This window comes from Actinacidiphila rubida (genome assembly GCF_900110255.1).
Taxonomy (GTDB): domain Bacteria; phylum Actinomycetota; class Actinomycetes; order Streptomycetales; family Streptomycetaceae; genus Actinacidiphila; species Actinacidiphila rubida.
Genome location: NZ_FODD01000026.1, coordinates 57672 through 146380, shown reverse-complemented (window position 1 = coordinate 146380; position 88709 = coordinate 57672). Strand labels below are relative to the sequence as shown.

Annotated in this window: 70 protein-coding genes, 1 tRNA gene and 1 pseudogene (1 of these 72 only partly in view); 45 read left to right on the top strand and 27 right to left on the bottom strand. The window is 73.5% G+C overall.

What is annotated here, in order from left to right:
* Positions 1-381: 381 nt before the first annotated feature.
* Complete coding sequence (locus BMW99_RS25255) at positions 382-855, bottom strand: MarR family winged helix-turn-helix transcriptional regulator (protein WP_069467619.1); 474 nt, start codon at positions 853-855, stop codon at positions 382-384.
* 111 nt (positions 856-966) lie between these two features.
* Here BMW99_RS25255 and BMW99_RS25250 point away from each other — a divergent pair, with 111 nt between their 5' ends.
* Positions 967-1836: a haloalkane dehalogenase gene (locus tag BMW99_RS25250; protein ID WP_069467618.1), complete on the top strand. Its 870-nt coding sequence runs from the start codon at positions 967-969 to the stop codon at positions 1834-1836.
* Positions 1837-1845: 9 nt separating this feature from the next.
* Here BMW99_RS25250 and BMW99_RS25245 read toward each other — a convergent pair whose 3' ends face one another.
* Complete coding sequence (locus BMW99_RS25245; protein ID WP_075017602.1) at positions 1846-2307, bottom strand: hypothetical protein; 462 nt, start codon at positions 2305-2307, stop codon at positions 1846-1848.
* A gap of 322 nt (positions 2308-2629) precedes the next feature.
* Between BMW99_RS25245 and BMW99_RS25240 the strand changes: the two genes are divergently transcribed.
* Positions 2630-5302 (top strand): excinuclease ABC subunit UvrA, encoded by a 2673-nt coding sequence (locus tag BMW99_RS25240; protein ID WP_177226102.1) that lies wholly within the window; start codon positions 2630-2632, stop codon positions 5300-5302.
* 9 nt (positions 5303-5311) lie between these two features.
* On the opposite strand, the gene BMW99_RS25235 is transcribed toward BMW99_RS25240, so the two are convergent.
* On the bottom strand, positions 5312-5950 hold the full coding sequence (locus BMW99_RS25235; RefSeq protein WP_075017601.1) for a polysaccharide deacetylase family protein: 639 nt from the start codon (positions 5948-5950) through the stop codon (positions 5312-5314).
* Between the two features lie 365 nt (positions 5951-6315).
* On the opposite strand from BMW99_RS25235, the gene BMW99_RS25230 reads away from it, so the two are divergent.
* Positions 6316-7578 carry a L,D-transpeptidase gene (locus tag BMW99_RS25230; RefSeq protein WP_107451716.1) on the top strand — a complete coding sequence of 421 codons (1263 nt, stop codon included), beginning with the start codon at positions 6316-6318 and terminating at the stop codon, positions 7576-7578.
* Positions 7579-7668: 90 nt separating this feature from the next.
* Here the strand turns inward: BMW99_RS25230 and BMW99_RS25225 are convergent, their stop codons facing one another.
* Positions 7669-7941: a GlsB/YeaQ/YmgE family stress response membrane protein gene (locus tag BMW99_RS25225; protein ID WP_069466520.1), complete on the bottom strand. Its 273-nt coding sequence runs from the start codon at positions 7939-7941 to the stop codon at positions 7669-7671.
* Positions 7942-8068: 127 nt separating this feature from the next.
* The gene (locus BMW99_RS25220; protein ID WP_075017600.1) at positions 8069-11548 is read right to left on the bottom strand and encodes a phosphodiester glycosidase family protein; all 3480 of its coding nucleotides are present in this window, start codon (positions 11546-11548) and stop codon (positions 8069-8071) included.
* A gap of 337 nt (positions 11549-11885) precedes the next feature.
* Here BMW99_RS25220 and BMW99_RS25215 point away from each other — a divergent pair, with 337 nt between their 5' ends.
* Together BMW99_RS25215 and BMW99_RS25210 are read left to right on the top strand one after the other, a co-directional pair.
* Positions 11886-12896 (top strand): hypothetical protein, encoded by a 1011-nt coding sequence (locus BMW99_RS25215; RefSeq protein WP_075017599.1) that lies wholly within the window; start codon positions 11886-11888, stop codon positions 12894-12896.
* A 79-nt stretch (positions 12897-12975) separates the two neighbouring features.
* Positions 12976-13740 carry an MBL fold metallo-hydrolase gene (locus BMW99_RS25210; RefSeq protein WP_218108544.1) on the top strand — a complete coding sequence of 255 codons (765 nt, stop codon included), beginning with the start codon at positions 12976-12978 and terminating at the stop codon, positions 13738-13740.
* A 234-nt stretch (positions 13741-13974) separates the two neighbouring features.
* Here BMW99_RS25210 and BMW99_RS25205 read toward each other — a convergent pair whose 3' ends face one another.
* The 3 genes from BMW99_RS25205 to BMW99_RS25195 all read right to left on the bottom strand — a co-directional run bounded on the left by BMW99_RS25205 (position 13975) and on the right by BMW99_RS25195 (position 19406).
* Complete coding sequence (locus tag BMW99_RS25205) at positions 13975-15093, bottom strand: PP2C family protein-serine/threonine phosphatase (RefSeq protein ID WP_075017598.1); 1119 nt, start codon at positions 15091-15093, stop codon at positions 13975-13977.
* A 226-nt stretch (positions 15094-15319) separates the two neighbouring features.
* Positions 15320-18580: a choice-of-anchor D domain-containing protein gene (locus BMW99_RS25200; protein ID WP_075017597.1), complete on the bottom strand. Its 3261-nt coding sequence runs from the start codon at positions 18578-18580 to the stop codon at positions 15320-15322.
* A gap of 505 nt (positions 18581-19085) precedes the next feature.
* Positions 19086-19406 (bottom strand): GYD domain-containing protein, encoded by a 321-nt coding sequence (locus BMW99_RS25195; protein ID WP_069464071.1) that lies wholly within the window; start codon positions 19404-19406, stop codon positions 19086-19088.
* A 298-nt stretch (positions 19407-19704) separates the two neighbouring features.
* On the opposite strand from BMW99_RS25195, the gene bla reads away from it, so the two are divergent.
* The gene (gene bla, locus BMW99_RS25190) at positions 19705-20646 is read left to right on the top strand and encodes a class A beta-lactamase (RefSeq protein ID WP_218159311.1); all 942 of its coding nucleotides are present in this window, start codon (positions 19705-19707) and stop codon (positions 20644-20646) included.
* 169 nt (positions 20647-20815) lie between these two features.
* Here bla and BMW99_RS25185 read toward each other — a convergent pair whose 3' ends face one another.
* Positions 20816-22828, bottom strand: a complete 2013-nt coding sequence (locus tag BMW99_RS25185; RefSeq protein ID WP_069465556.1) for a LamG domain-containing protein — start codon at positions 22826-22828, stop codon at positions 20816-20818.
* Between the two features lie 566 nt (positions 22829-23394).
* On the opposite strand from BMW99_RS25185, the pseudogene BMW99_RS25180 reads away from it, so the two are divergent.
* From BMW99_RS25180 to BMW99_RS25145, 8 genes and pseudogenes are all read left to right on the top strand, one after another.
* Positions 23395-24956, top strand: a pseudogene (locus BMW99_RS25180) (hypothetical protein).
* Between the two features lie 215 nt (positions 24957-25171).
* A complete protein-coding gene (locus tag BMW99_RS25175; protein WP_079176173.1) occupies positions 25172-26536 on the top strand; it encodes an AAA family ATPase in 1365 nt (454 codons plus the stop codon).
* Positions 26537-26802: 266 nt separating this feature from the next.
* Complete coding sequence (locus BMW99_RS25170; protein ID WP_075017595.1) at positions 26803-28008, top strand: vWA domain-containing protein; 1206 nt, start codon at positions 26803-26805, stop codon at positions 28006-28008.
* 150 nt (positions 28009-28158) lie between these two features.
* Positions 28159-28755: a hypothetical protein gene (locus tag BMW99_RS25165; RefSeq protein ID WP_075017594.1), complete on the top strand. Its 597-nt coding sequence runs from the start codon at positions 28159-28161 to the stop codon at positions 28753-28755.
* A gap of 73 nt (positions 28756-28828) precedes the next feature.
* Positions 28829-29332, top strand: coding sequence for a SigE family RNA polymerase sigma factor (locus tag BMW99_RS25160; protein WP_069466332.1), 504 nt, complete (start codon positions 28829-28831; stop codon positions 29330-29332).
* Positions 29333-29394: 62 nt separating this feature from the next.
* On the top strand, positions 29395-30159 hold the full coding sequence (locus tag BMW99_RS25155) for a hypothetical protein (protein WP_143080563.1): 765 nt from the start codon (positions 29395-29397) through the stop codon (positions 30157-30159).
* 119 nt (positions 30160-30278) lie between these two features.
* Complete coding sequence (locus tag BMW99_RS25150; RefSeq protein WP_107451794.1) at positions 30279-31856, top strand: cryptochrome/photolyase family protein; 1578 nt, start codon at positions 30279-30281, stop codon at positions 31854-31856.
* A gap of 137 nt (positions 31857-31993) precedes the next feature.
* Complete coding sequence (locus BMW99_RS25145) at positions 31994-32461, top strand: DIP1984 family protein (RefSeq protein WP_069467449.1); 468 nt, start codon at positions 31994-31996, stop codon at positions 32459-32461.
* 277 nt (positions 32462-32738) lie between these two features.
* Here the strand turns inward: BMW99_RS25145 and BMW99_RS25140 are convergent, their stop codons facing one another.
* On the bottom strand, positions 32739-33227 hold the full coding sequence (locus tag BMW99_RS25140; protein ID WP_069467450.1) for an ArsI/CadI family heavy metal resistance metalloenzyme: 489 nt from the start codon (positions 33225-33227) through the stop codon (positions 32739-32741).
* A gap of 97 nt (positions 33228-33324) precedes the next feature.
* Between BMW99_RS25140 and BMW99_RS25135 the strand changes: the two genes are divergently transcribed.
* The 3 genes from BMW99_RS25135 to BMW99_RS25125 are packed head-to-tail and all read left to right on the top strand — an operon-like array spanning position 33325 to position 35055.
* Positions 33325-33768 (top strand): ArsR/SmtB family transcription factor, encoded by a 444-nt coding sequence (locus BMW99_RS25135; RefSeq protein WP_079139094.1) that lies wholly within the window; start codon positions 33325-33327, stop codon positions 33766-33768.
* Complete coding sequence (locus BMW99_RS25130) at positions 33765-34610, top strand: aquaporin (protein WP_079176172.1); 846 nt, start codon at positions 33765-33767, stop codon at positions 34608-34610. Before BMW99_RS25135 ends, BMW99_RS25130 begins: the two co-directional genes overlap by 4 nt.
* Before the next feature lie 19 nt (positions 34611-34629).
* Positions 34630-35055 (top strand): arsenate reductase ArsC, encoded by a 426-nt coding sequence (locus BMW99_RS25125; RefSeq protein WP_075017592.1) that lies wholly within the window; start codon positions 34630-34632, stop codon positions 35053-35055.
* Between the two features lie 16 nt (positions 35056-35071).
* Here BMW99_RS25125 and BMW99_RS25120 read toward each other — a convergent pair whose 3' ends face one another.
* Positions 35072-35746: a DUF998 domain-containing protein gene (locus tag BMW99_RS25120; protein WP_075017591.1), complete on the bottom strand. Its 675-nt coding sequence runs from the start codon at positions 35744-35746 to the stop codon at positions 35072-35074.
* Between the two features lie 249 nt (positions 35747-35995).
* Between BMW99_RS25120 and BMW99_RS25110 the strand changes: the two genes are divergently transcribed.
* Positions 35996-37666 (top strand): FG-GAP repeat domain-containing protein, encoded by a 1671-nt coding sequence (locus BMW99_RS25110; protein WP_141726057.1) that lies wholly within the window; start codon positions 35996-35998, stop codon positions 37664-37666.
* A 183-nt stretch (positions 37667-37849) separates the two neighbouring features.
* Here BMW99_RS25110 and BMW99_RS25105 read toward each other — a convergent pair whose 3' ends face one another.
* Positions 37850-38410 (bottom strand): hypothetical protein, encoded by a 561-nt coding sequence (locus BMW99_RS25105; RefSeq protein ID WP_141726058.1) that lies wholly within the window; start codon positions 38408-38410, stop codon positions 37850-37852.
* Positions 38411-38645: 235 nt separating this feature from the next.
* Here BMW99_RS25105 and BMW99_RS25100 point away from each other — a divergent pair, with 235 nt between their 5' ends.
* Entirely contained in the window at positions 38646-39881 is a 1236-nt protein-coding gene (locus BMW99_RS25100; protein WP_245791619.1) for a transcriptional regulator, read from the top strand.
* A gap of 273 nt (positions 39882-40154) precedes the next feature.
* On the opposite strand, the gene BMW99_RS25090 is transcribed toward BMW99_RS25100, so the two are convergent.
* The 3 genes from BMW99_RS25090 to BMW99_RS25080 all read right to left on the bottom strand — a co-directional run bounded on the left by BMW99_RS25090 (position 40155) and on the right by BMW99_RS25080 (position 42160).
* Positions 40155-40376 (bottom strand): hypothetical protein, encoded by a 222-nt coding sequence (locus BMW99_RS25090; RefSeq protein ID WP_069462737.1) that lies wholly within the window; start codon positions 40374-40376, stop codon positions 40155-40157.
* A gap of 230 nt (positions 40377-40606) precedes the next feature.
* Positions 40607-41185 (bottom strand): potassium channel family protein, encoded by a 579-nt coding sequence (locus tag BMW99_RS25085; protein ID WP_245791618.1) that lies wholly within the window; start codon positions 41183-41185, stop codon positions 40607-40609.
* Between the two features lie 705 nt (positions 41186-41890).
* Positions 41891-42160, bottom strand: coding sequence for a type II toxin-antitoxin system Phd/YefM family antitoxin (locus tag BMW99_RS25080; protein WP_069462738.1), 270 nt, complete (start codon positions 42158-42160; stop codon positions 41891-41893).
* 362 nt (positions 42161-42522) lie between these two features.
* On the opposite strand from BMW99_RS25080, the gene BMW99_RS25075 reads away from it, so the two are divergent.
* Positions 42523-42918 (top strand): hypothetical protein, encoded by a 396-nt coding sequence (locus tag BMW99_RS25075; RefSeq protein ID WP_141726059.1) that lies wholly within the window; start codon positions 42523-42525, stop codon positions 42916-42918.
* Positions 42919-43333: 415 nt separating this feature from the next.
* Here the strand turns inward: BMW99_RS25075 and BMW99_RS25070 are convergent.
* Positions 43334-43407 (bottom strand) — tRNA-Gly (locus BMW99_RS25070).
* A gap of 414 nt (positions 43408-43821) precedes the next feature.
* Here BMW99_RS25070 and dcd point away from each other — a divergent pair.
* Positions 43822-44397, top strand: coding sequence for a dCTP deaminase (gene dcd, locus BMW99_RS25065; protein ID WP_069467576.1), 576 nt, complete (start codon positions 43822-43824; stop codon positions 44395-44397).
* Positions 44398-44420: 23 nt separating this feature from the next.
* Here the strand turns inward: dcd and BMW99_RS25060 are convergent, their stop codons facing one another.
* The 3 genes from BMW99_RS25060 to BMW99_RS25050 form a co-directional block, all read right to left on the bottom strand.
* Positions 44421-44933, bottom strand: a complete 513-nt coding sequence (locus BMW99_RS25060) for a DUF2000 domain-containing protein (protein ID WP_079139123.1) — start codon at positions 44931-44933, stop codon at positions 44421-44423.
* A 146-nt stretch (positions 44934-45079) separates the two neighbouring features.
* Positions 45080-46021 (bottom strand): Yip1 family protein, encoded by a 942-nt coding sequence (locus BMW99_RS25055; protein WP_075017589.1) that lies wholly within the window; start codon positions 46019-46021, stop codon positions 45080-45082.
* Positions 46022-46248: 227 nt separating this feature from the next.
* Complete coding sequence (locus tag BMW99_RS25050) at positions 46249-48507, bottom strand: (Fe-S)-binding protein (RefSeq protein ID WP_075017588.1); 2259 nt, start codon at positions 48505-48507, stop codon at positions 46249-46251.
* Between the two features lie 313 nt (positions 48508-48820).
* On the opposite strand from BMW99_RS25050, the gene BMW99_RS25045 reads away from it, so the two are divergent.
* From BMW99_RS25045 to BMW99_RS25025, 5 genes are all read left to right on the top strand, one after another.
* Complete coding sequence (locus BMW99_RS25045) at positions 48821-49849, top strand: LCP family glycopolymer transferase (RefSeq protein ID WP_075017587.1); 1029 nt, start codon at positions 48821-48823, stop codon at positions 49847-49849.
* Between the two features lie 91 nt (positions 49850-49940).
* Complete coding sequence (dnaK, locus tag BMW99_RS25040) at positions 49941-51815, top strand: molecular chaperone DnaK (RefSeq protein ID WP_075017586.1); 1875 nt, start codon at positions 49941-49943, stop codon at positions 51813-51815.
* Positions 51812-52480, top strand: a complete 669-nt coding sequence (gene grpE, locus BMW99_RS25035; protein WP_069467056.1) for a nucleotide exchange factor GrpE — start codon at positions 51812-51814, stop codon at positions 52478-52480. The genes dnaK and grpE overlap by 4 nt, the downstream gene beginning before the upstream one ends.
* A gap of 69 nt (positions 52481-52549) precedes the next feature.
* Positions 52550-53740, top strand: a complete 1191-nt coding sequence (dnaJ, locus tag BMW99_RS25030; RefSeq protein ID WP_069467055.1) for a molecular chaperone DnaJ — start codon at positions 52550-52552, stop codon at positions 53738-53740.
* A 4-nt stretch (positions 53741-53744) separates the two neighbouring features.
* Positions 53745-54227 carry a heat shock protein transcriptional repressor HspR gene (locus BMW99_RS25025; RefSeq protein ID WP_069467054.1) on the top strand — a complete coding sequence of 161 codons (483 nt, stop codon included), beginning with the start codon at positions 53745-53747 and terminating at the stop codon, positions 54225-54227.
* Between the two features lie 141 nt (positions 54228-54368).
* Here BMW99_RS25025 and BMW99_RS25020 read toward each other — a convergent pair whose 3' ends face one another.
* On the bottom strand, positions 54369-55976 hold the full coding sequence (locus BMW99_RS25020) for a phosphodiester glycosidase family protein (RefSeq protein ID WP_069467199.1): 1608 nt from the start codon (positions 55974-55976) through the stop codon (positions 54369-54371).
* Between the two features lie 301 nt (positions 55977-56277).
* On the opposite strand from BMW99_RS25020, the gene BMW99_RS25015 reads away from it, so the two are divergent.
* Entirely contained in the window at positions 56278-56805 is a 528-nt protein-coding gene (locus BMW99_RS25015; RefSeq protein ID WP_069467200.1) for an FBP domain-containing protein, read from the top strand.
* A gap of 37 nt (positions 56806-56842) precedes the next feature.
* On the opposite strand, the gene BMW99_RS25010 is transcribed toward BMW99_RS25015, so the two are convergent.
* Positions 56843-57274: a pyridoxamine 5'-phosphate oxidase family protein gene (locus tag BMW99_RS25010; RefSeq protein ID WP_075017585.1), complete on the bottom strand. Its 432-nt coding sequence runs from the start codon at positions 57272-57274 to the stop codon at positions 56843-56845.
* A gap of 53 nt (positions 57275-57327) precedes the next feature.
* A complete protein-coding gene (locus tag BMW99_RS25005; protein ID WP_075017604.1) occupies positions 57328-58605 on the bottom strand; it encodes a cytochrome P450 family protein in 1278 nt (425 codons plus the stop codon).
* Between the two features lie 402 nt (positions 58606-59007).
* Here BMW99_RS25005 and clpB point away from each other — a divergent pair, with 402 nt between their 5' ends.
* Both clpB and BMW99_RS24995 read left to right on the top strand, forming a co-directional pair.
* On the top strand, positions 59008-61623 hold the full coding sequence (gene clpB, locus BMW99_RS25000) for an ATP-dependent chaperone ClpB (RefSeq protein WP_075017584.1): 2616 nt from the start codon (positions 59008-59010) through the stop codon (positions 61621-61623).
* A 138-nt stretch (positions 61624-61761) separates the two neighbouring features.
* Positions 61762-62301 carry a type III secretion system chaperone family protein gene (locus BMW99_RS24995; protein ID WP_069466859.1) on the top strand — a complete coding sequence of 180 codons (540 nt, stop codon included), beginning with the start codon at positions 61762-61764 and terminating at the stop codon, positions 62299-62301.
* Between the two features lie 37 nt (positions 62302-62338).
* Here the strand turns inward: BMW99_RS24995 and BMW99_RS24990 are convergent, their stop codons facing one another.
* A complete protein-coding gene (locus tag BMW99_RS24990) occupies positions 62339-63613 on the bottom strand; it encodes a glycosyltransferase family 39 protein (protein WP_075017582.1) in 1275 nt (424 codons plus the stop codon).
* A gap of 154 nt (positions 63614-63767) precedes the next feature.
* Here BMW99_RS24990 and BMW99_RS24985 point away from each other — a divergent pair, with 154 nt between their 5' ends.
* Positions 63768-64349 (top strand): GNAT family N-acetyltransferase, encoded by a 582-nt coding sequence (locus BMW99_RS24985; protein ID WP_245791617.1) that lies wholly within the window; start codon positions 63768-63770, stop codon positions 64347-64349.
* Positions 64350-65749: 1400 nt separating this feature from the next.
* The gene (locus tag BMW99_RS24980) at positions 65750-70942 is read left to right on the top strand and encodes a GH92 family glycosyl hydrolase (RefSeq protein WP_407640317.1); all 5193 of its coding nucleotides are present in this window, start codon (positions 65750-65752) and stop codon (positions 70940-70942) included.
* Between the two features lie 81 nt (positions 70943-71023).
* On the opposite strand, the gene BMW99_RS24975 is transcribed toward BMW99_RS24980, so the two are convergent.
* The 3 genes from BMW99_RS24975 to BMW99_RS24965 form a co-directional block, all read right to left on the bottom strand.
* Positions 71024-71467: a PIN domain-containing protein gene (locus BMW99_RS24975; RefSeq protein ID WP_069462388.1), complete on the bottom strand. Its 444-nt coding sequence runs from the start codon at positions 71465-71467 to the stop codon at positions 71024-71026.
* The gene (locus BMW99_RS24970) at positions 71464-71724 is read right to left on the bottom strand and encodes a ribbon-helix-helix domain-containing protein (protein ID WP_069462387.1); all 261 of its coding nucleotides are present in this window, start codon (positions 71722-71724) and stop codon (positions 71464-71466) included. Before BMW99_RS24970 ends, BMW99_RS24975 begins: the two co-directional genes overlap by 4 nt.
* Before the next feature lie 93 nt (positions 71725-71817).
* Positions 71818-72999, bottom strand: coding sequence for a pyridoxal phosphate-dependent aminotransferase (locus tag BMW99_RS24965; RefSeq protein WP_069462386.1), 1182 nt, complete (start codon positions 72997-72999; stop codon positions 71818-71820).
* Positions 73000-73398: 399 nt separating this feature from the next.
* Here BMW99_RS24965 and BMW99_RS24960 point away from each other — a divergent pair, with 399 nt between their 5' ends.
* From BMW99_RS24960 to BMW99_RS24910, 11 genes are all read left to right on the top strand, one after another.
* On the top strand, positions 73399-73920 hold the full coding sequence (locus BMW99_RS24960; protein ID WP_069462385.1) for a DUF2617 family protein: 522 nt from the start codon (positions 73399-73401) through the stop codon (positions 73918-73920).
* 82 nt (positions 73921-74002) lie between these two features.
* The gene (locus BMW99_RS24955) at positions 74003-75472 is read left to right on the top strand and encodes a polyamine aminopropyltransferase (RefSeq protein WP_075017581.1); all 1470 of its coding nucleotides are present in this window, start codon (positions 74003-74005) and stop codon (positions 75470-75472) included.
* Between the two features lie 908 nt (positions 75473-76380).
* Positions 76381-77256, top strand: a complete 876-nt coding sequence (locus BMW99_RS24950; RefSeq protein ID WP_069466570.1) for a CoxG family protein — start codon at positions 76381-76383, stop codon at positions 77254-77256.
* 86 nt (positions 77257-77342) lie between these two features.
* Entirely contained in the window at positions 77343-78140 is a 798-nt protein-coding gene (locus BMW99_RS24945; protein WP_069466569.1) for an aldose epimerase family protein, read from the top strand.
* A gap of 36 nt (positions 78141-78176) precedes the next feature.
* Positions 78177-78719: an orotate phosphoribosyltransferase gene (gene pyrE, locus BMW99_RS24940; RefSeq protein WP_069466568.1), complete on the top strand. Its 543-nt coding sequence runs from the start codon at positions 78177-78179 to the stop codon at positions 78717-78719.
* Between the two features lie 240 nt (positions 78720-78959).
* A complete protein-coding gene (gene fbaA, locus BMW99_RS24935; RefSeq protein ID WP_069466567.1) occupies positions 78960-79982 on the top strand; it encodes a class II fructose-bisphosphate aldolase in 1023 nt (340 codons plus the stop codon).
* Positions 79983-80090: 108 nt separating this feature from the next.
* Positions 80091-80504, top strand: coding sequence for a DUF3151 domain-containing protein (locus BMW99_RS24930; RefSeq protein WP_069466566.1), 414 nt, complete (start codon positions 80091-80093; stop codon positions 80502-80504).
* A gap of 158 nt (positions 80505-80662) precedes the next feature.
* Positions 80663-81559, top strand: a complete 897-nt coding sequence (locus BMW99_RS24925; RefSeq protein ID WP_075017580.1) for a DUF3152 domain-containing protein — start codon at positions 80663-80665, stop codon at positions 81557-81559.
* A gap of 85 nt (positions 81560-81644) precedes the next feature.
* Entirely contained in the window at positions 81645-82481 is an 837-nt protein-coding gene (locus BMW99_RS24920; protein WP_075017579.1) for a tryptophan 2,3-dioxygenase family protein, read from the top strand.
* Positions 82474-83742 carry a kynureninase gene (gene kynU, locus BMW99_RS24915; protein WP_069465477.1) on the top strand — a complete coding sequence of 423 codons (1269 nt, stop codon included), beginning with the start codon at positions 82474-82476 and terminating at the stop codon, positions 83740-83742. Before BMW99_RS24920 ends, kynU begins: the two co-directional genes overlap by 8 nt.
* A gap of 3 nt (positions 83743-83745) precedes the next feature.
* Positions 83746-84741, top strand: a complete 996-nt coding sequence (locus BMW99_RS24910; RefSeq protein ID WP_079176171.1) for an alpha/beta hydrolase family protein — start codon at positions 83746-83748, stop codon at positions 84739-84741.
* Positions 84742-84923: 182 nt separating this feature from the next.
* Here BMW99_RS24910 and BMW99_RS24905 read toward each other — a convergent pair whose 3' ends face one another.
* On the bottom strand, positions 84924-85598 hold the full coding sequence (locus BMW99_RS24905; protein WP_037911812.1) for a Crp/Fnr family transcriptional regulator: 675 nt from the start codon (positions 85596-85598) through the stop codon (positions 84924-84926).
* Between the two features lie 359 nt (positions 85599-85957).
* On the opposite strand from BMW99_RS24905, the gene nth reads away from it, so the two are divergent.
* The 3 genes from nth to BMW99_RS24890 form a co-directional block, all read left to right on the top strand.
* Positions 85958-86923 carry an endonuclease III gene (nth, locus tag BMW99_RS24900; RefSeq protein ID WP_069467578.1) on the top strand — a complete coding sequence of 322 codons (966 nt, stop codon included), beginning with the start codon at positions 85958-85960 and terminating at the stop codon, positions 86921-86923.
* Positions 86920-87609, top strand: a complete 690-nt coding sequence (locus BMW99_RS24895; RefSeq protein ID WP_069467579.1) for an NUDIX hydrolase — start codon at positions 86920-86922, stop codon at positions 87607-87609. Before nth ends, BMW99_RS24895 begins: the two co-directional genes overlap by 4 nt.
* A 118-nt stretch (positions 87610-87727) precedes the next feature.
* Positions 87728-88709, top strand: the 5' portion of a protein-coding gene (locus BMW99_RS24890; RefSeq protein ID WP_069463284.1) for a MarP family serine protease. Its footprint extends 218 nt past the window's final position; only the first 982 of its 1200 coding nucleotides appear in the window; it begins with the start codon at positions 87728-87730; its stop codon lies off the right edge, out of view.

Here is an 88709-nt window from a genome sequence, read left to right as displayed (position 1 = left end):
ACGAACCCGTATGCACATTTCCGAGGAGACGCTTCCGGAGCGCCCCCGACCCCACGGACAAAGGGCACGCACACCAGGGGCGCGAGGAACTGCGCGACAAGCCACGACGGCGCGGCACACGGCCGACAAGCCCCGGGGGCACCCCGGATGCCGAAGGGGCGCGGGGAACTGCGCGAGCAACCACCCACCGGCCAGTGGACGGCGACGCACCGCAAGGGGCTGGGCGGGCCCCGAAAGGGGCGCGGGGTCCCCCAGCCTTCGGCCGGGAGGTGCCCCCAACGCGAGCAATCACCCACCGGCCGGTGGACGGCGACGCACCGCAAGGGGCGGGACAAGTCCCGCAGGGGCCGCGGGGAACTGCGCGACGGAGGACGGGAAACCTCAGGCGGAGCCGGCACCGCCCTCGACGACAAGCCGAAGCATCGCCGTGAACTGTTCCCGCTGCCCGGTCGACAACGGCGCGAGCAACTCCTCCTGCGCCGCGTCGACGAGGGTGTCCAGGCGGCGCAGGTGCCGCCGGCCCTGCGGCGTCATGGAGATGACGTTGCGCCGCCGGTCCGCGGGGTCGGGCTCGCGCTCGACATGGCCCTGCTCGGCGAGCTCGTTGATGACCGCGACCATGTCGCTGCGGTAGACCCCGGTCCGCCCGCTCAACGCGGACTGACTCGCCGGTCCGCCGTCGCGCAGCGCGACCAGCACGCCGTAGTGCCACTTGCGCGCGCCGGCGCGCGCGAGGACCTCGCCCACCAGGCGGTCCGCGTGCGCCGAGGCGCGCCCCAGCAGCCGGCTGGGCAGTGCGCGCAGGCGCTCGGGGGCCGCCCGGTCGTCCCAGATTCCGTCCATCGCCTCGGTCATGGCGGCCATCGTACCCGGTTGCGTTAGTCGGACTAACGACGTATCTTCGTAAGTGGCACGAACGTTAGTGACGTAAACGTTTATCCGTCCCACGAAAGGACGAGATCCGCCATGCCGACCGCCGACATCCTCGACTCGACCCTCCACTACCAGGACACCGGCAGCGGCACGCCCGTGGTCCTGCTGCACGGCAACCCGGCCTCCTCGCACATCTGGCGGCACGTGATGCCGGGCCTCGGCGGCGGGCGGCTGCTGGCGCCCGACCTGATCGGCATGGGCCGCTCGGGCAAACCGGAACTCGCCTACTCCTTCGCCGACCACGCGCGTCACCTCGACGCCTGGTTCGACGCGCTCGGCCTGGACGACGTGGTCCTCGTCGGCCACGACTGGGGCGGCGCGCTCGCCTTCGACTGGGCCGCGCGCCACCCTTCACGCGTCCGCGGCATCGCGTTCCTGGAGACCATCGTCAAGCCCATGGCCTGGGAGGAGCTGTCGCCGCAGGCCCGGCAGCGGTCGCGCACGGTGCTCGGGCCGGACGCCGAGGAGGCGCTGCTCGGCGCGGACACCCTGGTGCGGATGGCGTTCACCGGCGGCGGCGTGCGCACCCCGGTGAGCGACGAGGACCTGGCCGCCTACCTGGCGCCCTACCCGGACCGGGCGAGCCGCCGCCCCCTGCTGGCCTGGGCCCGCCAACTGCCGCTGGGCGGCGAGCCCGCCGGACTCGTCGCGCGGATCGAGGAGTACGACGCGTGGCTGGCGGCGAGCCCGGACGTCCCGAAGCTGCTCATGACGTTCCGGGGCGCGGGCTCGCTGCTGATCGGCGAGGAGATGGCCCGGTGGTGCCGTGACCACATCGCCGCACTGGAGGTCGCCGACTGCGGCGAGGCCGGCCACCACGCTCCCGAGGACCGCCCCGAGGAGATCGCCGCGGCGGTGTCCGCCTGGATCGACCGGCACGGGCTGCGCGGCCCTGCGCGGTGACGTGCGGCGTCAGGAGCGGGAGGCGTGGTGCGGGGCCCCGGCCTGCTCGGTCTGCTCCGTCTGCCCGGCCTCGGACGCGCGGGGCGCGCCGTCCGTACCGCCGTCGTGCCCGTCGTCCGGGAACCGGTAGCCCGCGCGTCCCGCCTCCGTGGCGCCCGCGGGTTCCCTGACGGCGCCGCCCGCCGCCGTTTCCGCGGCCTCGTCCTGCACCGCGATGACCGCCGGTTCGGTGACCGCGCTGGGCGCGGCGTTCGCGGGCAGGAGTTCCGGCTCAGGGTGCCGGCCGCCCTCGCGCCAGGGGATGTCGACCAGCCGCGTCTCCACGTCGCGGGTGTCGGCGTCCTCCCGCAGCTGCTCGTCCTCCGGGTGGTGCAGCGTGCCGTCCCTCTGCTGCTTCGCGAGCCTGAGCAGGATCCACAGGCAGAACACGGCCATCACGGCGATCGCGGTGAGGGCGAGCGATTCGTTCATGTCGCGACCTCCTCGGCGGGTCTCTCCACGGTACTGCGGGGCCCCGCCCCCGGCGCTCCCAGCGGGCCGGGGGCCGGTCCGCCCGCCGGCCCCCGCGCCCGTCCCGCCGGGGCCCTGACCAGGACATGTGTGGCGGCCTGCGCGAAAATGGAGGGCCTGGTGCCCGGGCGGCCGTGCCCGGCCGGGGACCACGTGCGGTCCGGGCCTGCCCGGGCCGGGCGCGCGAAGGGCTCATCAGGGACGACGGTGCCGGGGCACGGCGGCGTACCGGGGACGAGGGAAGGCGAGGAGCCATGGCCGTACCGCAGGGCGCAGCGCGCCGATGACCGGGGCCGCGGACACCCCGCCCCCAGGGGACGCGCCGGAACACGCCCGGCGGCGCGCGCGGGACGACGGGCCGGAGCACGGACCCGCGGCGCCGCCCCCGCCTCCCGAGGCCGCCGACCCGTACGTGCGGGTGCGCGGCGCCCGCGAGCACAACCTGCGGCGGGTGGACGTCGCCATCCCGCGCAACACGCTCGCCGTCTTCACCGGCGTGTCCGGCTCCGGCAAGTCCTCGCTGGCCTTCGGGACGCTGTACGCGGAGGCGCAGCGCCGCTACTTCGAGTCGGTGGCCCCCTACGCCCGCCGGCTGATCCACCAGATCGGCGCGCCGAAGGTCGACGAGATCACCGGACTGCCGCCCGCGGTGGCCCTCCAGCAGCGCCGCGGCACCCCCGGCTCCCGCTCCACCGTCGGCACGGTCACCACGCTGTCGAACCTGCTGCGGATGCTCTACTCGCGGGCCGGCACCTATCCGCCGGGTGCCGAGCGACTGGACTCCGACGCGTTCTCGGCGAACACCGCGGTCGGCGCCTGCCCGGAGTGCCACGGCCTGGGCCGGGTGCACCGCGTCACCGAGTCCTCGATGGTGCCCGACCCGTCGCTGAGCATCCGCGACCACGCGATCGCCGCCTGGCCCGGCGCCTGGCAGGGCAAGAACTTCCGCGACGTGGTGCAGACCCTCGGCTACGACATCGACCGGCCCTGGCGGGAACTCCCGCAGGCCGACCGGGACTTCATCCTCTTCTCCGACGAGCAGCCGGTCGTCACCGTGCACCCGGTGCGCGAGGCCGGCCGCATCCAGCGCCCCTACCAGGGCACGTTCAGCAGCGCCCGCCGCTATGTGATGCGCGCGTTCTCCGAGTCCAGGAGCGCCGCGACCCGGCGGCGCGTGCAGCGCTACCTGGAGAGCGCGGTGTGCCCGGTGTGCGAGGGCCGCCGGCTGCGGCCCGAGGCGCTGGCGGTGACCTTCGCCGGCCACCCCATCGCGGACCTGACCCGGCGTCCGCTCGCCGACCTGCCCGGCATCCTCGGCCCGGCCGCCGCGCCCGCGGACGGCGGCGACGGCGGTCCCGAGGGCACCGGCGAGGCCGCCGCCGCGCTCGTCGAGGACCTGGTCGCCCGCATCGAGGTGCTCGTCGGCCTCGGCCTGGGCTACCTCGGGATGGACCGCACCGCCCCCACCCTGTCGCCCGGCGAACTCCAGCGCCTCCGGCTCGCCACCCAGTTGCGCTCCGGGCTGTTCGGCGTCGTCTACGTGCTCGACGAGCCGTCGGCCGGCCTGCACCCGGCCGACACCGAGCCGCTGCTCGACGTCCTCGACCGGCTGCGCGCCGAGGGCAACTCGCTGTTCGTCGTGGAGCACGACATGGACGTGGTGCGGCGGGCCGGCTGGGTGGTCGACGTCGGCCCCGGCGCCGGGCGGTACGGCGGCCGGGTGCTCTACAGCGGGCCGGTGCCGGGACTGCGGCAGGTCGAGGACTCGGCGACGCGCGCCCACCTGTTCGGCGAGGGGGCCGCCGGGCCGGGCCCGGCCCGCACCCCGCGCACGCCCGGGCGCTGGCTGCGGCTGCGCGGCGTCACCCGGCACAACCTCCACGACCTGTCCGTCGACCTGCCGCTCGGCGTCGTCACCGCGGTCACGGGCGTCTCGGGCTCGGGCAAGTCCACGCTCGTCGACGAGGTGGCCCGGGCGGTGACCGCGGGCCTGCACGGCGACGCCGAGGACCCCGGTGACGCCCGCGACCCCGGTGACGGTGACGGTCACCGGCCGGACGCCGACGCGGCGGACGACGGCGGCGAGTTCGGCGAGGGCGGCGACGACGGCGGGGAGCCCGGCGGTCCCGGTCCGGTGGCGGAGGCGGTCGAGGGGCTGGACGCGGTGGACCGTCTCGTCCGCGTCGACCAGAAGCCCATCGGCCGCACCCCGCGCTCCAACCTGGCCACCTACACGGGCCTGTTCGACGCCGTGCGCGCGGCCTTCGCCGCGACCCCCGAGGCGCGGGCCCGCGGGTACGCCCCGGGGCGCTTCTCCTTCAACGTCGCCGCGGGACGCTGCCCCACCTGCCAGGGCGAGGGGTTCGTGGCCGTCGAACTCCTCTTCCTGCCCGGCACGTACGCGCCCTGCCCGACCTGCCACGGCGCCCGCTACAACCCGGAGACCCTGGAGATCACCTACCGCGGCCGGACCATCGCCGACGTGCTGGAGATGTCCGTGGACGAGGCGGCCGGATTCTTCACCGACGTGCCCGCGGCGGACCGCAGCCTGCGCACCCTGCAGGACGTCGGCCTCGGCTACCTGGGGCTCGGCCAGCCGGCGACCGAGCTGTCGGGCGGCGAGGCGCAGCGCATCAAGCTCGCCGCCGAACTGCAGCGCGCCCGCCGCGGCCACACCCTCTACCTGCTCGACGAGCCGACGACCGGCCTGCACCCGGCGGACACCGCACTGCTCATGCGGCAGGTGCAGGGGCTCGCGGACGCCGGCAACACGGTGGTGCTGGTCGAGCACGACATGGCGGTGGTGGCCGACGCCGACTGGGTGCTGGACCTCGGCCCGGGCGCCGGTGACGCCGGCGGCCGCATCGTCGCCGCGGGTCCGCCGCTCGACCTCGTCCGCACGCCGGTCGGCAGGACCGCGCCCTACCTCGCACGGCAGCTGGCCGGCACGCGGTGACCCGGAGCGTCAGGAGCGGCGGGCCGGGGTCGTGAAGTGCCAGCCGCGGGAGGCGAGTCGGGGGATCAGGCGGTCGACGGCCTCGACGGTCTGACCGCGGTCCCCGCCGCCGTCGTGCAGCAGGACGACCGCGCCCGGCGTCACGCCGGACGACAGGCGCCGCACCAACTCGTCGGTGCCCGGCGGCTCCCAGTCCGCCACGTCCAGCCGCCAGCCGAGGGCCCGCATGCCGAGGCGGGCGGCGACCTCGGGCGTGCGGCCCCACCGCCCGTACGGCGCGCGGAAGTAGGGGACGGCCGCGCCGGGGACGGCGGCTCGGACGGCGGCGGTGGTGCGCTCCAGGTCGTCCTGGATGCGTGCGTCCGGCCACCCGCTCATGTCGTCGTGGTCCATGCCGTGGTTGCCCAGCACGTGGCCGTCGGCGGCGATCGCCCGGACGACGTGCGGGTGGGCCAGCGCCTGCGTGCCGGACAGGCAGAAGACCGCCGTGACCCCGTGCTCGCGCAGCACGGCCAGCAGGTGGGGGGTGTGGACCGGGTGCGGGCCGTCGTCGAAGGTCAGCGAGACGTACGAGCCGACCAGCGAGGTGGACTCGACGACGGGCGTGCTCCGGCCGAGCCGGCCGGCCGGTCCTGCTGCTGTGGTCACGGCGGTTGCTCTCCCGTGTCGAAATGTTTCGACATCACGGCGAATGTTTCGGGAACGGTAAGGTGGCGACGCCCGCACGTCAAGGTGGTGCGCGCATCTTCCGGTACCGCGGTCGCGGCGAACCACCTGAGCGAAGCCCCCGGTGCGGCGACGGGGACCCGGCGACCCGCCTGGTGGTCCCTGGGAGGTCAGCTGAACAGTCCCTGTGAGTTCGGGAACAGGCCCCCGCGTTCCCCTCGATCTCATGTGTGATGTATCAAGCTCGAAACAGGTGCAACCGGCGGCGTCAGTGAGCAGTCTCATTGCACGACATCCGGGATGGGGAGACTCGATTGATCACCGTACGGTCGGCGGACACCGTCGCAATGGACACACTGGACACGGCCCGTGAGCAGGCCGCCGCGCGCCGGTCGCGGCGCACCGCCAAGGGCCTGCTGGCGCTCGCCCTCGGCGCGGTGCTGCTGGGCGCCACCGCCTGCGGGGGGAACGCCGGGGCGTCGCCCGGCAAGGACCAGCAGGACGGCAAGGGCGGCACGGAGGCCGGCGCCTCGAAGACGCCCACGTCGCAGGCACAGCTGACCATCTCGCCGAAGAACGGCGCGACCGGGGTGGACACGTCGGGCGCCCTGAAGATCGCGGCGGCCAAGGGCAAGCTCACCAAGGTGACGGTGACCGGCCCGGGCGGCACGGCCGTCGACGGCTCGATATCGGCCGACGGCAGCACCTGGACGCCGGCCGGAGTGCTGGCGACGCACACCCACTACGCGGTCTCGGCGACCGCCGTCGACGCCAACGGGCTCAACACCGCCCAGCAGACCTCGTTCACCACGCTGTCCCCGAAGAACGTGAACTTCGGCAACTTCAACATCAACTCCGGCTCGACGTACGGCGTGGGCATGGAGGTGTCGATCCACTTCAACAAGCCGGTGCTGAACCAGGCCGACACCCACAAGGGGATCACCGTCACCGCCAGCAACGGCGTGGAGGTCGCCGGCCACTGGTTCGGCAACCAGCGGATCGACTTCCGGCCGGAGAACTACTGGACGCCGGGAACCAAGGTCACGCTGCACCTGCGGCTGGACGGCGTGAAGATGTCGCCGGGCGTCTACGGGCAGCAGTCGAAGGACGTGTCGTTCACCATCGGCCGCTCGCAGACGTCCGTCGTGGACAACAAGGACAAGATCCTCAAGATCTACCACGGCACGACGCTGTACAAGCAGTTCCCGGCCAGCCTCGGCGACGCCCAGCACACCACGTACAACGGCAAGATGGTGATCGAGGAGAAGTCGCTGGTCGTCGACATGGACTCGCGGACCGTGAACCTCGGTGACGCGTACCACATCAAGGACGTCCCGCACGGCATGCGGCTGTCGGACTCCGGCACCTTCGCGCACGGCAACTACTGGCGTCCGCTGTCGGTGTTCGGTCACGAGAACACCAGCCACGGCTGCGTGGGCCTGCACGACGTGAAGGGCGGCGGCGACCCGAACACCCCGGCCGCCTGGTTCTACAACCACTCGCTGATCGGCGACGTCGTCCAGGTCGTCAACTCGCCCGACAAGGTCATCGACCCCGGCAACGGCCTGAACGGCTGGAACATGGGCTGGGCCGCCTGGAAGGCCAACTGATCTCCCGGCCGGCCGGCTGACCACCGGACCGGTCCGCAGCGCGGCCCCGGAGCCAACTGGCTCCGGGGCCGCGGTGGTCGTGCCGTCGGGTCAGCGGCGGGAGCGGGAGTCGCCGAAGAGGATGCGGTAGCCGATGAGCAGCACCAGCGCGCCGCCGACGGCCGCCAGCCAGGTCTTCGGGTCGTAGAAGTGGTGGGCGACGGGGCGGTGCAGGAACTTGGCGGAGATCCAGCCGCCGAGGAACGCTCCCGCTATGCCGATGAGGGTCGTGCCGATGAGCCCGCCGGGGTCGCGTCCCGGCAGGAGGAGCTTGGCGATCGCGCCGGCCAGCAGGCCGAGGATGATCCACCCGATGATGCCCATGACCTGCTCCGCCTTCCGCACGTGAGGACCTTCCTGCTGTGCAGGACGTTCCTACCCCGCGCGGGGTTCCTGATGCCGGGGGCGGACGGCGGGCCCGCCGGGCCGCCGCCCGCCCCCGGCGCGTGCGTCAGCCGAGCGTGACGGTCGCCGACGCGGTCAGCCCGCCGGCCGCGACGGTGACCGTGACCGAGCCGGAACGCACCGCCGTCAGCGTGCCGGTGGAGGTGTCGAGGACCGCCAGGGTGCGCGGGGACCGCCGGGCCGCGGCGACCTCCGCCGCCGAGCCGGCCACGACCAGCCCGGAGCCGCCGCCCCAGGTGACGCTGGCCGGGAAGCGCAGCGGGAACCTGAGGCCGAACTCGCTGGTGACACCGGTGGCGTCCAGCTCCGCGGAGGCGCCCACCGCGAGCTGCCCGGGCGCCGACAGGTCGATCCCGTCGATCAGCGGCACGCACAGCGCCCGCAGCCAGTCCCGGGTCTCCGGGCTGGGCTGCCCGGCGCGGATGCGGGCCGGCCGCGGGTCGACCGCGACGTGCATCCAGCCGAAGAACCCGCCCTGGTCGGGGGAGCTGTAGGGGGTCTTGCCGACGGCCGGGGTGGTGACCTCCAGCACGCCGTCGTTGCGGCGGACCGACGCGGTGTGGGCGTGGCCGGTGAACAGCGCGACGGGCTTGCCGGAGGTCTCCCGGAAGTCCGCCAGCCACTGCTGCAGCAGCCCGGCCTCCAACTGGTCGGACAGCTGCGAGGCGCCGGCGCCCGACGGGTCGACCAGCGGGTGGTGGAAGGACACCAGCACCCCGGTGACGGAGCGGTCCGCCGCGGCCTTCGCCAGCTCGGACTGCAGCAGCGGCACCTGGTCCCAGTCGGAGGTCCGCATGTCGCCGGTGTGCGAGTCCAGCAGGATGAAGCGGGTGCCGTTGTGGTCGAAGACCTGGCGGTTGGGCCGCCCGGTGAGCGACAGGAACGCGTCGAGGCCGCCGGTCGACGCCAGCCCCGCCTCGTGGTTGCCCGGCGTCCAGTACACCGGCAGGTCCGCCGGCACGTGGTCCTTCAGCAGACCCAGTGCGAGCTGGAAGTCCGCCGGGTTGTTGTTGTCGACGAAGTCGCCGTTGATCAGCAGGAACTCGGGCTTGCTCGCCACCGCCTGGTCCAGCGCGATCCCGGCCTGGCGGCCGGAGAACGAGTCCAGCCCGGCCGCCGCGCTGACGTGCAGGTCGGACAGGACGGCGAAGGTCCAGCGGCGGTCCGGCAGCCCCCCCTGCTCGACCACGTACGGGTCGGGCGCCGGCGGCAGCGAGGTGTCGGGCTGCTGCCCGACCTGTGCGGCCAGGCCGTCGAAGTCCAGCTGCCCGGCGTTCTTGTTGGTCTGCGAGGTCTCCGCGATGTAGACGCGCAGCAGGGTCAGCGGCTCGGAGTAGCCGGGCGGGATGTCGCCGACGACCCGCCGCCAGCCCGTCCAGTCGACGAGGGTGACGAAGGTGAACGGCACGTTGGTGGTGCCCTGCGAGGAGATCATCGCCCGCAGCCAGTGGTTCCTGCCGTCGCCGTTGACCCACAGCGCCAGCCGCTTCGCGCCGCTGGGCAGCGTGATCGGGCCGCCGCCGGCCACCACGTACGCGGCCGAGGTGCTGGTTTGGCCGGTGAAGTCGTAGGTCAGGCGCAGCGCGTGGTTGTCCGCGGACGCGCCCGGCCGGTCGGCCGCCGCGACGTACGCCACCGACGCGGTGCCGCGGGCGGCCAGCGCCGTCCAGTTCTCGCCCGGCTCGAACTCGGCCAGGGGGACGTCGATCAGGCCGACGGTCACCGGCAGCTTCGCGCTGACGCCCTGCACGGTCGCGGTGACGGTCGCGGACTTGCCGCCGGCGTCCGCGGCACCGGTCAGGGTCAGGCTGCCGTCGGCGGCCGCGGTCACGGTCAGCACCGACGAGTCCACGTCGATCGTGGCGTCGCGCGGCGCCACGGGGGCGTCGAAGCCGTCCGCGTCGTAGCCGGTGAGGCGCACGCTCGCGGTCGCGCCGGGCTCGATGGTGATCGCCCGCTCGGTGAACGCCAGCTTGTACAGGTCGCCGAGGACGCGCAGCGGGTGCGCGCCCTCCGCCAGGCCCGCGCGCGCCCTGACCGCGCCCGCACCGGGGCGCTCGGCGTGGAAGACACCGTTGTCGGTGCGTCCGAGGGAGCCGGGTTCGGCCGTCCACCGCACCGGCTGGTGGGCGAGGTCGACCGGTGACCACGTCTCGTCGTAGCCGGCGACCGCGAGGTCCAGGGTCAGGCCGGGCACGACGCGGTCGGCGCGCGGCCGCACGTCCAGGCCCCGCAGGTGGCCGGTGCCCTGGCGGCCGAACAGGCCGACGCCGTCGGGCACGGGGCGCTCGTTCCCGTCGGAGGGGGTGTTGATGACGCCGGCCGCGGTGTCGCCGGGCGTGCGGGCGACCATCTCGGTGGAGCCGCCGCCGTCCAGCATGAACGCCTCGGTGGCGCCGAGGCGCACCAGCAGCTTCGCGGTGTCGTCGAAGCCGAGCCCCGCGGAGAAGTTGGACGAGCCGTCGATCGCGACGAGCAGCAGCCGGTGGCCGCCGTCCAGCCAGGCGATGGCGGTGCGCGGCTTGAGCGCGTCGTTGCCGGTGCTCGGCGGGAAGTCGATCGCGGTGCCGTCCTTGACCAGCACCGCGCCGCTGCCGAGCGCCATGCGCAGCGCGACCGGCGCGTCGGACTGCGGCGCGAACTGCACGGCGACCGCGTCGCCGGGCTTCGCGGACGCCAGTTGGGCGGCCGCCGCGCCGCGGCCGACGACGATCAGGCCGCCGCCGGGGACCGGTGTGGCGGTCATCGCGCTGCCGGCGGAGGTCACCACGCCGCCGGAGACGACGAGTTCGGTGTAAGGGCCGGGGTCCTGGATCAGCGTGCGGTCGCCCTCGCCCCACTGCGGGGTGAAGACCGCGATGCCGTCGGCAGGGACCGAGGGGGAGTTGAGCGCGGCCAGCGGGCGCTGCGTGCCGGCGACGGTGACGGTGCCGGTCAGCATCAGGTCGGCGAGGCGGGCGACGCGGTCGGCGCCGATCGTGGCGACGGTCGTCGGCGCGGTGGTGCCCTTGCGCAGCCGGCCGTCCTGGATCTCCGGGCCCTCGGCCGCGTAGGTCTCGGTGATGTCGAAGTAGTCGCCGTTGACGGCGGCGACGGCGTGCTGCGCCGCGGCCGCCTGCGCCAGCGGCCGGGCGTTGCTGACCTTGTCCGCGACCAGGTCGACGCCGACGGACGCGTCGCCGAGGTCGGCGTTGAGCACGTGCACCCGCGTCCAGCCGGCCCGGCCGAAGGTGTCGAACGAGGTGAGGACGATGCCGGGGGCGACCGGGATGTCGGTCCGGTCGGTCTGGACCGACTCGCCGGGAACCGTGACCTGGTACTGCGGGACCGGGAAGTGCGGGAAGGCGGAGTCCCCGTGGGCCGGGGTGCCGGGCGCGCCGGGACCGGCACCCTCCGGCCCCGCTCCGGCCGGTCCGGGTGCCGCGGCGACCGCGATACCGCCGTTGGCGGCGATACCTGCGGCGACGGCACCGACGATGAGTCCGCGCCGCGATATCCCCGCGGCGCCGATGTGGTGGCTGTTCATGAGCGGAAACGGTATTGCCCGGGGGCGGCGCGGTAACGGCCTTTGGCCAACGCCCAGATGAACCGCGGGTGGGCCGCCCTGTTCATCCCGTCCGGACAGGGTTCCGCCCCCGGTCGCGGCGGCCGGGGGCGCCTGCGGGGATCGGGGGACACGGGGGCGGGCGGGCCGGCGTTCAGGGCGGGGTCGGGGGTCGGGGCGTGGGACGTCACAGCAGAACCGGACGTTTGTCGGCGTCACTTGGACAACTGCCGTTCGCGGGCTTCTCTTTCGGGACGACGGGGATTGTCATGAGCATGCGTCACGCCTCGCGCCCCCACCCCGAGAGGACCGCATCAGCATGAGAAGCCCGAAGTCCGTCGCGGCCGTCGTCGCCGCGACCGCAGCCCTTCTCCTGGGCACCGGCCTGGGAACCGCCGCCGCCAGCCCGGCGCCCGCGGCGCCCTCCGCGCACCCCGCCGCCGCGCGGGAGTCCGCGGCGAAGGGCGCCGCGGACGCCCAGGCGGCGGCCGCCGCCGTCTGCAGCTCGGCCGCGGCCGTCTCCGGCCAGTCGGTGCACGGCACGCTGCCCCAGGCCGAGGTGCGGCGGCAGCTGTCCTCGCTCACCGCGCAGCACCGCGCGCAGTACGGGATCGCGGCCAAGGGCCCGCTCGGCACCGCCGCCCGCACCCCGTCCGCCCGCACCCCGCTGGTCAGCATCCACCCGGCGCAGGGCACCGCGTTCAAGGCGGCCGCCGGCGCGGACGGCTCCTGCGCGACGCAGTCCGTCTCCACCTCGCTCACCGTCGCGGACAGCTACACCACCATCTACACCCCGACGATGTACCCGCCAGGCGGCTCCTGCGTCGAACTCGTCACCGTCTACACGAACTCCGTGCGCGAGGTCGCGGCCTGGGACTGGTGCCACAGCGTCAACTTCGCGGCCTCCGTGCCGATCACGAGCGCCTTCCTGAGCACGTACACCAACGGCACCGGCGCGTACACCGGACGCGTCATCCGCACCTCGGCGTCGTCCAACACGTGGGCGGCGGCCCTGTACAACTACTCCACCGCCAAGTGGGACACCCTGTTCAGCCAGTCCGGCACCAACCAGTCGGGCCGCACCGACGGCTGGGACATCGAGGAGCTGTACTCCACGGTGGCCTCCTCCGGACAGGCCTACTCCTGCGGCGACATGGCCGGCACCACCTTCGAGTCCAGCGGCATCTCCGTGCGGAACAACGGGACGTGGTCCGCGGCGAGTTCCGCGAACGCCGACACCCACTACGACTCGCCGAGCAGCGGCTTCTACTGCCCGAGCCGCAGCTACCAGATGATCAGCGCGTACAGCCACTGGAAGGCCGTCGGCTGAGCGCGCCTCCCGGCCCCGCGGGGCACCGGCCCGACCGCGAACCGCGCGGTCGGGCCGCGGCCCGTGGGAACATGCGCCGGTGGACGCGCTGACGGTGACCGTTCTCGGGACGTGCGGCGCCTGGCCGGAGGCCGGGCGGGCGGCCAGCGGCTTCCTGGTGGAGACCGCCGGATTCCGGCTGGTCCTGGACCTCGGGTACGCGACACTGCCGCGCCTGCTCGCGCACTGCCCGGCGCGTGACGTCGACGCCGTCGTCATCACGCACGAGCACCCCGACCACTGCGCCGACCTGAGCGCGCTGTGCCGGGCCCTGCTGTTCGGCGAGGACCGCGACGGGGGCGGCCGGGGCCGCCGCAGGGTGCCGCTGTACTGCCCGCCCGGAGTGCTGGACCGGGTCCAGGCGATGGAGCCGACCGAGCGCCTGGACGACGTCTTCGCGCCGTGCCCGCTGCCGGCCGGCGGGCCCGCCGCGCACCGGGTCGGACCGTTCCGGCTGGAGACCTGGCCGCTGCCCCACCACGTGCCGCACGCGGGCGTGCGGCTGGCCGCCGCCGGGCGCGTCCTCGCCTACACCGGCGACGCGGGCCCCGCCCCCGCCCTCGGCGACCTCGCCGCCGGCGCCGACCTGCTGATCGCCGGCGCCACGCTGCTCGGCAAGGACGAGGAGCCGTACCTCCTCAGCGCCGCGCAGGCCGGCCACTGGGCCACCCGGGCCGGAGCACGCCGCCTCCTCCTCACCCACTTCTGGCCCGGCGCCGCCCGCTCCCGAGCCGCCGCCGAGGCGTCCGCCACCTACGGCGGCGAGACGATCACGGCGAACGAGTCCATGACGCTCGGCCTGTGACGCCCAAGCCGCGGGCGCCGCGCGCGGCGCCCGCGACCGTTTCGGCGGACCACGCCGGAGCCACCGGCGGGCGCGCTCCGACCGGTTCCGTCGTGCGGCCCGGTCGCGTCGCGCCACGGCGTCACCCGGCCGCGTCGATGTGCGGTCCCGCGGTCCGGAGCGTGCCGGGGGGAGGGGCACGTACGCCCGCGGGCGTATTCGGCCCCGGGGGGCGCGAGGGTGCGGGCCGGGCCGTCAGGCAGCGGGGTCGCGGAGGAGGGCGACGAGGGCCATGTCGTCGTGGAGACCCGTGGCGGCGTGGGCCTTGACGTCCGCTGTCACGGCCTCGATCAGGGAGTGCGGGCGGTGGTGGGTCCAGCGCGCGGCGCGTTCCGCCAGGGGGTAGAACTCGCCGTCGCCGTTGCGTGCCTCGGTGACGCCGTCGGTGTAGACCAGCAGGCGGTCGCCGGGGGCGAAGGGGAAGGTGGTCGGGGTGTAGCCGCCGTCGGCCAGCGCGCCCAGGCCCAGCGGTGGCGCCGGGTTCGCCACGTCCAGTGTGGTGACCTCGCCGTCGTGGAGGAGCAGCGGCGGCAGGTGCCCGCAGCTGACGACGTGGACGTACGGCTCGCCGTCGGGGATGTCGATGACCGCCGCGGTGACGAAGCGCTCGCCGGTGTCCGCCCGGCCGGTGCCGCCGGTGCTGCCGGTGGTGTCGTTCAGGCCCCAGCAGACGCTGCCCTCCAGCAGCGCCACCAGCTCCGGCAGCGGGGACTGGCGGTGGGCGGCGGCGCGGAACGCGCCCAGCACGATCTCGGTGTCGGCGACCGACCCCAGGCCCTTCCCGCGGACGTCGCCGATGAGCAGCCGCGTCGAGTGCGGGGTGCGCGCCACCGCGTACAGGTCGCCGCCGAGCGGGGTGCCCGCGTCGGCGGCCCGGTAGGCGGACGCGATCGACAGCGGCCCCAAGCGCCGCGGCAGCGGCCGCAGCACCGCCTCCGTGACGTGCCGCAGCCCGAGCAGTTCGTGTCTCCGTCGTTCCAGCAGGCGGCTGACGAGCAGCAGCAGCACCGACAGCAGCACGAACGAGGCGAGCTGCACCAGCACGTTCTCGGTGGTCAGCGTCATCCGCTCGGCGCCCGCGGCCACCAGCGCGAGGATCGCCAGCACGGCGATCACCGCGGCCCGCCGCGGCCGGAACAGCACCGCGGTCAGCGCGACGGGGATGACCAGCAGGTGCGCCAGGTGGATGTCCGCGGGCAGGAACAGGTCGGCGACCGGCACCAGGGCGATCAGCGCGACCGACACCGCGGTCCAGGCGTGACTCAGCTGGTCCGAGGGATCACGCGACGGCGTCACCGCGTGCTGGCCGGCCATAAGGGCACCACTCCTACCGCATCGACGGCCGGTAACAGCGGACGTTTCCCACCGAATATTCCCGAATGTCCCCACCGGCGCCGTCACCGCAGGTCAGCGTCCTCGGGCGGGGAGGCCTGCCCGGACGCACGCGGGCCCGCCCTCCGTGCGGCACCGGGCGGACGCGCGGGCGGCGCGGCACCCCGTCCAGGGGTGCCACGCCGCCCGTGTTCCCTCGCTCGGAGGCTCAGATGAACGAGGTGTAGATGTTCCAGCCCGAGCCGATCAGGGTGCGGGCCGCGTACGGCGCCGCGGCGTTGCCGGTGCCCTGGTACAGCCAGAGCGCGCCGGTGCTGTCGCGGCCCACGAGGTCGGCCTTGCCGTCGCCGGTCACGTCGCCCGGGGTGGCGAGCAGGCTGTAGATGTTCCAGCCCGAGCCGATCAGGGTGCGGGCCGCGAACGGCGTGGCGGCGTTGCCGGTGCCCTTGTAGAGCCACAGCTTGCCCGTGGTGTCGCGCGTCACCAGGTCGGCCCTGCCGTCGCCCGTCGCGTCGCCGGCGCCGAGCAGCGTGCCGTAGATGTTCCAGCCCGAGCCGATCAGGGTGCGGGCCGCGAACGGCGCGGTGGCGTTGCCGGTGCCCTTGTAGAGCCACAGCTTGCCCGTGGTGTCGCGGGCCACCAGGTCGGCCCTGCCGTCGTTGGTGAGGTCGCCCATGCCGGTCAGGGAGGTGTAGATGTTCCAGCCCGCCCCGACCTTGGTGCGGGCCGCGAAGGGCGCCGCCGCGTTGCCGGTGCCCTGGTACATCCACAGCGTGCCGGAGGTGTCCCGGGCCACGGCCGTACCGGTGCCGTTCGCCCTCTCCCGGCTGACACCGGTGATCAGGTCGTAGGTGTTCCAGCCGGCCCCGATGTTCGTGCGGGCCGCGAACGGCGCCGCGGCCACACCCGTGCCGTGGTACTGCCACAGCGTGCCGGAGGTGTCGCGCGCCAGCAGCGTGCCGAGCTGCGCGGCCGGCGGCACGCCCGTGCCGGTGATCGTCTCCAGCATCGCGCCCTGTCCGGCGTCGCCGGTCACCTCGTAGCTCGCCGTCTGGAGGCCGACCGCGGTCGGCGCGAACGTGACGGTCTGCTGCACGCTCTGCTCGGGCCCGATGACCAGGCCCTCGGGCAGCGGGTCGGCACTGGTGAACACGCCCGCGGGCGCCTTCGCCTTGGTGATCGTGACCGGCACGTTCCCGGAGTTGGTGATCGTGAACGTCCTGGTGACCGCCGTGCCGCGGGTGACGCCGCCGAACGCCAGCGTCGGCGGCGTGAGCAGCAGGTGCCCCTGGCCGCTGATCGCCGTGCCCTTGAGCGGGATGGTCAACGGACCGCTGGTGCTGGTCAGCTGGATCGACGACGCGTGCGTGCCGGTGGCCGTCGGCTGGTAGCCGACCTGCAGCACGATCGAGCCCTGGGCCGGGACGACCGTCGGGTTCGCCGCGTCGGCGCTCGGCAGGTTGTCCGCGGTGAACGGCCCGGTGGGCGCCGTCACCGAGGTGATGGTCTCCGGATCGGTGCCGGTGTTGGTCAGCTGGACGTTCGCGGTGGCCGCGGTGCCCGTCGGCTGGTTGTCGAACGACACGGTGCCCGGGAACGCGGCCAGGCCGGCTCTCGTCCCGACGCCGTGCAGGCTCAGCGCGAACGTGCCCGCGTCGGTCGTGACGGTGAGCGTGCCGCTCGCCCCCAGCACCGTGGTCGGCCGGAACGTGACCGGCACCGTCAGCTGCCCGCCGGCCGGGATCGAGGCCGGCAGCGACGCGGTGTCGGCGGTGAAGGGCCCTTCGACGCTCACGCCCCTGATCGCCAGTGCCTTGGACGGGTTCTGGTTCTCCGTCAGGACGACGTCACTGCTCTGGGCGCTGCCCACCGGAACGGTCCCGAAGTCGATCGGGCCGCCCTTGAGCGGGCTGCCCACCGGGTTGCCGAACGCGTAGACCCTGCCGTCGCGCGTGCCGACGAAGACCTGCCCGCCGTCGGTCGCCGGGACGGCGAACTTCGGCGCGGTGCCGATCGGCGCGGACCACACCAGCTGCAGCACGCCGTTGGCGTCCGGCACCGGGTTGTAGGCGCGCAGCTGGGCGTTGACGCCCGTCGGCCCGCCCGACCAGACCACCCACACCAGGGCGCTGCCCGAACGCGTCCCGTCGGAGGTCACCACCGCCGAGCCGCTGGTGTAGGGGAACGTGTCCTGGCTGGCGCCCGCGACGCTCAGCGCCGGGTCGCCCTTGCCGGTCACGCCGCGGTGCAGCGCGGTCAGCGCGCCGCCGTTGCCGACGACGTAGACGTAGCCGCCGTCACCGCCCCAGACCGCGGGGTGGCCCCACTGGCCCTTGAGCGGTCCGGTGATCCCGACCACGGCGTCCGTCCCGCCGGCGCCCTGCGAGCGGCCGCCCAGGTGGTCGCGGTCCAGCAGGAACACCCGGCCGTCCTTGCCCTGCTGCACCATCAGGTGCGGGTGGGAGGCGGTGCCGAAGCCGTCCGGCAGGCCGACCGGGCCGCCGGACGCCAGGTCGGTGTCCATCTGGTCGAGCGTCGGCGCGTTGGACGGGCTGAAGAAGTCCGCGGCCTTCAGGGTCCGGTCGGACTGCGCCTGGAGCCGGACCACGGACTCCGCGAGCGTGCCGGGCGGCGAGGTGCCCGGGCCGGGAGCCGGGCTGACACCGTTGCCGGTGGCCACGAAGATCCGGCCGGGACCGTCCGAGACCAGCCCGCCGCCGGACTGCCAGATGCCGGCGCCGCTGTTGCTCGCGCCGGTCTCCGTCGCCCACATCGACGTCACCGACGGCGTCGTGGTGCTGACGCCGACGACGTAGCCGCGGTACGGCTGCGCGTCGCAGTGCCCGCCGAAGCCCGCGTACACCACCCCGTCGAGCAGCAGCAGCCCCGGCCGCTGCATCTCGTACGCGGGCAGGAACGACTGGCTCGGGTCGTTGGACGCGGTGCCCTGGATCGTGACGGGGAAGCCGGGCTTCTCCGCGCCGCTCACCGGGTCGACCGCGTGCATGTACCAGTGCGGGTTCAGCGGGTTCGGGCCGTCGTCGACCTTCGTCGTCAGGTACACCGCGCCGGTCGCCGGGTCGTAGACCGGCGCGGCGGTGCTGCCGACGTTCGGCGCGAGGTCGCCGCAGCTGAGCGTCGACGCCGGCCACGAGGGCCCGAAGCTCCGCGTCCACAGCACCGCACCGGTGGTCCGGTCCAGCCCGTAGGCGACGTTGTTCTCGGTGACCGCCACCACCGTGCCGCCGACCACGATCGGCTGCGCGTAGATCTGCCCGTCCAGCTGCGCGGGCGCCTTCCACAACTGCCCGAAGGAGGACGACCGCACGTCCGACGCGCTGAGGCTCGTCTCCCCCTGGTCCCACCCGGTCCGCAGCGAGTCCACCGACCCGGTCGTCTCGCTGGCCTGCGCCTGCGAGAGCCCCGCTCCGAACAGTCCTGCCGTCACCGCGGCCGTCACCGCGAGCACCAGCCCGCGCCTGCCGCGTGTTCTGCGTGCTCTGCGTGTTGCGTGTCTGCCGCCGTGCCTGTCAGCACCCACGACGAAACCCCCTCCGAAGTCCCCGCACAAGAGTCCCCGCGACCGCGCTCCCCGCGCGATCGCCTTCCCCCGAGCCGCCCGTCGCCCCAGGCGGCCCTCTCGGACGAGGGCCGCGGCGTTCGGTCGCAGCCCGCGCATCCAACCACACAATCAGCCCACCCGTGACGTGGTTGCCCCCCATTCCTCGTGTTTTCCCCCTGGAGGTCCGTGAACGTCCAACTCCCGTGCGCCGAACGGACATCCGCGGTTCACTTCGGCGGCATCAGGGGGCTCGGAAGTCGCTGGGGGCAACGCGTGCGGGCACCCGCCCGTGTCCAGGCACACGACCGCCCCCGCCGACCGCGAGGCGGTCGGTGGGGGCGGTGGGGGCGGCGGGGGCGCGGTGTGCGGGCAGGCGGCCGGCCCCGGCGCTCGGGCGGGGCCGGTGCGGTGGTCAGGCCTGGGGCGGGCGGAAGGTGACCTGCTTGCGCGTGGCCTCGTCGATCTCCTCGACGGTCAGCAGCGGCGTGGCCCGGGTCCGCAGGGCGCCGCTCGCCTTGACCCGCATGCTCACCGCGGCCATGGACGTCGTGTCGGGGAAGTCGACGATGGTGATCAGGTCGTCGTCGCCGTACATGAAGTACACCGCCTCGACCGTTCCGCCGAGGGCGGCGACCGCCTCGTCCACGGCCCTCCGGCGCCCGGTGCCGCCCTCCTTGAGCAGCCCCTTGGCTCCCTCGGCGGTGTAGCTCGCCTGGATGAGGTACTTGGCCATCCTTCGACGCTCCTTCGTCCCGCGGCACTCCGGTGCCGCTGCCCCCAGCGTCGTCCCGGCCCCACGCCTCCGGCGAGCCCTCCGCGACCGATCGGGTGAGCGCGTTCCGCCGACGCGGGGGCGCGGGTCTTTGACTCCGGCCGGGCCCCGGGCGAGGCTGCCGGACATGGGCCGTTCCGCACGCCGTTTCCGCTCCACGCCTCGGACCGGCGCACCTCGGCCACCTCGGTCACCTCGGACCGGTGCGTCTCGGACCGGCGTGCTTCGGCGCACCCGCGCGGGTGCCACCGCGGCGGGCGTGGCCCTGGCACTCGGGGCGCTGAGCGGGTGCGGGGGCGGGCCGGGGACGGCGGGCCGGGCGCCGGGGGCGGGCGAGGAGACGGCGACCGCGACGGGTTCGGCCGCCCCGGGGTCCGCGTCCGCGTCAGCTTCAGCCTCGTCGTCGCCGTCGACGGACCACGCGTTCCGGGAGCTGGAGCAGCGCTTCCACGCGCACCTCGGGCTGTTCGTCCTCGACACCGGCTCGGGCCGCTCCGTCACCTACGGCGCCGACCGCCGTTTCGCGATGTGCTCGACCGCCAAGGTGCTGGCCGCCGGTGCGCTGCTGCGCCAGGACGACGACGCGGACCTGGCCCGCACCCTCACCTACAGCCGGTCCGACCTCCTCGACCACGCCCCGATCACCTCCCAGCACGTCGACCACGGCATGCCGCTGCGCGACGTGATCGCCGCCGCCCTCCAGCACAGCGACAACACCGCGGAGAACCTGATGCTGCGCGAACTCGGCGGTCCCGCGGGCCTGCAGAGGGCGGTCACGGCCCTCGGTGACACGACGACCCACGTCAACCGCACCGAGCCGGCCCTGAACGAGGCCACCCCCGGCGACCCGCGCGACACCAGCACGGCCCGCGCCCTCGCCGCGGACCTGCGCACCCTCCTCCTCGGCACCGCCCTGCCCGCCGCCCACCGCGCCCGGCTCACCGACTGGATGCTCCGCAACACCACCGGCGGCCCCTACGTCCGAGCGGCCCTCCCCAAGGGCTGGAAGGCCGCGGACAAGACCGGCAGCGGCGGCCACGGCACCCGCAACGACATCGCCGTCGCCTGGCCCCCCGCCGGCGCCCCGATCCTCGTCTCCGTCCTCACCGACCGCGACGACCCGGCCGCCGCCTCCGACGACGCCCTCATCGCCACATCCGTCCGCACGGCCCTGACGGCCCTGCACCGTGTGACCCCCTGACCCGCGGACGCTTCCCGGGCGGCGCAGCCGCACGGAGACGGCGAGTTCGCGCCCGAACGGCGCGGGCAGGTGCCGCTGGTCGGCCTCCCGGAGCTCCCAGCGAGAGCCGCGCGCCCCTGCCGCAACGGGACAGGGGTGCGCGGCCACCGTGCGGCGACTCGGCCGTCGGTCAGGCGGAAGGGATCCGGGTGTCGCTCATCGCGCCGGCCCACACGTCCAGTGACGTGACGCGGCCCGGGAAGTAGGCGGTCCAGGCGCCGTTGACGTGGGCCTTCCCCACGATGAGGTCGCCGGCGCCGGGCACCGGGGTGAAGGGCCCGCCGCCGGTCCGGGCGGCGCCGGTGAAGAGCGAGGCCGTGCCCGCCTGGGCGTCCAAGACGCCCGTCACCCGCACCGGAAGGCTCACGCTTCCAGGGGTCCACTCCGTGACGTCCTGGGACCTCACCCCGGTGAAGGCGCCGTCGTTCCCCATCCGCCCGAGGAGCCAGGTGGTGACGGGGACGGACAGGGTGCCGTCGGAGTCGGGGTCGGGGAAGTCCTCGTGGCCTACGACCTGGTACCAGATGCCCCACGCCGAGCCGTCCGCCGAGCTCTGTCCGGCGACCTGACCCATCCACCCGTCGGGCTTGCCGGCGATCACCGACAGGTCCGGCTGGGCGACGACGCTGACGGTGAAGGACCCGCTGTCGTCCACCACGGGACCGGGCGTTCCGGCCGCGTCGTCCACACCGTCAAGGACGAGGGAGTCGCCGTCCAGCAGGGCGCCGCCTTCCGTGGTGAGGGTGCGGCCGTAGCCCGTTGTGGTGTCGGGCAGCGTGGTGCCGCTCGCGCCCGCCGCGTTCCACGCGGCGACCCGCGCGACGTCCACGGCACCGGTGGCGGGGTCCTCCAGGCGGGCCTCCTGAACGGCGTCGGCTGCGGACAGTGTCCGTTGCCAGACCCGCACCTCGTCGAGGAGGCCGTGCCAGTAGGCGCCGTACGACCCGGCGGCGCCGCCGACGGTACCCCGCCCGAACTCCACGTCCCCGGAGATCGCTTGAGCCGCCGCGGTGGCCGGGAGCGTGGTGGGGGAACCTTGCGGACGACCGTTCATGTAGAGCGTGAGGGTGTGGGCGACGGAGTCGTAGGAGCCGGCGAGCTGGGTCCATACGCGCTCGGCACCCGCCGTCGCCCGGGCGTAGGCGACGTGCCTGGTCCCGCCGGTGTCGTGCCATGCATACGTGAACTGCCAGGCGTGATCGGCCGCGGCATAGCTCAGGGCGAAGCCCGAGCCGTCGTCGCCGGTCTGGGACAGGACGGTGCGGTCCTGAGTCAGGTCGAAGGGGAACACCCATGCGGACACGGCGAAGGACGAGGCCGGGTCGAGGACCTGGCTGTCCGTCGCGGCGTGACCTGACGTCCCGTCCAGAGCGAGGGACTCGTCGCCGTCACCCCGCCGGCCTTGTGCGGACCAGTCCGCGCCCGTGGCGGACAGCGCCGCCGCGTGGCGGTCGCCGGCGCCCGTGGCGGTGTCGGCCGCGACCGTCGAGGTGTCGCCGGGCCGCCCGTCGTCGAAGTGCCAGAGGCCCACGGACGGAGCGGGCGGGGCAACGCGGAACAGTACCTGCGTCTGCGCTCCCCAGGCGCCGGTCGCGTCCTGGGCCCGCACGGTCAGCGCGGCCGTTCCCTCGGAGCTCGGTGCGATCGTCACGGTCGCGGGAGAGCCCGGAACCTCGACCGTGGCCGAGCCGGCGAGCCAGTACTCGTACGCCACGACGCCTGAGTCCCCCGCCCCGGGCGAGAACGTGAACGTGCCGGGGACGCCGGGGCCGCCGTGGGCCGCGCAGTCGTCCGCGCCGCAGGGGGTGTACGGCCCGCCGAAGGTGACCGTCGGCGCGAGCGGCGCGGTGGTGTCCACGGTGAAGTAGCACCACCCCGCGGTGGTGGCGGTGCTCGGCGAGCTGACGTGCTGCGTGCCGTCGCTGGTGTACGACCAGGTGGAGGCCGCCATCCGGTACAGCGTGCCATCGGACAGCGGGGTCGCGACCGACGCGCTCACCTCCTGGCCATCCGTGGCCGTGCCCGCGCTCGACGGGGCCGGCACGGCCGCGACCCATGCCGGCGTCGACGTCTGGTGGGCCTGGATGACGAAGTTCGCCTTCAGCAGTGCTGGTTGGGCACCGCCCGCCGCTGCGTGAACCACCGCAGTCAGCTGTGGAGTCGGATCGCCCAGGACGGTCGGCGCGCTCTTGTCGGTCGAGCACGCGGGTGTGCCTGATGCCACGAAGCCCTGGGCTGTGGGCACTTGTGGCGCGGGGACGTCCGGCTTCCCGGCCGACTGCGCGCCGGCCGCCGACACCGGCAGCACCGCGAGCAGTACGCCTGTCGCAAGAGCCGCAGGCCACGCCCGGAACCGCCCCTTGGGTATGCCGGATGGCCACAGTCGTCTACGCATCGAGATCCCCACCCCTGGTGTGAACGCATGTGCGAATGACGCTAGCAGTGGCCTCTGTTGCCTGAGGGAGTCTCCGGTCGCACTCAGGTGAACAGATGCGGGCGGCGCCGTTGCGGACGGATGCGTTCCTCGGGGCTCTCCGGGCGGCAGGGACACAGCCGCCGTGCCCCTCCGTCGCCGGACGGCGGGCCGGCGGGCAAGCGGGACCGCGGAAAAGGGGACTGACGGATGGCGGGCGGGGTGCTTATGATGCCGGGGATGAACACCAACTCCTCGTCCGGATCGGGGGAATCGTTCGCGCAAGGTGAGTGCTGATGGCAGCTCACTTCGCGAACACGATTCCCGCCCGGCTTCTGATGTGGCGGCGCGTGCGCGCGTACGCCGTGCCACCGTCCATGATCGAGACCGCGACCGCACGGCGTGCGGTGGGGGACTGGGCGGGGGCCTGCGCCGCCGCCCGGGTCGACGCCGATCCGATCTGCGCGCCGTGCGCGACCGCCACGGCACCGAACTCACCCGACGCCTCCGGGCGGACCTGCGCCGGCTGGCGCCGGATCTGCTGCGCTGGCACCTGCCCCGGATCGCCCCTGACGGACGGCTCCGGCCCGGCCTGACGCTCTCCCTCGCCCGGTACGGGGGCCACGCCGGCACCTCGCCCCAGCTGGTCGTACGGACGCCGCCCGCCTGGGCCGACACCGGTCAGCGGCTGTCCCTCGCGCTGTGGGACGAGGCCGCCGCGTCCGCGGACGCCGCCGCGCACCACCACCCGCACCCGCATCCCGACCGGCGGTTCCGTCTCGACCTGCACCGGCACCTCTGGGACGCCACGCGCATCGGCGAACTCGCCCTGCGAACCGGCGGGTTGACATCACCGGCGCCGGACGGACCGGCGTGCGCCGCCGAGGGGTGCGACGGCGCGCACGACCTGACCGGCGACGCCGGGTGGGCGCCGGAACGGTGGGCCGCCGAGGCCGAGGTGCTGCTCGCGGCCGAGGGGCGTCCCCGCGGGGCCTTCGCCGTGCGGCTCGGACCCCGCCATCGCGCCGCGTTCGACCTCGTCGCCCCCGACGGCAGCCATGCCCCGACGGCCCGGCCGCTGCGGCCGGCACCGTCGTCGCGGGAGGTCGACGATCTGCCGCTGCTGCCGGAGGCGGCGGCCCGGGCCCTCCCGGATCTGGAACTGCTGCGGGCAGGGCTCGTCGCCCTCGACCGGCTGCATCCGCTCGTCGCGACGGCGTTGCGGGACGTCGCCCCGCAGAACGGTGCGGGCCGCGGCCCGGCCCCGGATACCCCGGGGGCCCTCGAAGCCGTGGCGCCCGCCGCGGCCGACCCGCACCGGGTCGAGTGCCGCGGCGCGGTCCACCGGATCGCGCTGCGCGACGGGGCTCTGACGGCCGTCGACCACGACCCCGCCGAACTGCGCGGCGAGGAACTGCTGGTGGCGCTCGGCGGCCCGGCGCTGCCGTGCCTGCGGGCGATCGACGTGGCGCACCGCGAGCCCGAGGCGCTGCCCGCGGTGCGGGAGCGGCTCGGTCACGGTGACGTCGCCGGGGCGCTCGACGTGCTCGAAGGGCTGCTCGGACCCGCCGCGATCCTGCGTGAGGGGCCGCTCCGGGAGGAACTGGAGGCGGCCGCGGCCGGGCGCGTCGCGCACGGGCTGTTCCGCTCCGGGCTGGTCGCCGTCCACCCGGCCGCGGCCGGAGCGGCCGCCCGGGCCGCAAACGGCGACGCGTCCGGCGCGGGAGGCACGGCGTCCGGCCACCGGCCGCGGCTCGACCGCCGCACACCTCCCGTGCTGAACCACAAACGGAGGACCCGGACGCGACCGCGAGCCGGCCTGTTCCCGCCCGCCGTGCCCCGGCGCCGGCCGGTCTGACGACCGCGCGGCCGCGCGAGTCCGTCCGGTCGCCCGGCCGCCGTCGCCCGTCAGCCGATCCGTCCTGACCGTCCCGGCGTTCCCGCCGAACCTGCCGCAGCCCCCCGGCACGCACCCGCCCGGCGCGTGCCGCCCTCACGGGCCGACCCGGCCCGCCCCTGCCACCGCCCGGAGGACGGGCGTCCTCGTCCTCCCTTCCCACACCAGGTGATGCCATGACTTCCAGCACCCTCCTGCCCGCGCCCGTTGAGCCCGCGACGGCCGAAGCCGTGACGGCCGAGCCCGCCGCCGTCCCCGAACCCGCCGTCCCCGAACCCGCCGCCCGGGAACCCCGCGCGCTCGTCCCCGATCCCCAACTCGTGCTCGCCGACGATCTGTTGACCCTGCTCCGGACGACCACCACGGAGCCGCGCCCCGACGAGCAGCTGGAGGCCCTCACCCTGGCCGTCGCCGCCGACCTGCCCGTGCTGCTCTGGGGCGAGCCGGGCATCGGCAAGACGGCGGCCTTGACGCACCTCGCCGCCACCCTCGACCTCCCGCTGACGACCGTCATCGCCAGCGTCCACGAGCCGACGGACTTCTCCGGGCTGCCCATCGTCGGCGACGACCCGGAGGTGCGGGGCGTGCCGATGGCGCCGCCGAAGTGGGCCGTCGAACTCGTGCGGGCCGGACGGGGGTTGCTCTTCCTCGACGAACTCTCCACCGCCACCCCGGCCGTTCAGGCCGCGCTGCTCCGCGTCGTCCTGGAGCGAAGGGTCGGCGCGCTCCAACTGCCGCCGGGCGTAAGGATCGTGGCCGCCGCGAATCCGCGCGCCTCGGCGGCGGACGGCTGGGAGCTGAGCCCGCCGCTGGCCAACCGGTTCGTGCACTTGTACTGGGTGCACGACCGCGAGGTGGTAGTGCGCGGGCTGGGCGGGACCTGGCCCCGGGCCGAGCTGCCCCGGCTGGTTCCGGAACGGCTGCCCGACGCGGTGGCGTACGCCCGGACCGCGGTCTGCGGCTTCCTGGAGGCGCGGCCGACGCTGATCCACCGGCTGCCGAGCACCGAGACCCGCCGCGGCGGCGCCTGGCCGTCGCCGCGCAGCTGGGAGGCCGCGCTGACGCTGCTGGCGTTCGGCACGGCCGCCGGCGTCTCCCGGGAGGTGCTGGCGCTGGTGGTGCGGGGTGCGGTCGGGGACGGACCGGGACTCGAACTCCTCGCGCATCTGGACCGGATGGAGCTGCCGGACCCGGAGTCCCTGCTCGCCGACCCGGCCGCGGCGGACCTGCCCGAGCGGGGCGATCTGCGCCAGGCGGCCCTGGAGGCGGTGGTCGCGGCGGTGGGGGCGCGGCCGGTGCGGGAACGCTGGGAGGCGGGGTGGGCGGTGCTGGTCCGCGCGCTGGAGACCGGCGCCCCGGATCTTCTCGTCGCGCCCGCGACGGCACTGGCCGGACTGCGGCGCGACGACTGGGAGGTGCCGGAGGCCGTGGTGCGCCTCACCGATGTGATCGGCCTCTCCCGGCGGGCGGACCGGTCGGTGGAGCGGGTCGCGGCCGCGAAGGCCGCGGCGGACGCACGACGCGCGCCGGTGCGGCGATGACGGCGCCCGAGGGGCGGCCGCTGCCGCACGCGAAGCCCGCGCCCCAGCCCGCGCGACCCGGCCCGGGGCCGCACTCCGAACGGCCACGGCCCGCGCCCCCGCGGCCCGCCCCCACGCCCGCGCGGCCCAAGCCCGCCCCGCCCCGCCCGGGCCCGTCCGCCGTCCCGGCGCCGCCCGCCCGTCCCGGCGCCCGTCACCCCTCCGCCGGCGCCCCGTACCGCCCCGCCGCGTCCGGCCTCGCCCCGTCGCCCGGACTTCCCCTCGACATGGAGAAGTTGCTCGCCGCCCGCCTGCACGCGGTGAAGGTCCGTCCGTACCTCGCCGCGGCCCTCTTCGCCCTGCGGGTGGTGGAGGACCGGTCGGTGCCGACGATGGCGGTCGACGCGCACTGGCGCTGCTACGTCTCCCCGGCGTTCGTCGCCCGCATCCCGCCGGAGGAGCTGGCGGGCGTCTGGGTGCACGAGGTGTCGCACCTGCTGCGGGACCACCACGGGCGGGGTGAGCGGTACGCGCGGGAGCACGAGGCGTACGGGCCGGGGGAGAAGCTGCGCCGCAACATCGCCGCCGACTTCGAGATCAACGACGACATCTACGGCGACGGGCTGCCCCGGCCCGCGGGCGCCGTGCTGCCGTCGCTGCTGCGGCTGGACGAGGGGCTGCTGATGGAGGAGTACCTGCGGCGGGCGTCGATGTCCGGGCCCCACGCGGACCTGGCCTGGCTCGACTGCGGCAGCGGTGCCGACGGGCACGTCCGGCCGTGGGACCTGGGGCCGGACGGGGCGCACGGGCTGAGCAGGCAGCAGCAGGACGCGATCCGGTTCCGGGTCGCCGAGGGGATCAAGGGGCGGCCGGGGGACGCCCCGCAGGGCTGGCGCCGGTGGGCCGACGAGGCGTTCCATCCGCCGCAGCCCTGGCGGCAGTTGCTGGGCGCCGCGGTCCGCGCGGCGGCGGGCGCGCCCGGGGTCGGCGAGGACCACAGCTACGGGCGCCCGTCCCGGCGGGGCACGGCCGTTCCCGGCGTGCTGCTGCCGAGCCTGCGCCGCATGCCGCCGCGGGTCTGCGTCGTGATCGACACCTCGGGGTCGGTGAGCGACGCCGAACTGGGCGGCGCGCTGCTGGAGGTGGCGGCGATCTCGCGGGCAGTGGGCGGGCGGCGCGACCTGGTCTCGGTCGTCTCCTGCGACGCGGCCGCCGGGATCGCCGTCCCGATCTGCCGGGCCGAGGGCATCGAGCTGGTCGGCGGCGGGGGCACGGACCTGCGCTCCGGGTTCACCCGCGCCCTGCGGTCCCGGCCCCGCCCGGACGTGGTCGTGGCGCTGACGGACGGGCAGACGCCGTGGCCCTCCGAACAGCCGCCGTGCCGCACCGTCGTCGGCCTCTTCCCCCGTCCGCCCCGCCGTGTGCACGAGGACGACTCCGTGTACGTCCCGGACACCCCGCCGTCCTGGGCCCGGGTCGTCACCATCGGCTGAACGGACCCGGCTGCCAAGGGTGTTGGGGAAGCCGCGGAGAAGGAGTCCCGCCCGCCGTGCAACCTCGTCGGCGCCACGGGAGTGAAGGGGGTGGAGGAACGAGGCGCCCGGTCCTCCGCGCGACCGGAACGACCGTATCGAAGGAGCATCATGAACCTGCGCACCCTCGCATCCGCCGCGGCCCTCGCTGCGACGGCCACGCTCGGCGCGACCGCCGCTCACGCGTCCGCGGCCCCCGCCCCGGCCGCCCACGCCGCCGTCCCCGCCGCCGCCCGGGCCGCCGCCGCGCCCGCCCGGGCCGCCGCCGCGCCCGCCCGGGCCGCCGCGGCCGTCTCGACGGCCGGCGCGCCGGCCGTGCAGGTGGTGCGGCCCGGGCAGCTGGTGGACGCCGGCCACGGCCAGTACCTGAAGCTCACCCGCACCGAGCGGTGCGTCGGCACGCCGTCCCTGTGGGTCAGCTGCAAGAGCGTGTCGGACGGCAACCAGCCCGCGGGCACGGTGAGCCTGCAGTCCGACGGCGACGCGTCCGGCACCCTGTACTCCCCGCTGTACATCGGCGACGGCCGGGCGGCCCGCATGACGGTGACGGCCGGAGGCGTCACCTACCAGGTCCACGTGGTCACGCTCGCCGGCCACCCCGGCTACGCGACCGGGTACGTCTGGGGCCCGCCCACCACCCAGTTCCCCGGTGAGACGCCCGAGGTCACCGTGTACGACGCCGCGGGCACGGTCCTTGCGCACCTGTGAGAGCCCCCCTCTCGCCGCGTCCACGCGCGGCGGCACGGCTCCGGGACACGTACCGTCCCGGGGCCGCGCCGCGCTGGGCGCCCACCCGGACTTCGAGTCCTGGGCGGCGGCCCGCTGGCCGCGCCTGGTGCGGACCGCCTACCTGCTGACCGGCGACCACCACGAGGCGGAGGACCTGGTCCAGACGACGCTCGCCAAGGTCTATCTCGCCTGGCCGCGCATCAGCCGGCTCGACGAGCCCGACGCCTACGTCCACCGCGCGCTGGCCAACAACAACCTCAGCCGGTTCCGCCGGCGCCGCGTCGTCCACCTGCTCACGTCCCGGCTGCCGGAGCGGAGCCGGCCCGAGACCACCGCCGACGTCGAGAACCGGACCGCACTGGTCACCGCCCTCGCCGCGCTCCCGCCGCGGATGAGGGCGGTGGTCGTGCTGCGCTACTGGGAGGACCTCAGCGAGCAGCAGGTCGCCGACGTGCTGGGCTGCACGACCGGGAACGTCAAGAGCCAGGCCAGCCGCGGCCTGCGCAAACTCCGCGACCACCCCGCGCTCGCCGCGGGCGAGGGCGGCGAGCGGTGAGGCCCGCGGCGGGGGGACGCGGAAGGGGAAGGACCGGTGGGTACGGGCAGGTGGGAGGCGACGTGAACGGACGGCCCTGGGACCCGGCCGCTGGCCCCGGTGACGCGGCCGCTGCGGACGGGCCCGAGGAACGCATGCGGCGCGCCCTGCACGACGCCGCGGACACCATCGATCCGCACGCCTGGCCGTCCCGCGAGGTGCGGGGACGTGCGGCACGACGCCGGCGGAACCGGCGGATCGCGGCCTGCCTGCCCCTCGTCGGCGCGGTGGCCGCCGTCGCCGCGGTGGCGGGCGGCGTGGCCCTCGGCCCCGACGCGTCCCGCCCGGCGGCGGCCCGCCACGCCCCGTCCGTACCGGCCGCCCCGGCGCCCCCGGCGAGCGCCGCCCCGTCGCCCCGCGTCGACTGGCCGTCGGTGCGCGTGGTCGCGCCGGGCGCGGTCGTCGACGTCGGCGGCCACGGCGAAAAGCTGCGGCTCACGCCCGTCGAGGGCTGCGTCGACTGGAACGAGGGCGGCGGATGGGACTGCCGCGACGAGTCCGACCGGGACGGGAACCAGCCGGCGGATTCGGTCAGCGCCCTGACGCACAGCTACGACGGCGGCGTGCGCTACCTGCTGACGTACCGGGGGGCGCAGGCGCCCGCGCGGATGGCCGTCACCGTCGACGGCCGCGTCCGGCCCGCGCTGGTGCTGTTCCCGGCGGGCCGGCCGGGATGGGCGGCCGGGTACGTCGACGTCCCGGCGTCCGCCGCGGGACAGGACACGTTCCCGCCCCTGAACCTCACGGTCTGGGACGCGCACGGCCGGGTGATCGCGACGTTCGGCTGAGCGCCCGGAGCGGCGGCGTGCGGTCGCGGTGCGCGGCTGGCAGCATCGGCGGCGCGCGACGCCAGTGGTGACGGCGGCGCGCGGGACGACGAGTGCGGCGCGCCCGCGCGGGAGAGGCGGTGTCCGTGGCGCCACGCCCGCACTGGCTGTTCGGGGACCAGTTGGGCCCGCACTTCCTCGACCCGCGCCACGGCGGGCCGGACGCGCAGGCGCCGGTCGTGATGGTCGAGGCCCGGTCGGTGCTGCGCCGCCGCCGCTTCCACCGGGCCAAGGCGCATCTGGTGCTGTCGGCGATGCGGCACCGCGCCGCCGAGCTGGGCGACCGGGTGACGTACGTCAAGGCGGAGACGTACGCCGAAGGTCTCGAGCAGGCGCTCGGGCGCGCCGGGCGCGGGCGCCGGATGACGGTGTGCCATCCCACGTCACGCGCGGCGCTGGACTTCGTCCGGGCGCTGGGCGGCGACGGGAATGCGAACGGGAACGGGAACGCGAGCGCGCGCGGGGATGTCGGCGTCGACGTCCTGCCGGCCAGGGGCTTCCTGGTGTCGCACGACGACTTCGCGGGGTGGGCCGGCCGCGGCGGCGGGCGGAGCCTGCGGCTGGAGGGCTTCTACCGCTGGGTGCGCGAGCGCCACGGCCTCCTCATGGACGGCGGCGAGCCGGCCGGCGGCCGGTGGAACCTCGACCACGACAACCGCGAGCCCCCGCCGCGCGGGCGCGACACCCTCGACGTCGAAGGCCCCTGGCAGCCCCACGAGGACGCCGTCGACGACGAGGTCCGCCGCGACCTCGACCGCTGGGAGCGGGCCGGCGACATCGCGTTCGTCGGCCGCGACGGCCCGCGCCGCTTCCCCGCGACCCGGCGCGAGGCCCTGTCCGCGCTGCGCCGCTTCGTCACCCACCGGCTGCCCGACTTCGGCCGCTACGAGGACGCCATGCTCGCGGCCGACCCCGTCATGAGCCACAGCCTGCTGTCCGCGCCCCTCAACCTCGGCCTCCTCGACCCGGCCGAGTGCGTGGAGCGCGCCGAACACGCCTACCGCGCGGGCGACGCGCCGCTCAACAGCGTCGAGGGCTTCGTCCGGCAGATCGCCGGCTGGCGCGAGTACGTCTGGCACCTGTACTGGCACTTCGGTGAGGACTACCGGCACCGCAACGTGCTGCGCCACACCGCGCCGCTGCCGGAGTGGTTCCTGGAACTGGACGCCGACGCGGTCACCGCGAACTGCCTGTCCACGGTGCTGGCCCAGGTGCGCGACACCGGCTGGACCCACCACATCCCCCGGCTGATGGTCCTCGGCAGCCGTGCGCTGCAGGACGGCTGGGACCCCGCCGCCGTCACCGACTGGTTCCACCGCTGCTTCGTCGACGGCTACGACTGGGTGATGCTGCCGAACGTCGTCGGCATGTCGCAGTACGCCGACGGCGGCCTGATGACCACCAAGCCGTACACCTCGGGCGGCGCCTACCTCCACCGCATGAGCGACCTCTGCGGCGCCTGCGCCTACCGCCCCACCGACCGCACCGGCGAGCACGCCTGCCCCTACACCGCCGGCTACTGGTCCTTCCTGCACCGCCACCGCACCCGCCTCGCCGCCAACCCCCGCACCGCCCGTGCCGTCCACGGCCTGGACCGCCTCACCGACCTCCCCGCCCTCCTCGACGAAGCCGCCTCCCGCGCCAACACCCCACCCTGATCCGGCGATCGGCGCACGGGCCTGCCGATCGGCCGGGACCGGGGCGGGCTTGTGGTGCCGTGTGCGCGCGGGGGCGGCGCCGGAGCCCCGCGGCGCCCGGTGCTACGGTGCGCCTCGGACCAAGGGGAGGCGCAGAAGTGAAACTCGCAGAAGCGCTGGCAGAGCGGGCGGACGCGGCCCGGCGCGTGGAGCAGTTGCGTTCGCGGGTGGTGAGCAGCGCGCGGTATCAGGAGGGCGAAGCCCCCGCCGAGGACGCGGCGTCGCTCCTGGCGGAGGCCGGTGAGGTGCTCGACACCCTGGAGTCGCTGATCCGCCGCATCAACCGGACCAACGCCGCGGTGGTGATGGGCGACGGCAGCACGCTGACCGACGCGCTCGCCCGCCGTGACGTCCTCCGGCTGCGGCACGCCGTGATCACGTCGGCCGCGGAGGCCGCGGCGGGCCGCGACCAGCGCGCCGTCCGCCAGCTGCGCTCCGAGCTGACCATGCTGTCCGCACTGCCGGTCGCGGAACTGCGCGGGCAGGCCGACGTGCTCGCCCGCGAGATCCGCGAGCTGGACATGCGTATCCAGCGCACCAACTGGGAGGCCGACCTCGTGGACTGACCGGGGCGGCGAACCGGACGATGGGGAGCAGGTAGCCGTGGCGGAGGCGTGCACGCACCGTGGGCCGGCGGTATATCCGGCCCTCTCTTGGCGCGCGGAGAGCAGCGCGGGGGTTCGACTCCCCATCACAACGCAGCTCCGCACCGCGCACAAGTGAGCGCGCACACCGCACAGCACATCACCATGTGCAGATCCGCGACGGCGAGGGCGGGAACGGGGCATCCACATCGTGCGGAGACGCGCTCCGGCGGGCTGCCGGCGGCGGCCGCGCCGTCGGTCAGCCGCCGCAGGAGCAGCCGCCGGTGGCGGTGGAGGCGGGCTCGGGGCGGCCGCCGGCCGCGCAGCAGGTGGCGTCGGGCGCGGACGCCGGTGCGCTCTTGCCGAGGGTGCCGGCGTCGGCCTTCACCACGTAGACCTCCCAGGGCTCGTTGCCGGGGGCGGTGACCCAGACCTTGTCCTGGAGGGCGTAGCAGCAGGAGGTGTCGTTCTCCTCGAACGTCGCCAGGCCCGCTTCCCGGAGGCGGCCGGTCGCGGCGGCGACCTCCTCGGTGGACTCCACCTCGACGCCCAGGTGGTCGAGCCGGGTGGAGCCGCCCTCGTCGTCGCCCCCGCCTTCGATGAGGACGAGCTTGAGCGGGGGCTCGGCGATGGCGAAGTTGGCGTAGCCGGGGCGGCGCTTGGCCGGCTCGGTACCGAAGAGCCGGGAGTAGAAGGCGACGGAGCCTTCGAGGTCTGCGACACGCAGGGCGAGCTGGACGCGGGACATGGCGTCTCCTCTGACAGGACTTCTGTATCGACGTTCATCGATACAGCTCGACACGTCCGAGGTTGCCAGGGGATTCGACAGGTGTCAACATAGACGCATGTCTAAGTCAGGGCAGCGGACAGAGCTGCCGATCCTCGGCCAGGACGAGACCGGCACCGGCACCGGCAGCGGCGCAGGAGCCGGCACCCCCGCCGACGCGGCGTGCTGCTCGCCGATGGTCCGCGAACCCCTCGACGCCTCCGACGCCGCCGACCTGGCGCGCATGTTCAAGGCGCTGTCCGACCCGGTGCGCCTGCGCCTGCTCTCGCTGATCGCCTCCCACGAGGGCGGCGAGGCGTGCGTCTGCGACCTGACCGGCCCGTTCGACGTGTCCCAGCCGACGATCTCCCACCACCTGAAGGTGCTGCGGGAAGCGGGCCTGGTCGGCAGCGAGCGGCGGGCGACCTGGGTCTATTACTGGGTGATCCCGGACGCCCTCGCCCGCCTCTCCTCGCTCCTGCGGACCGCACCGGCCCCCGAGCGGGCCGGTGCCCCGGCATGAGCGACGCGGTTCCGCTGCGCCGCAGGGCGGTCGCGGAGTGTGCCGGCACGGCCGCTCTGGTCGCGGTGGTCGTCGGCTCGGGAATCCAGGCCGCGAGCCTGTCCCACGACGTCGGCGTGCAACTGCTCGCCAACTCCCTGGCCACCGTCTTCGGCCTCGGCGTGCTGATCGCGCTGCTCGGCCCGGTCTCCGGCGCGCACTTCAACCCGGTCGTCAGCCTCGCCGCGTGGTGGACCGGCCGGGCGGACGGGGACGGCCTGCCCGCCCGGGACCTCGCCGTCTACGTCCCCGCGCAGATCGCGGGCGCGATCGGCGGTGCGGTCCTGGCCGACGCGATGTTCGCCCACCCGCTGGTCCGCTGGTCCGCGCACGACCGGTCGGCCGGGCACCTGCTGCTCGGCGAGGTCGTGGCGACGGCGGGCCTGATCCTGCTGGTCCTCGGCCTCGGCCGCACCGGACAGCGGCGCGCGGCCCCCGTCGCGGTCGCCTCGTACATCGGCGCCGCGTACTGGTTCACGTCCTCCACCAGCTTCGCCAATCCCGCGGTGACGATCGGCCGCGCCTTCTCCGACACCTTCGCAGGCATCGCCCCCGCCTCGGTCGCACCCTTCGTCGCCGCGCAGTGCGCCGGGGCCGTGGCCGGCCTCGTCCTCGTCGCGGCGGTCTTCGGCCGCGCCACCCCCGCGGCCGCCTCACCCGCGGCCGCACCGACCGCGGCCGCACCGACCGCCGCACCCGCCGCCGTCCCCGCAGCCGCCGCCGTCCCCGCAGCCGCGGCCGTCCCCGCACCCGCCGCCGTCCCCGCCCGCGGGGAGACCGGCCCCGCCCCCACCAACCCCTGACCCGACCCGAGGAACTTCTGTGAGCACCCCCGCCGTCCCGACCGTGCTGTTCGTCTGCGTCCACAACGCCGGGCGTTCGCAGATGGCCGCGGCCTTCCTGACCCACCTCGCCGGTGACCGCGCCGAGGTCCGCTCGGCCGGCTCGGCGCCCGCCGACGCGGTCAACCCCGCCGTCGTGGCGGCCATGGAGGAAGTGGGCATCGACATCTCCGCCGAGGTGCCCAAGGTGCTGACCTCCGACGCCGTCCAGGCCTCCGACGTCGTCATCACCATGGGCTGCGGCGACGCCTGCCCCGTCTTCCCCGGCAAGCGGTATCTCGACTGGCGGCTCGACGACCCGGCCGGTCAGGGGGTCGACGCGGTGCGCCCCATCCGCGACGAGATCCACCGCCGCGTCGCGGGCCTCCTCGCCGAGCTCGGCGTCGAGGTGTCGGACGAGCGCTAGCGACGGCGCCCGCGGGTCACGCCCGGCGGGCGTGGAGCAGGCAGGAGCCGACCACGATGACGGGCCACAGGGACTGCACGGTCGTCAGCACGCGCTCGGCGATGCCCGGGGCGCTGTGCAGCTCCAGCGCGACCAGAAACCATGCGGCGCCGGCCCCTATCAGCGCCGACACCGTGTAGGACGGCACGGGTCTGAGCGCCCAGGGCGTGTCCGCCCAGCGGGGTGCGTAGGCGGCCCCCGGCCCCCGGCCCGTCCCCGCGTCCGGCCTCCGGCCCGAGCGCGCGCGCCGGGACGCGCGCACCCCGCGGCCGCACGCCAGCACCGGCCACACGGCCAGCAGCGAGAACCCGACCGTGACCACCGAGCCGTGCGAGAACGAGCCCCCGGTCAGCGGCGCCGGGAACAGCGCCAGCAGCATCGCGCAGAGGCCGCCCGCGCCGAGCGCCAGACGCCCCGCGGGCGCGGCCGCCCGCAGCCCGAATGCGGTGGTCAGATGGCACACGCCGAGCAGGATCAGCGTGGAGGTCAGCGCCCAGTACCCGGTGGGCCCGGTGGCCGCCAGCACGCTGATCGTCTGATGGACGGGGTTGTACGAGGGCTCCTCCAGCAGCGTCGCCGTCATCGACCCACCGATCAGCACGACCGGCGCACACGCGGACGAGAGCACCGCCCACCATGTCACGCGTCCCATGTGACTACCGTAAAACGGACATATCCCAACTTCCTGCGCACACGCGGAACCCCGCGCGGTGGCGGTCGTTGTCAGTGGCCGGGCGCCGGCGCGCGGCACGCCGGGCCACGCATGTCTCCGACGGAGGTGCGCCGATCCCGCGGTGTGCCCGACGGCGCCACCGGCTATCCTCGCGCCGACCGGGGGGTCACCCGCGACCGGCGTGCGGACGGCACGGCCTGGGCGGGACGGGTTGGGGGAGGAAACGTGATGCGTCGATCCACACGGACGCCGGAGACGCCGGGAACGCCGGGAACGGGGAGGACGCCGGGAACGGCGAGGACGCCGGGGAGGCGGCTCGCGGTCTGGGCCGCGGGCGCCGCGCTCGGGCTGACGGCCGCCACGGCGCTCTCCGTCTCGACGGCGGGCCCCGCGTCCGCGGTCACCGCGTGGACCGAGCCGGGGTTGATCACGACAGAGTCGTCCACCTTGCTGGTGCAGACGGTCGCGAACGACGGCACCTCCACGTCGATCTGCGATCCGTGCACGGACGAGTACCGCCAGTTGCTCGACATCGGCGACATGAGCGGTGGCACCGGCGACGACATCCTCGCCCTCACCGCCACCGGGCAGTTGCGGCTGTACGCGAGCAGTGTGCGGCGGCCGTCGAACTCGCCGTACACCGCCGTCGGCGGCGGTTGGCAGACCTACAACCAGGTCACCGTCGTCGGTGACCTGACCGGGGACGGGCGGGCCGACCTGATGGCCCGCGACACCCACGGCCGCCTCTGGTTCTACGCCAGCCAGAACAGCCTCAGCCAGCCGTTCCGGCCACGCGTCCAGGTCGGCAGCAGCTGGAACGTCTACGACCAGATCATCGGTGCCGCGAACTTCGACGGGTCCGCGCGCGGCTCGCTCGTGGCCCGCGACCTGCAGGGCCGGCTGTGGCTGTACGACGGCCGGTCGAACGGCACGCTCACCGTCCGCCGTCAGATCGGCACGGGCTGGAACATCTACAACCAGCTCATCGGTCTCGACCGGAACCAGGACGGCCACGGTGACATCCTCGGCCGGACCGAGGCCGGCGCGTTCTACCTCTACGCGGGCGACGGAGCCGGGGGATACGCCGGCCGCGTTCGGGACGCGGGCTCCACCGCGGACTGGCGGTACGACGCCATCGCCGACGAGGGCCACCAGCCGGACTTCGGCAAGGGGCAGCTCCTCGGCCGCATGCCCAACGGCGACGCGTACCTCTACGAGGGCCGGGAGGACGGGACGTTCTTCCCGCGTCAGGGGATCGCCTTCGGCTACGCCCCATCCCGGTATCCGTTGATGACCTCGTCCGCGGCCTTCGGGGACGACGGTGCGCCCGGGCTCGTCGTCACGACGAACCCGGGTCCGACCTACGGCGGGATGCTGCTCAACCTCTACAGCGAAGACGGCCAGGACCTCTCGCTGTACTACTACTCGGCGATCGCCGGCCCCGGCGACCTCAACGGCGACGGCCACGGCGACATGGTCGCCCGCGACACCGGCGGCCACCTGTGGTTCATCGCAGGCCACGCCGACGGCACGCTCGGCACCAACACGCGCCACCTGATCGGCGCCGGCTGGAACGGCTACCGCACCATCGCCGGCGCCGGCGACCTGAGCGGCGACGGCGTGGCGGACATCGTCGCCACGACACCCGGCGGCGACATGTACCTGTACGCGGGCCTGGGCAACGGCACGTTCGCGAGCCGGGTCCACGTCGGCTCGGGCTGGCAGGGCTACACCAGGATCGCCGCGCCGGGCGACCTCACCGGCGACGGCAAGAGCGACCTGGCGGCCGCCGACTCCGCCGGCCGCCTGTGGCTCTACCCCGGCCTCGGCAACGGCCACTTCGGCACCCGCGTCGAGATCGGCACCGCCGGCTGGAACGGCTTCCACGACATCACCTGACCGCCGCCGCGAAGGCGGCACCGAGGAGCAGGACGGCCGCCGCGCCGACGGCCGTCCGTCTGTTTCCGTGCAGGCCTGGCTGTGACGCTGTCAGGCGTTCCCCCCACCTTGACCGGCGCGGGCTGCGAGTCCCGGCAACACCAAGGGGATTTGCGTGGTGTCAGAGGCCTCGGCGGCGCACCGTCAGCGCGCCGCGGGCGGGGGATTCGCGGCGTCCGGAGGGGTGCCGAGGTTCCAGAACCGCCAGGACGCTCGCGAGGACGGACTCGCCAGGTGGATCTCCAGCTGGTCCCGCGCCTGGTCGGCGTACCGGATCAGCACGGTGGCGTCCGCGCTGTCGGAGTCGTTGGCGACGACGGTCGCCGTCGCGGTGCCGCTGTTGGCGTCGTGCGTGTGGGCGAAGTCGGACGTCGGGAAACCGGTCGGGCCGCCGTCGTCCCGGGACGGGACCACCGCGCGCAGTTCGCTCGGGCTGTGATGGGCGAGTGCGCGCAGATAGCAGCGGATGAGTCCGGCCTGGTCCGCATCGCCCGCCCGTACGTCGACCTGCCACGCACACGACCGCCCCGCCGCGTCCGGCCCCTCGGAGTAGTCCCGGGCCTTCCGCCACGCGGCCGGCCCCAGCCAGACGCCGAGCAGCACCACCAGGACGGCCGTCACCGCGATGATGCGCCGCCGCGTCGCTCTCCGCGATGCCCCCGAGTCGCCGGCTCCCGCGTCAGCGGCCCCCGTGCCTCCGGCCATGCCGTCCTCCCCCTCCCCGCCGTGGCGATCGCCGGCCGTGCCGCCGCGCGTCGTCCCGAACGTCCGCATCCTGCCAGCCGCGCCGGCCGGAGCGCAGCCCGGCCACGGAAACCCTCCCCGCGTCCGCTCCCTGCCGGGCCCGGTGTGAGCGGCGGCTGATTGCCGCGGAGCCCGACCGGGTAAGGCGGCTACGCAACTGTCCCAACGCCGACCGGGGGTGCGCATGAGTGCGGAGATGGGTCTGGCAATTCTGGGCGCAGCGACGGGAGTTGGCGGCGCCTACTACGGGTGGCGGGCGCTGGACCAGGACGCGGTCGAGAAGTCGCACGCGGCCTTCCGCAAGGAGCGGGACGATCTTCGCGAGCGCTACGTCGAGTTGTGCGAGACGGCGGCGGACATGCACACGGCAGCGCGGGCCGGGCTGGAGCGCATCGGCGGCACCTCGCTCCTGTGGGAGCCGTCGATGCGCCCGCCGGCTCCCCTCCCGCTGTCGTCCGTCACGGCCGAATGGCGGCCCGGCGCTCCGCCGGGGGACCCCGCGATCCTGCGGGCCGCCCGGCGGGGCCTGCCCAGGGAGTCGAAGTGGCAGCGGTACGAGACCTACTCGTCCGCGCTCGGGGTGCTGGCACGGCCGGCGCTCTTCGAGAACCGCCCGTCGTTCCGGCTCGTGGCCGCCGACTGGCACGCGACGGGGGGACCGCGGATGGCGTTCAGCCGCGCCCGGTACTTCGACCTCGTCGACCAGAACGAGGCCGTCGCCCACGAGCTCGCCCATGCCACGCGCGCCGCGCCCCACCGCACCCCCGCCTGGCGCCGGACGCCGATGCGCCGGCTCATGGCGGACGACCCCCTGTCGCTCACCCGCCGCGTCGTGCTGCCGTCCGTGGGGACGCTGACCGTTCGCCGCACCCCTGACGGCGAGGGGACGTTCTTCCTCCTCCTGCGCGGAAAGGGGCAGGTGGCGACGGGGGAGGACACCTACGGACCGCTGCCCGCGGGGATGTTCCAGCCCGCGTCGCTCTCACCGTTGGCCCACCGCGAGGACCTGGACCTGTGGCGCACACTGATGCGCGAGTACAACGAGGAGTTCCTCGGCGCTCCCGACGCCATAGGCGATGCGGGCAGCCAGGTCGACTACTCCCAGCCTCCGTACGACCACATGGAATCGGCCCTCGCCGACGGGTCGCTCCGCGTGTGGTGCCTGGGCATGGGCCTGGAGCCGCTGAACCTGGCCGTGTGCATCCTGACGGTGGCCGTCTTCGACGCCGCCGCCTTCGACACGATCTTCGCGCGGGCCGTGGAACAGAACGACGAGGGAAAGGTCGTCGGGGGCCTCCGCTCACGCGGCACCCTCACCGGTCTTCCGCTGACCGCGGAGACCGTCGCCGACCTCCCGAAGCACCGTATGTCGTCCCCTGCGGCCGGCCTGCTCCACCTTGCCGTCCAGCACCGCGCCCTCCTCCTGTCCTAGAGAGCGCGGGGTGTTCCTCAGGAGCTCCTTGCCTACACGTCGGAGTCGTCCGGCATGCCCCCGACACCGACGGATTCCTGGTGAAGGAAGGTCTCGTCCTCCCCGAAGTCCGGGGCCTGGAAGGGGTGTGTCGTCGGAGGCGGCGAGGGGGAAGCGGCAGCCAGGGGCTGCCCTTCCTGAGCGGAGAACAACGACGTCAGATCGATGAGAGGTCTCACTTTCGTGGCAGGCCCCGGAGTGACCTGGTGGGGGAGTGGTGGGGCGGAGCGGGTCCTACAGCTTGGTCATCCTGGCGTACGGGCTCAGGATCCGCCGTCGGTCGGAGCCGAAATCCACGAGCGCCGCGACCCCGTCCTCGATGCCGATCACCCGGCCGAGACCGTACACGTCGTGCGTGACCTGGTCCCCCGCGGCGAAGTGTTTGGGAACTGGCTCGACGGGGGCTTTGAAGGGGCTGGTAGGCAAATGACGCTTTGGTGCAGCAGGCCTTGTCATGACTCAGTATGAGCCCATGGGTGTCCCGTTCGTCGTGGTCGTGGACACAGATTCGCGTGAGACAAGCATCATCATGCCGCTGACCTGCGATTTCGCGAAGCAAAGACGTTCATCGGATGCCAGCCGGCCGGTCCTTCCGGGGTGACGGACCGGGGTACCCGGCCCGTCACGGGGCGCGGCCGCGACCGCCAAGGGGGCCGCCTGCCATCCTGCCGGTCCTCGGAAAGGCGTCACCGTTCCTCCGGCGGGGTTGCCGGCGGGGTCGGCGGCGGGGCGCGGTGGACGGCAACCTGCACCGCGCCGAGGAGAAGCTTGGCGACCAGGCCGACCAGCACCAGGTCGGCGATCATCTGGAGCGTCACCAGGACGCGTGCGGTCGTGGTCTTCGCGGCGATGTCGCCGAACCCGACGGTCGCGAAGACGGTGACCGTGAAGTAGAGCGCGTCGGTGCGGCTCAGCGGCTGGGTGAAGGAGCCCTGGTGATCGGCGGCGAGCAGGTAGTACGTCCCGGCGAACATCAGCAGGAAGACCGGCACCAGCACGACGAGCGCCTCGATCGCGCGCAGGCGCGGGTGTGCGGAGCGGGTGATGGAGTACACCTGCCAGGTGACGGCGGCGGCGAACACCAGGAAGCCGAGCACGAACCAGCCGGCCTTCGCCGGCGTCAGGGGGTGGTCCAGCGGCAGCGTGTAGTAGAGGACCAGCAGAACAGCCGGGGTGACGACCGCGCGCAGCACCGCACCCAGCAGCAGCCGCCGGCGCTGCCGCGGCTCCATCCGCGCGTACGAGGTGGTCGCGTCGGCGCTCATGGCAGCAGGTCCTCCGTTGGCGCGGCGCCGCTTCGGCGGCCGTGCGCCGCCGTCCCGGCCGCGGCCGACGGCTCCCCGCGCCCGACCGGGCGGCCTGCCCCCCGTTATACGACCGCGCCCCCACCACTGCCACCGCGCCGCCTGCGCCGCGGGCGCCGGAGAACGGGCTGAGCGGATGCGCTTCGCTGCCGGCGGCGGCGCTGCTGTAGGGCATTGCGCGTCCCAAGGGCGCCCGATAAAACACATCGGGTGACAAGCGCCTCTACGCCGAACGGACGGTGGACCAAGGACAAGCTGGGAGCCGTGCTGGCTGCCACGACCGGGTTCTTCTTCACTCTCCCACCAGCTCTTGAAACGACGAAACAGCTGGTTCCGGACTACGCCCACGTGGTCGCGGCACTCGTCAGCTTCGTGGTTGCGACCCTCGCATACTGGGCGGGACTGCGCGTGATGAGAAGGCTCCCGTGAGGTGGGGAGCCTGAGGACCCCCGCCGGAGGCATCGTTTTGACGTCGGATGAACGATCTCGCCTCATCGCCCGCTGGGACCGCGCGGCACTGCGGGAGGTCCTGCCGAAGGACTGCTCCCCGCGCATGACAGCGCTGCCGACGTCATGGTGCTGATCGCCACTTCTGCGGGGAGTTCCGAGGGGGCAAGGTGCTTGCGCAGGATGACGATGTTGGCGTCGAGCAGGCCCTGGGCGTACTCAGCGGGCACAGGGGTCGTCCGTCTCCTGCTCGGCTGTGGCGTCCTGGTCGGCCCGGAACGCCTCCAGCGAGACGTTCGACGCGGTACGGGACATCGCGGCGAACTCCGACCGCGGGACGAACCGCCGGCCCCTGCGCAGCGGGATCAGCTCCCCGATCTGGCGCCCGTCACGCGTGACGATGAAGGACTCCCCACCCAGGACGGCATCCATGATCTCTTTGGATCGGCTGCTCAGATCCCGCCGGGTGATCTCGGGCTGCGCTGGCATTGCTCCAATGTAGGACCGTGCGGCACATGATGCTTCGGCAGGGGCGAGTGCGCCCACGTGCGGCATGCCCAGGTGGATCGTGCGGGATCTGGCACGCTTCCGCTGCGTAATGACCTGGGCTGCCTTCTTCGCACGTAATTCCCCAGGTCCCCGAGACGGTGCTTCGTATCCTGCTCTCCTGATGGTGCCGCCCTGCCCGCGCGTGCAGTCGGACCCACGTCAGCATCAGAGAAGGGGGAAGCGCCCTGTCGAGCCTCGTGGTTGCCCGCGCTGCGCTGGGTGAGCTGTGGGGGCGTCCCCTCACTGCCATCGGCCGAGCTGCAACGCTTGTCTGGCTCACCTTCGGCGATGAGGTGCCGTGGGTGAACCATCGCGGCGAGCAGATGGTGCGCGAGCTGGCTGTCCACCTGCAATGCCGGTGGCGACTCATCCGCGGCGCCGCGGTGTTGGTCGAAGCGGGCGATCTCTATGTTCCTGGAGCGTGCGCCGCAGCTGAGTTCGCTGCCGGGAACGAGATCGGCACTGCTCGATTCGATGACCGCGCCGCTGCCGTCGCGCAGCTTGTCGCTGCCGAAGAGCCGGTGGTCGACGCCGTGAGCATCGGCGACGAGTTCGACCTTCAGCTGACGCTGTCGTCCGGCATGACCTTGGAGGTGTTCCCGGCAGGACGTGAAGGATGGGAAGACTGGCGCTTCCTCAGTTCAGCCGGAGGGGGTCAGCACTACGTGGTGACGAACGGCTCGATGTTCACCGTGTGAAGGCTGCTCGGCTCGACCGGACGCGCATCGTCTCCGGCGTCCCCATGGGGAGACGTCACCGTTGGGGTGGGGAATCACGTGACGGCCAATTCGCCGAGACCGGGGAATTCCGTGATCGACGACAGTGCGGGGCTGTTCGGGAAGGGCTGCTCCCCGCGCCCGCGGGGATGGGCCCGAAGAACGTCCGGCGGGAGTGGAGTTCCGTCCCTGCTCCCCGCATCCGCGGGTACTGCTCGGGTCGCGTATAGGCGTCGGTCCAGAATGGAGCGGCCGACAAGCCCCCGTCGGTCAATCACGGTAATTCGACGCCCGGGCCCGGGTTTTGCGGGCGCGCTATGGCACGCGAATGGCACGCGGTCACGAAATTGGACTGGACAACAACAAAGCCCCAAGTCTGTGACCTGGGGCTTCTTTATGGAGCGGATGACGGGAATCGAACCCGCGCTCTGAGCTTGGGAAGCTCATGTTCTACCATTAAACTACATCCGCAGAAAACGGCCCTTGAGGGGGCTGCTCCACGGATACTGTACCGCATCCTCCGGGCGGGGGGAGGGAGGGATCGGGGGGCGGGGGGACGGGGTGTGGGGGTAGGTTGAGGGGGCGGTGTGGTGGTCCCGAGGGACCCCTGGGGGATCCCCTAATGTGTGGGTTTGTCGGCCACGCGGAGTTGGGGAAGGGACTTCATGGAGCGCACCGTTGTTCGTTGTGTCGAAGGGCACGTGTTCAGCACGGCTTCTTTTCCGATGCAGCACCTGGGGACTGATCGGCTGGGGCCCGGGCGGCTGTTGAGGTGCCCGAAGTGCGCCCGGCTGCGGCATGCCGTGCCGGTCGCGACGTCCGAGGGGAAGTAGGCCGGAGCGCCCCGGGCCGTCGGGTGCGGCTCGGGGCGTTAGTCTCGGGGGCGTGCTTCTCTCAGACAAGGACATCCGGACCGAGATCGACAACGGGCGCGTGCGCGTCGACCCGTTCGAGCCGGGCATGGTGCAGCCGTCCAGCATCGACGTGCGCCTGGACCGGCTGTTCCGGGTGTTCGAGAACCACCGCTACCCGCACATCGACCCCGCGGTGGAACAGCCGGACCTGACGCGGCTGGTGGAGCCCGAGGGCGACGACGCGTTCATCCTGCACCCGGGCGAGTTCGTGCTCGCCTCCACGTACGAGGTCATCACGCTGCCGGACGACATCGCCTCCCGCCTGGAGGGGAAGTCGAGCCTGGGGCGGCTGGGCCTGCTCACGCACTCCACGGCCGGGTTCATCGACCCGGGCTTCTCCGGGCACGTCACCCTGGAGCTGTCCAACGTCGCGACGCTGCCGATCAAGCTGTGGCCCGGGATGAAGATCGGGCAGCTGTGCCTGTTCCGGCTGAGCTCCCCGGCGGAGTTCCCGTACGGCTCGCAGCAGTACGGCTCGCGCTACCAGGGGCAGCGCGGCCCGACACCGTCCCGCTCGTACATGAACTTCCACCGCACCCAGGTCTGAGGCCTCGCCGCGGCACGACGGCGTCAGGGGTGCATCCGCGCGCCCTTGAGCACCTTGTCCACGGCGTTGCGCGGCCCGTACACGGCCAGCCCGACGAGATCGAGGTCGGCGCGCGGAACGGCCTTCACCGCCGCCCGGTTGTCGGCGTCGTGGCCCGTGGAGAACAGGTCCGCGGTGAACACCGCGCGCGGCAGGGCCCGGGACAGCGTCCGGTCCAGGGCCCGTTGCAGCGTCTCCTTCGAGCCCTCGAAGACGAGCACGGGCTGCCGGAACATCGCCTGGTACGGCGTCCCGTCGGCGTCCTCGTAGGGCCGGCCGATCACCTCGGGCAGCGTGGAGCCCAGTCCACTGACCAGGAACGCGGTCGCGTTCAGCTTCTGCCAGAGGGCCAGGTCGTCCCGCAGCAGGACGGCGATCTTGGTGTCGAAGCGGACGGGGGCTGCTCCGGTGCTCTCGGTGCCTTCGGCCCTTTCGGTGACGGCGACGGCTTCGGTGCGTTCGGCGCGTTCGATGTGCTCGGTGTGCTCGGTGGTCATGCCACGAATCTCGCCGCCGACCCGCACCCGCGTCTTGTACGTTCCTGACGTCCTGCCGCGGGATCGCGGCCTCGGACCCGGCCCCCGACTCCCGACTCCCGACTCCCGGCCCCCGACTCCCGCGCCCGGCCCGCCCGTCCCCCGGATCAGATCAGCGGCAGCTTGAACAGCATCAGCAGCGCCACCAGTTGGATCGCGGACGCGCCCAGCGCCTTCGGCCACGGCAGGTCGTGGGACTTGGCGACCATCGACGTCAGCAGCGCGCCGCAGGCGAACCAGGTGGCCCAGCCGACGAGTTGGACGAAGCCGTTGCCGCCGCCGAGGAAGAGGGCGAACAGCAGGCGCGGGGCGTCGGTGAGCGTCGTGATCAGCATCGCGAGGCCGATCGTGGGCCCCCAGGCACCGTCGCCGCCCATCTGGCGGGCCAGGGTGTTGGTGACCGTGCCGAGCATGAGGCCGCACAGCACCACGGCGACGCCCGTCGTCAGCACCCACGGGATGCTGGTGGACAGCGTGGCGCTGAGGATGTCGCTGCGGGCGGCGTCGAAGCCGAAGACGGCGACGAGCCCGTAGAGGAACGTGACGATGAGCGCGGGGCCCCACACCGTGTGGTCACGCATCTGCCAGAAGGTGCGGCCGGGGCGCAGCACGATGCCGCGCAGCAGGTCCTTCCAGTGCAGTCGCGGTCCTGCCGGCGGTGCGGCGGACTGGCCGGCCCGGTAGGTCGCCACGTTGTCGTACCCGCCGTCCCCGTAGGACGTGTACGGGTCGTACCCGCCGCCGGGAGCCGCGCCCGCCCCGGCCGCGCCGGCCAGCGGCGTCGGCTCGCCCAGGGTGAACGCCCGTGTGTGGCCCGGGGCGTCGTCGTAGTGCGGTGCCGCCTGGCCCGCGCCCGCCTGGCCCGCGCCCGCCTGGCCGGAGCCGTCGTACGCGGGGGAGCCGGAGCGGCCCGACGCGCCGGAGTACCCGGATGCGCCGGGGTGTCCGGCGGGGTACCCCGGGTACCCCTGCCCGGCGTGCGGAGCGCCTTGGCCCCCGCCCTGCGGGTGCCGGCCGCGCCTGCCCTGTCGGTTCGAGAATCCAGCCACCCTTCGAACGTACCCGCTGATTCCGGTGCCCGTACCGGGAGATGTGGGGCCCGGGGCCTTTGCTGCCAACCTGTGACACGTGGGACACACGGGAGGGGCGGCACCCCCCCCGCGCGGGAGGTGCCGCCCCTCATCAGGTGCTCTCAGGTGCTCTCAGGCGCCCTCAGATGCCCTTCGGCACCCTCTGGTACTGGCGGCGCGGCCCCGAAGCAGCGCCGCCGCCGGCGTCACGCCGTGCCCGCGGGCTCCTCCTCGGCGACGTCCACCGGGTCGCCCGGCCCGGTCCTGACGGAGTCCAGCAGCAACTGGGCGACGTCCACGACCTGCAGGCTCTCCTTCGCGGTGCCCTCGTTCTTCTTGCCGTTGACGGAGTCGGAGAGCATCACCAGGCAGAACGGGCACGCGGTGGAGACGATGTCCGGGTTGAGGGACAGGGCCTCGTCGACGCGCTCGTTGTTGATGCGCTTGCCGATCCGCTCCTCCATCCACATCCGGGCGCCGCCGGCACCGCAGCAGAAGCCGCGCTCCTTGTGGCGGTGCATCTCCTCGTTCCGCAGGCCCGGCACCTTCGCGATGATGTCGCGCGGCGGCGTGTAGACCTTGTTGTGACGGCCCAGGTAGCACGGGTCGTGGTAGGTGATCAGGCCCTCGACCGGGGTGACCGGGACGAGCCGGCCCTCGTCCACCAGGTGCTGCAGCAGCTGCGTGTGGTGGATGACCTCGTACTCGCCGCCGAGCTGCGGGTACTCGTTGGAGATCGTGTTGAAGCAGTGCGGGCAGGTCGCGACGATCTTCTTGGACGCCTTGGGCTTCTTCGTCGAGGCGTCCTCGTCATCCTCGCCGAACGCCATGTTCAGCATCGCGACGTTCTCGGCGCCGAGCTGCTGGAACAGGAACTCGTTGCCCAGGCGGCGGGCGGAGTCACCGGTGCAGTTCTCCTCACCGCCCATGATCGCGAACTTCACGCCCGCGATGTGCAGCAGTTCGGCGAACGCCTTGGTGGTCTTCTTGGCGCGGTCCTCCAGGGAGCCGGCGCAGCCGACCCAGTAGAGGTACTCCACCTCGGTGAGGTCCTCGATGTCCTCGCCGACGACCGGCACCTCGAAGTCGACCTCCTTGGCCCAGGCCAGCCGCTGCTTCTTGGGCAGGCCCCAGGGGTTGCCCTTCTTCTCCAGGTTCTTGAGCATCGTCCCGGCCTCGGACGGGAACGCGCTCTCGATCATCACCTGGTAGCGGCGCATGTCGACGATGTGGTCGACGTGCTCGATGTCCACCGGGCACTGCTCGACGCAGGCGCCGCACGTGGTGCAGGACCACAGCACGTCGGGGTCGATGACGCCGTTCTCCTCGGCGGTGCCGATCAGCGGGCGCTCGGCCTCGGCGAGCGCGGCCGCGGGCACGCCGGCCAGCTGCTCCTCGGTGCCCTTCTCCGCGCCCTCGGCGTCCTTGCCGCCGCCGGCCAGCAGGTACGGCGCCTTGGCGTGCGCGTGGTCGCGCAGCGACATGATGAGCAGCTTCGGGGAGAGCGGCTTGCCCGTGTTCCAGGCGGGGCACTGCGACTGGCAGCGGCCGCACTCGGTGCAGGTGGAGAAGTCGAGGATGCCCTTCCAGGTGAAGTGCTCGACCTGGGAGACGCCGAACTGGTCGTCCTCTCCCGGGTCCTCGAAGTCGATGGGGACGCCGCCGCTGGCCATGGGCTGCAGGGCGCCGAGCGCGACCTCGCCGGCGGCGTCGCGCTTGAACCAGATGTTGGGGAACGCCAGGAAGCGGTGCCAGGCGACGCTCATCGTGGTGTTCAGGCCGAGCACGATCGCCCAGATCATCGTCACCGAGAGCTTGATCATCGCGGTGAGGTAGACGAGGTTCTGCAGCGTGCCGGTGCTCAGGCCGCGGAAGCCGGCGACCAGCGGGTACGAGACGAAGTAGCCGGCCTCGTAGTGGTCGACGCCGTGCAGGGCGCCCTCCAGGCCGCGCAGCGTCAGGATCGCCAGGCCGATGACCAGCACGACGTACTCGACGAAGTACGCCTGCCAGGCCGTGGAGCCGGCGAAGCGCGACTTGCGGCCGGCCCGCGAGGGCAGGTTGAGCAGCCGGATCACGATGAGCGTGATGATGCCGACGGTGGTGAGCGCGGTGATGAGCTCGGTGTAGACCTCGTACGGCAGCCAGGTGCCGATGACCGGCAGGATCCAGTCGGCCTTGAAGAGCTGCCCGTAGGCGTTGAGGATCGTCAGGCCCAGGGTCAGGAAGCCGACCGCCACGAACCAGTGGGCGACGCCGATGACGCCCCACTTGTTCATCCGCGTGTGGGCCACGAACTCGCGGGCCAGCGTCAGGGTGCGCGCGCGGGGCTCGTTCGTGCGGGTGCCCTGGAGCACCGGCTGGCCGATCCGGATGTTCCGGTAGATCTGCAGGACGGCGAGGCTGATGAGCGCGACGCCGACCGCGGTGAGGACCAGCGACACGATGATCGCGGCGAGTTGCATGGGGGCTCCTCGGGCCTGCGCGGCGGGGACGGACGGTGTCTGTTCGGGATGTCTGCTCGGGAAGTCCGCTCGGGAACGTACTAAGCGGTAACTTACTCCGGTCTCGGCTGAGGTTACCCGGGATTCCCGGCCCCATAAAGCCGCACTGCTGGTGATCTGTGTCGCGCGCCGCACGTCCCGGCGGCCAGGGCGGATGCGGGGTGCGGGCGGGTGCCGGCCCGCCCGCCGCGGACGCGGTTGAAGGTCCTCTCATCGTGACAAACATGGAGGCAACGGACAACGGTTTGCGACGGTCGCGGGAGGTGAACCGGAGATGCGCGCGGTGCTGCGCTGGACGGCGATCGGCGCCGGGCTGGTGCTGGTCGTCGCCGCCGGAGTGGGGTGGGCCGCCTACCGCAAGTTCAGCGGCAACATCAGGACGGACCGTGCCGCCGAACAGGTGCTCAGCCGGTACGCCGCGGAGCGGCCGCGCTCGCTGGTGCCGGGGGCCCGCAACATCCTGGTGATGGGCGCGGACGGCACGACGGGCGGCGGCGCGGACTCGGCGGTGCTGCTGCACCTGTCGGCCGACCGGCAGCGCGCGGCGGCCATCGGGGTGCCGCGCGAGCTGCGGGTGAGCGTCCCGGACTGCGCGCCGCGGCCCGCCGGCACCCGGCGGGAAGCGCCGGTGGGCGGAGGAGTGGGGGCTGGGGCCGGGCCGGGGGCGGGGGCCGACGAGACCTTCGGCGCGGCCTTCCGCGGCGGCGGCGCGGCCTGCACGATCCGCGCCTTCGAGCGGCTCAGCGGCATCCGGGTGGACCACCACCTGGTGGTGGACATGGACGGGTTCCAGCGCATCTCCGCCGCGGTCGGCGGGCCGCCGGCCGACCGCAGCGCCGCGCTGCTGCGGGCGCTCGCCGCCGAGGCGCGCGGCGGACCGCGGACGCTGGCGCACCCGAAGAAGCTGTACGGCTTCCTCGATTCGGCGACGTCCTCGATCACCGCGGACCCCGGCCTCAGCTCGCTGCCCGCGCTGTACGAGCTGGCCGGGAACCTGCGCGAGCTGCCGCAGGACGGCCTGGTGGTGCGCTCGGTCCCGGTCGGGGGCCGGGGTGCGGTGCGTGAGCCAGACGCCGGGCGGCTGTTCACCGCGGTACGCGAGGACCGGCCCGTCCAAGGTGCCGCGGAGATCCTGAAACATCCGGAAGGTCCCCTTCGTTGCGCAGAGAAAGAGGAACAAGAGGACCAAGAGGACCAACAGGAACTCGGGGAAAGCGCGGGGAGGGGTGGCGGGGGTAGCCGCGGGGACGGCACCGCAGGGGCCGGGACCCCGAGGTGCGCGAGTGAGGCGCCGCAAAGTTGAGTCGCTGAGACTCACCTCTGTTGACAGCCGATCTCTCGTCGTGCACTCTTGAGCCAGATTCACTCAAGTCAGGTCAGCTGGAGGATTCACCATGGCACGTGCGGTCGGCATCGACCTGGGCACGACTAACTCCGTCGTCAGCGTTCTCGAAGGCGGCGAGCCCACCGTCATCACCAACGCAGAGGGCGCCAGGACCACGCCGTCCGTCGTCGCCTTCGCGAAGAACGGCGAGGTGCTGGTCGGCGAGGTCGCCAAGCGCCAGGCCGTCACCAACGTCGACAGGACCATCCGGTCGGTCAAGCGCCACATGGGCACCGACTGGAAGATCAACCTCGACGGCAAGGACTTCAACCCGCAGCAGATCTCCGCGTTCATCCTGCAGAAGCTGAAGCGGGACGCCGAGTCGTACCTGGGCGAGAAGGTCACCGACGCGGTGATCACCGTCCCCGCGTACTTCAACGACTCCGAGCGCCAGGCCACGAAGGAGGCCGGCGAGATCGCCGGCCTGAACGTGCTGCGCATCGTCAACGAGCCGACCGCGGCCGCGCTGGCCTACGGTCTGGACAAGGACGACCAGACGATCCTGGTCTTCGACCTCGGCGGCGGCACCTTCGACGTGTCGCTGCTGGAGATCGGCGACGGCGTGGTCGAGGTCAAGGCGACCAACGGCGACAACCACCTCGGTGGCGACGACTGGGACCAGCGCGTCGTCGACTACCTGGTCAAGCAGTTCCAGTCCGGCCACGGCGTGGACCTGGGCAGGGACAAGATGGCCCTCCAGCGCCTGCGTGAGGCGGCGGAGAAGGCGAAGATCGAGCTGTCCTCGTCCACCGAGACCTCGATCAACCTGCCCTACATCACGGCGTCCGCCGAGGGCCCGCTGCACCTGGACGAGCGCCTGACGCGCGCCCAGTTCCAGCAGCTCACCGCGGACCTGCTGGAGCGCTGCAAGACCCCCTTCCACAACGTCATCAAGGACGCCGGCATCCAGCTGTCCGAGATCGACCACGTGGTCCTGGTCGGCGGCTCCACCCGCATGCCCGCCGTCGCCGAGCTCGTCCGCGAGCTGACCGGCGGCAAGGAGGCCAACAAGGGCGTCAACCCGGACGAGGTCGTCGCCATCGGCGCGTCCCTGCAGGCCGGTGTGCTCAAGGGCGAGGTCAAGGACGTCCTGCTGCTCGACGTCACCCCGCTGTCCCTCGGTATCGAGACCAAGGGCGGCATCATGACCAAGCTGATCGAGCGCAACACCACGATCCCGACCAAGCGCTCCGAGATCTTCACCACCGCCGAGGACAACCAGCCGTCGGTGCAGATCCAGGTCTACCAGGGCGAGCGCGAGATCGCCGCGTACAACAAGAAGCTCGGGATGTTCGAGCTGACCGGTCTGCCGCCGGCCCCGCGCGGCATGCCCCAGATCGAGGTCGCGTTCGACATCGACGCCAACGGCATCATGCACGTGACCGCGAAGGACCTGGGCACGGGCAAGGAGCAGAAGATGACCGTCACCGGCGGTTCGTCTCTGCCCAAGGACGAGGTCGACCGCATGCGGCAGGAGGCCGAGCAGTACGCGGAGGAGGACCACCGCCGCCGCGAGGCCGCCGAGACCCGCAACCAGGGCGAGCAGCTCGTCTACCAGACCGAGAAGTTCATCGCGGACAACCAGGACAAGCTTCCTGAGGACGTGAAGGGCGAGGTCGAGACCGCGATCGCGGACCTCAAGGAGAAGCTGAAGAACGAGTCCACGGACGACGGCAACACCGCCGCGATCCGCGAGGCGACCGAGAAGGTCGCCGCCACCAGCCAGAAGCTGGGCCAGGCGCTCTACGCCAACGCCCAGGCCGACGGCGGCGCGGCCGGCGCGGGCGCCGGTGAGCCGGGTGCCGAGCAGGCCGCGGCCGACGACGACGTCGTCGACGCCGAGATCGTGGACGACGAGAACGGCAAGAGGGACGGTGCCGCGTGACGGAGGAACCGAAGGGCTTCGAGGAGCCCGAGGTCCCCTCTGAGGCCACGCAGCCGGAGGACGAGGACGCCAAGGACGCCGCATCCGCCGACAAGGCCGGCAGCGGCGGCCAGGGCGCCGAGCAGCCGGGTGCGGCCAAGGAGCTGGCGGCCGTCAGGGCACAGCTGGACCAGGTGCGTACCGCGCTCAACGAGCGCACCGCGGACGTCCAGCGCCTCCAGGCCGAGTACCAGAACTACCGCCGCAGGGTGGAGCGGGACCGGGTGGCGGTCAAGGAGATCGCGATCGCCAACCTGCTCACCGAGCTGCTGCCGGTCCTGGACGACATCGGCCGGGCCCGCGAGCACGGCGAGCTGGTCGGCGGGTTCAAGTCGGTGGCGGAATCGCTGGAGACGGTCGCGGCGAAGCTGGGGCTGCAGCAGTTCGGCAAGGAGGGCGAGCCCTTCGACCCGCTGGTGCACGAGGCCCTGATGCACAGTTACTCGCCGGATGTCACGCAGACGACATGCGTGCAGATCCTCCAGCCCGGGTACCGCATCGGGGAGCGCAATCTGCGCCCGGCGCGGGTCGCGGTCGCCGAACCGCAGCCCGGCAGCCAGGCGAAGGAGGACGCTGACGACCAGAATGCGGACGGCGAGGAGAACGGTGGCCCGGACCAGGGCTGACGGATTCGGGCCGGGGCTGCGCGAGCGGCCCCGGCCCGGCAGGGGTGACGGAGAGGAGGGACGTCGGCGATGAGCATCAGCAGGGATCTGCTCGAAAAGGACCTGTACAAGGTTCTCGGCGTTCCGAAGGACGCCACCGACGCGGAGATCAAGAAGGCCTACCGCAAGCTCGCCCGGGAGTTCCACCCGGACGCCAACAAGGGCGACGCCAAGGCCGAGGAGCGCTTCAAGGAGATCTCCGAGGCCAACGACGTGCTCTCGGACACCAAGCGGCGCAAGGAGTACGACGAGGGCCGCGCCCTGTTCGGCAACGGCGGCTTCCGCCCGGGTCCGGGCGCGGGCGGCACCGGCGGCTTCAACTTCGACCTGGGCGACCTGTTCGGCGGCGCCGGCGGCACCACCCCGACCGGTGGCGGCCAGGGCGGCGGCTTCGGCGGCGGCCTGGGCGACGTGTTCGGCGGGCTGTTCAACCGCGGCACCGGCACCCGCGTGCAGCCGCGCCGCGGCCAGGACATCGAGTCCGAGGTGACGCTCAGCTTCACCGAGGCCGTCGACGGGGCCACCGTCCCGCTGCGGATGTCCAGTTCGGCGGCGTGCAAGGCGTGTTCGGGCACCGGCGACAAGAACGGCACGCCCCGGGTGTGCCCGACCTGCGTCGGCACCGGTCAGGTCTCGCGCGGCGGCGGTGGCGGCTTCTCGCTCACCGACCCGTGCGTGGACTGCAAGGGCCGCGGCCTGATCGCGGAGAACCCCTGCGAGGTCTGCAACGGCAGCGGACGGGCGAAGAGTTCGCGCACCATGCAGGTCCGCATCCCGGCCGGCGTCACGGACGGGCAGCGGATCCGGCTGCGCGGCAAGGGCGCTCCCGGCGAGCGCGGCGGCCCGGCCGGCGACCTGTACGTGGTCGTGCACGTCGGGCGCCACGCGGTGTTCGGCCGCAAGGACGCCAACCTGACGGTGACCGTCCCGGTCAGCTTCGTGGAGGCCGCCCTCGGCGGCGAGATCAAGGTGCCCACCCTGGGCGGGCCCCCGGTCACCCTGAAGCTGCCGGCCGGCACTCCCAACGGCCGGACGCTGCGCGCCCGCGGCAAGGGCGCCGTGCGCAAGGACGGTTCGCGGGGCGACCTGCTGGTCACCGTCGAGGTGGCCGTGCCCGACACGACCGAGGGCAAGGCGCTGGACGCCCTGGAGTCCTACCGGGAGGCCACCGCGGGCCACGACCCGCGGGCCGAACTGTTCAAGGCCGCGAAGGGAGCATGACGCTATGGGCATCGACGGCGGCATGGGCGCCGGTCCGGGGCGCGGTCCCCGGCCCGGCCGCAATCCCTACCAGCTGACCGAGGAGACCCCGGTCTACGTCATCTCGGTGGCGGCCGAGCTGTCCGGGCTGCACCCGCAGACCCTGCGGCAGTACGACCGCCTCGGGCTGGTCTCCCCGGACCGCGCGGCCGGCCGCGGCCGCCGCTACTCGGCCCGCGACATCGAGCAGCTGCGCGAGGTGCAGCGGCTGTCGCAGGACGAGGGCATCAACCTGGCCGGCATCAAGCGGATCATCGAGCTGGAGAACCAGGTCGCGGCCCTGCAGTCCCGGGTCGCCGAGCTGACCGCCGCCGTCGAGGGCGCCGCCGCCGTCATCCAGCAGCGCGAGGCGGCGGTCCACGCCTCGTACCGCCGCGACCTGGTCCCGTACCAGGACGTCCAGCACACCAGCGCGCTGGTGGTCTGGCGGCCCAAGCGCGACGGCTGAGACCGCGCTCACGGCCCTCACGGCTGAGCCGTCGGTGTCGTCCGCGTCACCCGCTTCCTTACGGCGGACGGCCCGCCACCCTTCACGGGGTGGCGGGCCGTCCGCCGTCGCGCGTGCCGGAGGCCGGCGGGCGTGCGGAGACTACGGCAGGACCTGGAGGGTGTCGCCGACCGCCCGCTCGCCGGTCGCGTCGGAGGTGCGGTTGACCAGCACGCCGTTCACCGCCATCGCGGTGGAGCCGCCGCCGTCCAGGTTGAGGGCCTGGACCGCGCCGAGCGAGCGCATGAAGGCGGCCGCCTCGGCGATGGTGAAGCCCTCGCTGCCGCCGGTGAGCCGCCCGTCCACGGTGACCAGCAGCAGCCGGCCGCGGGCGTCGACGCCGGCCATGGTGCGCGGCTGGCGCACGTTCGCCCAGGCGTAGCCGAACGACAGGTCCTGCGGGTCGACGGTGCCCTCGGTGGCCGCGTCGATGTCGACCCGGCCGTCCTTGACCAGCGTGGGAGCCGCGCTGACGATGCTGTCGCCCGGACCCAGCGGGACGCGGCGGCCCTCGGTGTCGCGGACGGCCTCGTCGACGTCCACCCGCGCGCCCGGCACCGCGTGCGCGGTCAGCCAGTCCGCCGCGGTGCCGATGCCCTGCAGCACCGAGCCGCCGGCCGGGACGCTCCCGCCGCGCGCGCCCGTCGCCACCACGCGGCCCCGCGCGTCGAGGACCGCCTGCACTCCCGCGCCCGTCGGCAGGGCCGCGCCGAACGCCGGGGTGAACAGCACCAGGTCGTCCGTCTCGTGGCAGGTGACGTCCTGCCACGGCAGGGAGCTGGGCGTGGCGCCGGGGCGCCCGCAGTCCCGCACGGTGCCCGGCACCCGGTTGATGCCCTGCACCGCGTAACGGGCCGCGCCCGCGCGGGCGGTGACGGTGCTCGTCAGGTCCGCGACCCGGATGTGCCGCCCGCCGTCGCCGACGACCAGGGCGGCCCGCGAGCCGGCCGCCATCGACTCCAGCTCGCCGTCGTAGGCGGCGATCCCGGACTGGGTGCCCTGCACGCCGTCGGCGTTGGAGGTGACGAAGAAACCGGCGTTGACGCCGACCAGGGAGCCCAGCTTCGCCGCGACCGAGGACGTCGTCTCGCGCTGCGCCACGTTGCCGTCGTGGGTTCCGGCGATCGTGCCCGAGAACGTGTGCGGGTCGACGACCGCGACGTGGATGTTCTCCACGTCGGCCGGCTGCTCGGCGTCGTAGCCGGTCCACTCCACCGCGGTGTGGAAGCCGGCGGCGGCCACCGCCGAGGCGGTGCCCTGCGCGGCGGCCTGGGTGGCGAACGTGCCGATCCGCACCCGCCGGCCCATCACGCCGTGCGGGGTGTCGGCGTAGCCGGGCCACTCCACGGTCTCCACGCGCGGCTGGTAGCCGGCGGCCTGCAGCTTCGCGGTGGTGTCCCGCACCCAGTCCGCGCCGCCCACCTCGACGTCCACCGGCGCGCCGGTCAGCCGGCTGGTGGACGGCACCTTCACCGTCACCGTCCACGACGGGGCCGCCGCCGCGTTCCGCAGCGTCCCGGTCCGCACCTGGACGCCGGGCGCGACGTCCTGCGTCGTCCACTGCGCCGGCACGGGTCCCGCCGCTGGTCCGGCGTCGGCCGCCTGCGCCGCCGCGGCCTCGAACGCGACGGGTGTCACGGCGGCCAGCGCGACGGCGACGGCCAGCGCGGTGCGGGTGCCCGCGCGGGGGCCGCCCTTGGCTCTGTTCATGAGTCCCTCTTCCGTGCAGCTTCTCGATCGGTGCGATCGGTGCGATCGGTTCGATCGGCCGGTTCGATCGGTTCGGCGGTTCCCTCGGTCCTGAGCGGAGCTGATCACCACCGATCAGAACCGCCGGACGCGAAGAAGTAACGCTGCCGGACTGAGAGTTCGGCGAACAGTGGGCGAACGGGTTGCGGACGGGTGTCGCACCGTGGCAGGTGGGCGCCCGGCCCGGCGGGCGGCGGACCGGGTCACCGGCGGGCGGAAAACCGGGCGACTGGCGGGCCGCGTGCCGGGTAGCGTCGCGGGCATGGACCCCCTCACAGAAGCCGAGATCCGCGGCTCGTTCGTCAACTGCTCCAAGGGCGAGGCCAAGCGGCTGAGCATGCCGCGGGGCCTGGCGGAGCTGCCGTGGGGGGACCTGGACTTCCTCGGGTGGCGGGACGCCGGGGCGCCGGACCGCGCCTACCTGGTCAGCGCCACCGGCCCGGGCGGCCCGGTGGACGGCGGCGAGCCGGTCGGGCTGACGCTGCGGGTGGCACCCGGGGCGCGGCGCAACCTGCTGCGCAGCAGCCTGTGCGGGTTGTGCCTGACCGGGCACTCGGGAGGCGGGGTGGACCTGCTCGCGGCACCGCTGGCCGGGCCGGCCGGGCGGCAGGGCAACACCGTCGCGCTGTACATGTGCGCGGACCTCGCGTGCTCGCTGTACGTCCGCGGCAGGAAGACGTCGGCGCTGGCCAAGCGCCTGGAGGAGACGCTCACCCTCGACGAGCAGATCGCCCGCACCCGCCGCAACCTCGACGGGTTCCTCGGCAAGGTGCTGCAGACCGCCGCGTAGACGGGGTTCGGGCCCGGGGCACGGGACCCGTCAGGGGCTAGCGCGGCTGGGCCGGCGGCCTGCCCGCGTTGCCCATCGCCCGGGTCAGCGCGATCTCGATGACGATCCGCTCGGGGTTGGGCGAGGGCGTGCGGCCGTAGCGCTCGGCGTAGCGGCGGACCGCGTCCGCGACCCGCTCCGGGTCCTCGGAGACCGTGGCCAGCCCCTCCAGCGTCGCCCACGTGGCGCGCTCCACCTGGCAGACCGCGACCCGCGCACCGCCGGGCCCGGCCGCCCGCACATGCGCGGCCTTCGCGCTGCGGCCGCTGGTGATGACCCGCGCGAGACCGGCCTCCGGGTCGTACGTGACGCCGACCGGCACGACGTGCGGGCTGCCGTCGGGCCGGTGCGTGGTGAGCGTGCACAGGTGGCGCTCACGCCAGAAGGCGAGGTAGCCGGGTTCGGGGGAGCGGGGGTCGCGGGGCGCCATGGCACGACCGTAGCCGAGCCGCGGGCGGCCCCGGGCCGGGCGGTCCGATGCGTTCACTCCAGGGTGACGGGCAGCGCGGCGACGCTGTTGCCGATGAAGCCCGGCAGCGGCGGCAGCGCGTCTTCGGGCACCGCCACCCGCAGCCGCGGATACGCCGCGAAAAGTTCGCGCAGCGCGATCACCGCCTCCAGGCGGGCCAGCGGCGCGCCCAGGCAGTAGTGCGCGCCGTGGCCGAAGGCGAGGTGGCGGTTGGCGGGCCGGGTGACGTCGAACCGGCCGGCGTCCGGGCCGTACTCGCGCGGGTCGCGGCCGGCCGCCGCGTACCCGGCCAGCACGGGCGTGCCCCGCGGGACGGTGACGCCGTCGACCTCGATGTCCGCCGTCGGGTAGCGGAACGGGAAGTTGGCGACGGGGCTGTCCCAGCGCAGCGTCTCCTCGACCACCGCGTCCCAGCCGGTCTCGCCGCGCAGCACCGGGCCGAGTTGCTCGGGGTGCGCGCTGAGCGCCCGGACCGCGTTGGTGATCAGGTTCAGGGTCGTCTCGTGGCCGGCGACGATCATCAGCAGCAGGGTGCCGGTCAGCTCGGCGTCGTCGAGGCGTTCGGCGCCGTCCCCGGACCCGTCCCCGGACCCGGACCCGTCCCCGGACCCGTCACGCGCCCCGTCGTCCCCGTGAGCGCCGGCGGGTGCGTCGCCGCGGGCGGCGATGAGCGCGCTGGTCAGGTCGTCGCCGGGGGTCGCCCGGCGGGCGGCGACCACCTGCGCCAGCACCTCGTGGATGCCGGCCTGCGTGGCCATCGCGTCGGCCGCCGTGCTGGACGTGCTCACCAGCCGGTGGGTGAGGCCGTGCAGCCGGTCGCGGTGGACCGCGTCGACGCCCAGCAGTTCGCTGATCACGCCCATCGGCAGCGGGTAGGCGAACCAGCGGCGCAGGTCGACCACACCGCCGGCGTCCCGCCGTCCGGGCAGGGCGGCGATCAGGTCGCCGGTGAGCCGCTCGATCCAGGGGCGGAGCGCGGCCACCCGGCGCGGGGTGAACGCCTTCGCGGCCAGGCCGCGCAGCCGCCTGTGATCGTCGCCGTCGGCCGTCGTCATTCCTCTGACCAGCGCGAACGCATTGAGCTGCCACTGCTCGGGGAGCTCGCCGCGCTGGTGGGCGCCGAAGTGCCGGGCGTTCTTGGCGACCCGCGGATCGGCCAGGAACTCGCGCAGCTCGCGGTGCCGGGTGACGATCATTCCCGGTACCCCTCCGGGCAGCGTCACCGGGCAGGCGGCCGCGGTCTCCCGCAGGGCGGCGGCCTCGGCCTGCACCGCCGTTCCGGCCGGGTCCATCGGGCGGGCCGCCGGGCCGGGGCCCGCGCCCGCCGGACCGGGTGCCGGGTGCGCTGTGTCCATGGAGCACCTTCCCGCGGGTCCATGGCACGCGTGGCGCGCTCCATGGGACCCTCTGCGCAACTACGGCCGTCCCCAGCGGGGTTGAGGTCCGCATTCTGGCACCGGCCCGCGGTTCCGCCAAGGTCCACCCGTCATCCTCGGCCACCGTCCGGTCGCGGTCCGTGAGCGGGGCCGGCCGGTGGTTCGGGGGTCCGCCGGGGGTCCGCCGGGGGTCGCCGGGGGTTCGCCCGCCGCGGAATGCGTGTCCGCGGGTGCCTTCACCACCTTGAGTGGAATAGACTCAACTTGCTTCATGTTGCTTCGAGCAGGTTTAGCCAGGAGAGGGAGGTCACCACGCCCGTGGACGCCGAGCTGACCAACAAGAGCCGCGAGGCGATCAACGCCGCCAGCAGCCGGGCCGTATCCGAGGGCAACCCGGATCTGACACCCGCCCACCTGCTGCTCGCCCTGCTGAGCGGCGCGGACAACGAGAACGTGCTCGACCTGCTGGCGGGGACCGGCGCCGACCCGGCCGCCGTCCGCGCCGACGCCGAGCGGCTGGTCGAGACCCTGCCGAAGGTGCAGGGCTCCACGGTGGCGCCGCCGCAGGCCAACCGTGACATGCTCGCGGTACTCGCCGACGCCGACCAGCGGGCGAAGGAACTCGGTGACGCCTACCTTTCCACCGAGCACCTCCTCATCGGCATCGCCGTCAAGGGCGGCCCGGCCGGCGAACTGCTGAACAGGGAGGGCGCCAGCGGCAAGAAGCTGCTGGCCGCCTTCGAGACGGCTCGGGGAGGCCAGCGGGTGACCAGCCAGGACCCGGAGGGCACGTACAAGGCGCTGGAGAAGTACGGCACCGACTTCACCGCTGCGGCCCGCGAGGGCCGGCTCGACCCGGTGATCGGGCGCGACCAGGAGATCCGCCGGGTCGTCCAGGTGCTCTCCCGGCGCACCAAGAACAATCCGGTGCTGATCGGCGAGCCCGGCGTCGGCAAGACCGCCGTCGTCGAGGGCCTGGCGCAGCGCATCGTCAAGGGGGACGTCCCCGAGTCGCTGCGCAACAAGCGGCTGGTCTCGCTCGACCTCGGCGCGATGGTCGCGGGCGCGAAGTACCGCGGCGAGTTCGAGGAGCGGCTGAAGGCCGTGCTGTCGGAGATCAAGGACAGCGACGGCCGGATCATCACCTTCATCGACGAGCTGCACACCGTCGTCGGCGCGGGCGCCGGCGGCGACTCCGCGATGGACGCCGGCAACATGCTCAAGCCGATGCTGGCCCGCGGCGAGCTGCGGATGGTCGGCGCCACGACGCTCGACGAGTACCGCGAGCGGATCGAGAAGGACCCGGCGCTGGAGCGGCGCTTCCAGCAGGTGCTGGTCGCCGAGCCCACCGTCGAGGACACCGTGGCCATCCTGCGCGGCCTCAAGGGCCGCTACGAGGCGCACCACAAGGTGCAGATCGCGGACTCCGCGCTGGTGGCCGCAGCGACCCTGTCCGACCGCTACATCACCTCCCGCTTCCTGCCCGACAAGGCCATCGACCTGGTCGACGAGTCCGCGTCGCGGCTGCGCATGGAGATCGACTCCTCGCCCGTCGAGATCGACGAGCTGCAGCGCTCCGTCGACCGGCTGCGCATGGAGGAGATGGCCCTCAAGAACGAGACCGACCCCGGCTCGGTGCAGCGCCTGGACAAGCTCCGCAAGGACCTCGCGGACCGCGAGGAGGAACTGCGCGGCCTGACCGCCCGCTGGGAGAAGGAGAAGCAGGGCCTCAACCGGGTCGGCGAGCTCAAGGAACGGCTGGACGACATCGACACCCGCATCGAGCGGGCCCAGCGCGACGGCGACTTCGAGACCGCGTCCAAGCTGCTCTACGCGGAGAAGCCGAAGCTGGAGGAGGAGCTGGAGGAGGCCACCCGCGAGGAGCAGGAGGCCAAGACCAGGGGCGCCGGCGAGAAGATGGTCAAGGAGGAGGTCGGGCCCGACGACATCGCCGACGTCGTCGCCGCCTGGACCGGAATCCCCGCCGGGCGGCTGCTGGAGGGCGAGACCCAGAAGCTGCTGCGGATGGAGGACGAGCTCGGCAGGCGGCTGATCGGCCAGAGCGAGGCCGTGCGCGCGGTGTCCGACGCCGTCCGCCGCTCGCGCTCCGGCATCGCCGACCCCGACCGTCCCACCGGCTCGTTCCTCTTCCTCGGCCCCACCGGCGTCGGCAAGACCGAGCTGGCCAAGGCGCTCGCGGACTTCCTCTTCGACGACGAGCGGGCGATGGTCCGCATCGACATGAGCGAGTACGGCGAGAAGCACTCGGTCGCCCGCCTGGTCGGTGCGCCCCCCGGGTACGTGGGCTACGAGGAGGGCGGCCAGCTCACCGAGGCCGTGCGGCGCCGCCCGTACAGCGTGGTGCTTCTCGACGAGGTGGAGAAGGCGCACCCCGAGGTCTTCGACGTCCTGCTCCAGGTGCTGGACGACGGCCGGCTCACCGACGGCCAGGGCCGCACGGTCGACTTCCGCAACGTCATCCTGATCCTCACCTCCAACCTCGGCAGCCAGTACCTGGTGGACCCGGGGCTGGACGAGGAGCAGAAGAGGGCGAGCGTGCTGTCCACGGTGCGGGCGTCCTTCAAGCCGGAGTTCCTGAACCGGCTGGACGACATCGTCGTCTTCACCGCGCTGGACAAGGACCAGCTGCGCCGCATCGCCCGGCTCCAGACCGACCGGCTGGCCGAGCGGCTGAGGGACCGCAGGCTGACGCTGCGGGTCACCGACGCCGCGCTGGACTGGCTCGCGGAGGAGGGCAACGACCCGGCGTACGGCGCCCGGCCGCTGCGCCGCCTGGTGCAGACCGCGATCGGCGACCCGCTGGCCCGCGAGATCCTCTCCGGCGAGGTGCTGGACGGCCAGACCGTCGGCGTCGACCGGGCCGAGGACGGCCTGATCGTGGGGCCGGTGACCGCGCCGGACCTCACCAAGTGACACCGGCGTGACCCGCGGCCCCACGGGGGCCGCGGCCGCAACCCCGGCAGGTACGCGCAGCGCGAACCTGCCGGGGTTGCCATGTGTGCCCCGGGATGAGGGAGGATGGCTGGGAGACGTCACGAAGGGACCTTCACCGTGAGCATCGACCCGTCCTCGATTCCCAGTTTCGGGGGCCAGGATCCCGAGCAGACCGGACCCACCGGCAGCGTGGTCATCCCCGACCAGGAGCTGGTCAAGCAGCTGCTGGACCAGATGGAGCTGAAGTACCTGGTCGACGAGGAAGGCGACCTGGCGGCTCCGTGGGAGGAGTTCCGCACCTACTTCATGTTCCGCGGGGAGGGGGAGCAGGCGGTCTTCGCCGTCCGCACCTTCTACGAGCGTGCCTACAGCGTCGACGACAAGCCGCAGCTGCACGAGGTCATCGACGACTGGAACCGCCGCACCCTGTGGCCCAAGGTCTACACCCACACGCACGACGACGGCTCCGTCCGCCTGATCGGCGAGGCCCAGACCATCATCGGCCTCGGCGTCAGCCTGGAGCACTTCGTGTCCAGCACCGTCAGCTGGGTCCGCGCGTCGATCGAGTTCGACCAGTGGGTCGGCGAGACCCTCGGCCTGGAGAAGGACGCCGAGGGCGACGACGGTGAGGGCGACGCGGGCGAGACCGAGTCCTGAACCGTCCGGCACCGGCCCGTCCTGACCGTGCCCGCCGCTACAGCGGCACGGTGACCACGGTCAGCAGGTAGGCGCCGTAGCCGAGGGACACACCGGCCAGCGTGACCACCGCCAAGGCGGCGGCGCGCGGCCGGGCCCCGGCGAGCCCCGCCGCGCAGGGCACGAGCAGCGGGAACGCGGGCAGCAGGAAGCGCGGCTTGCAGGAGAAGAAGTTCGCCCCGCCCAGCGCGATCACCACCAGGACGGCCGAGTAGACCAGCAGCGGCAGCGGCATCCGGTCCAGCACCGCCAGCGCCAGCAGCAGCACCGCGCCGCAGCACAGCACCGTCGCCATGTAGGCGGAGAGCGTGTCGGGGAACAGCACCTGGTGCCTGACGTACTTCAGCGCGTAGCGCCCGAAGTCGAAGGTCGAGCCCCAGCGGCTCTGCACCTCGAAGTACCCGTGCAGGGCCGCGTGCGTCCCGCTGCCCGTCTGCAGGCCGACCCACGCGAGGTAGCCGCACCACCCGGCGGGCGCCACGAGCGCCGCGCACCACGCCCCCGGCTCCTGCCGCCGGCCGGTGCGCCGCCGGTGCCAGGCGTCGGCGAGCACCGCCGCCGTCACCGCGGCCGGCACCGCGACCGCGTTCGGCCGCGACAGGCCCGCGAGGACGCTCAGCACGCCCGCCGCCAGCCAGTGCCGGGTCACCGTCGCGTACAGCGCCCAGGCGGCCAGGGCCGTCATCACCGGCTCGGTGTAGGCCATCGACAGCACGATCGAGTACGGCAGCAGGCTCCACAGCACGACCAGCGCGGTTGCGGTGCGCCGCCCGTAGCAGTGGTCGACGACCGCGAAGATCCCCCACGCCGCGAGCAGCGCCCCCGCCCACGCGACCGCGAGCGCGGACGCCACCGAGCCGCCGGGCAGCACGGCGTCGGCGGCCCGCACCGTCATCGGGTACAGCGGGAAGAACGCCAGGTCGCTGTAGCGCAGGCCCGGGGCCTCCCACGACGGGATGAAGGTGCCGTAGCCCCACTCCGCGATGCGGTGGTACCAGAGCCCGTCCCACTTCAGGGCGAGCAGGTCGCGCGGATGGCCGCCGCGCCGGTGTGCCCACAGGGTCAGCACCGCGACGCCCGCGAGCCGCGCCACCAGGAACGCGGTGACCGCCGGCAGCGCCCTGCGGCCCGACGCGACCGCCGCGGCGGCGGCGGACCTGGCCCGGTCCCTGCCGGGCATCCGCCGCCGGGGGCCGTGCGGCCTGGCCGGGACGGGCCCTGCGACCTGCTCCGGCACGGAGACGGACTCGGAGACCGGTCCAGGGGTGAACACGCGGCGCTCCTCGGGGAAAGAACCGGTGCGAATGGCGGGATCGTCGTACAAAGCGACTATCGGTGATGCCTCAGGTCCGGCCCGAGGCGACACGCCCGCGCCCGCGGGTGAATCAACCGCGCGTCGCGCGGTGACCTCGTGCGAGGCTATGGCCATGGCATCCGGGATACCCAGCTCCGAGATCACACCCACCACACTCCAGGCCGGTGACCTGCTGCTGCGCCCGTTCACCGAGGCGGACGAGGCGGCCGTCGGCGTGGCGATGAACGACCCGGCCATCCTGTCCTGGGCCGCCGGCACAGCCGTCGCCGGCGCGGCGCCCGCCGACCGCGGGCGCGTCTGGCTGCTGCCCCGGCTCACCGGCTGGTCCTCCGGCGTCGCGCCGTTCGCCGTCGCCGACGCGGCCGACGGCACCCTGCTCGGCTACCTCGGCCTGCGCGACATCCGCCGCGTGCCGGACCAGGCCGTCGCCGCGTACTGGACCACTCCCGCGGGCCGCGGCCGCGGCGTCGCCGCGCGGGCGCTGGACGCGGCCACGCTGTGGGCGTTCTCGCCCCCCGCCGAGGGCGGTCTCGGCCTCTACCGGATCAGCCTGGACCACTCCCTCGCGAATGTGGCATCCTGCCGGGTCGCCGAGCGTGCGGGCTTCCTCGTGGAGGGCACCATGCGCGGCTCCTTCCTCGCCCCCGACGGCGTCCGCCACGACTCCCACCTCCACGCCCGCGTAGCCGTCTGACGACGGCGGGGTGCCCCCGGGGCTTGCTGGGTCGGCTTCCGGGGTGCGCCCGGGGCTTGTCGGCCGTCCACCGGCCGGTGGGTGGCTACGGCTTCCGGGGTGCCCCGCGCTGCGCGCTGCCGTCTGCCGGTCTCGTCGTGGTTGCTCGCGCAGTTCCTCGCGCCCCTGATATGCGTGCCCTTTGTCCGTGGGGTCGGGGGCGCTCCGGAAGCGTCTCCTCGGAAATGTGCATACGGGTTCGTCCATCGGCTTGCCCGGGGGCCGCGCACATTTCTCTGCGGGGAGCACTTCCTCCCCACCCCCTCCCGCTGATCCACCGTGCGGCGGGGGACATGGGACACGGCCAGGCTCTGTCTTCCCGCAGACGGGGACGGGCCGGAGGGGGACGATCCGGGTGTGTCCCCGCAGAACTGTGCATCCGCCCGGGTAAGGGCACGGAAGAACGGTGCACGCACAGTTCGAGGAGACACACCCGGAGTGGCCCCTGACCCCACCCACGAACCTGCACCGCCAGGGGCGCGGGGAACTGCGCGACAAGCCACGACGGCGCGGCAGACGGGTATGGCGGCCCGGGGGCAGCCCAGAAGCCGCAGGGGCGCGGGGAACTGCGCGACAAGCCACGACGGCGCGGCACACGCCGGATCAAGCCCCGGGGGCACCCCGTAGGCCGAGACCACCACCGGCCGGCAGGCGGCCGACAAGCCCTGGGGGCACCCCGTTGGCGCGAGCGACCACGGCGAACCGTGGGACGGCGATGGCGAGCAAGGGGCTGGACGAGCCCCGCAGGGGCGCGGGGTCCCCCAGCCTTCGGCCGGGAGGTGCCCCCAACGCGACCAGCCACGACGGCGCGGCAGACGGCAGCGCGCAGCGCGGGGCACCCCGGAGGCAGACCCAGCAAGCCCCGCGCAGCGCGCGGCACCCCGTTGGCGCGACGAGCCACGACGCCGCGGCACGAGCCAACCAAGCCCCGGGCGCAGCCCGTTGAAGCGGAAAGCCGCGCCGCCGCGGCAGGCGCCCGAACGAGCAAGGGCGGCCCCCCGCCGCCAGGCGGCGGGGCGCCACATCCGGAACATCCGCACCTTCTCGCTTCGTGGCTCTTGACAACGTTGTCGACGCGGGTGACGCTAGCGCGGATTTCTCTCCCCGGCCGCGACGGCGTTCCCACCGAAAGGCACACTGCTGTGTCAGAACATCCCCCTGCTCATCTCCTGTCCCTGAGACGGTGGGTGAGTGCGACAGCGGCACTGTCGCTGCCCGTGCTGGCGCTCGCCGCCGCACCGGCGGCCTTTGCCGCGCCGGCGAACGCCGCACCCGCGGCGGGCAGTTTCAGCTCCTCCTTCGAGTCGGCCGACCCGCAGCCGGCCACCAACACCGTCGAGGTCGACGCGCACGGCGACCCGATGCAGAAGAACCTGAGCGGCACCAGCCCCTCCGGCCTGTCCGGCAGCCTCCTCGGCCAGGTCACCGCGGTGACCGCCAGCGCCGAGAACCCGCCCGGCGAGGTCGCGGCGAACCTCAAGGACGGCAACCCGTCCACCAAGTGGCTCGCGTTCAACCCGACCGGCTGGGCGGCCTACCAGCTGTCCAAGCCCGCCGCGGTGGTCAAGTACTCGCTGACCTCCGCGAACGACTCGCCGACCCGCGACCCCAAGGACTTCACCCTCCAGGGCTCCGCCAACGGCACCGACTGGGTGGACCTGGACAAGCGGACCGGCGTGACCTTCAGCGGCCGCTTCGCCACCAACACCTACGACTTCACCAACACCACGGCCTACCCGTACTACCGGCTGAACGTCACCGCGAACTCCGGCGACTCGCTCATCCAGCTCGCCGACTGGGACATCAGCGACGGCACCACCACCGTGCCGCCGGCCACGCCGATGGTCACCAAGTCCGGCTCCGGCCCGGTCAGCGGCTACAACATGAAGCCCAACGCCGGCTTCACCGGCACCGCTTCGCTGCGGTACTCCGGTGGCGCGCAGGCCGACGGCGAGTCGTCCGCGACCAACAAGCTGTTCGACGTCGACATCCCGGTCGGCCCGAAGACCCAGCTGTCGTACAAGATCTTCCCGGAGTTCACCGGCCGCGACACCCAGTACCCGTCGCAGTTCGCCGCCGTGAACCTGCACTTCACCGACGGCACGTACCTGAGCGCGCTGAAGCCGGTCGACCAGCACGGCTACGCCCTCACGCCGGACGGCCAGGGCGCGTCGAAGGTGCTCTACGCCGACCAGTGGAACGCCGTGTCGTCCGAGATCGGCAAGGTCGCCGCGGGCAAGACGATCGACCGCGTCCTGCTGTCGTACGACGACCCGAAGGCGAAGGCCGCGACCCGCTTCCAGGGCTGGATCGACGACCTCACCGTCACCGGGACGCCCACCCCGATCGACGGCTCCAGCCTGACCAACTTCGTGGACACGCGCCGCGGCACCAACGCCTCCGGCTCGTTCTCGCGCGGCAACAACCTGCCGATCGCGGCGGTGCCGAACGGCTTCAACTTCTTCACGCCGGTCACCGACGCGTCGTCCAACTCGTGGGAGTACTCCTACCAGCAGGGCAACAACGCGGCGAACCTGCCGACGCTGCAGGGCCTCGCGATCTCGCACGAGCCCAGCCCGTGGATGGGCGACCGCGACCAGATGTCGGTCATGCCGGTCCCGGCCGGCGGGTCGCTCACCGGCTCGCCGAGCAGCCGCGCCCTCGCGTTCAGCCACGCCGACGAGACCGCGCAGCCCGACTACTACCGCGTGAAGCTGCAGAACGGCCTGGTCGCGCAGATGTCGCCGACCGACCACGGCGGCATCATGCAGTTCAGCTTCCCGGCCGGGCAGTCCACCGGCAGCCTGGTGTTCTTCAACGGCACCTTCACCCTGGCTGCCGACGGCACGTTCACCGGGTGGGTCGACAACGGCAGCGGCCTGTCCGCCGGCCGCAGCCGGATGTTCGTCTCCGGCGCGTTCGACCGCGCCCCGACGGCCTCCACCGCCACCTCCGCGACGTTCGACACCTCGTCGAACTCGCAGGTGACGATGCGCATCGCGACGTCGTTCATCTCGACCGCCCAGGCGCGCAAGAACCTGGACCTCGAGGTCACCGGCCGCAGTCTCGACCAGGTGCACACCGCGGCCACCGCGGCCTGGAACGACCGCCTCGGCCGGATCTCCGTGGAGGGCGCTACCCAGACCCAGCGGGTGACGCTGTACTCCAACCTGTACCGGCTGAACCTGTACCCGAACTCGCAGTCGGAGAACACCGGTACCGCGGCCGCGCCGCACTGGCAGTACGCCAGCCCGGTGTCGCCGGCGACCGGCGCGTCCACCGCGACCGCGACCGGCGCGAAGCTCGTCGACGGCCAGATCTACGTCAACAACGGGTTCTGGGACACCTACCGCACGGTGTGGCCCGCGTACTCGCTGCTGTACCCGGACGTCGCCGCCAAGATCGCCGACGGCTTCGTCCAGCAGTACCGCGACGGCGGCTGGATCGCCCGCTGGTCGTCCCCGGGCTACGCCGACCTGATGACCGGCACCAGCGCCGACAACGCGCTCGCCGAGGCGTACCTCAACGGCGTGAAGCTGCCCGACCCGCTCTCCGCGTACGACGCGATCGTCAAGGACGCCACCGTCGCCTCCGGGCGCAGCGAGGTCGGCCGCAAGGGCATCGAGTCCTCGCTCTTCCTCGGCTACACCCCCACCAGCACCGGCGAGTCGGTGTCGTGGGCGCTCGAGGGCTTCATCAGCGACTACGGCATCGGCAACATGGGCGCGGCCCTGGCCAAGGACCCGAAGACGCCGAAGTCCGAGGTCGGCCGGCTGAAGGAGGAGTCCGCGTACTTCCTGCAGCGCGCCCGTGACTACGTCAACCTCTTCGACCCCAAGTCGAAGTTCTTCCAGGGCCGCACCGCCAAGGGCGACTTCCTGTCCGGCAACCCGCTCGACTGGGGCGGCGTCTACACCGAGACGGACGGCTGGAACTACGCGTTCACCGCGCAGCAGGACGGCCAGGGCCTGGCCAACCTGTACGGCGGCCAGAAGGGCCTGGAGGACAAGCTCGACCAGTTCTTCGCCACGCCCGAGAACGCCGACCACCCCGGCGGCTACGGCGGCACCATCCACGAGATGGTCGAGGCGCAGGCCGTGCGCATGGGCCAGCTCGGCATGAGCAACCAGCCCTCGCACCACATCCCGTACATGTACGACTACGCCGGCGCGCCCGCCAAGACGCAGGCGCTCGTCCGGGAGATCATGCAGCGCCTGTATGTGGGCGACGAGATCGGCCAGGGCTACGCGGGCGACGAGGACAACGGCGAGACGTCGTCCTGGTACATCCTCAGCTCGCTGGGCATCTACCCGCTGCAGGTCGGCTCGCCCAACTGGGCCATCGGCTCGCCGCAGTTCACCCAGATGACCGTGCACCGCAGCACCGGCGACATCGTCGTCAACGCGCCCGGCAACAGCACGCAGAACGTCTACGTGCAGGGCGTGACGGTCAACGGCAAGACGCAGCGCACCACGTCCATCGACTCGTCCGTGCTCGCGCACGGCGGGACGATCGACTTCAGCATGGGCGCGAAGCCGTCCACGTGGGGCACCGGCAGCAACGACGCCCCGCCGTCCCTCACCAAGGGCGCGGCGGTGCCCAAGCCGCTGCAGGACACCACCGGTCCGGGCCTCGGCACCGCGACCACCGACGGCGGCCAGGACGCCTCGAAGCTCTTCGACGACTCGTCGACGACGCAGGTCACCTTCGCCTCCGGCACCCCGACCGTCACCTGGGCCTACCGGGGCGGCAAGCAGGCGCCGACGACCTACACCCTCACCTCGGGTGCGGCCGCCGGTGACCCGCAGGACTGGAAGCTGCAGGGCTCGAACGACGGGATCACCTGGACGACGGTGGACTCGCGCAGCGGCGAGACGTTCCCGTGGCGCGACCAGACCCGGCCGTTCACCGTCGAGAACCCGGGCCGCTTCGGGCAGTTCCGCCTCGTGGTGACCAAGACCGCGGGCGCGGCGCAGACGAACCTCGCCGAGGTCGAGCTGCTGGCCGGCGGCGACGTCCAGCTGGGCGGCGGCGCGGTCAGCGTCAGCGCCGCGCAGGACCCGGTGCCCGCCACGTCGGGCGTCGCGGTCTCCGCGCCGCTGGCGACGATCGTCGGCGGCACGGCGAGCGGCTACCAGGCCACCGTCAACTGGGGCGACGGCACGCCGGCCACCGCCGGCACGATCGCGCCGAGCTCGCGGGCCGTGTCCAGCGTCAGCGGATCGCACACCTACGCCAAGCCCGGCTACTACCAGGCGAGCGTGCAGGTGACCGACGGCACGAGCCAGGCGTCCACGACCGTGGGCGTCCAGGTCTCCTACGCCCCGGCCTCCGGCCTCACCGCCGCGTTCGACACCACGTGCATCGGTGACGACGGGTCGCTGGCGGCGGACTGCGACTCCGTCGGCTACGGGTTCTCCCGCACCGCGCTGGCCGCGGCCGGCGTCAAGCAGGGCACGTCCGAGCAGGTCCCGGGCACGTCCCTGCACTTCACCCTGCCGGTGGTCGCCCCGGGTGCGCCCGACGACGCGACCGGCAACGGCAGCACCATCGCGCTGGACCTGCCGTCCGACGCGAAGAGCATCTCCTTCGTCGGCACCGGCACGGAGGGCAACCAGAGCACCACCGCCACCGCGACGTTCGCCGACGGCAGCACGGACAGCCTCCCGATCCAGTTCAGCGACTGGACGCTGGGCGGCAACGCCAACGGCACGCCGGCCTTCGGCAACATCGTCGTGGCCAAGTCCGCGTACCGGCTGGCCGGGGCGTCCAAGGACGGCGCGCAGCCGTTCCTGCTCGCCACCACCCCGTACCAGATCCCGGACGGCAAGAAGCTCGTCTCCATCACCCTGCCGAAGCAGACCGGCGACCCCGGCACCGTCGGCAGGATCCACGTGTTCGCCATCGCCGACGACGGCACGCCCGTCGCCCCGCTGGCGGCGACCGCGCCGAAGGCCCAGACGGCGACGGCCGGGAACGCCCTGACGGCGGACCTCGGTTCGGTCACCGGCGGCGTCCCCGGCGACGGCGGCTACCAGGCCCGGGTGCAGTGGGGTGACGGCGGCGTCCCCGAGGACGTCACCGTCGGCTCCTCCGGCGCCCTGGCCGGCCAGCACACGTACCAGCAGCCGGGCACCTACACGGTGCACGTCACCACCTGGGACACGCAGTCCAGCGCCACCGTCACCTTCACGGTGACCGTGGCGGGCCAGGCCGCGGCCCCGGCCGTCACCGCCAAGGCGGCGTCCGGCACGTCGGTCGTCCTGACCGGCAGCGGGTTCAAGGCGGGGGAGCGGGTGACGGTGAAGCTGTCCACCGGCTCCGCCGCGGCCGTCACCGTGACGGCGACGTCGTCCGGTGACATCGAGGCTACGGTCGCGGTGCCCCACGGCACCCGGCCCGGCCGCTACTCCGTGACCGCCACCGGCTCGTCCTCCCGGACCCCGTCGACGGCCACCGTCCAGCTGGGCGCCACCGCACACCCGTCGGCACCTTCCTACGACACCCCGGTCATCCCGACCAGCACCCCCAAGCCCGGGGGCGCGTCGGCCTGACCCGACCCGAGACGGAGTGCCCGGCCCGCATCACGCGAGCCGGGCACTCCGGCGTTCGGCCTCGTTCACGTACTCATCCGGTCACAGAGGCAGGTCGTCCGGCAGGAGGCGGAAGCACTTGTGCCGACCCAGTGGGCGCAGGGCACGGAAGTCCCGGCGGTCGAGGGTGAGAACGGCGTCGGTGTCGTAGTCCGCGGCCAGCGCGACGTTCACGGCGTCGGCGAGGTCGAGGTTCAGGGCGTGGTAGCGGGCCCGCAGCGACTGCGCGGTCGCGAGATGGGTCTCGGTGACCTCCGGCACCACGATCCTGCTCACCCGCATCCAGCGCCGGATGTCGTCGACAGCGCTGACCGCGGCCTCCCGCCCCAGCTCACGGGTGGCCACGTGGTCGATCTCCGCGAGGAGCAACGGCGACATGACGAGGAGACCCGCGGCCATCAGGGCCTCACCCGCGCCCTGATGCTCCGGGTGGGTCGAGTCGAGTGCGGCGAGCAGTCCCGAGGTGTCGGCGACGACGACGATCACGCAGCGCTTCCGGGCTCGTCGTCGTGCAGCACGGCGTCGGCAACGGCGTCACGGACGTCTTCCCCGGTGGGAGTACGGCCCGCGCCCTCGAAGGTCCGTGAGAACAGGGGCTCGTCCCAGACCCGGTTGGCCATGGCCGCGAGGTGGATCCCTTCGCGAATGATCTCTGCCTCGCTGATCCCACGCCGCTCCGCGGCCTCTTTGATGATGCCGAGATCTTCGGGGTCGGCGTAGACGTTCGTACGCTTCATGGACATGTACTAAAGCTAACACATGTGTGACGAGTGGTACATGTCGCCGCTGCCGGCCTGCCCGGCGGAGTCAGTATCGGCGCGTCGCCGGCATCGCGCTCAGCCGTTGAACGCCTTGCGGAGGCGGGTCGCGGCTTCTTCCAGGACGTCGTGCTGTTTGCAGAAGGCGAAGCGGACCTGGGTGCGGCCGGCGGTGGGGTGGTCGTAGAAGACGGAGTTGGGGACGGCGACGACGCCGCAGCGTTCGGGGAGGGCGCGGCAGAAGGTCAGGGCGTCGGTGGCGGGGGCGAGGGGGGCGATGTCGGTGGTGATGAAGTAGGTGCCCTGGGGGCGGTGGACCTCGAAGCCGGCGGCGGCGAGGCCGGTGGCGAGGATGTCGCGCTTGGCCTGGAGGTCGTCGCGGAGCGCGGTGTAGTACGCGTCGGGCAGTGCCAGGGCCTCGGCGACGGCGTACTGGAAGGGCCCCGAGGCGACGTAGGTGAGGAACTGCTTGGCCGTGCGGACCGCGGCCACCAGCTCCCGGCTGCCGGTGACCCAGCCGACCTTCCAGCCGGTGAAGGAGAACGTCTTGCCGGCGGACGAGATGGAGACGGTGCGGTCGCGCATGCCGGGGAGGGCGATGAGCGGGGTGTGCACGGTGCCGTCGAACGTCAGGTGCTCGTAGACCTCGTCGGTGACGACGATCAGGTCGCGTTCCACGGCCAGTTCGGCGATCGCCGCCAGTTCGCCGGGGGTGAGGACCATGCCGGTCGGGTTGTGCGGGGAGTTGAGGAGCAGCAGCCGGGTGCGGGGCGTGATCGCGTCCCGCAGCGCGTCGAGGTCGGGACGGAAGTCCGGTGCGCGCAGCGTCAGCGGGACGCGGACCGCGCCGGCCATCGCGACGCACGCGGCGTAGGAGTCGTAGAACGGCTCGAACGCGACGACCTCGTCGCCGGGTTCGAGGAGCGCGAGCATGGTCGCGGCGATCGCCTCGGTCGCCCCCGCGGTGACCAGCACCTCGGTGTCCGGGTCGAACGCCAGCCCGTAGAAACGCTGTTGGTGCGCGACGATCGCGGCGCGCAGCTCCGGGACGCCGGTCCCCGGCGGGTACTGGTTGCCGCGCCCGTCGCGCAGCGCCCGGACCGCCGCCTCGCGCACGGACTCCGGCCCGTCCGTGTCGGGGAAGCCCTGCCCCAGGTTGATCGCGCCGGTCGCGGCCGCCAGCGCCGACATCTCCGCGAAGATCGTCGTCCCGAGCCCGTCCAGCCTCCGGTTGAGCAACGCCCTGTCCCTGACCCGCATGAGCCCGCACCCGCTTCCGGCGTCCGTCCTCCCGGCAGCCGCCGCCCGGGCTGCCCGCTTCCGACCGGTCGAGCGTACTTCCCCCGCCGAACCGGACATCCCCGGACGCCCCATCGGAACACCTGAGCCCACAAGCGCTCCAAGGGATGGAAAGTACGCACAGAAGGGTAAAAACACTGAGGACGGCGCGCGTTTCGTGATTCCGTGGGCCTCGACACCCACTGGGTCCCGCGCGGATCCGTGGACTCCACGGGGCACGAGCCGACGCTTCTCCCGGTCACCCGACAGGACGCCGACCGGCACTCCGAGAGGTTCACGGTGAGGTGCGCTACGGCCGATCCCTCAACCGTGCGTGTTCCAGTGCGTGCCTGTTCCCCAGCGTGCTTGCGGAGCCGATCGATGCTCACCACCCTTCAGACCACCTACACCGACACCCGCGCGGGTGACCTCGCCTGGTGCCTCGGCAAGGAGCCCCTGCCGGCACTCGCCGTGCTCGACGTCGAGATCGGCGACGGGCAGAACCTGCGCGCCCAGGTCGAGTTACGGCTCCTCGGGGCGTCCCACCAGGTGCTCGTCGACGCCGGCAGCGACGGCTGCTCGGAGACCGTGGCGTGCCTGCCGGGCAGCCAGGCGCCGCTGCCGCTCGGGGTGGCCCGCCGGATCGGGACCTGGGACTACGAGTTCGCGGCGCGCATCGAGACCCTCTCGGCGGGCTCGTTCGCGGGCCGCGCCCAGGAGTTGCTGGCGCTGGTCGCCGACCACCCGCAGGGCCTGGCGGGCACGTTCCCCGGCGACCCGCACGCGTTCACCGCCCTGCTGGTGCAGTGCGTGGACGGCGGTGTGCGCTGGCGTACGTGGCACGCCTACCCCCAGGAGGGGCGCCTGGTGGCGACCCGCACCCGGATCAGCGTGCTGCCGTGATCCTCCAAGCGCCGTCAACAGACGCCGTATTGCACTCCTGTGGGTGACGGGCGGCGACCGGACCCTGACATAGCGTGCACTCATGATCGACCAGCACGGCCGGACCACGGCCCCTCCGCGGCGCGCGGCACGGCTGCCCGTGCCCGTGGCAGCGGCGCGCGCGCTGATCCTGGCCGCGGTGTTCGTCTGCGCGGCCTGCGGCCTGGTCTACGAGCTGGAGCTCGTCGCCCTCGCCTCGTACCTGGTCGGCGACTCCGTCACCCAGGCCTCCGTCGTCCTGTCGGTCATGGTCTTCGCCATGGGCTGCGGCTCGCTGCTCGCCAAACGCCTGCGGGCCCGCGCGGCCGCCGCGTTCGCCGCCGTGGAGTCCGTGCTCGCACTCGTCGGCGGCCTCTCGGTGATGGTGCTCTACGGCTTCTTCGCCTGGTACGGGCAGGCCCGCCCGGCCATGGTCGGCTGCGCGTTCGCGATCGGGGTGCTCATCGGCGCGGAGGTGCCGCTGCTGATGACGCTCGTCCAGCGGATCAGACGGCAGGACGCGGGCGGTGCCGTCGCCGACCTGTTCGCCGCGGACTACGTGGGCGCGCTCGTCGGCGGGCTCGCCTTCCCGTTCCTGCTGCTGCCCCGGTTCGGCCAGCTGACCGGTGCGCTGGCCACCGGCGTCGTGAACGCCGTCGCCGGCGGGGCCGTCGTGCTGTGGCTGTTCCGCGCGGACCTCACGCGCCGCGAACGGGTCCGGCTGCTCGTCGCCAACGTGGCCGTGCTCGCCGTCCTCGGCGGCGCTGCGTGGGCCGCCGGGCCCTTCGAACGGGCCGCGCGCCGCGCCGTGTACGGCGGCGACGTGCGGGTCGCCGAGCAGACGCCCCTCCAGGAACTCGTGCTCACCGGCGGGACCGGACGCCCGCTGCGGCTCTACCTCGACGGACGGCTGGCCGTCTGCGGCCCGGACGCCGCCGCGTACGGCCGGGCCCTGGCCGGCCCCGCGCTGGCCGGCGGCGCCGCGCGGGTGCTGGTGCTGGGCGGCGGGGACGGTGTCGTCGCCGCCGAGGCGCTGCGGCACACCGGAGTGCGCGAGGTGACGGTCGTCGACGCGGACGGCGGACTGCTGCGGCTCGGCCGCACCGATCCCGGGCTCGGCGCGCTCAACGGGCACGCCTTCGCCGACGGGCGCGTGCGCGCGGTGGCCGCGGACCCCTTCGACTGGCTGCGGGGCGCTGCGCGCGGCACGTACGACGTGATCCTGGCGGATCTGCCCGCGCCCGGGCAGTCGCGGTCCGCCAAGTACTACTCCGAGGAGTTCTACGGACTGGCCGGCCGCGCCCTCGCCCCCGGCGGGCGGCTCGCCGTCCACAGCGGGTCCTCCCTGTGGACGGTCCGCGCGACGCTCGCCGCGGCAGGCGTCTCCGCGTCCGCGTACCGGGCCCCGGGCCCGGCCTGTGGCCCCTCCACCTTCCTCCTCGCCGGCGCTCCCCTGCCGCCGACGGTCACCCCCCTCGCCCCACCCGCGACCCCGCCCCCACCCCCCTCCACCCTCCTCCGCCCCCGCGTCTAGCCTCCCGCAGGGTTCGCCGGATTTGCCCCTCCGGGGCTTGTCGGCCGTCCACCGGCCGGTGGGTGGGTGGCTCGGCATCCGGGGTGCCACGCGCTGCGCGCTGCCGTCTGCGGGTCTCGTCGTGGCTTGTCGCGCAGTTCCCCGCGCCCCTTCGGCTTCCGGGGTGCCCCCGGGGCTTGTTCGGCCGTGTGCCGCGCCGTCGTGGTTTGTCGCGCTGGGGGCACCTCCCGGCCGAAGGCTGGGGGACCCCGCGCCCCTGCGGGGCTCGTCCAGCCCCTTGCGGTGCGTTGCCGTGTCCCGGCCGGTGGTGGGTTGCTCGCGCAGTTCCTCGCGCCCCCATTTTCGTGCCCTTTGTCCATGGGGTCGGGGGCGCTCCGGAAGCGTCTCCTCGGAAATGTGCATACGGGTTCGTCCGTGTTGTTGCCCGGGGGCCGCGCACATTTCTCTGCGGGGAGCACTTCCTCCCCACCCCCTCCCGCTGATCCACCGTGCGTGATCGGGTCACGCCCTCCCGCAGACGGGGACCGGCCGGAAGGGGACGATCCGGGTGTGTCCCCGCAGAACTGTGCATCCGCCCGCCCAGCCGAACGAAGGAACGGTGCACGCACAGTTCGAGGAGACACTCCCGGAGTGGCCCCTGACCCCACCCACGAACCTGCACCGCCAGGGGCGCGGGGAACTGCGCGAGCAACCACGACGAGACCGTCAGACGGCAGCGCGCAGCGCGAGGCACCCCGGAAGCCGCAGGGGCGCGAGGAACTGCGCGACAAGCCACAACGGCGCGGCACACCCCGAGCAAGCCCCGGGGGCACCCCGTTGGCACCCCGTTGGACGGAACGGGGACGGGGAGAGGAAAACCCGGGGACGTGGAACGTCAAGGAAGGCCCCGGCTGGGTAGGCTCCGCCGCATGGAGCACGAGTCCTTCGTCCCGATCCCCCCGGCCCGCCTGACGCAGGCGCTCCGCTCACCGGCGGTGCTCGCCGCGAGCCTCCCGGGCTGGCAGCCCGACCGTGCCGAGGCCACGGACGCGCCGCCGAACGGGGCCCGCGGCCGCCTGCGGCTGCGCGTCGCCGGCTCGACCGTCACCTACCGCGGCACCGTCACGCTGACCGGCGACGCGTCCCCGTTCACCCTGGAGGCCCAGGGCGAGGAGGTTCGCGGCACCGGCACGGTGAAGGCCAGCGCCGAGCTGATCCTGGCGGCCACCGAGCAGCCCGAGCCCGGCACCGCGCTGACGTTCCGCGGCAGCGCCGAGGCCGACGGCCGCCTGACCTCGTACGACGACGCGGTGGTGGAGTCCGCCCTGCGGCGCCTGCTGGACCGTTTCTCCGCGGAGCTGGCCGCCAACGCCCCGGAGGGCGACATGCCCGTCGCGGCGGAGGAGGCCCCCGAGGACCGGGCCGAGGAGCCCGCACCCCCCGGCGACGCCCCCGACGCCCGCGACGATGACGACGTCCCCGACGTCGTGGACGACGACGGCGAGCCCGTGCCGTCCTCCGACCTGGAAGAGTTCGAGCTGGTCGAGGTGGAGGTCGAGGTGCCGGAGAGCGCCGCCGCGCTCGACGACCTGGTGACGCCGGCCGAGGCCGCGCACGCCCGCCGCACGATGATCGGCCGCAGCGCCGAGGAGGTCGACCACGCGCCGCCGCGCGGCCGCTACGCGCCGGTGCCCGCGCCGGACTCCGGGACCGCGACGGCGACCCTGCGCTGGGCCGCGCCCGCCGCCGCCGCGCTGCTGGCCTCGGCCGTCGTCGTCGGACGGGTGCTGCGCCGCCGCAGGTGAGCCCGGCCTGCGGGACCCACGGGGGAGCCCCGGCCGAGCAGGTGCGCCGAGTGGGGGCGCCGCGAGGTGCCCGCTAGGCTCGTCGTGTGCACAACGACACGACGCTGACGGCGGGCGACGCCGAACTGACCTTGCAGCCCGAGCACGGTTGCCGGATCGCCTCGCTGAAGGTCGGCGGGACGGAACTCCTGCGCCAGGGCGAGAAATTCGGCGCCTTCATCATGGTGCCGTGGTGCGGCAGGACCGAGAACGGCGAGTTCCGCAACGGGCAGGTGACGCACCAGCTGCCCGTCGACGCGCCGCCGCACGCGATCCACGGCACCGGCCGCCACTCCGTGTGGCACGAGGCCGCGCCCGCCACGGAGACCACCGCGGCGCACTACTTCGACCTCGCGGACCCGTGGCCGTACCCCGGCCGGGTCACCCAGACCGTCGAACTCTCCCCGCACAGCGTGAAGCTGACGCTGAGCGTCGAGGCGACCGGCGACTCCTTCCCCGCGCAGGCGGGCTGGCACCCCTGGTGGCTGCGCAACCTCGGTCAGGGCGGCCAGGACGTCGAGTTGACGTTCAGCGCGGACTGGCAGGAGGAGCGGGGCGACAACCACCTGCCGAACGGCAACCGGATCGATCCCAAGCCGGGCCCGTGGGACGACTGCTTCGGCATGCCCGACGGCGTCGACGTCACGCTGAACTGGCCGGGCGAGATGCGCCTGCGGATCACCAGCCCGTCCGAGTGGGCGGTGATCTACACCGAGCAGCCCGAGGCGGTCTGCGTCGAGCCGCAGTCCGGTCCGCCGAACGGCCTCAACACGCTGCCGCGCCTGGTCACCCCGATCGACCCGCTGGAGATCACCACCGAGTGGACCTGGCACCGCATCGGCTGACCGGGCGGCGCCGCGGCCTCGGTTAGTCTCGTCGGCATGAGCGACGACGTACGCGCTGCCCTGCTGGGGCAGATCAAGGACAAGGCCGTCGTGCACGGCAAGGTGACCCTCTCGTCCGGGCTTGAGGCCGACTTCTACATCGACCTGCGCCGGATCACGCTGGACGGGGAGGCCGCGCCGCTCGCCGGGCAGGTGATGCTCGACCTGACCGAGGACCTGGACTTCGACGCGGTCGGCGGCCTGACGCTGGGCGCCGACCCGGTGGCCACCTCGATGCTGCACGCGGCCGCCGCGCGCGGCCGCCGGCTCGACGCGTTCGTGGTGCGCAAGGCCACCAAGGCGCACGGGCTGCAGCGCCGGATCGAGGGCACCGAGGTCAAGGGCCGCCGCGTGCTGGTCGTCGAGGACACCTCGACGACCGGCGGCTCCCCGCTCACCGCGGTCGAGGCCGTGCGGGAGGCGGGCGGCGAGGTCGTGGCGGTCGCGGTGATCGTCGACCGCGGCGCCGCGCCGAAGATCACCGAGGCCGGCCTGCCCTACCTCGCCGCGTACTCGCTCGCCGACCTCGGCCTGGACTGACGGCACCCGGTCCGCGGCGACCCGCCGGTGGCCGGCCACGCGGTGGCCGGCACGGCCGACTCGCCTGCTCCGGCCTGCGGTTGGGCGGCCCCCGGAGGGTTTCACGTGAAACCCTCCGGGGGCCGTCGCATGCCTGGCGGGCACCGAGGTGGTGTATCCGTTCGAGTCTGGGAAGATAAGGGCGACGATGACGTCGCCACGCCAGCAGGACCACCCGCAGAACCACGAGGAGCGGACACGATGCCCATCGCAACCCCCGAGGTCTACAACGAGATGCTCGACCGCGCGAAGGCGGGCAAGTTCGCCTACCCGGCGATCAACGTCACCTCGTCGCAGACGCTGCACGCCGCGCTGCGCGGTCTCGCCGAGGCGGAGAGCGACGGCATCATCCAGATCTCCACGGGCGGCGCCGAGTTCCTGGGCGGCCAGTACAGCAAGGACATGGTCACCGGTGCGGTGGCGCTCGCCGAGTTCGCGCACATCGTCGCCGAGAAGTACCCGGTCACGGTCGCGCTGCACACCGACCACTGCCCGAAGGACAAGCTGGACGGCTACGTCCGCCCGCTGCTGAAGATCTCCCAGGACCGCGTGGCCGCCGGCCGCGACCCGCTGTTCCAGTCCCACATGTGGGACGGCTCCGCGGAGACCCTCGACGACAACCTGGCCATCGCCAAGGAACTGCTCGCCGAGGCCGTGAAGGCCCACATCATCCTGGAGATGGAGATCACCCCGACCGGCGGTGAGGAGGACGGTGTCTCGCACGAGATCAACGAGTCCCTCTACACCACGGTCGACGACGCGTTCCGCACGGTCGACGCGGTGGGCCTCGGCGAGCACGGCCGCTACCTGCTCGCCGCCTCCTTCGGCAACGTGCACGGCGTGTACAAGCCGGGCAACGTGGTGCTGCGCCCGGGCATCCTCAAGGAGCTGCAGGACGCGGTCGGCCAGAAGGCCGGCAAGTCCAACCCGTTCGACTTCGTCTTCCACGGCGGCTCCGGCTCCACGCAGGAGGAGATCGACGAGGCGCTGGAGAACGGCGTCGTCAAGATGAACATCGACACCGACCTGCAGTACGCCTTCACCCGGCCGGTCGCGGGGCACATGTTCGCCAACTACGACGGCGTGCTGAAGGTCGACGGCGAGGTCGGCAACAAGAAGGCCTACGACCCGCGCGTCTGGGGCAAGGCCGCCGAGGCGGGCATGGCCGCGCGCGTGGTCGTCGCCGCCGAGAACCTGCGCTCCACGGGCCGGAAGCTGAAGTAACGGCGTCCGCGCCCCCTCCGCGGGAGGACGCGGTCCCACGTCGCACGCGAAGGGCCCCCGGCAGATGCCGGGGGCCCTTCGCGTGGCCGCTGGGGCAGACTGGAGTCCATGTCCATTCACGAGAACCTGCTCGGGGGTCCCGCCCCGACGCACCTGCCCGACGACCCGGGACCGCGGGAGATGTTCGCCTCCGGCGCCACGCCCGCCGAGGTCGCCGCGCGCTACCCCACCTCCTCGCTGGCCTGGGCCCGGCTGGCCGACGACGCCTTCGAGGGCGGCCGGGTCGTCGAGTCGTACGCCTACGCCCGCACCGGATACCACCGCGGCCTGGACGCGCTGCGCCGGGCGGGCTGGAAGGGCCACGGCCCGGTGCCGTTCGAGCACGAGCCGAACCGCGGGTTCCTGCGGGCCCTGCACGCCCTCGCCCGCGCCGCACAGGCCATCGGCGAGGACGACGAGTACGAGCGCTGCACCGCCTTCCTGCGCGACAGCTCCCCGACGGCGGCCGACACCCTGGGCTGACCTGCGGCGAGAGCCCTTCCGCGGCGGCCGATTGTCGCAGTCTTGCCACAGCCGGCCGCCGCTTGGCATATCCACGTACTTGTGTGCGAGGGTGACCCCTGTTGCACGCAGAACGTCGATGCGCAGCACCGAAGCGCCGCGGGGGGCCGGGGCCAGGGATGTCGCTGCGCCCCCTGGGGGGAGTTTTGGTGGCAGATCGCCGCCGTCAGCGCAGCCGCGGACGGTCCACTCGTCGTGCCGCGATAGCGGCATTCATCGCGGCCTGCGTCGTCGCCCTGTGCTGCGGGGTGGGGTACGCCGCCTGGGACTCCCGGCACGGCGGCTCCGCGGCCGCGCTCGAGGACGGGATGAGCGCCGCCACCACACCTCCGGCCGGGGCCTCGGACGTCGAGGGCAGCCTGCCAGGTACGGCGACCGCGACCACGCCGACCCCCACCCGCACCACGCCGTCCCCGACGCCCACGCCGACGAAGACGGCGCCGCCGAAGGTCCCGAACTCCGGCAGCGGCACCTTCACCACGGCCAGGGCCAACGGGACCGCGTCCGGGCAGGGCCGCATCCGCCGCTACAAGGTGCAGGTCGAAGGCGGCATCGACCTGTCGTCCAGCGCCGCGGCCCAGGAGATCGCGCAGATCCTGGCCAACCCGCGCGGCTGGACCGCGGACGGCCACGACGGCTTCCAGCTCGTCTCGTCCGGATACGCCGACTTCGTCATCAAGATCGCGACCCCGAACACGGTGGACGCCATCTGCGGGCAGGCTGGCCTGCTCACCCACGGCGAGGTGAACTGCGACGTCGGTGCGACCGTCGTGGTCAACCTCAAGCGCTGGATGCTGGGCTCGCCGGAGTTCAGCGGCCCGATCGGTGAGTACCGGGCGCTGATCATCAACCACGAGGTCGGGCACCGCATCGGCCACGGCCACGAGGCCTGCCCGGGTCCGGGCAAGCTCGCGCCCGTGATGATGCAGCAGATCAAGGGTCTGCACGGGTGCATCGCCAACGCGTGGCCGTACGACAGCGCGGGACACTACATCCAGGGACCGCCGACCGCCTGATCCTGCGGGCCTTGCCGGATCGGCCGGGACCGCAGATGATCTCGGCACAGCCCGGTGACCCCGGGCCACGCTCTGGAGGTAAGCCATGTCCGATGCACCGACCGAAGAGGCGGCGACCCCGAACCTCTCGTTCGAGGGCACGACCCCTTACGAGGACTACGTGCAGGCGTCCGTCCTCACCCACCTGCAGCACCCGCTGTCCGACGAACCAGGCGAGATGGCGTTCCTCGTCACCACGCAGGTCATGGAGCTGTGGTTCACCCTGCTGGTCCACGAGTGGACCACCGCGGCCGCCGCCCTGCGCCGGGACGACCTGCCGCGGGCGATGGCCGCCCTGCGCCGCAGCCTGCCCGAGCTGGAGTCGCTCAACGCCTCCTGGAAGCCGATCGCCCACCTCACCCCCGCCCAGTTCAACGCGTACCGCTCGGCCCTCGGCGAGGGCTCCGGGTTCCAGTCCGCGATGTACCGGCGGCTGGAGTTCCTGCTCGGCGAGAAGTCCGCGTCCATGCTCGTGCCGCACCGGGGCACCCCCAGCGCCCACGCCGAGCTGGAGAAGGCCCTCACGGAGCCGAGCCTGTACGACGAGGTGCTGCGGCTGCTGGCCCGCCGCGGGTACGCCGTGCCGGCCGTGGTCCTCGAGCGGGACCCGAGCCTGCGCTACGAGCCGCACCCCGAGGTCGAGGCCGCCTGGCAGAGCGTCTACGCCGACCCCGACCAGGACTCCGACCTGGTCCGCCTCGGCGAACTGCTCACCGACGTCGCCGAGCTCGTCTGGCGCTGGCGCAACGACCACCTGGTCGCGACGCGGCGCGCGATGGGCGCCAAGCAGGGCACCGGCGGCTCCGCGGGGGTGGCCTGGCTGGAGAAGCGCGCGACCAAGAACGTCTTCCCCGAACTGTGGACGGCCCGCAGCCATGTCTGAGCCGACGACGACCGGGCCGCTGACGCAGCCCCACGCGCGCGCCACTCCGTCCGCGACAGCCGCCGCCGGCGGCCTCGCCGCCCGCGCCGCCGGACTGGACGCGGCCGACCCGCTCGCATCCGTCCGCGACCGGTTCGAGCTGGTGGCGGACGAGGTCTACCTCGACGGCAACTCGCTGGGCCCGCCCACCACCCGGGTCATGGAGCGGCTGTCCGACGTCGTCGGCCGCGAGTGGGGCCGGCTCGGCATCCGCTCCTGGGACGGCAGCGGCTGGTGGACGGCCCCCGAGCGCATCGGCGACCGCGTCGGCGCGCTCGTCGGCGCGGCCCCCGGCCAGGTCGTCGTCGGCGACTCCACCAGCGTCAACGTCTTCAAGGCGCTCGTCGCCGCGGTGCGGATGGCCCCGGAGGGCCGCGACGAGATCCTCGTGGACGCCGCGACCTTCCCGACCGACGGCTACATCGCCGAGTCCGCCGCCCGGATGACCGGCTGCCACGTGCGTCCCGTGCCCGCGGCGGAGATCGGCGCGGCGGCGGGGGAGCGGACCGCCGCGGCCCTGGTCAACCACGTCGACTACCGCAGCGGCCGGCTGCACGACCTGCCGTCGGTGACCGCCGCCCTGCATGCGGCCGGCGCGCTGGCCGTCTGGGACCTGTGCCACAGCGCCGGCGCGCTGCCCGTCGCCCTCGACGCGGACGGCGTCGACCTGGCCGTCGGCTGCACCTACAAGTACCTCAACGGCGGGCCCGGCTCGCCCGCGTACCTGTACGTCCGCCGCGCGCTGCAGCCGCGCTTCGACTCGCCGCTGCCGGGCTGGAACTCGCACGCCGACCCGTTCGGCATGGCCCCCGCCTACGCGCCGGGGGACGGCGCGGTCCGCGGGCGCGTCGGCACCCCGGAGATCCTGTCGCTGCTCGCCCTGGACACCGCCCTGGACGCCTGGGACGGGGTGGCCGTCGCCGACGTACGGGCGAAGAGCCTGGCGCTGACGGACTTCTTCCTGGAGTGCGTGGACGCGCTGGTGCCGGCCGGCCGCGTGGAGTCGGTGACGCCGCAGGAGCACGCCGAACGCGGCAGCCAGGTCTCGCTGCGCTGCCACGACGCCGGCGAGGTCATGCGCGTGCTCCTCGAGCGCGGCGTCATCGGCGACCACCGCAGGCCGGACATCCTGCGGTTCGGCTTCACCCCGCTCTACACCCGCTTCGCCGACGCGCTGCAGGCCGCACGCGTCCTGGCCGACGTACTCGAAGGGACCCCCTGACCGATGGCCGACGCCGCCTCCGACGTGTCCCCGCCCGCCTCCGCGTCCCGGCACAGCTCCGATGCGCCGGATCCGGGCGAACGGGAGGCGGCGGAGGAGGCGTCGGCGTTCGGGCACGCACAGGTGCCGCCGGACGTCACCGTGGCCTATGGCGACCATCGCGACCAGGTGGTGGACTTCTACCGGCCCGCCTCCGCGCCGGGCCGGCCCGCGCCCTTGGTGGTCCTCATGCACGGCGGCGCCTGGCGCGCCCCCTACGACCGCGGCCATGTGTCCCCGCTCGCCGCCCACCTGGCCGCGCAGGGCTTCGCCGTGGCGTCGCTGGAGTACCGCCGCGGCGGCGCCGCGCAGGTCGCTCAGCAGCCCGCGGACCACGGCGCCGACGCGCTCTCCGGTCCGGCCGCGGGTGAGGCCCCTGACGCGCTGCCTCCCGCCGGCCGCTGGCCCGACACGCTCGACGACGTGGCCGCCGCCGTCGACGCGCTGCCCGGACTCGCCGTGGCCGCCCTCGGCGACGAGACCGTCGACCCCCGGCGCGTCGTACTCACCGGCCACAGCGCGGGCGGCCACCTCGCCCTGTGGGCGGCCGCACGGCACGTGCTCCCCCCTGATTCCCCCTGGCACCGCTCCTCACCTCCCCCGTTGCGCGGCGTCGTGGCTCTCGCCCCCATCGCCGACCTCGCCACGGCGGCCCGGCTGCACGTCTGCTCGGACGCGGTCGTCGACCTGCTCGGCGGTCCCGAACGACTCGGAGAACGCCTTCCGCACGCCGACCCGGCCCTGCTGCTGCCCACCGGAATCGCCACCACCATCGTGCACGGCACCACTGACAACGTGGTCCCGCCGCAGGTCAGCCAGGCTTTCGCGGACGCGGCGGCCGCGGCGGGGGAGGAGCCGGTAGTGGCGTGGCTGCCGGAGACCGGCCATTTCCCGCTGATCGACCCGGCCGCCCCCGCGGTGTCGGCGGTCGCCGACGAGATCGCCCAGCTGGCCTGGTAGCGGCAGCGGCACACCGGCTCCGGCGGCGGCTCCGGCCGCCTCCGAGCGGCGCGCCACGGCCCCTGCCAGGCCCCCGCGGCATTCCCGGGCAGCACGAAGCCCCCCGCCGAGGCGGGGGGCTCACAGTGCGTCAGGACGCCGGCGGACCGGCGGGCGCGGCCTTCGCCAGGGCCGCCCGGAGCTCAGCGGCTCCGCTTGGCCAGGCGCTCGACGTCGAGCAGGATCACGGCGCGGGCCTCCAGGCGCAGCCAGCCACGGCCCGCGAAGTCGGCGAGGGCCTTGTTCACGGTCTCGCGGGAGGCGCCGACGAGCTGCGCCAGCTCCTCCTGCGTGAGGTCGTGCACCACGTGGATGCCCTCCTCCGACTGCACGCCGAAGCGCCGCGAGAGGTCCAGCAGGGCCTTGGCGACACGGCCGGGCACGTCGGAGAAGACGAGGTCGGACATGACGTCGTTGGTCCGGCGCAGGCGGCGCGCCACGGCACGCAGCAGCGCGGTGGAGACCTCGGGCCGGACGTTCAGCCACGGCTGCAGGTCGCCGTGGCCCAGGCCCAGCAGCTTGACCTCGGTCAGGGCCGTGCCGGTGGCGGTGCGCGGGCCGGGGTCGAAGAGCGACAGCTCACCGATCAGCTCGCCGGGGCCGACCACGGCCAGCATGTTCTCGCGTCCGTCGGGCGAGGTGCGGTGCAGCTTCACCTTGCCTTCGGTGACGACGTACAGCCGGTCCCCGGGGTCGCCCTCGTGGAACAGCGAGTCGCCACGCGCGAGCGTGACCTCCGTCATGGAGGCGCGCAGTTCAGCGGCCTGCTCGTCGTCGAGCGCCGCGAAAAGCGGAGCACGGCGCAGAACGTCGTCCACGAGCTCTCTCCTTGTCGACAGCCGACATCGCCGGGTTTTCCCCTGATGCACGACGTCTCAATCAGTGCGATCAATCACAAGGATGTCGTATCTATCCGCGGAGTAGTGTCCCGGGGGCCCGATTGGGCGTCGATTTCGGTGGTTCAGACCTTGCTTGGGGGCCGAATGAGTGGCGACAGTACCGGATTCCGCTCTCGGCGAACAGCCTTCGCGCGGCCCTCGGACGGCCCCAGCGCGCCCTCCGCGGGACCGGATCGGGGCGGGCGGTCCGAGGGCCGCGTCCGGGCCGCCACCTCGGCGTGCGCCCGGCGCGGCGGAATCGGCTGATCCCTGTCGGCGGCGCCCCGTAGGCTGCATGCATGGCGACAAGTGGTGCGGGTGGGGCCAAGGCCCGCCCGGTCAAGGAAGCCCCGGCCAAGAAGGCGGCCACGGCGAAGAAGGCGGCGCCGGCCGAGAAGGCCCCCGCCAGGAAGGCGGCCCCGGCGACGAAGACGGCCTCCACCAAGAAGGCCGCTCCGGCCGAGAAGGCCGCGGCGGTCGCGGTGAAGAAGGTGAAGGCTCCGCAGACGCACGCGGGGCTGGTCCGGCAGGCCCGGCGGATCAACCGCGAGCTGGCCGAGGTGTACCCGTACGCCCACCCGGAGCTGGACTTCCGGAACCCCTTCGAGCTGCTGATCGCCACCGTGCTGTCGGCGCAGACCACCGACCTGAGGGTCAACCAGACGACGCCCGCGCTGTTCGCCAAGTACCCCACGCCCGAGGACATGGCCGTGGCCAATCCCGAGGAGCTGGAGGAGATCCTGCGGCCGACCGGCTTCTTCCGGGCCAAGGCGCGGTCCGTGCTCGGCCTGTCGATCGCGCTGCGGGACGACTTCGGCGGGGAGGTGCCGGGTCGCCTGGAGGACCTGGTCAAGCTGCCGGGCGTCGGCCGCAAGACCGCCAACGTGGTGCTGGGCAACGCCTTCGGCGTCCCCGGCATCACCGTCGACACCCACTTCGGCCGCCTGTCCCGCCGGTTCGGCTGGACCACCTCGGAGGATCCCGAGCAGGTCGAGAAGGACGTCGCGGCGCTGTTCCCCAAGTCGGACTGGACGATGCTGTCGCACCGCGTGGTCTTCCACGGCCGCCGCATCTGCCACTCCCGCAAGCCCGCCTGCGGCGCCTGCCCGATCGCGCACCTGTGCCCGTCGAACGGCATCGGCGAGCTCGACCCGGACAAGGCCCGGAAGCTGCTGAAGTACGAGAAGGGCGGCTTCCCCGGGCAGCGGCTCAACCCCCCGCCGGACTACCCCGGGCAGCCCGCGCCGCCGCTGGGCGCCTCATGACGCAGGCGCACGGTGCCGACGCGGCGGGCGTCCGGGTCAGCGCGGAGGGTGTTCCCTCCTGGCTGGAACCCGTCGCCGCGTTGGTGCGGGCCGTGCGGCCCGAGCAGTTGAGCCGCTTCCTGCCGCCCGACGGCGAGGGCCGCCCCTCGGCGGTGCTGATCCTGTTCGGCGAGGGCGAGCAGGGCCCTGACCTGCTGCTGATCGAGCGTTCCGCGGCGCTGCGGTCGCACGCCGGCCAGCCGTCCTTCCCCGGGGGCGCGCTCGACCCGGAGGACGGCGACCCCGAGGGCGAGGGCCCGCTGCGCGCCGCGCTGCGCGAGGCCGAGGAGGAGACCGGCCTCGACCCGGCCGGTGTGCAGGTCTTCGGCGTGCTGCCGCGCCTGTACATCCCGGTGAGCGGCTTCGTGGTGACCCCGGTCATGGGCTGGTGGCGCGCGCCCAGCCCGGTCTCCGCGGTCGACCCGGCGGAGACCGCACGCGTGTTCCGGGTCCCTGTGGCGGACCTCACCGACCCGGCGAACCGCGCGACGCTCGTCCATCCCAGCGGCTTCCGCGGCCCGGCGTTCCTCGTCGACGGCGCCCTGGTCTGGGGCTTCACCGCCGGCCTGATCGACAAGATCCTGCACTACGCGGGCTGGGAACGGCCCTGGGACACCGAGCGGGTCGTGCCGCTGGGCGCGGCCTGAACGGGGTGGGCCGCCGAGGTTCCGGGAGGGGCGGGAGGGCCGGGGGAAGGGATCACGACGGCGCCCGTAGCGCCGTTACGGTCCCGCGTCCTCAGCCGGTCATGAGAACGTGTTCCCCGTGAACGTGCTGGACTTCCTGCTCATCCTCGCCGCCGCATGGTTCGCGGTGGTCGGCTACCGCCAGGGTTTCGTCGTCGGCATCCTGTCGGTGACGGGCTTCCTGGGCGGCGGGCTCGCCGCGGTCTACCTGCTCCCGCTGATCTGGGACAAGGCGACGGACGGCGCCACCCCCGGCTCGGTCGCGGTGATGACCGCGGTGGCGCTGGTCATCGTGTGCGCGTCGGTCGGTCAGGCGTTCACCACCCACCTGGGCGGCAAGGTGCGCACCAGGATCACCTGGTCGCCCGCGCGGGCGCTGGACGCCGGCGGCGGCGCGCTCGTCAACGTGATGGCGATGCTGCTGGTGGCCTGGCTGATCGGCAGCGCGCTGGCGACGACGACGCTGCCGACGATAGGCCGCGAGGTGCGGTCCTCGAAGGTGCTGCTCGGGGTCTCCAAGGTGGTCCCCGCCCAGGCCGACACCTGGTTCAACGACTTCAGCACCACCCTCGCGCAGAACGGCCTGCCGCAGGTCTTCGGCACCTTCGGCTCCGAGCCGATCACGTCGGTGCCCGCGCCCGACCCGACCCTGGTGAACAACCCGGTGGTCGACCGCGCCAAGCGCAGCATCGTCAAGGTGGTCGGCACCGCGCCCGGCTGCGGGAAGGTCCTGGAGGGCTCGGGCTTCGTCTTCGCCAAGGACCACGTGATGACCAACGCGCACGTCGTCGGCGGCGTGAGCGAGCCCACCGTGCAGGTCGGCGGCAAGGGCCGGCTGCACGACGCGCGCGTCGTCCTGTACGACTGGCAGCGCGACATCGCGATCCTCGACGTGCCGGGCCTGGACGCGCCCGCCCTGCACTTCGCCACCACCGACTCGCGGTCCAAGGACGACGCGATCGTCGCCGGCTTCCCGGAGAACGGCGCGTTCGACGTGCGGGCGGCCCGCATCCGTGGCCGGATCGAGGCCAACGGCCCGGACATCTACCGGCGCGGGACCG

Coding starts and splice junctions, on each gene's coding strand:
- BMW99_RS25255 (WP_069467619.1), bottom strand. CDS start 855: ATGACCGAGGCGATGGACGGAATCTGGGACGACCGGGCGGCCCCCGAG.
- BMW99_RS25250 (WP_069467618.1), top strand. CDS start 967: ATGCCGACCGCCGACATCCTCGACTCGACCCTCCACTACCAGGACACC.
- BMW99_RS25245 (WP_075017602.1), bottom strand. CDS start 2,307: ATGAACGAATCGCTCGCCCTCACCGCGATCGCCGTGATGGCCGTGTTC.
- BMW99_RS25240 (WP_177226102.1), top strand. CDS start 2,630: ATGACCGGGGCCGCGGACACCCCGCCCCCAGGGGACGCGCCGGAACAC.
- BMW99_RS25230 (WP_107451716.1), top strand. CDS start 6,316: ATGGACACACTGGACACGGCCCGTGAGCAGGCCGCCGCGCGCCGGTCG.
- BMW99_RS25225 (WP_069466520.1), bottom strand. CDS start 7,941: ATGGGCATCATCGGGTGGATCATCCTCGGCCTGCTGGCCGGCGCGATC.
- BMW99_RS25220 (WP_075017600.1), bottom strand. CDS start 11,548: ATGAACAGCCACCACATCGGCGCCGCGGGGATATCGCGGCGCGGACTC.
- BMW99_RS25215 (WP_075017599.1), top strand. CDS start 11,886: ATGAGAAGCCCGAAGTCCGTCGCGGCCGTCGTCGCCGCGACCGCAGCC.
- BMW99_RS25205 (WP_075017598.1), bottom strand. CDS start 15,093: ATGGCCGGCCAGCACGCGGTGACGCCGTCGCGTGATCCCTCGGACCAG.
- BMW99_RS25195 (WP_069464071.1), bottom strand. CDS start 19,406: ATGGCCAAGTACCTCATCCAGGCGAGCTACACCGCCGAGGGAGCCAAG.
- BMW99_RS25175 (WP_079176173.1), top strand. CDS start 25,172: ATGACTTCCAGCACCCTCCTGCCCGCGCCCGTTGAGCCCGCGACGGCC.
- BMW99_RS25170 (WP_075017595.1), top strand. CDS start 26,803: ATGGAGAAGTTGCTCGCCGCCCGCCTGCACGCGGTGAAGGTCCGTCCG.
- BMW99_RS25165 (WP_075017594.1), top strand. CDS start 28,159: ATGAACCTGCGCACCCTCGCATCCGCCGCGGCCCTCGCTGCGACGGCC.
- BMW99_RS25140 (WP_069467450.1), bottom strand. CDS start 33,227: ATGTCCCGCGTCCAGCTCGCCCTGCGTGTCGCAGACCTCGAAGGCTCC.
- BMW99_RS25135 (WP_079139094.1), top strand. CDS start 33,325: ATGTCTAAGTCAGGGCAGCGGACAGAGCTGCCGATCCTCGGCCAGGAC.
- BMW99_RS25130 (WP_079176172.1), top strand. CDS start 33,765: ATGAGCGACGCGGTTCCGCTGCGCCGCAGGGCGGTCGCGGAGTGTGCC.
- BMW99_RS25120 (WP_075017591.1), bottom strand. CDS start 35,746: ATGGGACGCGTGACATGGTGGGCGGTGCTCTCGTCCGCGTGTGCGCCG.
- BMW99_RS25110 (WP_141726057.1), top strand. CDS start 35,996: ATGCGTCGATCCACACGGACGCCGGAGACGCCGGGAACGCCGGGAACG.
- BMW99_RS25105 (WP_141726058.1), bottom strand. CDS start 38,410: ATGGCCGGAGGCACGGGGGCCGCTGACGCGGGAGCCGGCGACTCGGGG.
- BMW99_RS25100 (WP_245791619.1), top strand. CDS start 38,646: ATGGGTCTGGCAATTCTGGGCGCAGCGACGGGAGTTGGCGGCGCCTAC.
- BMW99_RS25090 (WP_069462737.1), bottom strand. CDS start 40,376: ATGACAAGGCCTGCTGCACCAAAGCGTCATTTGCCTACCAGCCCCTTC.
- BMW99_RS25085 (WP_245791618.1), bottom strand. CDS start 41,185: ATGAGCGCCGACGCGACCACCTCGTACGCGCGGATGGAGCCGCGGCAG.
- BMW99_RS25080 (WP_069462738.1), bottom strand. CDS start 42,160: ATGCCAGCGCAGCCCGAGATCACCCGGCGGGATCTGAGCAGCCGATCC.
- BMW99_RS25060 (WP_079139123.1), bottom strand. CDS start 44,933: ATGACCACCGAGCACACCGAGCACATCGAACGCGCCGAACGCACCGAA.
- BMW99_RS25050 (WP_075017588.1), bottom strand. CDS start 48,507: ATGCAACTCGCCGCGATCATCGTGTCGCTGGTCCTCACCGCGGTCGGC.
- BMW99_RS25045 (WP_075017587.1), top strand. CDS start 48,821: ATGCGCGCGGTGCTGCGCTGGACGGCGATCGGCGCCGGGCTGGTGCTG.
- dnaK (WP_075017586.1), top strand. CDS start 49,941: ATGGCACGTGCGGTCGGCATCGACCTGGGCACGACTAACTCCGTCGTC.
- dnaJ (WP_069467055.1), top strand. CDS start 52,550: ATGAGCATCAGCAGGGATCTGCTCGAAAAGGACCTGTACAAGGTTCTC.
- BMW99_RS25025 (WP_069467054.1), top strand. CDS start 53,745: ATGGGCATCGACGGCGGCATGGGCGCCGGTCCGGGGCGCGGTCCCCGG.
- BMW99_RS25020 (WP_069467199.1), bottom strand. CDS start 55,976: ATGAACAGAGCCAAGGGCGGCCCCCGCGCGGGCACCCGCACCGCGCTG.
- BMW99_RS25015 (WP_069467200.1), top strand. CDS start 56,278: ATGGACCCCCTCACAGAAGCCGAGATCCGCGGCTCGTTCGTCAACTGC.
- BMW99_RS25010 (WP_075017585.1), bottom strand. CDS start 57,274: ATGGCGCCCCGCGACCCCCGCTCCCCCGAACCCGGCTACCTCGCCTTC.
- BMW99_RS25005 (WP_075017604.1), bottom strand. CDS start 58,605: ATGGACCCGGCCGGAACGGCGGTGCAGGCCGAGGCCGCCGCCCTGCGG.
- BMW99_RS24985 (WP_245791617.1), top strand. CDS start 63,768: ATGGCATCCGGGATACCCAGCTCCGAGATCACACCCACCACACTCCAG.
- BMW99_RS24980 (WP_407640317.1), top strand. CDS start 65,750: ATGCAGAAGAACCTGAGCGGCACCAGCCCCTCCGGCCTGTCCGGCAGC.
- BMW99_RS24970 (WP_069462387.1), bottom strand. CDS start 71,724: ATGTCCATGAAGCGTACGAACGTCTACGCCGACCCCGAAGATCTCGGC.
- BMW99_RS24965 (WP_069462386.1), bottom strand. CDS start 72,999: ATGCGGGTCAGGGACAGGGCGTTGCTCAACCGGAGGCTGGACGGGCTC.
- BMW99_RS24960 (WP_069462385.1), top strand. CDS start 73,399: ATGCTCACCACCCTTCAGACCACCTACACCGACACCCGCGCGGGTGAC.
- BMW99_RS24955 (WP_075017581.1), top strand. CDS start 74,003: ATGATCGACCAGCACGGCCGGACCACGGCCCCTCCGCGGCGCGCGGCA.
- BMW99_RS24950 (WP_069466570.1), top strand. CDS start 76,381: ATGGAGCACGAGTCCTTCGTCCCGATCCCCCCGGCCCGCCTGACGCAG.
- pyrE (WP_069466568.1), top strand. CDS start 78,177: ATGAGCGACGACGTACGCGCTGCCCTGCTGGGGCAGATCAAGGACAAG.
- fbaA (WP_069466567.1), top strand. CDS start 78,960: ATGCCCATCGCAACCCCCGAGGTCTACAACGAGATGCTCGACCGCGCG.
- BMW99_RS24930 (WP_069466566.1), top strand. CDS start 80,091: ATGTCCATTCACGAGAACCTGCTCGGGGGTCCCGCCCCGACGCACCTG.
- BMW99_RS24925 (WP_075017580.1), top strand. CDS start 80,663: ATGTCGCTGCGCCCCCTGGGGGGAGTTTTGGTGGCAGATCGCCGCCGT.
- BMW99_RS24920 (WP_075017579.1), top strand. CDS start 81,645: ATGTCCGATGCACCGACCGAAGAGGCGGCGACCCCGAACCTCTCGTTC.
- kynU (WP_069465477.1), top strand. CDS start 82,474: ATGTCTGAGCCGACGACGACCGGGCCGCTGACGCAGCCCCACGCGCGC.
- BMW99_RS24910 (WP_079176171.1), top strand. CDS start 83,746: ATGGCCGACGCCGCCTCCGACGTGTCCCCGCCCGCCTCCGCGTCCCGG.
- nth (WP_069467578.1), top strand. CDS start 85,958: ATGGCGACAAGTGGTGCGGGTGGGGCCAAGGCCCGCCCGGTCAAGGAA.
- BMW99_RS24895 (WP_069467579.1), top strand. CDS start 86,920: ATGACGCAGGCGCACGGTGCCGACGCGGCGGGCGTCCGGGTCAGCGCG.